A 112,485-nucleotide genomic window follows, 5' to 3' on the forward strand; every position below is an offset into this window, starting at 1 on the left:
GCGTCCGTCCCCGACGCCACCAGCTCCCACAAATCCTCGGGCGAGGCCACCCCACCGGGAAACCGGCACCCCATCCCCACGATCACCACCGGGTCGTCGCGGTGACCGGCGGTGGGGGCCGGCGCGTCCGGGGCGGTATCGGCGGTCAGGTGTCGGATCAGGGCGGCGGTGGTGGGGTAACCGAACAGGGTGGCCGCGGGCAGGTCGACCTCGAGGGCGGCACCGACCCTGTCGCGCAGCTCGACCATGCCCAGCGAGTCCAGGCCCAGGTCCTTGAAGGTGACGTCCTGGTCGACGCGGGCCGGATCCGAGAAGCCCAGCACCGCCGCCACCTCACCGAGGACGCGGCGCCCCACGTCGGCCTTCCCGGCGGAGAGAGCGGGAGCGGCGGGGGCGGGTCCCCTGCCGGGAACCGGGACCTCGGCGACAGCCGCCTCCCGGCCGGGAACGGCGTCCAGCCAGTGGTGCTCGCGCTGGAACGGATAGGTGGGCAGGGCGAGGCGGGGTCCGCCGGGCGGGAAGACCGCGTCCCAGTCCAGCGGCACACCGGCGGTGAACAGCCCGCCGACGGCGACCTCCACCTCGTCGCGCCTGCCGAGGACCGGCACGAACGCCGCTTTCCTGCCCTCCGCCTCCCGGCCGAGCCCGCTCAGGGTCGCCCCGGGTCCCGCCTCCACGAAGATCCCGGCACCCAGCTCGCGGAGCCGGGTGAGCCCGTCGGCGAAGCGCACCGGTCGGCGGGCGTGCTCCACCCAGTACTCCGGATCGGTGCTCTCGACGAGCTCACCGGTCACGGTGGACACGAACGGGATGCGGGATCCGCCGAACGAGATCCCGGCGAGCACCTCCCGGAAGTCGTCGAGCACCGGGTCCATCAGCGGGGAGTGGAACGCGTGGCTCACCGGGAGCCTGCGCGTGCGGTACCCCCGAGCGGTACCGAGCGCGGCGACCTCCTCCAGCGTGCGCGTCCCGCCCGCGACGACCACCGACTCCGGGCCGTTGACGGCGGCGATCACCGCGGTTCCGCCGGCCAGGGCGAGCAGCTCCGCGGCGTCCGCCTCCCCCGCGCTCACGGCGAGCATGCCGCCGCCCGCGGGCAGCGACTCCATGAGCCGGCCTCTGGCGACGATCAGTTCCGCGGCGGAGGGCAGGTCGAGGATGCCCGAGACGTGTGCGGCGGCCACCTCCCCGATGGAGTGACCGGCCACGAAGGACGGTTCGACACCCAGGGAGGCGAGCAGGCGGAAGGTCGCCACCTCGACCGCGAAGATCGCGGGCTGGGTGAAGGCGGTCCGGTCGAGCAGCCGGGCCTCGGCGCTGCCGGGCTCTGCCCAGACGACGTCCTTGATCGGGCGTGACAGCCGATCGTCCAGGGCGGCGGCCACCTCGTCGAACGCCGACCGCCAGACGGGAAAGTCCCGGTGTGCCCGGCGTCCCATGCCGAGCCGCTGGCTGCCCTGCCCGGGGAACAGCACCGCGACCGGCGCGCTCCCTGCCCGTCCCGTCACGACCCCGGCCGCGGGACGGCCGTCGGCCAGCGCCTCCAGCCCGGCCGGCGCGTCACCGGTGACGGCGGCGCGCCACTCGAACGCGGTCCGTGTGGTGGCGAGGCTCCGCGGCAGCCCCGGAGGGATCTCACCGTGTTCGGCGACGAGGTCTCGCAGCCGCGCCGCCTGCTCCCTCAGCGCGGGCTCGGTCCTGGCGCTGAGCACCAGGGGAGTCCGCGGCGCGCGGACGTCCGGCTCCCGAGAAGGTCCCGGCACCGTGGAATGTCCGTGCGGCGTGGAATGTCCGTGCGGCTCGGGCGCCTCGGCCACCACGATGTGGCAGTTGGTCCCGCCCATGCCGAACGAGCTGACACCGGCGACGAGCCTCTCGTCCTGTCGGGGCCAGACGCCGCCCTGGTCGCGTACCGTCAGGCGCCAGGCGTCCAGATCGATGTCCGGGTTCGGCTCGGAGTAGTTGAGGCTCGCGGGCAGCCGGCGCTCGCTGACGCTGAGAACGGTCTTCAGCAGGCCGGCGATCCCGGCCGCGCCCTCCAGATGGCCGATGTTGGTCTTGACGGAGCCGACGTGCAGCACGGGGCCGCCGTCCCGGGCGAGGCCGAGGGCTCTGGCCTCCACCGGGTCCCCGACCCGCGTGCCGGTGCCGTGCAGTTCGACGTACTGCACGTCGGACGGTGACACCCCGGCCGCCGCCCACGCCTTCCCGATCACCTCGGCCTGCGCCCGCGCGCTCGGCACGGTGAGCCCGTCGGTCGCGCCGTCGTTGTTGACGGCGCTCCCGAGCAGCACCGCGTAGACGCGGTCGCCGTCCTCGACCGCCGCGTCCAGCGGCTTGAGCAGCACCAGCCCGGCGCCCTCACCGCGAACGTAGCCGCCTGCCCGGCGGTCGAAGGTGTGGCAGCGCCCGTCAGGGGACAACCCGCCGAAGCGCGCGACCGCGGCGGTGCCGGCGGGGTCCACGATGAGATTCACGCCACCGGCGAGCGCGAGCCTGCTCTCGCCGCGCCGCAGGCTCTCGACGGCCAGGTGCACGGCGACCAGCGACGACGACTGGGCGGTGTCCACCGCGATGCTCGGCCCCCGCAGGCCGAGGGCGTAGGACACCCGGTTGGCGATGATGCCCCGGGTCGTTCCCGTGAGCGTGTGACGCCCGATCGCCGAGGCGCGTGACAGCGCGGCGTACTCGTCGGCGATGGAGCCGACGAAAACGCCGGTCGCGCTGTCGCGGAGCGTGGCGGGGACCAGCCCGGCGTCCTCCAGCACCTCCCAGGCCAGCTCCAGTACGAGCCGTTGCTGCGGGTCCATCGCGGCGGCCTCGCGCGGTGAGACCCCGAAGAACTCGGGATCGAACCCGGCGATGTCGTCGAGGTAGCCGCCGTAGCGGAGGCCCGGATTGCCCTGGGCGAGCTCGGCCGGGACGGCGGAGAGGCCCCGATGAGCGGGGATCTCCCGAACGGCACCGCGCCCCTCGTCGAGCAACCGCCAGAAAGCGCGCGGGTCCGATGCCCCGGGGAGACGGCACGCTGCTCCGATCACCGCGATCGGCCGGGACACCCGCTGGTCGTTGCTGCTCAACTGCTGCCTCACTCTCGCTCGTGACGGCATGACGGCAGGGCCGTGCGAGGCCGTGGGTGCGGTGTCGTGCCGGTGTCGTGGCGGTGTCGTGGCGGTGTCGTGGGTTTGATGTCGTGGTGGGAGGTACGCGAGCTCAGTCCCGGCCGGTGAGCGCCAGCCACACCGTCTCCGCCACGTCCCGCGACCGCGGGGTCAGGTAGAAGTGGTCCCCGGGAAAGGCCCTGAGCCGGAACCCGCCGGAGGTGTTCTCGCGCCACCGCTCCACCTCGGCGACGGCCGCGAGCGGGTCACGGTCCCCGGTCAGCGCCACGATCGGGCAGCCGACCCGCGCGCCCGGTGCCGGGACGTACGCCCGCAGCGCGCGGTAGTCGCTGCGCAGCGCGGGAAGGACGAGGTCGCGCAGGGTCTCGTCCTCCAGCACCCGCCGGGAGGTCCCGCCGAGGCGCACGACCTCCTCGATCAGGGCGCGGTCGTCTCGCAGGATCCCCGGGTCGACCCGGGTCAGGGCCGGGGCGCGCCCGCCGGAGACGAAGAGCAGGTCGGGGGCGGCGCCGAGGCCCTTTTCGCCGAGCAGTGCGGCCTCGAAGGCCACCAGGGCGCCCATGCTGTGCCCGAAGAAGGCGAGGGGCGCGGCCGGCCGCTCCTCGGCGATCACCGCGGCGATCCTGCGCGCGAGTTCCCGCAGGTCCTCGACGGCCGGTTCACCGCGCCGGTCCAGGCGGCCCGGGTACTGGACGACGAGCACGCGCACCGCCGGTGAGAGCTCCTGGGCCAACTGGGTGAAGAAGGCGGCCGACCCACCGGCGTGGGGGAACACCACCACGCAGGGGGCGTCGGCGTCGGCCGGGGCGAACTGCCGCAGCCAGTCGCTCCTCGCCGCCGTTCCCGTCGCGGTCATCGGCCCGTCCCCGCGCGGGCCGCCTCAAGGGCGGCGCCGAGCGCCGCCGTGACCCGGGGGTCGGCGTCGGGCCGCATCTCCTGTATCGCGAGCAGGCTCCACGCCCGGGTCTCCGCCAGGTGCGACGGGGCGCCGTGCACGTCGGAGTGCTCGATCAGCCTCAGGTCGCGCACGGAGCGTTTGAGCCGCTCGGTGTCGCCAGGCGGGATTATCTCGTCCCTGGTCGCGGTCACGGTGGCGAACGGGACCTCCAGGTCGCGCAGGCTCTCGTCGTCGAGCGCCCAGTCCCGGATGCGCGCGAACACCGCCTGGGGCGGCACACCCACCAGATGCGCCAGGGTGTCCCTGGTGATCGTCGGCACCCGCGCCTGCCAGGCGGTGTCGGTGAAGAAGTCGTGGATCGGCGTTCCGTTGCCGACCAGGCCGCGGATCCGCCGATCGCGCAGCGCGGCGGTGAGCGCCAGATGACCGCCGAAGCTCAGCGCGAGCAGATACGTCTCGGACACCTTCGCCCGCCCGGCCAGGGCGTCCAGTATCGCGGTGAACAGCCGCCAGCCGTCCGGACCGTAGCGCAGGGGGTTCTCGCCGACGCCGGGGAGTTCGGCCACGACCCCGGCCATCCCGAAGGCCGCGATCTGCGGCAGCACCGGGGCCCACTGCTCCTTGGGGCTCACGATGCCGCCGGTCATCACCAGCAGCGGGCGCGGCTCCTCGGCGGACAGGCCCGTGGCCCACACCTTGACGGGCAGCCCATCGACCTCGACGGTGACCGCTTCGATCCCCGGCCACTCCCGCCGCCAGCGTTCGAACGCCTCGACGCAGCGCGCGAGCGCCCGCTTGCGGCCCGGGCCGTCGACGAACGGGAACCGTCCCAGGTTGTAGTACTGGCAGGCCGCCAGCGTCTCACCCGCGGCCTCCGCCTCCTCCCCCGCTCGGATCCACTCATACGGCCACGAGCCCGGCTCGTCACCGCTGTCGGAGCTGATCCGCTCCAGGGGGCTCGCGTAGTGGCCGGTGGGCAGGTTCTGGGAGATCGCGTGCGCCACCACGAACCGTTTGAGCTCGGCCAGGTCGTTCATTCGGCGTATCCCTCCAGCGCGTCCTTGATCTCGGTGAGTACGTCGGCGCCCTCCGCTCCGTCGATCACGCGGTGGTCGAACGCCATGGAGAGCCGCATGACCGGGGCGATCACGATCTCGCCGTCCCTGACGACCGGGCGGTCGGCGATCCGGCCGACCCCCAGGGTGATCGTGGTGCCGCCGACGGAGTGGAAACCGTCGACCGCCCGGTGGCCGAGCGAGGTGACGCTGAACGTCCCGGTGACGGCGGGGCGCCGCTCCAGCAGTCCCGCGGCCTCCCGGAACCGGTCGAGCGCCACCTGCCAGGGAAGCAGCCGCAGGGCCCGGATACCTGCGAACTCCTCTGCGGTGTCGGGATCGGCCTCGATCGCCCGGTCCAGGTGCGCCTGGACGTCGGCGAGGCTCGCGTTCTCCAGGCGGGGGATCACCGTCGCCAGCACGACCCTGCGGCCGTCCAGCGTCTTGTCGAGGGTGACCTTGGCGGCGACGGTGTCGTACGTGGCGACGACCGGGTCCAGGCGGCCCTGGATCGCCGTGTTCGCCTCGGGGTGCTTGCGCAGCACGCCCGCGGCCGCGTGCACGACGTAGGAGACCACCGAGCGGCGCTCCCCCGCTCGCCGCGCCCGCTCGCGTCCCGCGACGATCGCCGTCGCGTCGATCTCGGTGTCGAGGAAGACCGGCGAGAAGTCACGGATCTGGTCGAGGAAGAACAGGGTGTGGCGGCGCTGGTCGGCGAAAGGCTGCTCGGTCAACGGTTCACCACCTCGTAGATCGATTCGAGGTTCGCCGCCTCCAGGAAGTCCGGGAGCGACAACGGCTTTCCCAGGTGCTTCTCCAGCAGGACGAGCATCGCCAGGAGCCGTACCGAATCCCAGCCGGGAAGATCGTCGAAGGCCCGCCCCAGGTTCTCCGCGCCGACGTCGAGCCCGATCTCGTCCTGGAGCAGGTCCACGAACTCCGCCCGCGAGATCCCGGCCGTCATCGGTCACGCTCCAGCGCGAGGCCCGCTCTGATCCACTTGCTCGACTCGATCGCCACCGCGACCGCGCGCGACGGTGTCGCCATCTCCGGCAGCAGGCGGTCGAGCTGGAAGAACAGCAGGGCGTTGCCGTTGTTGCCGGTCTCGCCGACGCAGGAGATCTCCTTGGCCGACGAGAAGTCAAGCCGCTTGGCGATCTTGTCGGTCATGGTGACGGACAGCTGGGGAGGCAGCAGATAGTCGACCTGGTCCCGCTCCCAGCCGAGGTCGTCCAGGAGTTCTTCTGCGACCTCCTCGGCCAGGACGGGCACGAGCTTCTCGATGGCCTTGTAGTCCTCACTCGCCGGCGCCTCGGCGGTGTCGCGGTCCGCCAGGCCGTACCACCGCAGGGTCTGGCCGGGGGCGCGGTCCAGGCCCGACAGCCTGGTGAGCACAGAGCGGACCACCGGCGCCTGGGGGTGGTCCTCGGTGCTGAGCACCGCGGCTCCGGCTCCGTCACCGAACAGCAGGTAGTTGACGACCTCGTCGGGCGGCAACGCGGCCAGGTCGGCCTTGAGGTCGTAGTGCTTGGCGATGACGTCCCCGCCGATCACCAGCGCGGTCCGGTACCGGCCACTGCCCAGCAGCGCGGCCGCCACGTCGAAGGTCTGCACGGCCCCCGAGCAGCCCGACTGGAGCTGGAAGGTCGGCACGCCGTCGATACGCAGCCGGTCGGCGATCACGTTCACGGTGGTCGGCATCAGCGTGTCCGGGGTGGCGGTACCGAGCACCACCACGTCGATCTCCGCGGCGGAGATCCCCGCTCGGTCGAGGGCCTGAACCGCCGCGCGCTCGCCGAGATCGGCCAGGTCGTGGTGGCGCTCGCCCGATTTCAGGTCGATCGCGAGGTGCCGGGTCCGTGTGCCGATGAAGGTGTCGACCCACTGCCGCCAGAGGTCGTCCATCCCGAAGCGCTCGGCCAGTGCGGCGGTGTCGACGGGGGGCCCGGGAAGGGCCGTCCCCACGGACAGAACTCGTATCGGGCTTTCCCCCATGCTGCTCCTCCATCGAGCCGTGTCCGCGTCACGCGTGTCGTCGCCGGGCGGTCCGGTACTCCCGAGGTGGCGTCGCGGATCCCACGTCGGCCTTCCTCGTCGGAACGCTAATGACGCCTGCTAAAGCAGCACTAAGCGAGTGATGAACCGCCCCGCCGGACGGAGACGCCGGACGACGGACGCCTGCGCTCGGTCGCGATCGGCGTCACAGGGAGGCCAGGGAGAAGTAGGCCTCCTCCTCCTGGTCGAAGTGCAGCAGGAGGACCGCGTGCAGGCCGTACAGGCAGGCGCACAGGTCGTCGAGTTGCTCGGGGCGCACCCCGCCGTCCTCGGCGAGGGCGAGGTGACGCCCCAGCCGGCGCACGAGCCGTTCGATCTCCGCGTGTGCCCTGCTCATGGTCATCGTGGCCTCGGGTCCGCCGAGAACGCGTCCCATCGCCGGGTAGAGCCGTCGTTCCTCGGCCCGTTCGTGCGGGAGCAGGCGTTCGGTGAGGAAGGTATGGACCTCCCGCAGCCGGCCGAGGGCCTCCATCGGGGAGGTGCCGGCCAGCTCGTCGGCGGTCTCCCGGATCAGTTCCAGAGGCGGCCTCAGCGAGGAGTGCTCCATCTTGAAGCGGCGCAGCAGGGACTCGGTGCCTGCGTCGACCACCGTGCGGGTCCCCCGGGCGGGACGCAGGGCCCGCAGCGCGTTGAGGATCACCGCCACGTCGATGACCTCCTGGAGCAGGGCACCGGAGGCGGGTGGCAGCGCTCCGGCCGCCGCCACGGCCATGGCCAGCAACGAGAGGGTCATCCCCGCGCTCGCGCTCTGCACGGCGATGCGGCGGGAGCGACGGGCGACGTCCATGGCGTCGGCGAGCCGGTCCAGGCGGTCGGCGGTGAGCACCACGTCGGCCGCCTGGGTGGAGGCGGCCGAGCCGCGGGCGCCCATCGCGACCCCGATGTCGGCGGCGGCCAGGGCGGGGGCGTCGTTGACGCCGTCGCCCACCATCACGCTCACCGCCCTGGCCGTCTCCTGCCGTACGGCCCGCACCTTGGCCTCGGGGCTCTGCTCGGCCAAGACCCGGTCGACGCCGAGCACCGTGCCCACGCTCTCGGCGACCTCGGCCCGGTCCCCGGTGAGCATGATCACCCGCTCGATGCCGGCGGTGCGCAGCCGCCGCAGGGTCCGTGCCGCGTCCGCCCGTACGGCGTCGCGGAGCAGGATCACGCCCGCCGTCTCGCCGTCCACGGTCACCCAGACCGTGATGGCCCCGTCCAGCGCGGCCCGCGCCCGCTGGGCCCGCTCCCACCCCGGGGAGTCCGCGGCAGGGGATGCCGTCGCCTTGCCGACCGCTGTCCGGCGGCCCTCCACCACCCCCTCGGTACCGATTCCGGGCCGCTCCAGAACCTCGGTCGGCCTCGGAAGCTCGGCCCGGTGGGTGCGGGCGGCCTCGACGATCGCGGCGGCCAGGACGTGGGAGGACATCTGATCCACCGCCGCCGCCCAGCGCAGCACGTCGTCGGCGCGGACGCCGGGCGCGGCCACGACGTCGACGACCTGGGGGCGTCCCGCGGTGAGCGTTCCGGTCTTGTCCACGATGAGGGTGCGTGCCTGTCCCAGCCTTTCCAGCGCCGCCCCGCCCTTCACCACCACGCCGTGCCGCGCCGTACGCGACAGTCCTGAGGCGATGGCCGCCGGTGCGGCGAGCAGCAGCGGGCAGGGGGTGGCCACGACCAGTACGGCCACAGCCCGTACCGGCTGGCCGGACAGCAGCCAGGCGGCTCCCGCCAGCAGGAGCGTGAGGGGCAGGAACCAGGCGGCGAACCGGTCGGCGAGCCGTACGACGGGGGCGCTGTCGGCCTGCGCCTGCCGGGCCAGCCGCACCACCCCCGCGTAGGTGCTCTCGGCCGCGCTGCGGCTCGCCCACAGGTCGAAGGCGGGGCCGGCGTTCACGACGCCGCTGCGCGCGCTCTCCCCCGTGGCGCGCCTCACCGGGACCGACTCTCCCGTCAGGGCCGACTCGTCCAGCAGTGCCGCGTCCTTCGCGATCACGCCGTCGACGGGGACCGTCTCACCGTGCGGGATCAGCAGCAGGTCGCCGGGCCGCACCTGATCGACCTCCACGAGGGCGGCCACCCCGTCCCGGTAGCGCCGGGCCGATTGGGGCGCTCGTTCGTACAGCGCGGTCAGGTCCCGGCGGGCCCGGCGTGAGGCGTAGTCCTCCAGTGCCCTGCCGGTGGCGAGCATCACGCCGATCAGGGCTCCGGCGAGATACTCCCGCACGGCGAGCGCTCCGGCCAGGGCGAGTACGGCGATGGCGTCCACGCCCAGCCGGCCGCCACGCAGTGCCGCCACCACCCATCCCGCCGCGGGCACCAGGGCGACGCAGGTGACCGCCGCCCACAGCAGATCACCGGCGGCGCCCGCGCCGGCGAGGTGAAGTACGGCTCCGGCCAGGAGCCCGCACGCGGTCACCGCGAGGAAGACGACCATGCCAAGGCGTCTCGTCATCCGCGCCTCCCGCGGGTAGCCGTCCCGGCCCGGGGACGGAGGTCTGCTTCGATCAGGGCTCCGGGACCGCGGACGGACGTCGGCGACGGGAGCCGATGCGCGGCGTCCGGCTCATCCCGAGGGGACGTGGGACGGCATCACCGGGACCAGGCGGAACATCCCCGTCATCAGCTCCGGCGGCTCCGGTTGCTCGGTGATGCGGCCGGCCACGGCTCGCAGCACGTCGGTGGAGGTCATCATCCCCGCCAGCTTGTGGCCTTTACCCATGACCCCGATCGCGTCGACGCCGGCGTCGATCATCGCGGCGACGGCGTCGGCCAGAGGCGTGTCGGGTGTGGTGTGCGGGCGGCGTCGGTCGGCCAGCAACGCGTGGACCGGCACGCGTGACTGTTCGATCGGGCCGCCTGACCAGTGGGCGGTGAGGTCCTCGCGGGTCAGGATCCCGCGCAGGCAACCATGCCTGTCGACGACCGGCAGGTGGTGGACCCCCGCTCGCTGCATGATCTCCCAGGCCATGAGCGGGGACTCCCCGAGGTCGACGGCGACCAGTGTCCGGCTCATCACCTGCGCCACCGTGAGGTTACCGGTGTCCATCACGCCTCCCCTCGGGCCTGGACGACGGCGACGGGGCAGCGGGCGTGGTGCAGGACTCCGTGACTGACCGAGCCCAGCAGGGCCGAACCGGCCCTGCCCAGTCCCCGGGAACCGACGACGACCAGGTCGGCGGTGGCCGAGGCCTCGCAGATGACGCCGACCGGATGCCCGCAGACGAGTGTCTGTTCGACCTCGACCCGCGGGTACTTCTCCCGCCAGGCGGTGAGCGTGTCCGTGCAGAGGTTCTGTTGGGCGGCGAGGATGTCCTCGACCAGCGGGGTGTAGACGAGGGCGCCCGGTCCCACCACGGGCATCTGCCAGGTGTGGATCGCCCGCAGCCCGGCGCCGCGGCGGGCGGCCTCCTCGAAGGCGTACTCCAGCGCCACCGCCGAGTGGTCGGAGCCGTCGAAGCCCACGACGATGCGGCCGTAGGTCCGCTCGGGGACGGCCCTGACGACCACGACGGGGGCGGCGGCATGCCCGGCGAGGGCCAGCGAGACCGATCCGAGCAGCAGCCCGGTGAATCCGCCCAGCCCTCGGCTGCCCAGCACGACCTGCTCGGCGTCCTCGGCCTCCCGCCGCAGGACCTCGATCACCGGGCCCGTCCCCAGCAGGGTGTCCACCTCCAGGTGCGGGGCGCGCTCCCGGGCGAGTGCGGCCGCGCGTTCCAGCGTCTGGAGGCCGTACTCGGCGACGGAGTCACGAAAACCCGGAGGGGTCTGCAGCGGGATGTCACCGGGCCACGCCTCGCACGCATAAACGATCTTCAAGGCGCATCCGCGCCGGACCGCGTCGTCGGCGGCCCATTCGACCGCGACGTCCGAGGGAGATGAGCCGTCCACGCCCACCACTGTGTGCGCTGCCATGTCGACCTCCTTGGGTTCTGCTTCCATTCGACCGGTCGGCGGCGTTTCGCGCAGTGGGCCAAAGGCCCGTCCGTCAGGGACTTCCGACCCGCCGCGCGAAACGTCGCCTGCCCGTCGCCCGCGGGTCCGATCATCGGGCCGGCCGCTCTCGCGGCCCGCTTTCGCCGGACGAGGTCTCCTCGTGCCGGGCCACCGGGATCAGCATCACCGGGACGCGGGCGCCGGCCAGGGTTTCGCGTACGGTCCGCGCCCTTCCCTCGTCGAGGTGCTGTGACCATCCCAGCGCGATGAGATCCACGTGTTCGGCCGCCGCCACGCTCACCACCTGCTCTCCGGCGACTCCGCTGCGCAGCTCCAGGCGCACCCCGGGACACGCGCAGTGACGGGCCAGGAACTCCTGCTCCCACGCCTGCCTGGCGTGTGCGGCCTGATCCCAGAAGCGGGGAACGGTCACCTCGTCGAAGACGTGCAGGACCACCAGATCGACGCCGGTGCGGGTGAACAGCCGCGCGGTCTCGATGACGGCCGCCGCGGCCTCGAAGGATCCGTCCAGCGGCAGGAGCACCCGGGAGATGACGTGGTGAGGTGTCAGCGGCGTCCCTCGCGCCACCGGTGTCACCGGAGTCGTCGGAGGCACCGGAGGCACCACGGGCACCGGTGAGGGAGGCAGCAGGACGACCGGCTTGGTGCAGCGGCGTACGACCCACCAGGACATGACCCCGGGCGGGGCGCCGTCGGCGAGGACGCCGAGAAGCGTGCTCGTCCGCTCCAGTTCGCGGAGCACCGTCGCCGCGGTCTCCCGTGCCCCGGAGCCGGGGGCGAGGTGGATCTCTCGAATGCCCGTGCGGAGAATTTCCGCCACCGCCCGGGCGACGCCGGTCACGGCCGCGGCCTCATCCTCGTCGCCGCCGTCGTCGACCACGGCCAGCACATCCGCCATGTTCACTTCGTCCACTCCTCTCCCTTTTCTCCGCGTCATCGGCCCAGCGGCAGGCGGGCGGAGCCGATCACCTCCCGCGGGTCGCCCGCGCCCAGCCGCACCCGCAGCGCCCCGTCGGTCCGCACGTCGACCGCCTCCGGGGTGATGTCCAGCCGCACCCGGCGGCCCAGGCACAGAAATCGCACGCCCAGGCTTCCCCACGACGCGGGAAGCCGGGGATCCACGCACAGGATCCCTCCGCGTACCCTCGCTCCCGCGAAGCCGGTGAGCAGCGCCTGCCACACACCCCCGAACGTGGCCATGTGCAGGCCGGTGGCCGTGGTCCCGGTGAGGTCGTCCAGATCCAGGACCAGCGCGGTGCGCAGCAGGTCGAGCGCCTCCTCCGGGCGGCCCGCTCTGGCCAGCAGGCAGGCGGTGATCGCCGGTGAGAGCGACGAGCCATGGGCGGTACGGGGACCGTAGAAGTCGAGGTTCGCCTCCAGCGAGCCCTCCTCGGCCTCCTCGGGCACCAGGTGGTGGAGCATGAGGACATCGGGCTGTTTGATGATCTGGGTGGCGGCGAGCCGTTCGTGACCGAGCAGCAGGTCGGCGGCGACCGGCGGGACGGCGATTCCCTCCATCGTGAGCGGCTCCAGCCGGAAATATCCAGCGAACTGCTCATATCTTCCCGAGGTGGGATCGTAGCCGTCCACCAGGCGGTCGGCGAGCGCGCGCCACCGGCGGCCCTCCTCGCAGTCCGGGGCGACGAGATCGGCCGCCTGCCGCAGGTTCCACCGGGCCATCACGTTGGTGAACGCGTTGTCCGTCACCGCCTCGTGGTACTCGTCCGGCCCGATCACCTCCCCGATGTGGGCCCGCCCCTCCCCGTCCACCCGGCAGCGCGACGCCCAGTAGCGGGCGGTCTCGATCACGAGAGGGCGCGCGGGTCCGGCCAGGAAGGCGCCGTCGCCGCTCCAGCGCGCGTAGTGGGCGGCGGCCCAGGCGACGTCGGCGGTGATGTGCTCCTCCATCCGCCCGGTGAGGATGGCGAGGGGCTCGCCGCCCAGACACCCTCGGGCGGGGGTCACCTCCTCTCCGGTGGCGGCGGACTCCCAGGGAAAGCGCGCGCCGGAAAGGCCCAGGGCCGCGGCGCGGGCCCGCGCCGCGGCCAGGCGGCGGATCCGGTAGACGACCATCGCCCTGGCCGCGGCCGGATGAACGCTCGCGAGGGCGGGCAGGACGAACACGTCGGCGTCCCAGAAGACATGACCGGCGTAGCCGCCACCGGACAGCCCTCGCGCGCCGACGGCCAGTTCCTCACCGCGCCCGGCGACGCTCCACAGGTGGAACAGCGCGAACCGGACGGCGAGCTGCGCCTGGGGATCATCGGGGATGCGGACGTCCACGGCCTCCCAGCGTGCCGCCCACGCCGCCCGCTGCTCGGCGAGCAGCCGGTCGAAGCCGAGCTCCCTGGCCGCCTCCAGCGCCGCGACGGCGTCGCGCGGCACCGGCCGGCGAGCGGGGTCGGCCGTGTAGGCGACGATCCGCTCCAGGGTGCGTACCTCGCCGTCGCGGCCCGTACGCTGCGTCGCCACGGCGGCCATGCCCGCGTGGTCGGCGGTGGCGCGCGACCAGGTGTGGCCGTCGAGCCGGCCCTCGGTGACCTGGCCCTCCGAGGGCGATCGCAGGGCGGGCCCCGCCCGCAGCCGCCCGGCGCCCGCCTCGGCGCGCATCGCCACCACCCCCGGCCGGCTCACGCACGCGAACCGCAGCGTCCGTACCGGACAGGTGTGGCCGATCTCCTCCCGGACCAGCACGCCGGCGCGCAGGTCGAGCACGCGCAGGTCCTCCTCGGGAGGCGGGCGCAGGACGAGCCCGGTCCACTGGGGACCCGGCAGCAGGTGCTGCCCCGATCCGGTCCCGGTGTAGATCCCCTCGGCGAGCACCAGCGGAACCGATCCGGGGGCGTCCTCCTCCACCGATCCCCGGGTGGCGAAACCTCCGGCGCCGAGGGTGAAGAGCGTCTCGGTCACCCGGTGCCGCGACGGATCGGTGCCCGTCTCGCGGATCGTCCACGCAGGATCGTCGTCCACCCGGGGAACCCGCCCGTCGCGAGCCCCGTGCGGCACCCCGTGCGGCATCTCGGTGGCGCACCGGTCGAACGCCACCGCCTCGAAGGTACGATCACGCCGTCGGCGGTCCGGGTCGTCCATCGGCCCCCATATCGCCTCGCGCCGGCGCCGGGAGCGGCGACGGCGGCCCCCACAGGTTCTCGTGGCCCCCGCTGTCGCGGCAGAGCCTTCCGCCCCGGCCGGAAAGGACTTTCGTCCCGGCAAGGCTCGCTGTCGGCGGGTGTCCGACCCTCTCCCCGGGTTTCCTGGGGAGAGACCTCAGGTCTCAGGCCCCTGGCCAGGCGTCCCACCGGTGACTCGGGCCGTCCGGCCACGCCGTGAAGGACTTTCGGCTCTGCTCACGAGCCCCAGGCACTCCATAACGTGGAAATTTAGAAATATGCGGGGGTTTGTCATGAAAATGACTGTTCAGGATGTCATGAGCACCGGAGTCACCACGGTGCGGGAGAACACCGCGTTCCGCGAGGTCGCCGAGATCCTCATCGCCACCGACGTCGGCGGGGTACCGGTGGTGGACGAGGACGACCGCGTACTCGGCGTCGTCTCCGAGGCCGACCTGCTGCGCAAGGAGGAGTTCAAACAGCGTTACCACTGCGAGCACTACCGGCCGCCGCTTCGCGCGTGGCTGCGTCACCGGATGAGCGGCGAGAGCGGCCTGCGGAGGAAGGCCGCGGGTGAGACCGCCGGCGAGCTGATGAGCCGCCCCGCCGTCGTCATCACCGCCGACTCCCCCGTGCTGCTCGCCGCTCGCGTGATGGACCTGCACGGGGTGAGACGACTGCCGGTCGTACGCGCCGACGGCAGGCTGGCCGGCATCGTCAGCCGCCGGGACCTGATCAAGGTCTTCGTCCGCAGCGACGACGAGATCGGGCGCCGCATCCGCGAGGACCTCGTCGTCCACGAGCTGGGCATGGATCCCACGGGCGTCGGGATCGAGGTCCGAGGCGGCCTCGTGCGGCTCTCCGGCCAGGTGGACGAGCACAGCCAGGCCGTCACCCTCGCGCAGAAGGCACGAAACCTCGACGGGGTCGTCAAGGTGACCGACGAGCTCACCTGGCGCCAGGACGACGTCGTACCACTCTCGATCATCTGGGGCGGGGCCTGACCGCGCCATCCGCCGATCGCGAGGTTCGCGAACCGGCGCCTCACCGTACGGCGATTCCCGCCAGGGCGTGGAGCCCTCGTACGGCAGCATGACAACAGCGGGGACCGGGGGGAACGGCTCATGAGCACCGTTGTGACAGATTCGCTGGAAGCACTCATCGCCGAGCTGCGCTCGCGCGGCTTCACCGTGGTCGGTCCCACGGCACGGGACGGAGCCATCCGGTTCGCCGAACTCTCCTGCGCCGCGCAGCTGCCCGCCGGGCGCGGCGACGAGCAGCGCCCCGGCCACTACCGGCTCACCGAGCGGGACGACGAGCTGGTGTTCGCTTTCGCCGCGAGCCCCGACTCGGCCAAACGCTACACCCAGCCGCCCCGGCAGAGACTGTCCCGGACGTACGGCGAGACGATGGAGGAGATCGAGGAACCGGCGCCCCGGATCGCCCTGCTGGGCGTACGCTCCTGTGACCTGGCCGCGATAGCGGTCCAGGACCGGGTCTTCCTCGGCGGCAGGCACCCCGATCCGGCCTACCGCAGGCGTCGTGAGGCGCTGTTCCTGGTCGCGGTGAACTGCGCGGTGCCCGGCGGCACCTGTTTCTGCGTCTCCATGGGCACCGGCCCGAAGGCCACCGGCGGGTTCGACCTGGCGCTCACCGAGCTGAGCGGCCCGCACCGGTTCCTGGTCGAGACGGGAAGCGAGCAGGGCTCGCAGATCGCCGCGGCGCTTCCGCACCGGCCCTGCACCGACGACGACCTCGCCGCCGCGGCGGAGGTCTCACGGCTGGCCGCCACCCGGATGGGCCGGCAGGTGGACACCACGGACATCCAGCAGCGCCTGGCCGCGGCCCACGACTCCCCGCGCTGGGCCGAGGTCGCCTCCCGCTGCCTGGCCTGCACCAACTGCACGATGGCCTGCCCCACCTGCTTCTGCACCACGGTCGAGGACTCCACCGACCTCACCGGCACCGTCGCGGAGCGGACGGAACTGTGGGACTCCTGCTTCACCCTGGACTTCTCCGAGGTCGGCGGATCCCCCGTACGCGCCTCGGGACCGGCCCGCTACCGGCAGTGGCTGACGCACAAGTTCTCCACCTGGTACGACCAGTTCGGCATGTCCGGTTGCGTGGGCTGCGGCAGGTGCATCACCTGGTGCCCGACCGGTATCGACGTCACCGAGGAGCTGGGATGCATCCTATGACGCCGGTGCCCTACCGCGTCCGGTCGCGCCGCCCGGACCGGGCCGACACGGTGACCCTGACGCTGAGGCCGGTCCAGGGCGACTGCCTGCCGTTCCTGCCCGGCCAGTTCACCATGCTGTACGCCCCCGGGGTCGGGGAGATACCGATCTCGATCAGCGGCCGCGCCCGCTCCGGCGGATACGTGCAGACGATCCGCGCGGTGGGCGCGGTCAGCGCGGCGCTGTGCCGGATGCGCCCCGGTGACGTCGTGGGGGTCCGCGGCCCGTACGGCACGTCGTGGGACCTGCCGGCGGCGGCCGGGCTGGACGTGGTCGTGGCGGCCGGCGGCCTCGGCCTCGCCCCGCTGAGACCGGTGGTCCGCGAGCTGGCCGCCCACGCCTCCCGGTACGGGCGGGTCAGCCTGATCGTCGGCACCCGCACCCCCGCGACCCTGATGTATCCCGGTGAGCTGGCCCGCTGGCGGGACGAGCACGGCATCGACGTCAAGATCATCGTGGATCATCCCGACCACGCCTGGAAGGGGCCGGTGGGACTGGTCACCCGGCTGATCGACCGGATCGTCTTCGAGCCTCGCCGCACCTTCGCCTTCGTGTGCGGCCCCGAACTCATGATGCGCGAGACCGCGGATCGGCTGGTACGGCGGGGGGTGCCCGCCGGGCGGGTGGCGTTGTCGGTGGAGCGCGACATGAAGTGCGGGGTCGGCCGCTGCGGTCACTGCCAGCTCGGCCCGCTGCTCACCTGCCTGGACGGTCCCGTACTGAGCTACGAGCGGGCGGCCGGGCTGCTCGCGGTGCCGGAGCTGTGATGGCCGGGCCCGCGCCCCGGCGCCCGCGGCTGGCGGTGTGGAAGTTCGCCTCCTGCGACGGCTGCCAGCTCACCTTGCTGGACTGCGAGGACGAGTTGCTCTCGGTCGCCGCCGAGCTGGACATCGCCTACTTCCTGGAGGCCTCGAGCGCGATCGGGCGCGGACCGTACGACCTGTCGCTCGTCGAGGGGTCGATCACCACCCCGGACGATCTTCGCCGTATCCGGCACGTACGCCGCGTCTCCAAGCGCCTGGTGACGATCGGCGCCTGCGCGACGGCGGGAGGCATCCAGGCGTTGCGCGACTTCGCCGACGTCGAGGAGTTCCTCTCCGTCGTCTACGCCCGGCCCGACTACATCGCCACCCTGGAGCGTTCCACCGCGATCTCCGCCCACGTGCCGGTGGACTTCGAACTGCGCGGCTGCCCCATCGACAAGCGGCAGCTGCTGGAGGTCATCTCGGCGTTCCTGGCCGGGCGCCGCCCCTTCGTGCCCGGCCACAGCGTCTGCGTCGAGTGCAAGGCCCGGGGCAACGTCTGCGTCCTGGTCGCCCACGGCACCCCCTGCCTGGGTCCGGTCACCCAGGCAGGTTGCGGAGCGCTCTGCCCGGCGTTCAACCGGGGCTGTTACGGCTGCTTCGGCCCGATGGAGAGCCCCAACGCCCGGGCGCTCAACGCGCGGCTGCGAGAGCTCGGCATGAGCACCCCCGAGCTGGTGCGCGTCTACCGGACGTTCAACGCCACCGAGGAACCGTTCCTTCAGGCAGCCGAGGAGGCCGTCGATGACGCATAGGTCGCTCAGGATCAGCGGGCTGGCCCGGGTGGAAGGCGAGGGCTCGCTGCTGGTGCGCGCCCGCGACGGCCGCGTCACCGACGTGGAGCTGAACATCTACGAGCCGCCCCGCTTCTTCGAGGCCCTGCTGCGCGGAAGGGCGCACACCGAACCTCCCGACATCACCGCCCGCATCTGCGGCATCTGCCCGGTGGCCTACCAGATGAGCGCCTGCCAGGCGATCGAGGCGGCCTGCGGGGCGGAGGTGGCCGGGCCGCTGCGGGACCTGCGGCTGCTGATGTACTACGGCGAGTGGATCGAGTCGCACACCCTGCACATCTACCTGCTGCACGCCCCCGACTTCCTCGGCTACGACAGCGGGGTGGCGATGGCGGCCGACCACCGCCACGCCGTGGAGCGGGGGCTCGCGCTGAAGAAGACCGGCAACGAACTGGTCGCCGCCCTCGGGGGCCGGGCCATCCACCCGGTCAACGTGCGGGTGGGCGGCTTCTACCGGGTGCCCGCCCGCGCCGAGCTCGCACCGCTCGCCGAACGGCTGCGCCGGGCCCGTGACGCGGCGCTGGAGACGGTGGGCTGGGTGGCCGGCTTCGACTTTCCCGACGTGGAACACGACTACCGCTTCCTGGCCCTGCGCCATCCGGCCGAGTACGCCATCCTGTCCGGCTCGGTCGCGGTGAGCGACGGCACCGAGTTCGCGGCGGCCGACTGGCCCGCCCACGTCGTGGAGGAACAGGTGCCGCACTCCACCGCCCTGCACGCGCGGCTCGACGGAGAGGCCGGCTACCTGGTGGGCGCCCTGGCCCGATACGCCCTCAACGCCCACCTGCTCTCCCCCCTGGCCCGCTCGGCCGCCTCCGACGCCGGGCTCGGCCCCGTCTGCCGCAACCCTTTCCGCAGCATCGTGGTCCGCGCGGTGGAGGTCCTGCACGCCTGCGAGGAGGCGCTGCGGATCATCGAGGACTACACCGAGCCGGACGCGCCGGCCGTCGCGGTCGAACCACGCCCGGGGGTCGGCGGCGGCGTCTCCGAGGCCCCGCGCGGCACGCTCTACCACCGCTACCGGATCGACGGCGCCGGGTTGATCACCGAGGCCGACATCGTGCCTCCGACCTCGCAGAACCAGGCCCGCATCGAGATGGATCTGCGTCATCTCATCGAGCCCCGCCTCGGCCTGCCACAGCAGGAGTTGTCGGCGCTGTGTGAGCGCGCGGTACGCAACCACGACCCGTGCATCTCCTGCTCGACCCACTTCCTGCGCCTGCACCTGGACCGGTGAGGCCGGTCCGCACCCGGGAGGACCCATGCGCGACCGCGTCGCCGCCACCGGCACCGGCACCGGCACCGATCCCGACGCCGATGTCGTCATCGTCGGGATCGGCAACGAGTTCCGGGGAGACGACGCCGCGGGGCTGTTGACGGCCCGGCTGCTGCGCGGCACGCTCCCGGCGCGGGTCACCGTGCTGGAGAACGCGGGCGACCCCGCCGAGCTGATCGAGGCGTGGACCGGCGCCCGGCTCGCGATCGTGATCGACACGGTGGTCTCCGGCGCGCCCCCGGGCACGACCGGCCGCCGTGCCCTCCTCGGCTCCGCGCCGCGCGCCCGAGGCGACCGCTGGACGCCGCCCGTCGTCCGGCACGGCAGTTCACACGCCCTGGGCATCGCCGACGCGCTCGCGCTCGGCCGTGTCCTCGGCCGCCTGCCTCGGGAGCTCGTGCTCCACACCGTCGAGGGCGCCGACTTCGGGCTCGGCGCCCCGGTGACGCCCGCCGTCGGGCTCGCCGTCGAACGGCTCGCCGAGACAGTGGCCAAGACGGTGGTCGAGCTCGTCCGCTCGGAGCCGGCACGGCCCCGTTGAACCGGATCACGGATGTTTCACGGACTCGGCGGACGCGACGGGCTCCGGGGTGCTGAACCGGCTCGCTCGGCGGTGGACGCGGTGACCGGGAGGGCGCGGGCGGGTGGGAGGTGCGGCGGGCACGGTGCGGTAGAACCACTGTTTGCCGAACTCGATGAGAACCAGATAGACGATCACCATGGCGGCCAGCGCGAGGAAGAACAGGGCGGGCAGGGGCTGGAAGCCGAGCGCGCCGGCGAACGGGGTGGACGGCAGCAGGGCACCGACACCGACGACGCCGAGGGCTGCCAGCAGCAGGGGCAGGCTGGGATGGCTGCGCAGGAACGGGACGCGGCGGGTACGGATGGCGAAGATCACCAAGGTCTGGGTGGCGAGGGACTCGACGAACCAGCCGCTGCGAAACAGCGGCGGCCCGGCGTGGAAGACCCCCAGCATGATGACGAAGGTCGCGACGTCGAACAGGGAACTGATCGGGCCGAAGAACAGCATGAAACGGCGGATCAGCCGGACGTTCCAGTGGGAGGGGCGGGCCAGCTGCTCGGGGTCGGCGTTGTCGGTGGGGATCGCGAGCTGGCTGCTGTCGTACAGGAGGTTGTTGAGCAGGATCTGCGAGGGCAGCATCGGCAGGAAGCCCAGCGCCAGCGAGGCGCCGGCGGCGCTGAACATGTTGCCGAAGTTGCTGGAGGTGCCCATCAGGACGTATTTCATGGTGTTGGCGAAGATCCGGCGCCCCTGCACGACACCGTCGGCCAGGATGGCGAGATCCTTTTCCAGCAGGATCACGTCGGCGGCGTCCTTGGCGACGTCGGTGGCCGAGTCGACCGAGATGCCCACGTCGGCGGCGTGCAGGGCGACGGCGTCGTTGACGCCGTCGCCGAGGAAGGCCACGTCCAGGCCGCTGCCGCGCTGCAGGCGCACGATGCGGGCCTTGTGTTCCGGGCTAACGCGGGCGAACACGGTGGTCCGGCCGATCAGCTCGGCCAGCCGGGGGTCGTCCGCGGCCTCGACGTCGGCTCCGGTGAGCACCCGCGCCGCGGGCAGGCCGAGGTCGGCGCAGAGTTTCGCGGCCACGGCGGGGTTGTCGCCGGTGAGGACCTTGACGGTGACGCCGAGTTCGGCCAGGCGGCGCAGCGCCTCGCGGGCGCCGTCCTTGGGCGGGTCGAGGAACACCAGCAGGCCGCGGAAGACCAGATCGCGCTCGTCGGCAGCCGTGATCGTGGCGGCGCCGGAGACCTCCGAGGCGGTCACGTCCGCAGTGGTCACGTCTCGGGTGGCGACGGCGACCACCCGGTTACCCGCGGCGAACTCGGCCTCCAGGGCCGCGGACGCCCGGGCGGGGACGTCGGCGCACCGGGCCAGGACGGCCTCCGGCGCGCCTTTGCTGATGATCAGGCGGTGGCCGTCGTCACGTTCGACCAGGACCGAGACCATCCGCCGCTCGTGGTCGAAGGGCAGCAGGGCGAGGCGCCGGTAGCGGCCCAGCCGCCCGTGCAGGGCGGCGGCGTCGGGTGAGTCCCACAGGGCGAGGTCCAGCGCGTTGCCGCCCACCGCCCGCTCCCGCCCGGCGCCCGGATCGACGGTGGCCTCGCCGCACAGCAGGCCGAGCTCCAGCGGTTCCCGCGCGGCCTGCCCGTCCGCGTCCAGGGCTCGCGTGAAGGTGATGCGGCCCTCGGTGAGGGTTCCCGTCTTGTCGGTGAAGAGCACCTCGACGTTGCCCAGGTCCTCGATGCACACCAGGCGCTTGACGAGCACCTTGTGCCGGGCGAGCCGCCGGCTGCCGGCGGCCAGACTGGTCGAGACGACGGCCGGGAGCAGTTGCGGGGAGATGCCCACCGCGATGGCGAGGGAGAACAGCAGTGCGTCGAAGATCGGCCGATGCAGGATCACGTTGACGATGAAGATCGTGGTGGTGAGCACGGCGGCGATGCGCACCAGCAGCAGGGAGAAGCGGCGCAGCCCGGTCTGGAACTCGGTCTCGGGGTGGCGTTCACCGAGCGCGAGCGCGATCCTGCCGAACTCGGCGCGGCCGCCGGTGGCCACCACGACGCCGGCGCCCAGGCCCCCGTGCACGACGGTGCCCATCAGCGCGCCACAGGTCAGATCCGCCAGGGCCGTACCCGCGGCGACCGGCTCGGTCGCCTTGGCCACCGGCAGCGACTCCCCCGTCAGCGCCGACTCCTCGCACTCCAGGTCGCTCACCGACAGCAGTCGCAGGTCGGCCGGCACGATCTCGCCCAGCCGCAGTTCGACGACGTCGCCGGGAACCAACGCGGTCACCGCCACCGTGCCGGGGCGGCCGTCGCGCCAGACCACGCAGCGATGCTCGATCTGGGAGTGCAGGGCCTCGGCGGCCCTCTCCGCGCGGTACTCGTTGACGAAGCCCAGCCCGACCGAGGCCGTGAGGATCACCCCGATGATCAGCGCGTCCTTCGGCTCGCCGAGAAAGGCGGAGGCGAGCGCGGTCACCGCCAGCAGGATCAGCAGCGGTGAGCGCAGCTGGCGGGCCAGCACCACCGGCCACCGTGCCCGGTGCGAGCGCACGGCGTTGGGTCCCAGCGCCGCCAGCCGATCGCGCGCCCGCTCCGTCGTCAGTCCCTCGCGCCCGCTGCCCAGCCGGGCCAGCACCTCCTCGGCCGGCAGCGCCGCCGCGTCGGCGACGTCCAGCCGGGCCGTGCCGCCCAGGCGGGCCGTCGCAACCATCATCGGCTCCCTAATACCTCGCGCCCTGGTCCTGTTCAGATCCTGGGCGCTCGCGCCGCCGCCGCGTTAGAGGCCAAGGTCCCTCAGGCATCCGGGCCGGGGCACGCCGAGCGGCACGGCTCGCCCCGGCGAGGTGGCTGCGACGACTCTCAGCTCACCGCTGGTCCGAAGTGGCGGGCGAACCACTCCTGCGCCAGAGCCGCGACGCTCTCGAGCGTTCCAGGCTCTTCGAACAGGTGACCGGCACCGGGGACGATCCTGAGCAGGTTCTCGCAACGCAACCGTTCCTGTGCCGCCCTGTTGAGGTCGATCACCGCCTCGTCGCGGCCTCCCACGATCAGCAGGGTCGCCGCCCGCACCGCGGGAAGTCGCGGACCGGCCAGATCGGGCCGCCCACCCCGGGAGACGACGGCGGCGACCTCGCAGCCCGGCTCCGCCGCCGCCCACAGCGCGGCCGCGGCTCCGGTGCTCGCCCCGAAATAACCGATCGGGACGCCCGCCACCTCAGGCCGATCCCCCAGCCAGCCGGTGACCCGGACGAGTCTTTCCGCCAGCAACCCGATGTCGAACACGTTGCCCCGGTCGAACTCCTCCTCGGGTGTGAGCAGGTCGAACAGCAGCGTCGCCAGGCCCGCCCGGTTGAACGTCGAGGCCACGTACCGGTTGCGCGGGCTGTGGCGGCTGCTGCCGCTGCCGTGCACGAACACGACCACCCCCGCGCTGCTCTCGGGAACGACGAGCCTGCCGGGCAGCCGGACCTCGCCGGCGTCCACCCAGACCTCCTCGGCGGGGCCGGGAGGATCGTCTCCCCGTGCGTGCTCCTCACCCCTGCCGCCCCAGGCTTCGGCCTGCCGCAGCAACTCGATCACCTCCTCGTCGCTGCCCTGGGAGAAATCGAGGTACCAGGCACCGATCGCGTAGAAGGCGTGCGGTGTTCGCAGGCAGACCACCTCGTCGGCGACCTCACGCAGGCTCTCGATCGTTCCCGGCGCTCCGACCGGAACCGCCAGCACCACTCGGGAGGCCCCGCGCGCCCGAGCCACCTGGCAGGCGGCACGAGCCGTTCCGCCGGTGGCGACACCGTCGTCCACCACGATCACCGTACGGCCCGTCAGATCCAGCGGGGCGCGCTCACCGCGCAGGTGGCGCCCGCGGCGCAGGAGCTCCTCGCGCTCCCGCTCCTCCACCGCGGCCATCTCCTCCTCGGTCAGGTTCGCGCGCCACACGATGTCGCGATCGACGACGCGTACCCCGCCCTCCCCGAGGGCACCGAACCCGACCTCCGGCTGGAACGGCACCCCGAGCTTGCGGACGATGATCACATCCAGCGGAGCGCCGAGGGCCTTGGCCACCTCGAACGCCACCGGCACTCCCCCTCTGGGCAACCCCACGACGACTGTGTTTCCGGCGTTCCCGGCGTTCCCGGCGTTCTTGACGTCGACGAGCCCGCGCAGTCGCTCGGCCAGCCGCATCCCCGCCTCATGGCGATCGACGAACACCCCGTCCACCTCGCAATCTGCGACACCACGCCCCCGTTCACCGGCGTCGATGGAAAAATCACGTCGGCGGTAGGGCCGAAGGTCCCGATTCACCTCCCCGTATGCGGGAAACGTCCCCCTCTCAGACAGTGATCAGACGGTGACGTCGTCGGCGGCGTTCAGGTCCGGATGCGCCTGCCGCTCGTCGCGCAGCACGCCGCCGACGACGTCACCGTCGACCGTCTCCTTCTCGACCAGGATCGCGGCGAGCCGGTCCAGGGCGCCACGGTGCACTCTCAGCAGGTCGACCGCGCGTTTCTCGGCCTCGCGGATCAGGCGGGCGACCTCCTCGTCGATGACCTGCTGCGTCCGCTCCGAGTACGGCCTGCGCTGGAGCTCCTCACCGTCCTCGCCGAGGAACTGAGGGCCCGCGGGAGAGTAGCCGACCGGACCGAGCGCGGGTGACAGGCCGAAGTCGCGCACCATGCGGGTGGCGATCTGCGTGGCGGCCGCGAGATCGTTGGCGGCGCCGGTGGAGCCCTCACCGAAGACGACCAGTTCCGCGGCCCGGCCGCCCAGCCGCACGGTGAGCAGGTCGGTGAGGTAGGTCTCGCTGTAGAGATGCCGTTCGGCCTCGGGCAGTTGCTCGGTGACGCCGAGTGTCAGACCGGCGGGCAGGATGGTCACCTTCGCGACCGGGTCGGCCTGCTCGCACAGCGTGGCGAGCAGGGCGTGCCCGGACTCGTGCACGGCCACCGAGTGGCGTTCCTGGGGAAGCAGCGCGTTGGTCGTCTCCCGCCGTCCCAGCAGCACCCGCTCGCGTGCCGCGTCGAGGTCCCTGGCGTTGATGGTCGTGCGGCCGGCCCTGACCGCGTTGATCGCGGCCTCGTTGACGAGGTTGGCCAGGTCGGCGCCGGAGAATCCCGGCGTGGCACGGGCGATCACGCCGAGGTCGACGTCCGGGGCCAGATGCTTGCCGGCCGCGTGAACGGCCAGTATCGCCGCGCGTTCGACCTGGTTGGGCAGCGGGACGGTGACCTGCCGGTCGAAACGGCCGGGACGCAGCAGAGCGGGGTCAAGGGTCTCCGGCCGGTTCGTCGCGGCCAGGACGACGATCCCGCTGCTCTGGTCGAAGCCGTCCATCTCCGCCAGCAGCTGGTTGAGCGTCTGCTCGCGTTCGTCGTTGCCGGCGATCGCCCTGCCACGCCGGCCGCCGATGGCGTCGATCTCGTCGATGAAGACGATCGAGGGGGCGCGTTTACGCGCCTCGTCGAAGAGGTCGCGGACTCGTGAGGCGCCCACGCCGACGAACATCTCCACGAACGCCGAGCCGGTGACCGACAGGAACGGCACGGCCGCCTCTCCGGCCACCGCCCGGGCGATGAGCGTCTTGCCCGTTCCCGGAGGACCGACCATGATCACTCCCCGGGGTGGTTTCGCGCCCGCGGCCGCGTACCGATCGGGGGCGCGCAGGAATTCCACCATCTCGCTGATCTCCTGCTTGACGCCGTCGTAGCCGGCGATGTCGCCGAACCGGGTCGCCGGCCGCTGGGCCTCGATGATCTTCGCCTTCGACCGGCCGAAACCTCCCATCCCACCGGCCATGGACTGCTGCGCCTTTCTTCCCATCCAGCCGAACAGGGCGATGAGCAGCACCAGCGGCAGAAAGCCGACCAGGAGCGAGATCAGGGAGTTCTCCGCCCGCGTCGCGGTGATCTGGACGTGATTGGAGCGAAGCTGGTCCTCCAGCCGGGTGGCGTTGAGCGCGGTGGGGATCTGGCTGGTGAAGGTGGCGCCGTTGTTCAGCGTGCCCGACACCGCGCCCTGATCGTCGATCGTCACCGCCTTGACCTGTCCCGTGCTCACCTTGGCGACGAAATCGCTGTAGGGGTACGACGCGCTCGACGGCCCGGTGAACAGCAGGGGCACCAGCAGCCACAGCGCGACGATCAGCATGCCGATCGTCGGCAGCCAGCGCCGCCAGCCGGTGGGCGGCGGAGACGACGAAGGGGGCGTCGGCGGCGGCTCGTTCGGCGGTCCGGGCTTCGCCTTACCGGTCATATGCCGACTGTGCCGACCGTGCGGCCGGATTCGCGTGATCACCACCTGGCCTCCCCGATGCGCCCCTCACCTGCCAGTTTTCAGCCACCCGGCAGGAACCGTGCAGGGTCTAAAGACCCGAAATCAGGACATAAATCCTTTTTTGAGTAGGTCGGAGGACGGTGAGCGACAAGCACATCCGGCCCGCCCACACCGTGTTTCCCCGCATCCCCCTGCGCCTCTGCACCCGTTGATGCCTTTCACTGTCTCCCCATGCCGCCCCGGCCGATCGTCGGCGACCGCGTCACAGGTCGCGACCAGGGGAAGGACTGGGAGATGGGGAGTCCGCCCACCCGCCCGAGATCACCTCAACGGCGGGTCCGGCCGTTCAACCGGGGTTTCGGTCATCCGAGGGGTGGAGCTGAGCGTGGAAGGCGTTGCCGATGGGATCGTGGGCGCAGATCAAGGAGACGCACATCGCCGTCGTGCTCCTGCTCGGAGATCGTGTTTTCAAGCTCAAGAAGCCGGTGGACCTCGGCTTCCTGGACTTCACCACCCGTGAGGCCCGGCGGGCCGCCTGCCTGCGGGAGGTGGAACTCAACCGGCGGCTCGCCCCGGACGTCTACGAGGGGGTCGCCGACGTACTGGGCCCGGACGGAGAGGTCTGCGATCATCTCGTCGTGATGCGGCGCATGCCCGAGGAACGCCGCCTCGCCGTCATGGTCCGCCTGGGCCAACCGGTCGAGGAGCCCCTGCGAAGCATCGCGCGGATGATCGCGAGCATGCACGCCCGATCCCCCCACAGCCCGCGCATCGACCGGAGCGGGGAGAGACAGGCACTGCGGTCCCGCTGGAACGCGAGCTTCGACCAGATCCGCGCGCTTCCCGACGCGGTTCTCGACCCCGAGATCGTCACGGAGATCGAACGGCTCACGCTGCGTTTCCTCGACGGCCGCGACCCCCTGCTCACCGCCCGCGTCGAGGAGGGCCGCATCGTGGACGGCCACGGCGACCTGCTCGCGGAAGACATCTTCTGCCTGCACGACGGGCCGAGGATCCTGGACTGCCTGGAGTTCGACGAACGACTCCGCTTTCTCGACGGCCTTGACGACGTGGCCTTCCTCGCCATGGACCTGGAACGGCTCGGGGCACCTCGCCTGGCCGGGACCTTCCTGCACCACTACATCGAGTTCACCGCCGATCCCGCCCCGCCCTCGCTCTGGCACCACTACGTCGCCTACCGAGCCTTCGTCCGCGCCAAGGTCGCCTGCCTGCGGCAACGGCAGGAGGACCCCGGCTCGGCGCGAGAGGCCCGGCAACTCGCCGAGCTCACACTTCGCCACCTGCGGGCGGGGGCGATCTCCCTGGTCCTCGTCGGCGGAGGTCCGGGAACCGGCAAGTCGACCCTGGCCGCCGCCCTCGCCGACCGCCTCGGACACACGCTGCTGAACAGCGACCGCGTTCGCAAGGAACTCGCCGGCATCGCGCCGGAACAACCGGCGGCGGCCCCCTTCGGCGAGGGCATCTACGATCGCCGGCGCACCGAGCGCACCTATGACGAGTTGCTGTTTCGAGCCGAGAAGCTGCTCCAGCAGGGCGAGCCGGTCATCCTCGACGCCTCCTGGATCGACGCAGAGCACCGGACGGCGGCCGAGCACCTCGCCCGGCGCACCTTCAGCGACCTCGTGGCGCTACGCTGCACCGCCCCTCCACAGATCACCGCCGAGCGGCTCGCCCGGCGAACCGGCGGGGTGTCCGACGCCGATCAGGCGATCGCCGCGACCATGGCGGCGAGGACGGCGCCCTGGCCGGAGGCGACCGAGATCGACACCGGCACGACCGTGGAACAGGCACTTGAGCGGGCCTTGGCCGCGATCCATCCTCCCTCGGCCGTCGTCGCCCGGCGGTTCCGGCGCCCCCGGATGGAACCCGGCTGAGGACGCCGTAAAAGAGCCGTGGAAGAAGGGTCCCGAATGGATCGGTATCCGTCTCCCGGCCCCGTCACCGGGCACCGTCCCGGAGCCCGGTGACGGTGATTTCGACAGTGATTTCGCCGGTGACCCCGCGGGTGACCTTCGGCCGGGCGATGGGGCCGAAGGACCCCTGACAGGCGGCGGAACACCGGGAAAGGCTTGCTTCATGTCGATCCTGGACGAATGTGACGCACTCCTTCGAACCGGGGAGATCGCCCACATCAGACCGCTGCGCGACACGGACGGCGCGGCCCTGCACGCCCTGGTGGACCACACCTCGGAGAAGTCGGCCTACCTGCGGTTCTTCGCCGGAGGTCGCGCCACGGCCCACCTGTACATGGACCGGCTGACCGGCTCCGGCTACCGCGGGCACGCCCAGGTCGCCCTCCTTTCCGGGCGGCTCGTCGCGGTCGCGGAGTACATCCCCGACGAGAGACGGCACAGCGCCGACGTGGCCGTCCTCATCGACGACCACGTCCACGGCCGTGGTCTGGGCACCCTTCTGCTGGAACACCTCGCGCTCGACGCCGCGGCCCGGGGGGTGGGCGAACTGGTGGCCGACGTGCTCACCGGAAACGGGACGATGCTGAAGGTTCTCTCCGACCTCGGTCTCACCACGACACGCGAGTTCACCGGCGACGAGATACGCGTCCGGATCGACCTGCGCCCCACGGACGCGCTCACGGCCGCGATCGAGCGGCGCGACCACGAGGCGGAGCGCGCCTCGCTGAGGCGAGTGCTGTCTCCCCGCTCGGTCGCCGTCGTGGGGGCGAGCCGCGAGCCGGACCGGGTGGGGCATCGGCTGCTGGGAAACCTGCTCGACGGCGGATTTCCCGGCCCGGTCTACCCGGTGAATCCGAAGGCGACTCACATCCTCGGCCTCCCCGCCCATCCCGACCTGTCCTCGATCGGCGAGCCGGTCGATCTGGTCGTCGTGGCCACGCCCGCGAACGCGGTCCTGGACGTCGCACGCCAGTGCGCCGGCCACGGTGTGGCCGGGCTCGTCGTGGTCAGCGCCGGCTTCGCGGAGACCGGCCCGCAGGGAGCGGAGCGCCAGGCCGAACTGCTGCGCATCTGCCGTACCGGAGGGATGCGGCTGATCGGCCCCAACTGCCTCGGAATCGTGAGCACCGGCGCCGCCCTCAACGCCAGTTTCCTGCCCCACCCTCCGCTGCCGGGCGCCGTCGCGCTGATGTCGCAGTCCGGAGCGGTGGCCGCCGGGCTCGTCGCCCGGGCCACCACGCTCGACATCGGGATCTCCTCCTTCGTCTCGGTCGGCAACAAGGCCGACGTCAGCGGCAACGACCTGCTGGAGTACTGGGAGGACGACCCCCAGACCACGGTCATCGCCCTGTACCTTGAGTCCTTCGGCAACCCGCGGAAGTTCGGCAGGATCGCCCGCCGGGTGGGACGGCACAAGCCGATCGTCGCGATCAAGAGCGGCCGCAGCACCTCGGGGGACCGGGCCGTACGCTCGCACACCGCCGCCGCCGCGACCCCCGACGTCGCCGTCGACGCCCTGTTGCGCGCCGCCGGAGTCATTCGCGTCGACGGCATGCAGGAGTTGCTGGACACCGCACGGCTGCTGGCCACCCAGCCGCTGCCCGCCGGAGACCGGGTGGCGATCGTCGGCAACTCCGGCGGGCCACAGGCGCTCGCCGCCGACGCCTGTGAACGTCACGGCCTTCTCGTACCGGAACTGTCGCCCGGCACCCAGCGACGGATGCGCTCCGGGTTGCGCCCGGCCGCCGCCGTCGCCAACCCGGTCGACCTGACGGCCGACGGGCAGGCCGAGGAGCTGGAGTTCGCCGCCTTGGCCGCGCTGGAAGACCCGGAGGTCGACACCGTGCTGATCGTCTACACCCCGCCGTTCGGTTCGGGTACCGAACGCACCTGTGAGGCGATCGCGCGGGTAGCGAGCTCGGCGAACAAGACCGTCGTCGCCTGCGTGGTCGGCCGTGACGGGACGACCGGCCCGGTGCCCGTGTACGCCTTTCCCGAGCAGGCCGTGCAGGCGGTGAGCCGGGCCGTGGCCTACAGGCGGTGGCGCTCACGTCCGGTCCTGCCCTTCGTCCCTCCTGCGGGGACGGACATCCAGGCGGCACGGGAACTCGTCGAGGAAGACCTGTCGCACCATCCCCAGGGCCGCTGGCTCGACCCGGTGACGGCCGCCCGGCTTCTCGGCTGCTACGGGGTCGCCGTGGCGGAGTTCATCGAGGCGGACACCCCCGAAGAGGCCGCCCGTGCCGCCGCCCACCTCGGATTCCCCGTCGCGCTGAAGGCGACGGGACCGGTGCACAAGAGCGACGTCGGCGGCGTCCGGCTCGGGCTGCGCACCTCGGCGGAGGTTCGCGGCGCCTACCGGGCGATGAAGGACACGGTCGGCCGGGAGATGACCGGCGCGATCGTCCAGCCGATGGCACCCGACGGCGTGGAGATCATCGTCGGCGCGGTCCGCCACCCCTCCTTCGGTCCTCTGGTCATGGTCGGCATGGGAGGCGTGAGCGCCGAACTGCTCACCGACCGCGCCTTCCGCAGTCCCCCGCTGAGCGGCCAGGACGCCGCGGAAATGATCCGGGAGCTGCACTGCGCCCCCCTTCTGTTCGGCTACCGGGGGCGCCCGGTGGCCGACACCGCCACCTTGGAGGATCACATCGTCAGGGTGGCGAAACTCGCAGAAGATCTTCCCCAGATCGCCGAGCTGGACCTGAACCCGATCGTCGCCGGTCCCGCCGACGCCGTCGTGGTGGACGTGCGGATCCGGCTGGCCCCGGCCTCACCCGTCCCCTCCCCTCTGCGCCGCCGGCTCCGCTGACGAACCGGCACGCGACCGGCATGCGACCGGCAAGGTCACCTGGCCATGGCGCACGGGACTTTCGGCCCTGTTACCGCCCCTGCCCGCGCCATAGCGTTCCCAGTGAAGAGATTCCCCGAAGGCCGGCCGCCAGAGCCCGGCGTCGCATCCGACGTGGCCGTCCTACGGGGGGAGGTTCGAAAAACACCGCGACGGCATGAAAAGCCCGTCTCCGCGGACGACACCCACCTTGAAAGGGGAAAACCCCATGGCTGAACGCCTCGCCGCTCCCGGTGACCTCGGCCGCCGGATCACCCGACGACGTGAAAGCCTCGGCCTCGACCGGGAAGAACTGGCGAAGCGCGCCGACATCAACCCCTCCTACCTCGCCTACGTGGAGCAGAGGGCGGCCGCCCCCGCCATCGAGACCATCGAGCGCCTGGCCTCCGCCCTGGACACCAGCACCGCCGAACTCCTGGGAGGGACCGTCGACCAGCCCCCCGGGCAGGGAAGAGCCGCACTCCACCCCGAGCTGAAGCACCTGGACGCGAAGGAGTGCCTGCGGCTCATCTCCCCCGGCGGGGTCGGCCGGCTGGCCTTCGACGACCTCGGCGGCCCGACGATCCTGCCGGTCAACTACGTCCTGCACGAAAACTGCGTGATCTTCCGTACCGCCTTCGGCGGCCCGCTCGACGAGAGCCTGAGAACCGGCGTGAAGGGGGTCGAGTTCAAAGTCGCCTTCGAGGTCGATCGGATCGACGACGCCAACCGCGAGGGCTGGAGCGTCCTCATCCGAGGCGGTGTCCATCATGTCTCCACCGCCGAGGAGCAGGCGGCCGTGATGACCCTGGGCGTCCACCCCTGGGCCGGCGGCGACCGCGAGCTCTACGTCAAGATCACTCCTTCCGAGATCACCGGCCGCCGCATCCTGCACGGCCCGTGATCCACACCGGTGTGGCCGCCCGGACGGTCGTCCGCGCTTCCGGGGAAGATCACCGGCCTGCGGAGGCGGCAGGGCCGATCAGTCCTGACTGCGAGATCGGGCAGCCGTCGTGCCCGGCAAGAAAGGAAGCGCTCCATGACGCCTCCCGCAGTGGTGGACCTCGAAGAGATCGCCGCGATGATCTTCGACACCGACGGGGTCGTCACCGACACGGCCACCGTGCACGCCGCCGCGTGGAAACAGGTCTTCGACGCCTTCCTGGGCGAGCACGCCGAACGGTCCGGCGAGCCGTTCCGGCCGTTCGACACCGATGAGGACTATCTGTCCCACGTCGACGGCAAATCCCGGCTGGACGGGGTGAACGACTTTCTGCACTCCCGAAACATCACCATCGATCCCGACACGGCGGCGGATCTCGCCGCCGCGAAAGACGCCTCCTTCCTGGCCGAACTCGACACCCACGGCGTGACCCCCTTCCGCTCGACCCTTGAACTCGTTCGCGAACTGCGACGCGAAAAAGTACTCACCGCCGCCGTCTCCGCGAGCCGCAACTGCGCACGGGTGCTCGACGCCGCGCACGCCACCGGCCTGTTCGACGTCCTGGTCGACGGCGTGACCGCCGCCCGGCTCGGACTCGCGAGCAAACCCGATCCCGCGCTGTTCCTGTACGCGGCCCGGCGACTGGGAGTGGCCCCGAGCCGGGCAGCCGTCGTGGAGGACTCCCTGGCCGGTGTGCGAGCCGGCAGGCGAGGCCGCTTCAAACTCGTCATCGGCGTCGACCGGCACACCCGGGGACAGGCCCTGCGCGCCGCCGGAGCCGACCTGGTCGTCACCGACCTGGCCGAACTACGACTGAAACCGCCCCCTGATCGCTCAGGCGCCCCGCACCCCCCTTAGAGCCGACGGTCCCGGCTCATAGGGTCCTTGGACCCTGGAAAACGCCGCGAGCACGACCGATGCTGCCCCTATGGACGAGTCACGGCCGGTGGGCGCGGAAGTGACCAGGCCGGCCCATGTCACCACCTGTTCGGAGGCGAGATGCACCACCTCACCGTCAAGGACGTGATGACCCACAAGGTGATCTCGGTCGGTGAGAACACCGGTTTCAAGGACATCGCGCAAACGCTTCTCACCCACACGGTGAGCGCCCTACCGGTGGTGGACGACGACGGCCACGTGGTGGGGATCGTCTCCGAGGCCGACCTGCTCCGCGGAAAGGAACCCCAGGACACACACTCCGGCGAGCCCACTCCGCCCAAACGGCAGACCTGCGCGAACCGCACCGGAGGCGAGGTCGCCAGGGAGCTGATGCGCGTCCCCGCGATCACGATCTCGAAGGACGCCCCGGTGGCGGACGCCGGCCGGCTCATGAGTGAGAACGACGTCAAACGGCTCCCGGTGATCGACGGACAGGGCCGCCTGGCGGGCATCGTCAGCCGATGCGACCTGCTGAGGGCGTTCATCCGCTCCGACCACGACATCGAACGCGAGGTCCGCCTGGACGTCCTGACACGCTCGTTGTGGATGGACACCTCCCTCGTCCAGGTCACCGTCAAGGACGGCGTGGTGACACTGAGCGGACGAATGACCCTGCGCGGGGACACCAGGATCGCCCTGGACATGACCCGCCAGATCGACGGAGTCATCGACGTGATCGACGAACTCGCCTGGGACCGGGACAACACCCGCACCGGGGAACGGCTGTGAAACCCGCCCTCACGACCGCCCGCACCTAACCTAATGGAACGCTCCACACCAACCGGGTGCCACCCTCCGGCGAGCAGCCGACGACGAAGGACCCGCCCAGCCGCTCGGCCCGCTCCCGCAGATCACGCAGCCCATCGTGCCCGCCGTCCGCGGACACGGCGACCCCGTTGTCGACCACGGTCAGGACGAGCCGCTCCTGACCGGCGTCCACCGATATGTCGACCTTCGAGGCCTCGGCATGACGCACCACATCGGACAACGCCTCACGCAACGCGGCCAGCAGGTCCTCGGCCACCGGCTCCGGCACCGCACCGTCCAGCCTCCCCTCCATCTCCAGGCCCGGCATGAAACCCAGTTGACCGCGCACCCCCTCCACCAGGGCCACGATCCCCGCACGCAACCCGGAATCGCCCTCCTGAGGGAAGGCACGCAAGGCGAAAATGGTGGAACGGATCTGCCGAATCGTGCCGTCGAGCTCGTCGATGGAGCCGCGCAGCCGCGACGAGACCTCCGGCCGCTCGATCAGCGGCACCGTGCTCATCAAGGTCAGGGCCACGGCGAACAACCGCTGGATCACCACATCGTGCAGGTCCTTGGCGATCCGGTCGCGATCCTCCAGCAGACTCAGCCGCTCGGCGTCCATCCGGCTCTCGGCCAGCTTCAGGGCGATCGCGGCCTGCCCCGCGAAAGAGTGCAGGGTGCGCAGCTCATCCCTGCTGAACGGGAGACGCCCCGAACGCTTACCCAGCGACAACACCCCCCGCACACCTCCCGACGCCCCGATCGGCACCGCGGCCACCGGGCCGAGCGAGATGTATTCGGCGATCACGATCGGGATCTTCACCTCACCCGGATCGGTCACCATGAGCGGCTCACCGGTGACGAAAGCACGACCGGCCAGAGAATCGGCGACCAACGCCTCGGCATGGGCCACCTGCTCACAGGCCTCCCCCTCGGCGATCAACGTACGCAGAATCCGGCCACTCTCATCAGGCAGCAGAACAGCCACGACATCGGCCCCCGCCATCTCCCGCGCCCGCCGCGCGATCAGCCCGAGCACCTCGCGCGGCTCCGCCCCCGACAGCAGACTGGTGGTCACCTCCGCCGACGCCTGCAACCACATCTCCCTGCGCCGCGTCTCCTCATACAGACGAGCGTTCTCGATCGCCACCCCCGCGGCGGTCGCCAACGCCGTCACGATCGCCTCGTCCTCCTCGTCGAACTCCCCCCCACCACGCTTCTCGGTCAGATAGAGATTGCCGAACACCTCCTCACGCACCCGCACCGGCACCCCCAGAAACGACCCCATCGGCGGATGACCGGGCGGAAACCCACAGGAGGCGGGATGGTCGGAGATGTGGGCCAGCCGCAGAACCTGCGGCTCCTTGATCAGCAACCCGAGCAGACCCAGCCCGTGCGGCCAGTGCTCGATCCGCGCGATCTCCTCCTCACTCAACCCCACCGGAACGAACTGAACGAGCGTGCTGTGCTCACCGGCCACACCCAACGCCCCATAGGTGGCGTCCACCAGCGCGGTGGCGGCCTCCACGATCCTGCGCAGCACCGTCTCCAGATCCAGGTCGCCACCCACCGCGACCACCGCCTCGAGCAGCGCGTGCACCCGGTCACGGGTCGCCAGCACCGCCTCCAGACGCACCCGCAACTCCGCCAAGAGCTCGTCCAGGCGCATGTGCGTGATCAACGCACCCGGCTCGATCTTCGCCATACCCCAAGTTTCGCACCCGGGCACGCGGACACCCGCCCGCCAAGGAGGCCGTATCCACTCTTCCGGCCATCGTTTACCTCCCGATGACGAACACCTGACCGACGAGACACGACCTCGCCGACCGGCTCGGGGAGCCCTGCCACCCGGTGGCCGAAAGACCTCCACATCGAGGACCTGTGGCCTCTGCCGGGACGCCCCCGCCGGCAGTGAGATGGAGATCCGGGAACCCGGCGGGCAGCGGCGAGCCACCCTCGATCCGTGCGGGGCCGCCACACCCACGAAGGACCCGCGTCCAGAAGGAGGTCGCCGATGTACGCCACGGTCAAAGACGTCATGACCACGAAGGTGACGTCGGTCAGGGGTGACGCCCCGTTCAAGGACGTCGCCGAGGCGCTCATCACCCACACGGTGAGCGCGCTCCCCGTCGTCGACGACGAAGGGCACGTCATCGGCATCGTCTCCGAAGAGGACCTCCTCCACAAGGAAGGCTTCAAGGAGCGCTACTACCGCGAGGACTACCATCCGCCGCTACGCATCCGGCTACTCCACCGCCTGGGTCAGAAGGGCGGCGGTGTCGCCGCGGGCCGCGTCAAAGCCCGCGGCGACACCGCCGCCGACCTGATGACCACCCCCGCGATCACGGTCCAGCAGCACGCCTCCGTCGTGTCCGCCATACGCCTCATGATCGAACACGGCGTCAAAAGACTGCCGGTGGTGGATGCCGACGGATCGCTCCAGGGCATCGTCAGCCGCCACGACCTGCTCAAGATCTTCGTCCGCGATGACGCCGACATCGCCCGCGAGGTGGAGGAGAACATTCTCGGACACTCCCTGTGGGCCGCCCCCAACACCGCCACCGCCACCGTCGCACACGGCGTCGTCACCCTGAGCGGCCACATGCACCGGCGCGAGGACGCCCGGCTCGCGGTACGGATAACCCAGCGGGTGAACGGAGTCGTCGACGTGATCGACAACCTGAAGTGGGACGTCGACGACGTCCCAGCCCGGACAAGACACCGAAGGTAAAGAATTCACCTCCCCCGGGTTCTTCAGCCCCTCGACCGTGATCCAGGCGGCTTCGAAGACCCGAGGCCTTCACCCCATCGGCCCCTCCGAATGCCCGAAGAGACCTCAGAGGTCACCGGAGGTGTCGAAGCCCGCCCGAGCGGGCTCACTCCGCGGCGGACTCTCCCAGCCCACGGGAACGACCGCCACGGGACAGAAGCCGTGCTGAAGAACCGACCTGGAGGTCGAGCCGAGCCTGCCGTGATCACGTGCCCCGCCGACCACCACCAGACTCGCCTCCCTGGACACGTCCTCCAGCAGGTCCTTCGCGGACGTCGCGGCGAAACAGGCACGGACCGACACCCCGGGGTAGGCGATCCGCCATGGCCCCAGCCGCTCCAGCATGCCGTCCTCCGCCGCGTGCATCGCGACCCGCGTGTCGTGCACCAACGGCTGCAGGCGCCCGGCATGCACCGCCGTCAGCTTCAACCGCCTGAGGGCGGCCTCACGAAAAGCGAACTCGATCACCCCGTCAGAGGTGTCCCCGCTCATCCCCAGAACCACGGCACCGCGCTTCGCCGGCACCGGAAGCGGACCGGGCCCCCGCACCACGATCACCGGACAACCCGCATGAGCCGCCACATACCCAGCTACCGACCCCAGAACGGTCCTCGCCAGGGTGCCCATGCCCCGAGAACCCACGACGATCATCGCCGCTCGCTCCGACAGCTCGACCAGCCGTTCGGCGGCCGCGCCCTCATACAGATCCGTCGCGACATCGGTCAGCGTGCTACACGCGCGAGCACAGTCGGCCCCGTGATACAGCACATGCTCGGCGGCGTTGCGCAGATGAAGCCTGGCATCCTCATCGGCCTCCCCATACGGCCACCGCCACGTGTGAACCACCTTCAGCGGCAACCCCCCGAGCTCGGCCTCGTCCATCGCCCACTCCAGGGCCTGCATGGAGAAGTCAGAGCCGTCATAGCCGACGACAACCTCACGAATATCGCTCATCGCCCTCACCTCCCTCTCCATGCTCACCAGGACACCCGCCGAAGAGCAGGGCGGAAGGTCCCACCGTGGTGGGACCTTCCGCCCTGCTCACCGCACGGCACCCACCCGCGAAACCCGGGCGACGAGCCATGATCCTCCACCCCACCGTCACCTGGCCGGACGACGAGACGGCCCCCGAGGAAACCCAGGGGACCTTCGTCCCTACCCGGCGAACGGCGGAGCCACGAAGAATGAGACGAGCCAGGGGCACACGCGAGAACCCGCCGGATCTCGGGCCCGGCCACCGCGATCAGAGCATCGGCCCCTGACAACGCACCGAGGGCGGTCACCATGACAGCACCCATCATCGTCGGCGTCGACGGCTCGACGCCCTCGCTACAGGCCCTGACCTGGGCAACGCGGGAGGCGACCCTGAGAAAGGCGCCGTTGCGCATCGTCCACGCCGCCCTGCGCTGGGCCTATGACGTCCCGCTCGTCCCCCAGCCCGGCCACTGGGGCCCCGCCGAGGAAGCCGCCTGCGAGGAACTCCTTCACCGGGCAGCCGAACAGGTCCGCTCCCACGACCCCGCGCCGAAGGTCACCACCGAGATCCTCGACGGAAACGCCGCGGAGGCGATCGCCGCCGTGGCCGAGAGCGCACAGCTGGTCGTCGTCGGCCACCGAGGCCTGGGCGGATTCGCCGGCCTGCTACTGGGCTCGGTCAGCCACGACCTGGCCGCCCGATCCCCGTGCCCGGTAGTGATCGTCAATCAGCCGCACACCACCCGGGGCGGCGAGATCGTCGTCGGCGTCACCGGACGTCCCGACCAGGACCCCGTCCTGGAGTTCGCCTTCGGCGAGGCGGCCCTGCACCGGCGTCCACTGCGAGCGCTCCACGCCTGGACCCACCCGGCCAGCAGAGCACCCGGCGACATGCAGCCACTCGTCTACGACGTCGAAGAGGTCGGTGACGAGGAGGCCCGCCTGCTGGCCGAGTCGCTCAGTGGCCGGCGGGAGAGGTTCCCCGACGTTCCCCTCATCGAGCAGGTCGTGCACAAGCATCCGGCCAAGGCGCTCATCGACGCCTCCGAGACCGCTGAACTGGTCGTCGTGGGCGCCCGCGGCCGGGCGATGTTCCTCAGCTCGACCGTACGCGCCCTGCTCCACCACGCTCGGGCGCCCGTCGCCGTCCATCACACCTCGCACGACCATCGGAGTTGAGCCCTCCCGGCACAGACCACCGTGGCGCCACCTACCGGGCCCGGGGAGAAGGCACGTGTGGCGACATTGGGCACCTTACGAGCGAACGACGGCCTGCCTTCCCGTAGCGCACACCGGACCTGACACGCCCTTGTTGTTCAATGCCGCCTTTAGTCCTTTTTATCCTGTTTTTCGGTTTTGAGCTAGCGTGCGCCCTTTACAAAGTAGATCAGTAATGTCTTTCACATCCCCTTCGAACCTTTCGAGCACGCGCCACCACCACCGGACCGGCGGCACAACGCATGCCCACCGTCATGCCCACCGCGTCCGGCGATGATCCCGATGGTGCGCCGGCCTACAGCAGGGGCGGGAGGACGAGCAGGTCGTCGTCACCGTGCTCAAGCCGTGAGGTGACGTCGACGACGCCTTCGAGCCGGCGGATCGCCTCGACGAGCTGGACGACCTGTGAGCGGCGTTCGACCTTGCCGTCGAGCGTCACCACACCGTTCTCGACACCGATCACCACCTCCGAGGCGGTGGTGTTCAGGTCACGGGCGACGGCTTCGGCCTCGGCGCGCAGCTCGGCCTCGGCGCGGTCGAAGACGCGCAACAGGTTCGCCCGGTGCAGGATGCCGGCGAGGCGGCCGGTCACCGGGTCGATCACCGGAAGCTGCTGGATCCTCTTGTCGTGCATGAGTCGCGCCGCCTCCCTGACGGGCATGCCCGGCGTAACGGTGATCGCGGGCGAGGTCATCAGATCCTTGGCCACGACCGCCGCGGCCTTCTCGTGCTCGCGCCGGCGAGCGGTGCTCTCGAAGATGGAGATGCTGTGGCGCACCGCGTCGCTCTCCTTGAGCAGCAGATCGTCCTGCGAGACCACCCCGACCGGACGGCGTTCCACGTCGACGACCGTCACCGCGCCCACGGCGAAGCGTCGCATCACGGCCACGATGTCGGCGAAACCCGCGTCCTGCCGCACGGCGATGGCGGTGCGGCCCATCACGTCACTCACGGTGATCGACATTTTCTTCCCCAATTCCTGCGAGTCCTCACGGATGTTCCCGGCCTCCGGGCGCCGCCCGGAGTGGACGACCGCCACATCGCGACGCGCGTGGTGTCCTCCGTCCTCTCCCCCATCAGACCCCCCTCCCGGCGGTCCGCTCCAGGGCCACAGGTCCCGATCTCACCGCGTGAGGGCAGAGTCTTTCGTCCCGGGCCCGGCACGCGTCATCGATCGACGTCCCGTCGGCGTCCCGTCGACGCCCGGCCCGAGGGCAGATCGTCGGTGATGAAGGGGACTTTCGCCCCTAACGTCGCCGGAGAGCGACCGGGCAGCCTTAGGGGCATGAAGCTCGACTCGGCAGGTCTGCAGATCCTCTCGCGCCAGGAGTGCGTCACGCTCCTGGCGTCGGCCTCGATCGGGCGCATCGTGTTCACCGACCGGGCCCTGCCCGCGGTGCAACCGGTCAACTTCGTGCTCGACGGCGAGAACATCGTGATCCGCACGGGTTTCGGGTCCAAGCTCGCCGCCGCGGCCAGCGACGCGATCGTCGCCTTCGAGGCCGACGAGTTCGACCTCACCGCCCGCACCGGCTGGTCGGTCACCGCCGTGGGCCCCGCACGCGCCGTACGCGAACCGAACGAGATCGAGCGCCTGTCCGCACTCCCCCTGCGCACCTGGGCGCCCGCCAACCGTGACCACTACATCGTGGTACGCGCCGAACAGATCACCGGCCGCCGCCTCTCGTCCAGGCATGACGAGCGGGAGACCTGACGGCCCGTTTCCGGCACGCCCACGGGCCGCGTCCGGTGGCAGCCCGCCAGGGACCTCCGGCCCTGCATACGGTTCCCCGACGGGGGTGAGATGGGGATGAGAAGAGCCGGGCAGATGACCACACTCATCCGCAGGAAGCGGAAGAGATCGTTCCCGGAGAACTCCGCCCGGCTCGAAGGTCCGCCGGACGGACCTTCGAGCCGGGCGGAGTGTGCCCGCATCATCACGGGTGGAGAACATGCCATGCGCACCAAGGTAGAGAACGTCATGACCAGGAACGTGGCGCTGGTCACCGCCGACACCCCGTTCAAGGACATCGCCGAGACGCTCATCGCGTGCGCGGTGAGTGCCGTCCCCGTCGTGGACGGGGACGGCCGTGTCATCGGCGTCGTCTCCGAGGCGGATCTGCTCGCCAAGGAGGAGTTCCGGGAGCAGTACTACCGCGAGGGCTACCAGCCGCCGCTGCGCGCCCGGCTGCGGCACCGGCTGAACCAGGAGGTCCGCGACCCGAAGGCCAGGGCGCGGGGCGACGTCGCCGCCGAACTGATGTCCTCCCCCGCGATCACCGTCACCGGAAAGACGCCGACGGTCGGCGCCGCCAGGCTCATGGAGGCGCACGGCATCAAGCGGCTCCCCGTCGTCGACCAGGATGGCCGCCTGGTGGGCATCGTCAGCCGCCGCGACCTGATCAGGGTTTTCGTCCGGCCCGACTCCGACATCGCCGACGAGGTGCGCGAGGAGGTCCTCGGCCGCTCCCTGCGCATGGAGACCGCGCAGGTCAACGTCCGGGTCGACCACGGTGTCGTCATCCTGACGGGCACCATGGAACGTCGCAGCGAAGCCGAGATAGCGGCCCGGGTGATCGGCCGCGTCAACGGCGTCGTCGACGTGGTGAACGAAGTGCGCTGGATCCAGGACGACGACGCCTGGAGCGGAGGCTGAGCCGGCCACTCCCCACCCCTCACGCGTCCGGGCCGGGACCCTTCCGAGCGGCGAGCGATCCTGGAAGAAGAACGCGATCCGATCGCCGGAAAGCGCGACGCCACGCGATTCGGCTTCACGATCCCACGACCGCACGGCAGCGAAACAAGAACGTAACGCGCGATGACTCACCGTTAATCACACCGTCCTTAGGACGCTCAATAAAGAACCGTTCTTCCGCCCGCCCGAAAACCCGCTGTCGACACCGACGAAGACCCTTATTCCGACAGACAGCAATCTCTTACCATCGTGGCACCGAATGGTTCTGTGATCTTGCTGACGGTGACACCTGGCTGGTGGAAAAGGTGACGACACTCATCACCGCAGCATCGAGAGTCGATTGATATTCGCCCCCCGCGCCTCCCGCTCATTTATTTCTCCCACTGCCGGATGACGAGACAGTCGACCGTGCCTACGATAACGATCGTCACCGACACAGCCCGCTCCGGCGGGCAGGAATGGGAGTGCAGATGGCGACGAACGAACCACTCCACCTCGATCTGGAGGCGCTCGACGTGATGACGGTCGAGCTCCCCGGCGAGGATCTCGTGAAGGCCCTGGGCATGGGTCTCGGTAACACCGAGGTGGGCGCCTCGGGTCTCACCGGGCGCACGAGCTGGCTCATCTAGGCTCCCCGCACATGGTCTCGACGCGTCGTGGCCTGCCGGGACGCGTCGAGATCGACGCGGCTCGTCGCACGGTGGACGCGACCGTGGTCGCCAGAATCGCCGCGCTGCCGGTGGCGGCACTCGCGGAGCTGAGGTGCACGGCCACCTGGCGGAGCGTCCGGGAGATCCTGGCGATTCGTCGCCGGCTGGCCGACGAGGGCCGGCGGCTCGCGGACGAGCTGGAGCCGGTGATCGGAGCGGTCGGACCAGGTCCGGAGCGGCCGGCGCTGGTGGCGTTGCGCCGGGCGCTGTACAACGCGAGACGCCCGGCGGGCCGAGCCTGGCCGGTGGAGGTCGGTTCCGGCCTCGCTCCGCGCGTCGCGGACTGGATCGCGGACCTCGACCGGCATGACGCGCTCGTCCGGCGACTGCCGGAGGAGCTCGATCAGGAGCGCCGGGACGCCTACGAGGTGCTGCGCCGGTGGGTCGGCACCGACGCCTTCGGCCATGGCGTGCTCCAGGCGGGACCGGCGATGTCCGCCGCGCTGCACCGGTGGCTGGCCGCGCCGCCCGGCACCGTCCCGCCGCGCCAGGTCGCGCTCCGCCTCACCCGCTACCTGGCCCGCGTCGTGGCGAAGACGAGCCCGCACGCGACCTTCATGATCGCGGCTCTCGGGCGGTGGAGCGACGACGGCGAGCCGGTCCGCTGGGAGGGGACGTGGGCGTGGCGCAGCGCGGTCGAGCCGAACGTCCCCCTGCTGCTGCGGCTGCTCACCGACCTGGCCCGCGCCGACGACGGCCTCGCGGACCTCTTCGTGGTCAGGCCCAACCCGAGCCTCGACGAGGACGACGGCCGCCTGTGGTACGTGACCGGCCAGGAGGACGCCTACAACGGCATCGCCGCCTCCGAGCCGCTCCGGCGGCTGCTGCGCCCGCCCTACGACGATCTCCGCACCAGGGCCGGTGGCGCACTCGGCGGGCTGCTCGACCTGGGGGTGCTGGAACTCCATCCCCCGGTCGCCGACCAGGCCGCCGCGCACCTCGCCGACCTGACCGATCGGCTCGGCACGCATCCCGCGGGCAAGGCGCTCGCCGCCGCGCAGGAGGCGCTCGCCCGTTACCCGGAGGCGGCCCGCGTGCCGGAACGCGAGGCGCTGCGACGGAAGGTGCGCTCGGCGTTCACCCGGCTGGCCGAAGACGACGCCGATCGCCTGCCGGACCGCAACCTCTTCCACGAGAACGCGGTGCTCAGCACGCCCGGACCTCGGCTGGGCCTGACCGCCTGGCGTCCCGCCCTGGGCGACCTGCACGCGATCACCGACTTCGCCGCGGTCTTCGATCGGGACGGCGTCGCCCGGCTGCTCGCCGCCGACCTGTTCGCGCGGTGGTTCGGCGCCGGCGCGCGGGTGCCGTTCGGCCTGTTCCACCGAACGCTCGCCGAGCGAACCCGCCGGGCCGCACCCGGCACCCTCGCCGGTGAGCTGCACGCGCTCATGTATCCGTGGCAGGAGCGGCCCCCGGAAGGCCGGACGCCCGCCGTACCCCGGCTCGACGAGCTTCGAGACGCCCGCGCGGCGGCGCTGGCCGCGGTGCGCGGGCTGCTGCCCCAGACCCCGGACCCGCTCACCGTCGATCCGGCGGTGCTGGCCGGTCTCACCGCCGGCCGTCCCGCGTTCGTCCGTCCCGTGGGGTCGCTGTCGTGCTTCGTGCAGACGATCGGCCCGCCGGAGGAGACGCCGGTTCGGCTGGTGCTCAACGGGCTCGGCCCGGGGCACGGCGCGATGCGCAGCCGCGTGCACCGCCTGCTGCGGGTCGCCGGGGTTCCCGCCGGTGAGAACCATCCGCTCGGGACGGAACGCGGCGTGCCGGTGGAGATCACCGGGCTGTTCGGCAGCAACGTCAACCTGCGTTCCACGGTGGCGGCCCAGGAGATCGGCTATCCGGGTGTGGTCCCGAGCGGCCCGGCCGTGTTCGACCTGCGTGACCTCGCCGTCCGGCACGAGCCCGGCGCCGGCGGTCTCGTTCTGACGCGCGCCGGGCACGACACCCCGCTCCTGCCGGTGTACACCGGGATGGTCGCGCCCATGCTGCTGCCGCGTACGGCACGCCTCCTGCTCCAGCTCTTCGGCGACATGCCCAGCCCGGTGACGGGGCTGGAGTCGATCTTCTCCCGGCCGCCGGAGTCGGTGCCGGCCCGCGTCGAGCGTACGGCCCGGGTGTCGGTCGGCCGGGTCACCGTGGCCCGTGCCGCCTGGTACGTCCCGGTGCGCGAGATCCCGCGCCGAGGCAGGGGTGACTCCGACGCTGCGCATCTGCTCGCGCTCGCGGCCTGGTTCGCCGAGCACGCCCTGCCGGAACGTTGTTTCGTCTCCTCGGCCGATCCCGGCGCGCCGGTCCGCGACAGGTTGCGCCTGGGGCGGCTCGCCAAGCCGACCTATCTCGATCTGGCCGATCCGGCGCTGGTCGCGCTGTTCGACCGGGGGCTGGACGCGAGCGGATCGATGGTCGTCTTTCGTGAGCCGCTCCCTGACCTCGATGCGGCGGCCGACCTCGGAGGCGGCGGCGACCACCCCGATCACCGCCGCCATGTGAGCGAGTACGTGGTCGAGGTGGGCCGTGCCTGACCGCTGGATCTCCCTGCACGCCTTCCACCGGACCGACACCGACCTGCTGCTCCGCACGGCCGTCGACGGGCTGGTGCGGGAGCTGGACGAACGGCTCGACCGGTTCTTCTTCCTGCGGTACTGGGAGGGCGGCCCGCATCTGCGGCTCCGCCTGCTGCCGCGCGTCCCCGGCGACGCGACGACGATCGAGAAACACGCCACGGCCGTGCTGCGAGAGCACCTCGCGGCGCATCCGACGACGGCCCCGTGGGACCGCGAGGGCTACGCGCTGCTCGCCCGGGAGTTCGCCGGGCGGGAGGGCATGGACATCTACGACCGGCGGCTGCGGCCCGACGACCACGTGGAGGCCGTCGCCTACCGGCCCGAGTACGCGACGTTCGGCGGGCCGGAGGCGATCACCGCCGTCGAGCGGCACTTCACCGACTCCAGCCGGATCGCGCTCGCGATCCTGCGCGGCGAGCACGACCACCGGCGGCGGCTGGGCCACGCCCTCGCCGCGATGATGCTCACCCTCATCGCCTGGGAACCCGACCCCCGCCGCCTGGGCCTCCTGCTGGCCGGAGAGCGTGACCGATGGGATCCGGCACCGGCCCGTGCCCGGCAGGTGGAGATCTTCACCAAGCAGCGCGAAGCCCTCACCGCACAGGCGGAGAGGTGCCGGCTCATCGCCGCCCGCGCCGTCTCCTGCCGGAACCACGTCACAGCCGGCCGCTCCGCCGGCGGGCCGTCTTCCGGCGGCGTCCCCGACACCGGCGACGCGTACGACTCGCCCGGCGCCTGGTGGCGCTCGGTCGACACCCTGCACCGGCGCCTTGTCGCGCTCCAGCGGGCCGGGCGCCTCTCCCCGGTCCGCGCCCGCAAGGCGTTCCGTACTTCCGGCGCCGTCGACGCCCCGGCGGACGCGGACCGCCACGACGTCCTGAGCGTGCTGGACCGATGCGTCCACCTGTTCTGCAACCGTCTCGGCCTGTCGATCGCCGAAGAGGCGCACCTGCGCTACCTGACCGCAGTCACCCTGGAGGGGGTTGCACGATGCGAGGGAACCCCGTGAGCGACCTCCCCTGGCACGGCATCCAGATCCGCTACTACGACCGGGACAAGGACGCGCTGATCCTGGACTGCGTCCGCCCGCTGTTCCAGCGCCTGGACGGCCTCATCCGGCAGCCCTACCTCGTCCGCCACTGGCGCCGGGGGCCGCACCTGCGGCTCAACTTCCGCGCGACCCCGCGAGACTGGGAACGCGAGATCCTCCCCGTCGCGACCGAGGCGATCACCGGTTATCTGCGTGAGCATCCCTCCACCACCCGCCTCGACGAGCACGAGCATCTCGCCGCCCACCGCCTGCTCGCCGTACGGGAGCACGAGACCGGGCCGCTGCTGCCGTGGCATCCGGACAACTCCCTGCAGACCGAGCCGTACGACGACCGGTTGCGCGTCTTCGGCGGCCGGTCGCTGGCAGACCTGATCGACGCGTCCGCCGCGGAGAGCACCCGGCTCGTCTTCGGCACGCTGGACCGGGTCCGCCGGGGTGAGCTCGCGCTGTTCGCGGTCGCCATCGACCTCATGGTCGCCGTGGCGCACGTGAGCGTCCCTCCGGTCAGCCGCGGTTACATGTCGTACCGCTCGCATGTCGCGGCGGCCACCTCGTGCTGTGAGGACCGGGACGCGGTCATGGCCGCGTTCGAGGCCAGGTACCGCGAGAACGCCAGGCAGATGCGCGCGACGGTGGCCGACGTGGTCGCGTCGATCGACGCGGGCGACCCGGCGCCGCACGTACGCGACTGGATCGCCTTCACCCGCCGCCACAAGGAGATCGCCCTGCCGCTGCTGGCCCGTAAGGAGATCGATCTGGACGCCTCCGAGCAGCCGGTGCTCCAGCGCCACCGGGTCGACTATTTCGACGTGCTCATGTCCACCGACCGGCACCGCACCGAGATCCTCGAATCGGACTGGTTCCTCGCCCACCGCCTCGTGGTCAACATGCTCTACGCCCACCTGGCCCGGCTCGGCGTCACCCCGATCCAGCGGCACCTGTTCTGCCATCTGATCGCTTCCGCGGTGGAGGAGGAGTACGGCGTCTCCCCGCTGGAGAAGGCCCGCGAGTACCTGCTCAGCGGCTGAGCCACCGTCCGCCGGACAGGCCCGGGCACGGCGTCGCTTGACAGGCCGCCTCCGGCGAACGCTAATCTTTATATATGAATAGTTCTTCAGATGAGCGATTCGTGGCGATAGATGGGTGTACAACCCGGATCGTGGACGCGCCGCGGGTGGCGGTGGTGCGTGAGCGGATGCCCGCCGCGCAGGATCTGACCGACACCGCCGAGGTGTTCGGGCTGCTGTCCGATCCCGGCCGCCTGCGGTTGCTGCTCGCTCTGCTGGAGGGCGAGATGTGCGTGTGCGATCTGGCCGCGGTGAGCGGCCAGAGCGAGTCGGCGGTCTCCCACGCATTGCGGCTGCTGCGGGCGCACCGCGTCGTGACGGCTCGCCGGGCCGGCCGGATGGCCTTCTACCGGCTGGAGGACGCGCACGTGCGGATGCTGCTCGACCTCGCGCTCGCCCACACCGAGCACACCCAGGCCATCCACCCCGAACGCGACGGAACCCGCTGATGGGCACCGGGCACGGCCACGGGCACGCGGCGGGCCGGCACCGATGGCGGCTCGCGGTCTCCTTCGCCCTGATCGGCTCCTTCTTCGTGGTCGAACTGGTCTACGGGCTGCTGTCGGGCTCGCTGGCACTGCTGTCGGACGCCGGGCACATGGCCGCCGACGTGGTGACCCTGGGCGCCGCCCTGGTGGCCACCCGCATCGCCACCCGTCCCGACACCACGGGGCGCCGTAGCTACGGCTCCTACCGCGCGGAGGTGTTCGCCTCCCTGCTGGCCGTGCTGCTGATGCTCGGCGTGGCGGTGTACGTGGTGGCCGAGGCGGTGGGCCGCATCGGCGCCACCGCCGAGGTCTCCTTCGGCCCGATGCTCGTCGTGGGAGCCATCGGCCTGGTGATCAACGTGATCGTGTTGCTGCTGCTGCGCGCGGGCGCGGCCGAGAGCCTGAACGTCAAGGGCGCCTACTACGAGGTGGTGGCCGACACCGCCGGGTCGGTCGGTGTCATCGTCGCCGGATGGCTGGTCGCGACGACCGGCCAGCCGGTCTGGGACACGCTGATCGCACTCGCCATCGGTGTCTTCGTCGCGGTGCGCGCCATCTCGCTCGGGCGGCAGGTGTTCGCGGTCCTTGGCCAGCACGTACCGGCCGGGATGGACGCCTCCGCCGTCGCCAGGGACCTGGAGTCCGTCGAGGGCGTGCGCGACGTCCACGACCTGCACCTGTGGACGTTGACCTCCGGCATGAACGTCGCCACCGCCCACCTGGTCACCTCCGACGGCGCCGACAGCCACGCCGTCCTGGACCAGGCCCGCGACCTGCTGCTCAGGCGCCACAACGTGGCCCACGCGACCTTGCAGGTCGAACCGGCCGACCACCTGGGCTGCGACGAGCTGGGCTGGTGAGAGCCTCACCGTCGCCGCGCTCACCCGGCGACGGTGTCGGCATGACGGTGTCGGCACGCTGGAGGACGTCCGGACCGCCCCGGGCCGACACGAGAAGGCCCGCTCCCCGTACGGGGGGCGAGCCTTGGGTGATCCGGGGGTGGTGTTCGGAGGACGGATGTGTCCGGGGGACGGTTATCGAAGGACGGGGTAGCGACGCACCAGGGGGGTGGCGGCCCACCAGGTGCCCAGGCCCCAGGTGGTGCCGGCGCCGCTCAGGGCCAGGCCGGTCAGCACGACGGCGTAGACGAGGTGGTCGTCCATGAAGGGGTTGGTCTGCAGAGGGAGTTCGGCGGCCCACATCAGGACCATCATCAGGCCGCCCGCCACGGCGGCGACGCGCAGGCCCGCGCCCAGCAGCAGGGCGGCACCGACGCCCAGCAGGCCGAGCATGAACAGCCAGTCCACCCACGCCTGTCCGGCCAGGCCGCCGAACACCCCGCCCAGGGCGTTCTCGCCGGTGCCCTTGAGGAAGCCGGTGGTGGGGCTGCCGCCGTTGATCCAGGCGCGCTCGGCGGGGGTGGCGAACCCCCAGCCGAAGGTCTTGTCCAGGAACGCCCACAGGAAGATCCAGCCCAGGCTGATCCGGGCGATCGCCCAGACGTAGTCGACCGGACGCCTGGCGGCCGGCGCGGGGACGGTGTCCATGACCGGCCCGGTGTGAACGTCGTGCCTGTGAGTGGTGGCCATGACGGCTCCCCTTTTCGTGGTGTCGCGTGATGCTCGGCGGTCTTCGTGACGTACTCATCACACCGTTTCCCCGAGCCCGGCCACAGTGCCGTACGGACCGCGTCACGCTCTCGAACGTCCCCTCGGCGCGGGACCTTCGGCCCTGTCACGCCGCGCACGACGGGAACGGGGAGTCTCACCACCAGGGAGAGGACGGCACGCCTGCGAACGCCGGCGAAGCCGCCGACGTTCACGGATCCGCGACGGCGGCGACACACCGCCTCCGGCCATGCCGCTCCCCGACCGTTGCCGGCCGAAGGGCACACCGGTCGCGGGAGGGGCCGGTCAGGAGGAGCCGGGAGAGGCCGGAGCGGGGGTGACGACCAGGGGGCAGCCGGCGTGGTGCAGCAGCGAGTGGCTCACCGACCCCAGCAACAGGCCGGTCAGCTCGCCGCGACCGCGTGAGCCGACGACCAGCAGGCCGGAACGGGCCGAGACCTCGGCCAGGACGCGCACCGGGTGACCGTCTTCGAGCTGCTCGGTGACCTTGACGTCGGGATAACGCTCGCTCCAGCCGGCGAGGGCCTCGGCCAGCAGACGACGTTCGACCTCGGCGCTGTCCTCCGCGAAGGGACCGCCCCCGACGACCGGACGGCTCCAGGCGTGCACCGCCCGCAGGCCGACGCCGCGCAGGGACGCCTCGAAGAAGGCGAAGCCCAGGGCGCCCGTGCCCGCCTTCGAACCGTCGACACCGACGACCACCTCCCCGGCGGGCCAGGCGGACGGGTCGCGGATGACGGCCACCGGGCAGGCGGCCCGCCCGACGACCCCCAGTGCGACCGAACCGAGCAGCATCCCCGCGAAACCCCCCAGACCGTGGTTGCCGACCACCAGTAGCTCCGCGTCCGCGGCGGCCTCGATCAGGATGGCGCGCGGGTCGCCGCCCAGCAGCCGCGGCTCCGCCACGACGCGTGGATCCTCCTGCCGGACGCGTTCCACCGCCGCGTCCAGCATGGACGTGGCCCCTTCGCGCATCCAGCGGCCCACATCGGCGTAACGGTCTTTTTCCGAGATCTCCAAGGGCCAGGCGGGCATGGCGTGCACGACGCTCAGCGTGCCACCGCGCGCCGCGGCCTCCCGCGCCGCCCAGCCCGCGGCCGCGAGCGCGGCCGGCGAACCGTCGACTCCTACTACGATCATGACGTCCTCCCCTCCCCATGGTGCCCAAGGCGCCGTCACACCGGCGGGCGACCGGCCCGCGACGGCGGTAAAGATCCCTTGGCCGAGGAGTCACCGTGTCCGAGGCCCCGGTGCCGTCCCGCCGTCAGGTGAGGGGGACGTACCAGGTCAGCCGGGTCCCCTCCCGCGGGGAGGAGTCGACCTCGAAGGAGCCGCCGAGCGCCGTGGCGCGTTCCTGCATGTTGCGCAGGCCGCTGCGTTTGCCCTCGCCGGGCAGGCCGACGCCGTTGTCGGTGACGGTGAGGGTGAGCCGGTCGTCGGCCGCCTCGGCGAAGACGTCGGCCTTGGAAGCCTTGGCGTGGCGCACGATGTTGGACAGCGCCTCGCGCAGGACGGCCAGCAGGTGCTCGGCGACCGGGGCGGGCACCTTGTGGTCGAGCTGTCCTTCCATCCGCAGGCCGGGCATGAAGCCCAGGTGCCCGCGCGCGCCCTCGACCAGTTCCACGATCCGCGCGCGCAGGCTGGGCTCCTCGGCATCGCGGGGGGTCTGCAGGGCGAAGATGGTCGAGCGGATCTGCCGGATGGTCTCGTCCAGCTCGTTGATCCCGTGCTGGAGCCGCTCGGAGGCCTCCGGATGCTCGACGAGGCGCACGATGCTCATCAGGGTCATCGCGATGGCGAAGAGCCGCTGGATGACGACGTCGTGCAGGTCCTTGGCGATCCGGTCGCGGTCTTCCAGCAGCCCCAGCCGCTCGGCGTCCTGACGGGCCTCGGCCAGTTCCAGCGCGACCGCCGCCTGCCCGGCGAAGGAGTGCAGTGCCCGCAGCTCGCTGCCGCTGAACGGGATGCGGCCCGGTCGCTTACCCAGCACCAGTACTCCCCGCACCACCCCGGCCACGCCCAGCGGCACCGCGGCGGCGGGGCCCACCGTCAGATCCCGGATGAGGGCCGCGGGCAGGTCCGCCTCGCCGAGATCGGCGACCATGACCGGCTCGCCGCCCAGCAGGGCCCTGCCGGGGAGCGAGCCGGTGACGTCCACCCCGGCCCGGTCGAGCCTGCCGGCCTCCGGGCCGTCGGCGATCATCACGCGCAGGACCTCGCGGTCCACGTCGGGAAGCATGATCATCGTGATGTCGGCGGCGGCCAGGTCCCGCGCCCGCCGCGCGATCAGCCCGAGCACCTCGCGCGGCTCCGCCCCCGACAGCAGACTGGTGGTGATCTCCGCCGACGCCTGCAACCACATCTCCCTGCGCCGCGTCTCCTCGTACAGACGAGCGTTCTCGATCGCGACACCGGCGGCGGTGGCCAGCGCCGTCACGATCGCCTCGTCCTCCTCGTCGAACTCCCCCCCACCACGCTTCTCGGTCAGATAGAGATTGCCGAACACCTCCTCACGCACCCGCACCGGCACCCCCAGAAACGACCCCATCGGCGGATGACCGGGCGGGAAACCGTAGGAGGCGGGGTGGTCGGAGATGTGGGCCAGCCGCAGGACCTGCGGCTCCTTGATCAGCAACCCGAGCAGGCCCAGCCCGTGCGGCCAGTGCTCGATCCGCGCGATCTCCTCCTCGCTCAGCCCCACCGGGACGAACTGGACGAGCGTGTTCTGCTCGCCGGCCACCCCCAGCGCGCCGTAGGTGGCGTCGACGAGGGTGGTGGCGGTCTCCACGATCCTGCGCAGCACCGTCTCCAGATCCAGGTCGCTGCCCACCGCGACCACGGCCTCGAGCAGCGCGTGCACCCGGTCACGGGTCGCCAGCACCGCCTCCAGGCGCCCCTGCAACTCTGACAGCAACTCGTCCAGCCGCATGTTCGGGATCAGGGAACGCGACTCCTTTTCCGTCATAGCGCGAAGTCTCGCATCCGGGCAACGCTTAGGACAGTCGGGCGCCGCTCTTCGGCCAGGACACCGCGGTCCCGACGACGAAGATCACCATGGGTTGTTCTTGAGGTGGCCCTCGACGGTGTCCCGCCCCCACAGCCCGTCGGCGACGACGATCCGGTAACGGCGGGCCAGCGTGTCGCCGTCCGGCAGGACGAGTTCCTCGTGGAAGGCGAGAGAGGGGGCGACCGCGGGGAAGGGCTGGTTGCGCACGAACCAGTGGGTGGGCGCGTCGGCGTTGTCCGGGTGCTGCTCGAAGATCAGGGTGGAGGCGGCGTCGACCTCGTCGTGCGGCGAGCCGTAGGCGAGCCAGCCCGCTCTGCGTCCCATGACCTCCTCGCCTTCGAGGTCCCCCTCGGCCAGGATGCCTCCCCAGGTCATGTCGCGGGGCCCTCGCCAGAACAGGCCGGTGTATCCGGCGTTGGGCCGGCCCGCCGTGGTGGGGCTGCCGATCCTGAGCTCCTGCCCGCGCACATTGGTCAGCTCGGTGCCGAACTCCAGGATCCATGATCGGTTCGCGAGGTCGACGCCGTGGACGCGCACGGTGCGCAGCTCGGTGATCCACCGCTCACCGCGCGCGGTCAGCCAGGTGACCCGCTCGGTGAACGTCAGTTCCCGGCCGTCGCACTCCAGTGCGTCGAATCCCTCGTGGCGCAGGGTCCCGACGTTGTCGCGCTGGACGTAGCCGTGTCCGGGGCCGCCCTCGAAGGTGGGGCCGCCCCAGAAGTTCTGCCCGGACAGGTGGGAGAGGGTCATGGCCAGACCCTTGTGCCAGCGGTGATCGTGCGGCCGGTGCCCCGAGACGACCTGGCCGCCCAGGGTACGCAGCGGATGGAAGTAGGGCGCCGGACACTCCGAGGGCGCGGCGTCGGAGCCGAAGGTGTAGCCGAGCAGTTCGACGCCGTGCCCGGTCAGGGTGAAGGCGGTGTCGTCCGAACGGGTCAGTGCCAGAGCGGATTCGGTCGAGGTCACGATCGGTTTCCTCCTGTGGTGGCCGTCGGCGCCCAGCCGTCGACGTCGCCGTGCAGCCGGTGGTAGAAGGGGTCGCCGGGGGTCAGGTCGGTGCGCGCCACCGTTGTCCCGGTGAACGCCGAACGGTAGATCGCCGTCACGAGTTCGAGGGTGCGGCGCCCGTCGTGGCCGCTGGCCGGAGGCCGTTCTTCCCGGTCGTAGGCGTCGAGCAGCGCGGTCAGCTGCGCGGTGTGGGAGCTGCGCGTCTCAGAGCCGGGAGCCGACCAGTGCTCCTGGCGTGCCGCGCCGTCCGCGGCTCCGGTCAGATGCGGCGCCGCGGTGTAGGTCCAGTCGTCGTTGCCGTAGCCGTACAGGTGCCTGAGCTCGACGGTCGCCTCGACGAGGTCGACGCGCACGTAGCTCTCCTCCCGTGGCGACAGCACGCTGTTGACGATCGTCGCCAGGGCCCCGCTGTCGAAGCGCACACTCGCCACCGACACGTCCTCGGTCTGCACGTCGCGGTCCAGGCGCCCCGCCATGGCGGTGACCTGCGACCAGTCGCCGAGCAACGTCAGCAACAGGTCCATCTGGTGGATGCCGTGGCCCATGGTCGGGCCGCCGCCCTCGGTGTCCCAGCGCCCGCGCCAGGGCACCTCGAAGTAGGAGTGCGGCCGGTACCAGGTGGTGCTGCAGTGCGCGACGAGGGGACGGCCCAGCTCGCCGGAGGCGATCAGCCTCGCGGCGTGCAGGCCCGCCGCGCCGAACCGGTGCTGGAAGACGACGCTGGCGTAGGCGCCGCCGGCCTGCTCGGCCGCGGTGATCGTGTCGTACTCGGCCAGCGACAGGCACGGGGGTTTCTCCAGCCACACCCACGCCCCGGCGAGCAGGCACTGCTCGGCCTGCCGGGCGTGCAGCCCAGGCGGGGTGCACAGGTGCACCAGGTCGGGCCGGGCGACGTCCAGCATCTCGGCCAGGTCGGTGTGGACGCCGGGAATGGAGTTCTCGGCGCAGAAGGCCTTGACGCGTTCGGTGTCGACGTCGCAGGCCGCGACGATCCGCACCCGGTCGCCCTGGGCTTTCAGCGCGGGCAGGTGACAGACCGTCGCGATTCCGCCGGTGCCGACGATCGCGACCCGTACGGGTGTTCTCTTCGTCATCGAATGTGAGACTCCTTTGGGTTTGACGGCGGCCACCTGACGGTGGAGGCGACCTCTCGACGCTCGGCGCTCAGGCCGTGAATCTCTCCCTCACCTCGGCGATCATCGTGCGGCCGTTCAGCAGGAGCAGCGAGGCCAGCACCGAGGCGAGCAGCAGCGCCGCCACCTCGGAGGCGATCAGCGTGACGGTCGCCGCCAGGACCAGCAGGCAGGCGTTGCCCAGCGACGCCCGGGGGGAACGGGTGAGAAAGTACGCGGCCAGGCGGGCGACGTCTCGCGCGCGGAACGCGAAAAGAGAGGTGATCACCAGCGCGTTCGCGATCCAGAGGGTCGCCGCCACGGCGATGACGACCGACGACACCGCCCACCATCCCCCGACGCCGGCGACGGCGAGGTTCGATCCGATGACGGCCATCCACAGCAGCCAGGGGACCCAGAGTTTCACGACCCCTCGGAGGTTGACCCGGTAGCCACGCCAGAACGCCGCCCCGGGACGGAGATCGGTGAGATCCAGGCGGCGGTGGTGCAGCGCGTACAGCGCGGCCGAGAGGGCGGGGCCGGCCGGGATCAGGCAGAGCGCCGCCAGCGGGATGCTGCCGGCGTCGCGGCTGAGCAGCACCAGCCCGGCCAGGCCGGGCACGGCCGTGAGCAGGAAGAGCGACTCGACCACCGCGAGGGTGTAGACGAGCGCGCAGGCGCGCGCCAGGGGCCCTTCGCCGAACCGGATTCCGGCCATCCTGTCGGGCAGCGTGTCGCTCATCGAACATCTCCGGTGTGGAAACCCTCGTCCTGGTGGGCGGCCGGCGGTGCGGCGGGAGTTCCCGCGAGGGTAGCCCTCCTCCTTCCGGCAGGGGTGGCCGTCAACCGTGCTGCTTCTTGTACCGCTCGTAGGCGCCGTTCACCATGTCGACGAAGGCGCGCATGTTGTTCGCCTCGAGTTCCTTGACGTAGGCGTCCCACTCGCTCAGATCGCGTTTGCCGAGGATGAACCGGAGCGTGTTCTGGGTGACGTGGTCCTTCAGCGGCGTCTGCCACAGCGTCACCTGCTCGCGCTCCTCGTCGGTGAGCGGGTGCGGGGGCGGCACCGGCAGGGTCTTCCTCGCGTTCATCTCCTTCTGGAACGCGATCTCCTCCTCGGAGAAGGTCGACTGCAGCAGTTCGGTGGACCCGCCGTAGGCGAAGACGCCGTTGGAGAAGCCGAAGTCCTTCTGCAGGTGCTTGGGCGCCTTGGGGTTGAGCCCGACGAAGTCGACGTCGGGGGTGAGCTTGTACTTCCCCGACGCGTCCTTGGTGTGGGTGACCCCCTCGACGCCCCACTTGGCGAACGCCTGCCCCTCGTCGGAGTACCACAGCCAGTCGATGAACTGCATCATGGCGACGAAGTTCTTGCTGTCGCGGGCCTTCTTGGAGATCATGACGCCGTTCTCCAGGCGGGTGTTGCCCGCGCCGTACTTGATGGGTCCGAGCGGGCCGACGGGCACGGGGATCTTCACGAGCCTCGCCTTCGGGTTCGCCTTCTGCAGCGGCGGCCGGTACTCGTTGACCAGGGTCTGCGCGTTCGAACTGATCACGAAGGACTTGCCGGAGACCAGTTTCTGGATCGCCTGGTCGTCGGACTGGGTGAAGCTCTCCGGATCGAGCAGCTTCTCCTCCACCAGCGTGTGCAGATACTCCAGCATCTGCCGGTACTGATCCATCGCGCCGGTGAAGGCGAACTTCTGCAGGGCGGGGTCCCATTTCACCCCTTCTCCGTAGCCCCATCCGCCGGGAGCGCCGTAGGAGGTGCCGATGACGTTCAGCAGGCTGGCGCCGGGCGTGAGGGTCCCCCAGCGGTCGGACAGGGGATAGGAGTCGGGATACTTCTCCTTCATCGCCTTCAGCACGGTGCGCAACTCCTCCCAGGTCCCCGGGATCTCCAGCCCGAGTTCCTCCAGGATGTCCGCGCGCATCGCCAGGGAGTACTCCACCCAGGGCTCCTGGTGAAGACCGGGCAGGAGATAGAAGCGGCCGTCGGACTGCCGCAGCGTGTCCAGGTCAGGCTGCAGGTTCCACTTGGCGACCTTCTCCTTGAAGTTCGGCATCAGGTCCAGGTAGTCGCTCACCGGCAGAATGGCGCCGGAGGCGACGAAGGGGGTCTCCTGGCTGGGATACGTCTTGGGGATGATGAGCGGGGCGTCACCCGCGCCGATCACCAGGCTGCGCTTGTTCTCGTAGTCGCTGAGCGGCACCACACTCGGCTGGAACGTCACGTTGGTCCGCTTGCCGAGCTCCGACCAGAACAGCCAGTCGTTCTTGATCGGGTAGATCGGGTGGTTGTTGTACAGGACGGTGAACGAGAGCGGGGCGGTGGCCTTGAACCCGGTGCCGGCGCCGTAGCCGGGCATCGCGCCCTCCCGGTTCGCCGAGAGGTCGTCGGCCTGCTTCTTGGAGTCGTCACTGCCGCAGCCCACGAGTACGGCGAAGGCGCCCATCGCGACCATCGCCTGACGCCGGTTCATCTGGTACATGGAGCCCCTTTTTCTCGGATTCGGAAACGGGTTGAGTGCGGGCGGCGGGGCTACCCCTTGACCGCGCCGAGCGTGACACCGGTGACGAAGTAGCGCTGGACGAAGGGGTAGACCCCCAGGATGGGCAGGATGGTGAGCACCATCGTCACCGCCTTGATGTTGGCGGCCACCGTCATGTTCGTCGCGTCGGCGCCCACCGACGACGCGCCGGTGGCTCCGGCGATCAGGTTGCGCAGGAAGACGGTCACCGGGAAGAGGTCGGACTGGCTCATGTAGAGGAAGGCGGCGAACCACGAGTTCCAGAAGGCGACGGCGTAGAAGAGCACCATCGTGGCGATCACCGCCTTCGACAGCGGCAGCACGATGCGCAGCAGGATGCCGTAGGTGCTCATGCCGTCGATCGCGGCGGCCTCCTCCAGCTCGACCGGCAGCGCCTCGAAGAACGCCTTCATGATCAGGAGATTGAAGACGCTGATGGCGTTCGGCAGGACGATGGCCCAGATGCTGTCCTTCATCCCGAGACTGGTGATCAGGACGTAGTTGGGGATGATGCCGCCGGAGAAGAACATGGTGAAGACGGCGATCCCGATCAGGAACCTGCGCCCTTTGAGATGCTTCTTGGACAGGACGTAGGCGTAACAGGTGGTCATGAACATCGCGATCATCGTGGCCACGACCGTGTACACCACGGTGTTGCGGTAGTTCGTCCAGAACGTCGGATCAGAGATCAGGTACTCGTACGTCGTGAGGGTGAACCCGCGAGGGATGAGGTTGACCTGACCCGAGCGGATGGCGGCCTCGTCGCTCAGCGAACGGGCGACGACGTTGACGAAGGGATACAGCGTCACGATCACGACGGCGGCCAGGACGACGGCGTTGACCGCCTGGAACACCCGGTAGCCCCTGGAGGCGTCCACGGTCACCACAGGCTCGTCCCCACCGTGCGCCGGGAGATGAGATTCGCCGACAGGACCAGGATCAGCCCGATCAGGGCCTCGAACAGGCCGATCGCCGTGGCGTAGCTGAAGTTGTTGGAAACGACGCCCATGCGGTACAGGTACGTGGAGATCACGTCCGCCGTCGGGTACGTCAGCGGGTTGTAGAGCAGCAGGACCTTCTCGAACCCGACCGCCATGAACGCGCCGATGTTCAGGATCAGCAGGGTGACCGCGGTCGGCCGGATGCCGGGGAGGGTCACGTGCCAGGTCTGGCGCCACCGGCCCGCGCCGTCGATCCTCGCCGCCTCGTACAACTGGTCGTCGATGGTGGTGAGCGCGGCGAGATAGAGGATCGTCCCCCACCCGACGGTCTGCCACATCTCCGAGGAGACGTAGATCGTCCGAAACCACTCCGGCTGCTGCAGGAACGAGATGGGATCGTCGCCCGCCGCGCGCAGGATCTGGTTCACCGGCCCGTCGACCGAGAGCAGCTCTATGACGAGACCGGCCACGACCACGATCGACAGGAAGTGCGGCAGGTAGGAGATCGACTGGACGAACCGCTTGAGGCGCCGCTGCCGCACCTCGTTGATCAGCAGGGCGAGCACGATCGGCATCGGGAAGCAGAACAGCAGGGTCAGGGCGCCGAGCACCAGTGTGTTGGTGAACACCTGCCAGAACGTCGGATCGTTCAGGAACATCCGCACGTAGCGCAGGCCCGCCCACTCCTCGCCCAGCACGCTGCCACCGGGCTCGAACTTCCGGAAGGCGATCACGTTGCCGATCATCGGCAGGTACCGGAATATCGCGAAGAACAGCAGTGGGAGGATCGCCAGCGAGTACAGCTGCCAGTCGTGACGCAACGCCTGCCGCCAGGTGCGGCCCAAAGTGCGCTTCCGGCGGACGGGGCCGGGACTCGCCTCGCGCGGATCCTGATCGCCGGGCGAGGCGTCGATTGTCCTGGTCGCGCTCATTCGCGAGTCCCCGGCCTCATCCGGCATCCTTGGCGGCTCGGCCCGCCCGGCAGGAGAGGTCTGCGCTCCCCGGGGCCCCCTTCACCGGACGAACCCACTCGACGCGGAATCCAGGTCGTGGAGTTCCCTTTCTCGCATGCCATCCTTTCGGCCTGCGACGGCGTCACCTGACGCTGCCGGACAGAAGCATCGGAGATCCGGAGACTGAAACTTTCAAGATTTTTTATTAATATTGCGGAAATATAAGCGCCTTACAAAGGCTCGTCAAGGGACCAGTCAGATGACCCTGTCACCTGTGAAGGTCGCGCACGCCTTACCCGCAGCTCAGACGTGAGCGATTTGACGACGCCGTCGCGCCCGAAATGTTTCAGCCCGATCAGCGAGCCGGTCTTTTCGCCGGTACACGCCCCGACATCGCGGCGGTCAGAAAGATCGCGGCCCCCGCGCCGACCGCGTCCGGCCGAGGACGACCGGGCGGCACGTCAGCCCCGTGAGGGTCCGGTGCTCTCCCTCACGATGAGTTCGGGCTCCACCAGCCGCCGTACCTGGCTCGACCTGCCCGCCATCTGGTCGAGCAACACGTGGAAGGCGTGACTGCCGACCTCTTCGAAATCCTGCCGGACCGTCGTGAGCGGAGGCCAGAAATAGGCGGACTCCGGCACATCGTCGAAACCCACCACGCTGACGTCCTCGGGAACGCGCCGCCCGGCCTCGCGCAACGCCCGCAGCACCCCCAACGCCATCTGGTCGTTGCCCACGAAGACGGCCGTGACCTCGGGGTCCTGCGCCAGACGCCGGCCGAGCTGGTAACCGGAGCGCGAACTCCAGTCCCCGCGCGACACCTCGGGAACCCGATGCCCCCCGGCCTCCAGCACCTCGCGCCAGCCCTCGACCCGGCCGTTGGCGTCGATCCAGCTCGCCGGGCCCGCCAGATGCCACACCGTCTCATGGCCGAGGCTGAGCAGGTGCCTGGTCGCCCGCGCGGCTCCCGCCCGCTGATCCACCGTGACGACGGGAACGGAAAGGCCCGCCCCGGCGTCGACCGCGACCACCGGAATCTTCGACGACAGGTGACGCAGGCCGTCGGCCGCCGACTCGTGCGGCGCGACGATGATGACGCCGTCCACCGACTGGGACTGAAACTGGCGCAGGCTTTCCTCGATCGAGCGACGGGTGAGCATGCTCAGGCTCGCGATGCTCACGGAGTAGTCGTTGAGCCTGGCGGCGCGTTCGATGCTGTAGAGGGTCGAGGCCGGACCGTACAGGGTGGTGTCGATGCTGACCACGCCCAGCACCCCGGAGCGGCCGGTGGCGAGCTGACGTGCGGCGGTGTTGGGCCGGTAGTCCAGCTCCCGCACCGCGGCCAGCACCCGCTCCCGGGTTTTCGCCTGCACCCGCTCGGGCGCGTTCAGGGTCCGCGACACGGTCATCGCCGACACCCCGGCGAGCGCGGCGACGTCTTCCAGCACAGCGGGCCTGGAACGTGGCAGGCCGTCATTCGATTTCGCCTTCAAAGCAGCTCAACCCCCATGCGGTAACGCTAACAGGACTTCGAGCCTCGCTCCGCTCCGGGCGATACCGTTCACGCGCCGTCGGCGGTGATGTTCTCCCCCGCTCACCGGCCTTTCGCCGTCTCGGCGGCGAAGGCGCTGGATGATACGCCCAAAAATGGACGGAGATCCTGGAAAACAGTAATCTCGGCGTCAGCTGTCCACCGGGTTCCCGGAGGAGAGCGAGCAGATCAGGGAAAGGAGTCGTCAGTGGCTCAGAAGGTGGCTCGAAAGACGGGCGGGCCGGCGGCGGCCCGATCCCAGACCGACACCCGCCGGTCGAAAGCGACCGGCTACGTCGCCGCCGTCCTCGCCACCACCCTGATAGCCGGATCCCTCGGAGCCCTGATCGGCTACAACAGCGGCCGCCCCGACGCCACCCAGAACGCCATCGCCGAGATGCGAGAGGCGGAGTCCAAGCGAGACGTCCAGCAGATCACCGAGCTGACCACCCTGGCGCGCACGACCGCCGACGACCTGAACAAGATCCTGGCCGGGCTCGCCGAGGCACTCCCGGTGGAAGGAAACTCCGACGCGCCACCGGCGGCGCGCGAGCGGGTCGAGGAATGGCAGCGGATCCTCCGCGAGACCGCGGAGAAGCACGCCCCCACCCCCTCGGGAGCGACCGGGACCAACGTGGCGCGCGGCGGACTCCGCACCGCGGTGACCGCTCTGGTCACCGCGGTCGACACCTACGCGGCCGGCCTGCGGCTCCCCGAGGGGTCCCGCAAGGACCTCCTCGACCTCGCCGCACGCCAGCGCTCCACCGCCGTCACGATGTGGTCCGTCGCGGCCACCCAGCTCGACCAGCTCAACGTCGACGCCGGCAACGGCCACCAGCACACCTACCTGACGAGCACGCCGGGAGACGGCGCCATCACCTCCGACGGCGTCCCGGAGGGCCACCACGACGACTGAGCGCCCGAACTCCTTTGAGCCGTCCAGGACGGAACGGCTCAAAGGAGTCACGCTCCCGGCCGGGCCGCACTGAAACTTTCAGTACCGAGCCGACTCCGCCGCGAAGCGGGAGGACGACGTCGGCCCGCGGCTCCGGCCGCCGGGGAAGCGCAGGTGACGCGCAGGTGACGCGCGCAGTGGCCACCGGCCGACGATGACCGCGAGAGCCGTGCGGAACACCGGCCGCGCGTCAGGGACTCCGGGAATCTCGCACCTCTCTTGACGGCCGTGACGCCGATGCCAACACTTGGCACACATCCGCCTTCCCGCCTGTGAGGTTCCAGGCATCCGGCGGAAACATCGGCGCCATCAGCATCCGTCGCGCGTTCGTGGACCTATCGTCCGTAACGAGAGGTACCCCCCCGTGAACAGACCCGCCAGCCCTCCCCCGCGACGCGTGCGCCGCCGTACCGGCATCGCCTGCGCGGCAGCCGTCGCGCTGCTGCTCGCGTTGTGCCAGTCACTGGTGGCCGCCGGCCCGGCCGCCGCCGCGACGATCGACACCAGTGCCTGGTATCTCCTGGTGAACCGGCACAGCGGCAAGGCCATCGACGTCCTCGACCTCGCCACCAACGACGGCGCCCCCCTCGTCCAGTGGTCCCGCAACGACGGCGCCTGGCAGCAGTGGCAGTTCGTCGACTCCGGCGGCGGCTACTACCGGCTGCGCTCCCGCCACAGCGGCAAGGTCATCGACATCGCCTCCCGCTCCACCGCCGACGGCGCCAACGTCGTGCAGTGGAGCGACAACAACGGCACCAACCAGCAGTTCCGCGTCGTCGACAGCGACGCCAACCATATCCGCCTGATCAACCGCAACAGCGGCAAAGCCCTCGAAACCTGGGAATGGTCCACCGCCGACGGCGGCCGCGTCTCCCAGTACACCGACCTCAACGGCGCCAACCAGCAGTGGCAACTCGTGAAGATCGGCGGCACCGACCCGGTGCCCGGCGACGCCAAGCAGATGGAGAAGCTGAACCGCGGCCTGATCAGCGTGCGCTCCGGCAACGGCAACCTGGTCTCCTGGCGCCTGCTGGGCACCGAGTCCCGCGACACCACGTTCAACGTCTACCGGGGTGGCACCCGGATCGCCGGCGTCACCGACTCCACCAACTACCTGGACCAGGGTGCCGCGGCCGACGCCTCGTACACGGTGCGCGCCGTGGTCGGCGGCACCGAGCAGGCGGACTCGGAGACCTCGCTGCGCTTCGGCAACGGCTACCTGGACGTGCCGATCAGCCCGCCCAGCGGCAATCACACGGCCAGCGACGCGAGCACCGGCGACCTGGACGGCGACGGCAGGCTGGACCTGGTGCTCAAGTGGGAGCCCAACGACGCCAAGGACAACTCCCAGTCGGGGACCACCAGCCCGGTCTACATCGACGGGATCAAACTCGACGGCACCCGGCTGTGGCGGATCAACCTGGGCCGCAACATCCGCGCCGGCGCCCACTACACCCAGTTCCAGGTGTACGACTACGACGGCGACGGCCGGGCCGAGGTGGCGATGAAGACCGCCGACGGCACGGTCGACGGCCGCGGCACCACCATCGGCAACGGCGGCGCCAACCACGTCAACTCCTCCGGATACATCCTGGCCGGTCCCGAGTACCTGACGATGTTCAACGGCCAGACCGGCGCGGCGATGTCGACCGTCAACTACGAGCCGCCGCGCGGCACCGTCTCCTCCTGGGGCGACAACTACGGCAACCGGGTGGACCGGTTCCTGGCGGGCACCGCCTACCTGGACGGACGGCGGCCGAGCCTGATCATGGCGCGCGGCTACTACACCCGATCGGTCGTCGTCGCCTGGGACTTCCGCAACGGCTCGCTGACCCGCCGCTGGACGTTCGACTCCAACTCCTCGGGCAACGGCGGCTACGCCGGGCAGGGCAACCACAGCCTGTCCATCGCCGACGTGGACGCCGACGGCAGGCAGGAGATCATCTACGGCTCGGCCACGATCGACGACAACGGCGTCGGCATGTACCGCACCGGCTTCGGGCACGGCGACGCGTTGCACGTGGGCGACCTGATCCCGAGCCGGGCGGGCCTGGAGGTGTTCACCATCCACGAGGCGGGTGACCAGCCCGCGGCCGACGTACACGACGCCCGCACCGGGCAGGTCATCTGGCAGCGTCCGGGCAACGGCGGCGTGGAGGGACCCGGCCGCGGCGTGGCCGCCGACATCTACGCGGGCAGCCCGGGAGCGGAGTTCTGGGGCGCGGGAACCAACATGGGCAACCTGTACAACTCCTCCGGGGCCTCGGTCGGCCGCACCCCCTCCTCGGCCAACTTCCTCGCCTGGTGGGACGGCGACCCGGTCCGCGAGCTGGTGGACGCCACCCGCATCGACAAGTACGGCACCGGCGGGGACACCCGGCTGCTGACCGCCTCCGGGGTGCACTCCAACAACGGCACCAAGTCCACCCCGTCCCTCTCGGGCGACCTGCTCGGCGACTGGCGCGAGGAGGTCATCTGGCCCACCTCGAACAACACCGCGCTGCGGATCTACAGCACGCCGATCACGACCACCACCAAGATCCACACCCTGCTGCACGACCCGCAGTACCGGGTCGCCCTGGCCTGGCAGAACACCGCCTACAACCAGCCGCCGCACCCGGGCTTCTTCATCGGCGACGGCATGTCCACCCCGCCGCAGCCGAACATCTACCTGCCCTGACCCTTCGCCCCGTCCGACCCGACCTCCGTGGCCCGGCCCCGGCACCGCCTGACACCGCGGACCGGGCCACGGACCGATGGGCGGGTGCCCGCGTCCGCGGCCACCCGCCCATCGCCGCTCCACCCGAGATCACCGGCCATTGACGTGGCAGTGGACCGCTGTCCTGCAACTCCACTCGCCACCCCACAGATCGACCGCGCCACGCACGGCATCCCTACTCGAAGAGGGACGGGTCTCCGGTGCCCCGGCGGAGGATCTCGGGCTCGTCCTGCGAGAGATCGACGACCGTTGTCGGGACGGCGCCGCACTCGCCGGAGTCGATGACGGCGTCCACCGCGTGGTCGAGCCTCTCCTTGATGTCCCAGCCCAGTGTCAGGGGCTCGGTCTCGTCGGGCAGCAGCAGCGTGCTCGACACCAGCGGTTCGCCGAGCTCGGCCAGCAGCGCCTGCACGACGACGTGATCGGGGATCCGGACGCCGACCGTCTTCTTCTTGGGGTGCAACAGCCGCCGCGGCACCTCCTTGGTGGCGGGCAGGATGAACGTGTAACCGCCGGGGGTCGCCGCCTTGACCGAGCGGAACAGCGCGTTGCTCACATGCACGAACTGACCGAACTGCGCGAAGTCCCTGCAGACCAGGGTGAAGTGATGGTCACTTCCGAGGTCGCGGATCTCTCTGATCCGGTCGATGCCCTCCTTGTTGCCCAGCCGGCAACCCAGCGCGTAGCCCGAGTCCGTCGGGTACGCGATCAGCCCGTCGGCACGCAGAAGATCGACCACCTGCCCGATGAGCCGGGGCTGGGGACTGCTCGGATGCACATCGAAGTATTTCGCCACCCCCCGAGCTTAGAAGCAGGAAACCGCCCCGTACGACACACGGGCCCCCGGACATGACACGCGTGCCTCCAGGAATGGCCCGAGGCCGGTCGCCCGCCGAGGCGGTGTCGGGCCCGGCGGCACCGCGGCGCCCCGGCAGGGCCGGTCGTCCTCACCCGATCCTCGTACGGACGCTCAGGTGAAGCGCCGGTAGGTGATGGGGTGCGCCCCGGCCACCGACTGGATCTTGACGTGGTCTCCCGGCTTCGGGGCGGCGATCATCATGCCGTCGCCCAGGTAGACGCCGCAGTGGCTCGCCGGATATCCGAAGAAGACGATGTCGCCCGGCTGCGGCGGACCGGTGATCGGCTTGCCGCTCGCCTGGTATCCGGCGGCGGTGTTGTCCACAATCCTGATTCCCGCCTCGTTCAGCGAGACGTGCACCAGGCCACTGCAGTCGAACGCGTCGGGGCCGTCCGCGCCCCAGACGTAGGGCTTGCCGATGTGGCTCCTCGCGGCGGCCACGATGTCGGCTCCGCTGCCGTCGCCGGTCACCGTGAACGGGATCGCCCGGCCTCCTCCGCCGCCACCGCCCGAGCCGCCCTCGTGGTTCCCCGACGACGATCCCCCGCCACCCTGTCCACCGCCACCGCTGCCGCCCTGCGAGCCGGGTTCCGTACCGGCGAGCGTGGTGGTGCGGGGCTCGTCCTCCCCCGCCACCGGCACCCACGGGGTGACGCGCCCGGGGCCGGGGACGAAACCCTGGTCTCCCGCGGCCGGGATGGCGGAGAACAGCGTGGCGTCACCGAGATGCTTGTCGATCTCGCGCCGCGCGGTGGACAGCGCGGTCTCGGCCGAGCCGACGTGTCCCCGCACAAGGAACACCGCCCTCTCGACCTCCTCGCCGATGCCCGGTTCGAGCTGCTCCGGGGTGGCGTGCGGGTTGCGACGCCGGTATTCCGCCACCCGGGCCAGCAGGTCGTCGCAGACGCGCTCGGCGTTCGTCCTCGCCGTCTCGACGGCGCCGGCGGCGGCCTCCAGGGAGGTCGCGCAGTCGCCCATCGTGTCCCGCAGGGAGGCGCCCGCACTGTGGTAGCGCCGCATGTACGCCACGAAGGCGTCGGCGGAGGCGCCCTTCCAGGCGGTGTCCACCTGGTCGACCGCCTTCTTCAGGAGCGTGAACGGCTCGGCGGACGAGCCGGCCGCCCCGCGCCAGCGGGTGGCGATCGCCCGGATCGCGGCGGGATCCCCGTCCGTCCTCTTCACCAGCGCGGCCAGGACCTGCCCTCCGGGCAGCGCCGCCACGGCGTTCATGTCGGTCATAGGACGGGCAGGTGGTTACCGGTGTTCCGCTCGGCCCTGGTCACGTTCTCCTCGATGGTGTCGAGGGCACGCTCGACGCCGTCAAGGCGGCTCTTCACCGTGCCCAGCTCCCGGTCGGCGTACCCTTCGACCCTGCCGATCGCGTCGGCGAGCTCCTGGGCACCTGCCAGGGTCCCGAAGATCGAGGAACTCGCGCCGCCCTTGGCCGGGAAGTCGTCGCCGACGCCGGCGAGTCTTCCCCCCTGGGTGTTCACCGTGACGCGCAGCTTGGCCAGCGCCTCACGGTTCAGGTCGAATCTTCCCACCGGAGCCGACTCCCCTCCGCGGTCGCCGGGAGACCGGCTGCCCGGACGACGATCTGGCTCGTTGGCCGGTTGCCTGCCCACCGTCCGGCCATGTCCACCAAGAGGCGATCCTATCCGCCCGACAACGATCATCGCAGCACAGAAGCACACCCGTCATCTCGGGTCGCCCCCCGCGACGCGAACGCCCCGGACACCCGCCGGAAAAGACGCGGGCGTCCGGGGCTTCGGAGCGGGTCAGACCTGCCGGGCGATGCCCTTCTCGACCGCCTCGATGATCCGGGGCCGCAGCTCGGAGCAGCTGATGATCGCGTCCACCGAGCCGACGTCGACCGCCCGCTGGATGCTGTGCACGCGGTCGAACTCGGTGGCCACCTCGGTCAGCTTCTCGGCCCGCACCGACGAGCGCAGCTCGGCCAGCTCGGCGGCGAGCGCGGCCCGGGTGGCGGCCGGCGCCTCCGCGACGCGGGCGGCGAGCGCGAGCACCCTGGGGTCGTTGCCGGTCCGCTTGTCGACGTCTCGCGCGAAGACCACCGCGGCGGCCGGGGCGCCGCCGAGCACCGAGGCGAACGAGCCCTCGACCGCGAGCACGGTCAGGTTCGGGTTGAGCGCCTTGGAGAACACCACGAAGGCCCCACCGTGATAGCGCGAGATCACGCAGAACACGATCGGGCCCTTGAAGTTCACCACCGCGCGGCCGATCTCCGCGCCGTACTCCAGCTGCAGCTTGCGCATCGACTCGGGGGAGCCGTCGAACCCCGACAGGTTGGCCAGCACGACCAGCGGACGGTTCCCGCTCGCGGCGTTGATGGCCCGGGCGGTCTTCTTGGACGACCGGGGGAACAGGGTGCCCGCGGTGTAGGTGTCCGGGCCGTCGGTGGGCGGGAATCCGCGGCGCGGCACGGACCGCGACTCGATGCCCAGCAGGCACACCGGCCGGCCGCCGAGGTGGACGTCCCAGACCGCGGCGGTGTCGGCGTCGGCCATGCCCGCCCACCGCTCCAGCACGGGGTGGTCCTGGTCGGACAGCGCGCGCATGACCGTGCGGATGTCGAACGGCTTCTTGCGGTCCGGGTTGGACTCGGCGGAGAAGATCTGACCCACCGTCGTGAAGTCGCTGTCCGGCACGGCGTGCGGGAACGTCGACACGTCGCGGTCCACCGGGTCGCCGGTGATCGCCTTGCGCGGCCCGCTCTCCCCCGGCGCGACGTAGCTGTGGTCGTAGTGCGACATCAGGATCTCCCGCGCGCCGCGGATGTCCGGCGCCCAGTACTGTGCCTGGCCGTTCGGGCCCATGATCCGGTCGTAGCCGCCGATGCCGTGGTTGTCCTCGGCCGACACGCCGCCGGAGAAGTCGAGCGACTGCTTGCCGGTCAGCACCATCGCGGAGTCCGGCGTCATCACCAGGATGCCCTTGGTGTGCATGAGCATCGTGGCCTCGGCGTTCCAGTACGGCTGGGCGCCGACGTTGATGCCCGCGACCACGATGTTGATCTCACCGCCGTCCTGGGTGAAGGTCACGATCCGCTTCAGCGCGGCCGCCACCCAGTCCATGTTCTCGGTGCCGGACGACATCGAGATCCGGGCGCCCGCGGAGAGCGCGAACCACTCCAGCGGCACCCGCATCCGCTCGGCGAGGTCGAGCGCGGCGATCACCCGTGCGCACTCGGGCTCCGACAGCGCACCGAGTGCCTTCGTCGGGTCGCCCAGCAGCACGACGCGGGTCATGCCCTCCGGGTGGCGCGGCGTGGGTGTGCTGACGACACCCGCGACGAGCGCGGCGCCGTTGCGCCCCTTGGGCCGGTTCACCGGCACCAGCCTCGCGTACTCGTCCAGGTCGTACTCGGTGAAGGAGCCGAACGGCCCGGCGAGCATGTCGGTCAGCTCGTACGGGTGGTGCGTGCCGCGGCTGTGCGCGCGCAGCACCTCCTGGCGGTAGTCGTCCAGTGGCTCGACGGGCTCGGTCGGCGGCGGCACGATGGACAGCCGCACGCCGGAGCCCACGTCGTAGCCGATCCGGACGGCGATGTCGACGAGCTCGCCGGTGACGCCGTCGCGGCGCCTGCCCAGGAACAGCACCTCCTCCAGGCCCGCACCCGCCGTCGTCGGCAGCACGCGCTTCGCCACGGTGTTCAGGTCGTCCGGCGAGAGGTCGTTCGGCGGCCACACGTAGATGACGATCCGGTTCGTGGCGGAGGTCTTCGCGCCGGGCTTCTTGGCCCGGCGGATCGCGTCGAGGCAGGTGGCGAGCACGTTCTCGGCCGCGGGCAGCGCGACGAGCCCTCCCTCGTCGTCGCGCAGCGGGGTCAGGTCGCGGACCTGCCCCAGGGCGACGAGCCGCTCGTCGGACGGGTTCTGCCGTGCCGAGGCGCGGAAGAGGTAGACCTCCTCGTCGGGCGCGGGCAGCCGGGTGAGGTCGAAGTCGCGCAACCGCTCCAGCTGCATGCGCTCGGCGATGCGCGGGTGCAGGCCGCGCAGCAGCCGCTCCTCCACGAAGCCGTCCGCGGACGGCCGGAAGGTGAAGTGGTGGTGCATCACGGCGCCGCTGTCGCCCGTGACGGTCGCGGCGATGCGGCCGATCCGGTGCGACGGCTGCTGCGCGGCCATGACCTCGCGCAGGCGCGCGGCCATCTCCTCGGGGTCGTCGGGAGCGTCCGGCCAGGTCAGGTAGATGTCGGCCACCAGCTCGCCGGTGCCGGCGAACTCGTCGACCGCCTTGACGGCCTCGGCCAGTGCCAGGAAGTCGACCGCGGTGGCCACGACGCGGCCCGCACCGCTCGTGGTGCGGTGGTCGGCGACGACGAACGTGCAGCCCGCCACCTTGCTCGTCCGGATGCCGCTGAGCGCGCGGTTGCCGTAGTAGCGGCGGATCAGCACCTCGAGCAGCGGCACGGGGTCCACGTCCTCGCGGCCGATCCGCTGGCCGACCAGCCGGACGAGCGGCTCGGAGCTGGCGACCATGGCGGAGATCCGCTCGGCGCGGTCGGGCGAGTCCGGGTGCTGGTCGAGGTGGCGCAGGTGCTTGCGTACGGCCGTGTAGACCTTGGCGCGGGTGCGGCGCAGCAGCGGCTGGACGAACCAGGCGAACACCACGCCGCGCGCCAGGTCCGCGACGGCCGGGAACCTGATCTGGGTGGCGGCGATCAGGTGCTCCAGCACCACGCCGACGGCGACGCGGTCGGCCTGGGCGGGCGGGGCCTCCTTGGCCCACTGGCGCAGCAGGGTCGTCACCACGGCGACGTCGGCGGAGGCGCGCCGCTGGGCGAGGAAGATCCGGAAGACCGCGTCCTCCAGCTGCGGCGTGCGCTCCAGGCCTTCGACGCCGTAGCGGGACAGCACGTGCGTGAGCCGCTGCTGGAAGCTCTCCGACAGCCCGGACCGGTCGGGGTCGAGGTACTGCAGGTAGGTGTGGAAGTACTCGCGGGGGCTGTGCACCGAGGAGTCGGGCTTGGACTCCTCGCCGGCGGGCCGGTTGCGGCTCAGCTCGCTCAGGTCGGCGAACAGGTGCAGCAGCTCGACCTCACCGGCCGGCTCGTGATCGCCCTTCGCGACGAGTTCGGCGCGCGCGGCGAGGTAACCGGTGAGCAGGCGCTTCTCGTCCTGCGGGTCGATGTCGAACCCCAGCAGGAGGCCGCGCAGGTCCTGCAGGCCGCGCGCGGCCCGCTCCGCCGCGGGCACGTCCACCGGCTCCGGCGGCAGATCCAGCTCGATCTCCCGCACCTCGGCGACGGGACCTGCCGTGCCGTCGCCCAGCGGTTCCAGGCGGAGCAGGCGGGCGCCCGCCTCCACCTGGCTGCCGACCGAGACCGCGAGCTCCCGCAGGCGTCCGCGGAACGGCGCGCGCAGCACGGTCTCCATCTTCATGCTCTCCACCACGAGCAGCGGCGCGCCGGCCTCGACCTCGTCGCCCGGCTGCAGTGGCGTGGCCACCACGAGCGCCGGCACGGGCGAGCGCACGATGCCGCCCTCGTCGCGGCTGATCCGGTGCGTGACGCCGTCGACCTCGACCAGGTGGATCGGACCGTGAGTGCTCGTGACGACCTTGAAGCGGACGCCGTTCACGGTGATCTGGCCGCTGTGCTCGTCGAAGCGCTCGATGTCGACGTCGGCCGTGTGCCGCAGGCCGCCCGCCGAGATGCCGACGCGGAACCGGTGGCCGCCGGTGCGCGCGACCTGGACGCGGTAGCCGATGTCGCGGAGCTTGAGTTCCAGCGCGCGGCCGCTCTCGTGCTGCGACTGCGGGCGGCCGCCGTGCGCGGCGGCCAGGAATCGCTGCCGCGTCACGGTCTCCTCGTCCTCGTACGCCTCGACGGCGGCGGCGATCAGCGCGATCGCGGAGTGCCGGTGTGACACGAGGGCGCCCTGGGCGCGCACGCGGTCGATCCAGCCGGTGTCGGCCGAGCCGTCGATCACCTCGGGCTCGTCGAGCAGCATGCGGACGAAGCCCTTGTTCGTCACGCCGCCCTCGATGATGACGGTCGTCTGCGTCATCGCGCGACGCAGACGGGCCAGTGCCTCGGTGCGGTCACGGCCGTGTGCGATGATCTTGGCGATCATCGAGTCGAAGTCGGCGGGGATCGTGTCGCCCTCGCCGAACCCGGTGTCCACCCGGACGCCGGGACCGCTGGGCAGCGCGAGCCGCGCGATCCTGCCGGGTGAGGGCGCGAAGTCGCGGTCGGGGTCCTCGGCGTTGAGACGCGCCTCGACGGCGTGTCCCCACTCCTCGGGGGCCTCGCCCTCCAGCCTGCCGCCCGCCGCGACGTGCAGCTGGGCCTTCACCAGGTCGACGCCGGTGGTGATCTCGGTGATCGGGTGCTCGACCTGCAGACGCGTGTTGACCTCGAGGAACGCGAACAGCCGCTCGCCGGGGTGGTAGAGGAACTCGACGGTGCCCGCGCCCTTGTAGTCCACCGCGAGCACGAGCCGCTCGGCCGCCGCCTTCAGCTCGGCGACCTGCGTGGCGTCGAGGACCGGGGAGGCGGACTCCTCGATGATCTTCTGGTTGCGCCGCTGCACGGAGCAGTCGCGCACGCCCAGCGCCCACGCGGTGCCCTGACCGTCCGCGATGACCTGTACCTCCACGTGCCGGGCGCCCGTCACCAGGCGTTCCAGGAACACGACGCCGCTGCCGAACGCGCGCGCCGCCTCCTGGCGCGTCAGCTCGTAGGCCAGGGTCAGCTCGTCGGGGCCGGAGATCATCCGGATGCCGCGGCCGCCACCGCCCGCGGTCGCCTTCAGCATCAACGGGTAGCCGATCCGCTCCGCCGCCGCCTTCGCCTCCTCCAGCGTCTCCACCGGGCCACGGCTCCACGGCGCGACGGGCACACCGACCTCTTCGGCGATCAGCTTCGAGCCGATCTTGTCGCCCAGTTTGCGCATCGCCTCGGCGCCCGGGCCGACGAACGTCACGCCGATCTCGGCGCACAGCTCGGCGAACGCCGGGTCCTCGGCCACGAAGCCCCAGCCGACCCAGGCCGCGTCCGCACCGGTCTCGACCAGGGCCTTCCGCAGGACGGCATGGTCCAGGTAGGGCCGGTTCGCGGCGGGCCCCAGGTCGTAGGCGATGTCCGCCTCGCGGACGAACGTGGCCGTCCGGTCGGAGTCGGTGTACAGGGCGACGGTCTCGATCCGTGTTCCCGTCTCCGCGGCTAGGTCCTGAACGGCATAGATGAGCCGCATGGCGGCTTCACCGCGGTTGACGATGGCGACACGACTGAACACTGAGCGAACCTTTCGAAGCGGTGAACACGGCGGCCGTCCCCGCCCCGATCGTGGTACATACTCCCGGTCGCCCCCCGCTACCGGAAATGGCGGGGACTGAGCGTCTTTCGCGACCGGAGTTGTGAGGCTCGCACAAACGTACCCGCCGGGATGGCGTGGCATGCGACCGACATGATCCCTGACTCGGACTTCCCGGGTACGCGGCCCAACGGCCGTGCTCTTCGCGGGGGCGGTTCAACGGCAGGTCGGCGGCGCGGGCGAGGACCTGTGCCCGGGTGTGGCCGGCGGCGAGAAAGTGCCCGCCGATCGCCACGCGGAAGGCGGGCACGCTGCGGGCCTCGACCTCTCCGGGGGCGGAGCGGAAGGTGCCGATCGGTTCTCGCGGCCTCGCGCGTGACTCACCGTCGCGCGCGAGGTCCACCGTCGCGGTCGTCGTCGAGGCCGCCCGCGGCGAGGTCCGTCACGAGGTGAGGAGCTCCGCGGCGAGGGCCGAGGCTCGTCGCGTGGTGAGCCGCCCGTCGGCGACCACGACGGTGATCGCGCGTTCCAACCGGTCCGGCACGCTCAGCGGCGCGTCCCAGGCCAGGGCCGGTCCGACGCCCGGGTACTCGGCGACGCGCACGAACCACGGGTCGAGCCCGAGGGTTTGCACGAACAGCAGGCTCCAGTCGTCACAGGTGAGCGCGAGCCAGGGCGAGAGGCCACCGTGCACGGCCCGCTCGCCGGAGGTGCCTTCGGCGAAGACCTCCAGCCTGGTGGAGTCCTTGGGCGCCCGCCAGAAGAACCCCCCGTAGCCGGCGCCGGTCCTGCCCTTGCAGGCCGAGCTCTGGATCGACAACGGCGCGCCGGTCCGGTTGTCCAGCGTGAAGGCGACGTCCAGCGCCCAGGCGCCGGGCAGGACGCGGGTGGTGAGGGTCCGCTCCTCGGAGGCCAGGACGGTGCCGTCCGGTCCGACCCAGTCGAGGCTCTCGGCGAAGCCTCCGGGCACGGGACGCAGGGAGCGCCGCCGCTGGCGCCCGTGGTTGGGCAGGATCCGCGGGCCGGCGCCCGGTACGTAGGTGGAGCCGCCCCAGAAGTTGACCCCGTTGACATCGGAGATCGCCACGCTCGCCCCGAAATGATGCACGTGGTCGGCGGGCCGGCTCTCGGTCACGACCGTTCCGCCAAGGGTGCGGACCGGATGCAGGTGGGGGCGCGGCGCGTCCGTCGGCTGCAGGTCGCCCCGCTGGAGGTAGGTCGCGACCTGCCGCGAACCGGCCCTCAGCACCGTCTCGGGCCAGACCGTCTCGGACCGGACCGTCTCGGACCGGACCGTCTCGGACCGGACCGTCTCGGACCGGACCGTCTCGGACCGGACCGTCTTCGGTCCGGTCGCCGCCCGGGAGCCGGGACCGCCGGGGAAGCCGAGTTCCGAGAGGGTTTTCAGCTCGGCCGCCGCTCGCGCGACCAGACCCTCGATGCCCGGCAGCACCAGCCGGGACGGCTCCGTGCGGAAGCCGTCGACGGGCAGCGGATCGGGAGCGCGCCGGATCTCGTCGAGCAGCCGGGTGAAGCCCCCGGTCCGCTCCAGCGGCACCAGCAGCTCCGCCCCCTCCCCGATGTGCGCCAGGAGGTTGCCGAGCAGATCGACCCGGTCGAAGCCGGTGCGGACACCGTCCACCTCGATCTCGTCGAGGGTGTAGAAGAGCAGGGCGGAGCGCGTCTCGCCGTGCAGGTGCAGGTAGGGCTCGGTCCTGCGGTCGCCGCACAGGCTCACGGTGATCGCGATGACGGTGCCGTCGGCGAGGCGGAGCCGCGCGCTGGAGGTGTCGTCGCAGCAGATCGCGTTGGCCCGGTACAGCTCCAGCTCGACGCCCTCGACCGAGGAGGCCGTGTCGGCACCCGCGACGGCCAGCGCGGTGGCCGTCGCGTGCGCGAACGGATTGGTGAGCGCGCCGTCCATCACGTCCACGCCGTCCAGCCTGCGGTGTCCCGCCCAGGGGGCGCGTGAGTAGTAGGTGAACGGGCGTGTCCAGGATCCGGCGACGCCGACGCCCCGAAGTGGTTCGCCCAGCGCTCCGGCCGCGGCGGGGACGGCGGCCGAGCCGAGCGACTGGAAGCCCACCTGGCAGGCGAGCCCCGTCTCCGCCACGGCGGCGGAGATCCGTTCGAACTCCTCCATCGACGGCGCGGGCGGTTTTTCCAGCAGCACGTGCGCGCCGGCCCGCAGGGCCGCGATGGCGAGCGGAGCGTGGGTGTGGATCGGCGTCGCGATCACCGCGACCTCCGCGCCGGTCTCGGCGATCAGCGACGGCAGGTCCGCCGAGAACGGTACGTCGAGGCCGGGCGAGGGTGGCAGGGTGTCGCATACCCCGGCGAGCTCGGCCCGGCCCGCCGCGGCGAGCCGCCGGACGTTCGCCAGGTGGTTCCTGCCGTAGCCGTGCACTCCGGCGACCACCACTCGCACCGGCTTCACGACGCCCACCTCGTCGGCGCCCCGGTCGCCCGCAGCTCCGGCCCGCTGATCTCCACCGGGAAGGGCGGGGCGAGCAGCCCGAGGTCGGTCAGCGCGGCCTCCTCCACCCTCTCCACCATCGCGGGGTGGTGCAGCGCGAGGGCGAGCTGGCCCGACAGCTCGGTGAGCAGGTGCGGGTAGACGGGGACGCCGAAGGCGCGGGCGAGCTCGGCGATCCGCAGGAACGGTGTGATGCCGCCGACCCGCACCAGGTTCGGCTGGACGACGTCGCAGGCGCCCCCGGTCAGCAGGTCGCGGAACCCGTGGACGGTGGCGACGTTCTCGCCGACCGCGATCGGGACGGTGACGCCGCGCCGCAGTTCCACGTGGGCGGACAGGTCGTCGGCGGGCAGCGGCTCCTCGATCCAGAACAGGTCGTAGCGCTCCAGGGCCCGCAGCGCGACGCGGGCCCGGTGCAGATCCCAGCGCTGGTTGGCGTCGACCATCAGCAGCCGGTCGGGGCCGATCACCTCACGGACCGCCGCCACCCGCTCGACGTCCTCGGCCGGCGAGGGGCGCCCGACCTTGATCTTGACCGCGGTGTATCCGGCGGCGACCCATCGCCGGGCCTGCGCCCGGAGTTCCTCCAGCGAGTAGTGGAGGTTGACCCCGCTGCCGTAGACGGGGACGCTCTCGCGCCGCGCGCCGAGGATCTCGACCAGCGCCCGCTCCCCGCAGCGCAGGTCCCAGAGCGCGAGATCCACCCCGGCCAGGGCGATCGGGACGATCCCGGACCGGCCCGCCTCGCCGAGGTGAGCCGACAGCCGGTCCCACACCAGCTCCGGATGCGCCGGCAGGCCGACCACCGCCTCGCGGATGTCGTGCTCCAGCAGTGCCCTGATCGCCTGGGCCCCGATCTGCGGTGTCCACGCCATCCCGGTGCCGCGCCGCCCGTCGTCCAGCGTGATCGTGACGAGCAGCACGTGGTTGTGGGAGACGTCCGGGCCCCAGGGCCGGCTCAGGGGTACCGACCGTGGCGTGACCGTCAAGTCCTTGATCATGACGCTACCAGGGCGAGCCCCGACTTGATCAGCGCCTCCAGTTCGGCCTCGTGCTCGGGCGCGACGGGCACCAGCGGCGGCCGGACCTCGCCCGCGTCCAGCCCGCGCAGCCGCACCCCGGCCTTGACCAGCGACACCGCGTAGCCCGGAACCCTGGAACGCAGCCGCACCAGCGGCGCGTAGAACTCGGTGATCAGCCGCTCGTCGCCGTTCAGGTAGGCGTTGGCGATCTCGGGGGCGAAGCAGAACACCGCGCTGGAGTACAGGCCGACACCGAGCGCCCGGTAGGCGGGCTGGGTGAGCTCCGCGGTCGGCAACCCGTTGAAGAACAGGAAGTCCCGGTGGGTCTCCCTGACGGCCAGCACGATCCGCTGCATCCGGTCGATGTCACCGAGGCCGTCCTTCAGCCCGATGACACCGGGGATCGCGGCCAGCTCGACCGCCGCCTCCGGTTCGAGCGCGATCGGCCCGCGCTGGTAGATGATCACCGGGAGTTCGGCGGCGATCGCCCGTACGTAGGCGGGGAAGCCGGGCCCCTGGACGAGGTAGGGCGGCATGAGCAGCAGCCCGTCGGCGCCCGCCTCCCTGGCGGCCCGCGCCTGGGCGAGTGCCGCGCCGATCGGCCCGCCCGCTCCGGCGAACACCGGGACGGCCCCGGCCGCCGCCTCCACCGCCACCCGGACGACCTCGGCGTGCTCGGCCTGCGACAGCGCGGTGAACTCGCCCGTCCCGCAGGCGGCGAACACGCCGCCCGGCCGGTGCTCAAGGCCTCGCCGGACGTGGTCGGCCAGCACGCCGGGCGCGAGGTCGCCGTCCGCGCCGAAGGGGGTGACGGGGAAGAAGAGGACACCGTCGAGATTCATGATCAGGGTCTCTTTCTGGAGAGTCAGGAGAGTTCGGTGCGCCAGCCGCGCTTGGCGGTCCAGCCGAGCAGCCGCTCGGCCTTGGCGGAGGAGAAGGCGGGGGCGGTGCCGGTCAGATGGGCGGCGAACGTCTTCGTCTCCGGCATGACGGCCGGCAGCAGCTCGGCCAGCGGCTCGCGCGCCAGGGCGTCGCCGGCGCCCGCGAAGAAGACCTCGCCGTTCGTCTCCAGCAGGGGGAGCCTGGTGAGCAGTGTGTCGACGAAGTCGCCGGCGTCGCGGGCGTCGAGGTAGTTGAACAGCGAGGCTCCGCCTATCTCGGGCCGGTTCAGCCGTTCGGTGATCGTGTGCCCGGACTGGGTGGGCGCGCCCTCCCACTCCTCGGGCGCGACGACGAAACAGGGGCGGAACGCGGCCATCCGGGTGGTCTCGGTGGTGCGGGCGAAGGTCCGCACGGTCTGCTCGGCCACGACCTTCGACAGGTTGTAGGCGTTCCAGGGCTCCGTCGGGTGGTCCTCGTCGAGCGGCAGGTAGGCGGGGGTCCATCCGCCCGGCGCGCCGTATCCGATCACCGTGGGGCTGCTGGCCACCACGAGCTTCTCCACCCCGAGGGCGACCGAGGCCGTGCAGACGTTGAAGGCGAGCTGGGTGTTGACGCGGAACGTGGTGGGCTCGGAACGGCTGAACGGCACCGCGATGGCCGCCAGGTGGACCACCGCCTGCGGCCGGAACCGTGCGATCACCGAGTGGGCCTCCCCCAGGTCGGTGAGATCCGCGGGAAGGGCCGAGGCGGCCTCTCGCGGGGTGCCCGGCGCGCTGTCCACGCCGATCACCTCATGTCCGGCCGCCGCGAGCGAGGTGACCACGCTGCGGCCGAGCCGGCCCGCGCTACCGGTGACGAGCACTCTGCTCACCGTGTGGACTCCTTCTGAAGACTGCAATCAGTTGCAGTAAACAATCGCGTCAGGCGAGACAATACGTCAAGTGAGCGGGGTCAATCGCCCGCAACCGGTCTCAGGATGGTTAGCTGATCTGCAAACGATTGCGTTAGGGTGTGCGCATGTCAGTGACCATTCGGGACGTCGCCCACGCCTCAGGTGTTCACGTGTCGACGGTCTCCCGAACCTTCTCGGCACCTCATCTGGTGAACGCCGAGACCCGGACCCGGGTGCTCGCGGCGGCCGAGAAGCTCGACTATCGGCCCAACCGGGCGGCCCGCTCCCTCAAGACGGGCCGCACCAACAACATCGGGCTGATCGTGGCCGATCTGGCCAATCCGTTCTTCCCTCCGCTGATCAAGGCCGCGCAGGCCGCCGCCCGCCGCCAGGACTACCACCTGTTCGTGGCCGACACCGGCGAGGACCCCACCGAGGAGGAGAACCTCGTCCTGGCCTTCTCCAAGCAGGTCGACGGCATCGTGCTGTGCAGCCCGCGCCTGTCGAACAAGGCTCTGGAGAAGCTCTCGGAACGCGTCTCGTTCGTGCTGGTCAACCGGCGTATCCGCGGGCTGACCACGGTCGTGATGGACGTCGCCCACGGCGCCCGCGTCGCGATGGAGCACCTCGTGCGACTCGGTCACCGGCGCGTCGCCCTGGTGACGGGCCCGGCCGGATCGTGGACCAGCGGGGAGATCCGCAAGGCCGTCGCGGAGATCCCCGGTCTCGACACGGTCGTCATCGGCCCCAACTCCCCCACCGAGGAGGGCGGCATCGCCGCCGCGGCCAAGGTGGCCGAGGCCGGGGTGACCGGCGTGCTCGCCTACAACGACCTCGTCGCCATCGGCCTCATCGGAGGACTGGAGGTCCTCGGCGTCGACGTGCCGGGCGACGTCAGCGTGATCGGCTTCGACGACAGCATCACCGGGCGGCTGCACCGCCCCAAACTCACCACGGTCGCGATGCCCGCGAGCGACGCCGGCCGGATGGCGGTCGACCTCCTCATCCAGTCGATGAGCGCCACGACCGTCCTGGAGACCCACCTGGTGGTCCGCGAGTCCACCGCGCCTCCCAGACAGGCCCCGTGAACTTCCCAGAGGCAGCCGGGCGGGCACCGCGCCCGCCCCACCGGCCGATCGGCTGAGACGGGCGCCGCCCTCGGCGACCACACCGCCGGGGGAAGGCGCGTCCGCCCGCAGGGGTGACTCCCCGGCCGATGAGACCCGGGCCGCCGCAGGCACCCGGCCCGGGACCCCTGCCGGAAACGGGTGCGCCGGGAGCCGCCCGCACGGCGTTGACCAGGCGTTTTCCGCTCGCCACAACGGGGGCACGCGTATGCCCGCAACTGCAATCGGTTGTACAAACTCGTCTTCGTGCGAGATTTTTCCATTCGGAACCCGACAGGGAATACCTCGTCTGACCTGCGATAATGCCAAAAGCTAACGTTACGATTCGTGATCCAGCTCACTGCAAAGGGTTGACGTATTAGTTCGTGACGCTATAGGAAAAGCGCATCCCATTCACCAACTCCCCGAAGGGCCAGTGATGACGCTGAGTCCCGCACCGGCGGGGACGGCCGAGATACCGGTCGCACCCCGGGAAAAGGCGGGTGCCCCCCGCCCAGGGCGTCTCAAGAGCTCCCGCGGCCGATCGCAGGCGCTGGCCGCCTATCTGTTCCTGGCCCCTTGGTTCATCGGCCTGTTCGCGATCACGCTCGGTCCGATGATCGCCTCGCTCTACCTGTCGTTCACCGACTACAGCCTGCTGAGCGAAGCCCACTGGGTGGGCCTGGACAACTACGAGAAGATGTTCGTCCAGGACGACCGGTTCATGGCCTCGCTGCAGGTGACGACCACCTATGTGGTGGTCTCCGTCCCGCTGCAGCTCGCCTTCGCCCTGGCGCTCGCGCTCGTGCTGGACAGGGGCCTGCGCGGCCTGCCGTTCTACCGCTCGATCTTCTACCTGCCGTCGCTGCTCGGGGGCAGCGTGGCGATCTCGATCCTCTGGCGGAAGATCTTCGGGACCGACGGCATCGTCAACTCGTTCCTCGGCCTGTTCGGCTACCAGGGCCACGGCTGGGTGACCAGCCCCGACACCGCGCTGTGGACGCTGATCATCCTGCACGTCTGGACGTTCGGCGCCCCGATGGTCATCTTCCTGGCCGGGCTCCGCCAGATCCCGCAGAGCCTGTACGAGGCGGCCGCGGTCGACGGCGCCGGCAGGTGGCGGAAGTTCCGCTCGATCACCCTGCCGCTGCTCACCCCGATCATCTTCTTCAACCTGGTGCTGGAGGTGATCAAGTCGTTCCAGTCCTTCACCCAGTCGTTCATCGTGAGCGGCGGCAACGGCGGACCGGTCGACTCGACCCTGTTCTACACGCTCTACCTCTACATCAAGGGCTTCAAGAACTACGAAATGGGTTACGCGGCCGGCATGGCCTGGGTGCTGCTGCTCATCATCGCCGCGCTGACCGCCGTCAACTTCCTCATGTCTCGATTCTGGGTTTTCTATGGCGACGACAAGTAAGCGCGTACCGGCCCTCTTCCGGCCCGCCCCGCGCCTGGTCAGGCACCTGCTGCTCATCGCCGCCGGGCTGCTCATGCTCTACCCGCTGCTCTGGATGGTCTCCAGCTCGTTCAAGCCCGAGGAGCTGATCTTCCGGGAGCCCGGGCTGATGCCGACCGCGGTGACGGCCGAGAACTACACCGAGGGCTGGGGCGCGCTCAAGCACTCCTTCGGCTACTACCTGTGGAACTCGGCGGTCCTCACCGCCCTGGCGGTGATCGGCAACCTGGCCGCCTGCTCGCTCGCGGCCTACGCCTTCGCCCGGCTGGAGTTCCCGCTGAAGAAGATGTGGTTCGCAATCATGCTCGGCTCGATCATGCTGCCGCACCACGTCACGGTCGTCCCGCAGTACATCGTGTTCGCCAAGATCGACTGGATCAACACGATCTGGCCGATCGTCGCGCCGAAGTTCCTCGCGACCGACGCGTTCTTCATCTTCCTGATGGTGCAGTTCATCCGCACCCTTCCCCGGGAGCTGGACGAGGCGGCGGCGATCGACGGCGCGGGCCAGTGGCGCACGTTCACCCGGGTGATCATGCCGTTGTGCGTCCCGGCGCTCGCGACCACCGCGATCTTCACCTTCATCTGGACGTGGAACGACTTCTTCACCCAGAACCTCTACCTGACCAACTCCGACAACCTCACCGTTCCCGTCGCGCTCCGGCAGTTCATGGACTCCAGCGGCGAGTCCTCCTGGGGGCCGCTGTTCGCGATGTCGATCATCTCGCTCGGCCCGATCTTCGGATTCTTCCTGGCGGGCCAGAAGTACCTCATCCGCGGTATGGCGACCACCGGTCTCAAATAACCCTCCCCATCCCCCACCCCCGGAGGTATCCCGATGAAGCGCATCCTGGCGGCCACCGCCATCACCCTGCTCGCCGTGTCGGCAACCGCCTGCGGCAGCGACGACAGCGGTGATTCCGGCGGGAAGACGAAGGTCGTCTTCTCGTACTGGGGCAGCGACGCCCGGCAGAAGCTGACCGAGTCGGCCATCGCCGCTTTCGAGAAGAAGAACCCGACGATCGACATCGAAGGCGACTTCTCCGACTGGGACAGCTACTACGAGAAACTGGCCACCAAGACCGCGGCCGGCGACGCCCCCGACGTCATGTCCATCGAGATCCGCGGCCTCGCCGAGTACGCGGGCCGCGCCACCCTCGCCGACCTCACCGGCAAGCTGAACACCGCCGACCTCGACCAGGAGGTGCTCAAGGCCGGTCAGATCGACGGCAAGCAGTACGCCGTCCCCACCGGCGTCAACACCTTCCCGATCATCGTCAACAGGGCGACGGTGGAGAAGGCGGGCGAGAAGGTCCCCGACGACACGACCTGGAACTGGGACGACTACATCTCGATCTCCCAGAAGGTGACCGAGAAGGGCGACGGCAAGATCTGGGGCACCGAGTGGAACGTGAACCCCGCCTTCCTGCAGCTGTTCGCCGCCCAGCGCGGGGAGCAGTTCTACAAGGACGGCAGGATCGGCATGTCGGAGCAGACCATCAAGGACTGGTGGGCCCTGCTACAGAAGATCGTCTCCACCAAGGCCGGTCCCGGCGCCGCCCAGATGCTGGAGACCGGCACCAAGGTCGACCAGGCACTGCTCGCCACGAACGCCAGCGCGTTCGGCAGCTGGTGGAGCAACCAGCTCACCGCGCTGAACAAGGGCTCCGGCCAGGAACTCGACCTGCTGCGGATGCCCAAGGCCGAGGGCGCGACCACCGCCGGCATGTTCCTGCAGCCGGCGATGTACTACACGATCTCGTCGAAGACCGAGCAGGCCGAGGCCGCGCAGAAGTTCGTCGAATTCCTCGTCAACGACCCCGAGGCCGGCGCCATCCTGCTCAGTGACCGCGGCCTGCCGACCAACGCCAAGGTCGTCGACGCCGTCAAGGACAAGCTCACCCCGACCGACCAGAAGGTGCTCGCCTTCATCGACTCGATCAGGAGCGAGCTGAGCCCGATCGTGATCCCGCCGAAGGGCGCGATGGAGATGGAGGACATCCTCAAGCGCGCCAGCGACTCGGTGCTGTTCGGCAAGGCCTCCGCGGACGACGCGGTGAAGTCCTTCCTCAACGAGGCCAACGCCGCCATCTCCCAGTGACCGGCCTCCCCTGACGTGTGCCGTACGGCTCGCGCCGAGCCGTACGGCACACCCGCCACTTTCCCGTCCCCCTGATGGAGTTCCTGATGCGATACGCCTTCGTCGGACTCGGCCACCGGGTGCAGCTGTACATCGACGCGCTGCTCGGCGAGTGGGGCGACACCGGCGAGATCGCCGCCCTCTGCGACGTCAACCGGACCCGGATCGGCTACTACCTCGACCGGATCGGACGCGACGTCCCGAGCTTCGCACCGCACGAGTTCGACAAGCTGCTCCAGCTCGCCGACGCCGTCGTGGTCGCCACCGTCGACGCCGCCCACGCCCGTTACGTCGTCGCCGCGCTGGAGGCGGGCAAGGACGTCATCGTGGAGAAGCCGCTGTGCACCACCGCCGAGGACTGCGCGGCCATCGTCGAGGCCGCCGAGCGCAGCACCGGCCGGCTCGTCGTCACCTTCAACTACCGCTACTCGCCGCGCAACAGCGCCGTCCGCCGGCTGATCGCCGACGGAGCGATCGGCGACGTCGCCTCCGTGCACTTCGAGTGGGTGCTCGACACCATCCACGGAGCCGACTACTTCCGCCGCTGGCACCGCGACAGGTCCAGCTCAGGCGGGCTGCTGGTGCACAAGTCCACCCACCACTTCGACCTGGTCAACTGGTGGCTGGCCGACACCGCCCGCTCCGTCTACGCCCGGTCGGCGCTGCGCTTCTACGGAGCCGCCAACGCCCGCGCCCGTGGCCTGCGCGACCGGCCACAACGCGCTCACGGCGCACCGGAACTCGGCACCGACCCCTACCTCCTCGACATCTCCGCCGATCCCCGGCTCAAGCGCCTGTACCTGGACGCAGAGCACGAGGACGGCTACATCCGCGACCAGGACGTGTTCGGCGAGGGCGTGAGCATCGACGACAACATGGCCGTCCTCGTCGGCTACTCGCGCGGGGCGACGCTCACCTACTCACTCAACGCCCACGGCCCCTTCGAGGGCTACCGGGTGGCCTTCAACGGCACCGCGGGACGGCTGGAGCTGGAGGTCGTCGAACGCGCCTGGACCCCGCCGCGCGCCGCGATCGACCCGACCGCCGCCGACAAGGCCCACGCCCCCGGCGCCTTCGAACGGCTCGTCCTGCACCGGCACTGGAGCGAACCGGAGGAGGTCGCCATCCCCTCGGGCGCGGGCGGCCACGGCGGCGGCGACGCCCTCATGCTGAACGACGTCTTCCGCGGCGCGGGCGAGGATCCGCTGGGCCGCCAGGCGGGGCACCTCGCGGGCGTCGCCGGCGTGATGGTCGGGATCTCGGCGAACCTCTCCGCCGCGACCGGCGCCCCCGTTCTCCTCGACGAGGACGGCACCCGGCTCGCGCGCTGACCCGGTAGAAGCAGGCGCGCCGTCGAAGCGAGCGGATCACCCGGGGACGCGAAGTCGTTCACGTCAGGTTTGCAGGGCGGAGCCTAACTTCGCCCCCATGCGAAAGACTCTTCCAGCGATCACGGCCGTCGTACTGGCGGCGACCCTGGCGGCGTGCGGCGCCGCTCCCGGCGGCCCGCGACCGCCACGGGCCACGGAGGCCGGCGCCACCCGGTGCGACCACCGGCTGGAGGTGGCGTTCGGCGCGTGGGCCGACGCGGGGTTCAGCGGATCGATCGCGATCCTCGAAGGCGGCAGGGCCACCTGCCTCGCCGCCTACGGCACGGCGGACGACGCCACGGGAAGGCAGAACACCCCGGAGACGGTGTTCAGCATCGGATCGGTCACCAAGGCGTTCACCGCGGCGGCGGTGTTCACCCTGGTCGAGGAGGGAAAGCTCGCGCTCGACGACCGGGCGGGGAAGATCCTGCCCGAACTGGGCGGCGCCGCGGCCAAGGCGACGGTGCGGCAGCTGCTGCTGCACACCGGCGGGCTCAACGGCTCACACGGCCGCGGCGACTACGAGCCGCTCGGCCGGGACGCCGCGGTGGCGGCGATCGGCGCGTTGAGGCCGGCCTTCAAGCCCGGCCGCGGCTACCTGTACTCCAACGCCGGCTACACCTTGCTCGCGCTCATCGTCGAGAAGGCGTCGGGCAGGAGTTTTCGCGCCTACCTGGCCGAGAGGGTCCTGCGGCTGCCCGGCGGCCGGGTCGCGGGAGGATTCTGGGAGGGCGAGCCGGCCGTGACGGGGCCTCGGGCCGTCGGGCGGCTCGACAACGGCGCGATCGGCCGCTCAGGCGGCTTCGACGGGCCGTACTGGGCGGTGGAGGGCAACGGCGGCCTCGCGATGACCATGCGGGACCTGGCGACCTGGACGCACGCGCTGTTCACCGGAAGGCTGCTCTCCCGCGAATCGGCCGAGATCATCGGCAGGCCGGGGCACGATCTGGGCGACGGCAGGTCCGAGACCCCGGGGTGGGTGGCGTTCGACGAGTCGCTGTTCGGCGAGCCGTTCCTGAGCACCGCGGGGGGCGGCGGCGACGTCGGCCACAACACCGTCGTCGCGTGGATCCCCGGGCAGGAGCGGGTGGTCGCGATATCGGCGAACAAACCGGAGGTGAGCGCCGAGGACCTGCTGCGGGTGGTGGGGCCGGCGCTGCTCGTCGGCGGCCCGCTGCCCACCCCCACCGCGGCGGCCCGCGGCGGTGGCGATCTCGCCGCTATCGTCGGGTCGTACGAACTGAAGACGGGAGGCTCCCTCGACGTGAGCACCTCCGACGGCGGGCTGACGGTCTCGGCCACCGGCCCCGACGCGGTCGCGGCGCTGTTCCCGCCCCGCGATCCCACCGCGGGCGATCCGCGCGGGCACGACGAGCGCGTACTGGCGCTGCTGGCCGGTAAGACGCAGGAGGGCCGCAAGGAACGCGCGTCCCTGGAGGCCGCCTTCGGGCCCCTCGGCGCCGTCACACCTGCCGGCACGGTGACCGGCGGCGGCCAGGTGCGCACCTACGTCACCCTCACCGCCGGAACGCGACAGGTCCTCGGCTGGTACTCCGTCAACGAACAGGGAGGCATCGAGGCGGCCGAGGTTCCCACGAAGGCCCCGGAACTGACCTTCGTCGCCTCCGGAGACGGCCGCTACCGTCCCGACGACCCGGCCGGCACCGGGCCGCGGGTGAGCCTCTCCTTCCAGGACCGGCAGCTGCTCGTCTCCCGGGCGGACGGGACGACGTCCGCACGACGGACCGGCTGACGCGCCGTGCGTATCCTCCTCGTCGAGGACGACCCCGACCTGGCCGAGGTGGTCGCCCTCGGCCTGCGCAACGAGTCGTACGCGGTCGACCTGGCGGCGACCTACCGTGAGGCGGAGGAGGCGCTGCGGACCACGGCCTACGACGTGGCCTGCTTCGACCTCTCCCTGCCCGACGGCGACGGGCTCGACCTGGTGCGCCGGCTCGCCGGCGATCCCGACCTGCACCGGCCCCGGCGCACGCTCGTGCTGACCGCCCGCGACGCCGTCGCCGACCGGGTGGCCGGGCTGGACGCCGGCGCCGACGACTATCTCGTCAAGCCGTTCCACTTCACCGAGCTCGTCGCCCGGTTGCGGGCACTGGGCCGGCGCGCCGACGAGCACGGATCGATCCTGCGGGTGGGCGAGCTCACCCTCGACCTCACCGCTCACCGGGTCTGGCGGTCCGGCGTCGAACTCGATCTCACCTCGCGCGAGTACGCGCTGCTGCGCTATTTCATGCACCATCCCGGCGTGACGCTCTCAGCCGAGGACCTGCTGGAGCACGTGTGGGACGCCCACGCCAACCCCTTCACCGCCTCGGTGCGGGTCATCCTCAGCCGGCTGCGCAGGAAGCTCGGCGAGCCCGCCCTGATCTTCACGATCACCAACGTCGGCTATCGGCTGGAGAGGCCCCCCTCATGACCCGTCCCTGGCGGTCACTGCGCGCGCGCCTCGCCGTGCTCGGATTCCTCGCGATCTACCTCCCGGTTCTGCTGCTGTTCGGCGTGGTCCTCGTGACCGACACCGAGACGACCTTCCAGACGCTCGACGGCGCACAGAGCGTCCGGAGCACCTCGGTGCACAGGTCCGCGTGGGTCAGTTGGACCATCCTCGCGCTCGCCCCGGCCGCCGCCGCACTGGCCTGGTGGTGGGCGGGCCGGGCGACGGCCCCGATCGAGCGGATCCGCGCGGCGGCCGACGACATCGGCGGAACGGACCTGAGCCGGCGTATCGCCCTGGAGCGCGGGCCGGCCGAGGTGATGGCCCTGGCCGCGAGTTTCGACGCCATGCTCGACCGGCTGGAGCAGGCCGCCGCCACGCAGTGGCGGCTGATCGACGAGACCAGCCACGAGCTGCGCGTCCCGCTGTCGGTGCTGATGACCAACGCCGAGGTGCTCCTCGACCACCCCGCACCCACCGTGGAGATCTACCGGCGAGGGCTGGAACGCTCGCGAGCGGCGTCCGAGCGGCTCCAGACGACGATCGACCACCTGCTGGTCGACGCCCGCGCACGGGCCCGCGCCGTCGACCGGCGGCCGACCGACCTGATGGCCCTGGTACGCGGCGTCGTCGAGCAGGCCGGCGTGCCGGCGGCCGGCAAGAAGATCGGCCTGTCGGTCACCGGCCCGCCCACCGCCGTGTGCTCCGTCGACGAGCCCACCGTGAGCCGCGCGATCTCCAACCTCGTCGACAACGCGATCAGATACGCCCCGGCCGGATCGGAGGTGGATATCGGCGTCGAGGTCACCGACACCGAGGCGACGCTGGTCGTGACCGACCACGGCCCCGGCATTCCCGCCGACGAACGGGAACACGTCTTCCAGCGCTTCTGGCGTGGCCGGCGCGACGTCCCCGGCACCGGTCTCGGCCTGCCGATCGCCAGGCAGATCGCCCTGGCCCACGGCGGCGACCTCACGCTGGATCCTCCCCACCCGGCCGGCGGCTGTGCCTTCCGGCTCACCTTGCGCCGCTTTGTATGAGCACTGTTATATTAGTGCTATGACATCTTTGGATCCCACCGCCTCCCCCGGACGATGGGACGCGGTTCACGCCATGCTGGCCGCCCTGGACGCCCAGATCGAGACCGTCTACGTCGAACGCGGCATCGAGGGAGTGCGCCCCCGGTTCGCCTATCCGCTGATCCGCCTCGCGCACACCGGCCCGCTGACGATCCGTGAACTCGCGGACTCACTGGGCCGCTCGCACTCGGCGATGAGCCAGACGATCACGGCGATGCGGCGCGAAGGGCTGGTCGACTCCGAGCTCGGCACCGACGCCCGCACCCGCCGCATCACCCTGACCGGCCGCGGCCGCGCCCTCATCCCCTTCCTTGAGGCCGAATGGCGCGCGACCGAGGCCGCCGTCTCCGAACTCGACGACGAGATCCCGCACGCGCTCAGTGCCGTCGTCGCCGAGCTGGAGCGCGCCCTGGCGCGGCGGCCCATGCGAGAGCGGATCCTCGCCCACCTCCACGAGCCGCCCGCCCCGGCGGAGCCGTCCCCGTGACCTGGCGCGAACGGCTGATCGACCTCCGCCCGCTGCGCACCAGCAGGCCTTTCCGCGACCTGTGGATCGGATCCTCCCTCGCCTCAATCGGCCGGCAGGTCGCCGGGGTCGCCGTCCTCCTGCAGGTCTGGGACCTCACACGCAGCCCGCTCTGGACCGGCGCCATCGGCCTCGCCACAGCCGTACCCCTCCTCGTGCTCGGGCTGGCCGGCGGATCGCTCGCCGACGCCGTCGACCGCAGGAACCTCGTCCGCGCCACCACCGCGGGTCAGGTCCTGGTGTCCGTGGGCCTGGTGGCGCAGGCCGCCGCAGGCAACCGTTCCGTCCCGCTGCTGCTCGCCCTGATCGCCGCGCAGTCCGGCTGCGCTGCGCTCGGAGCCCCGGCGAAGCGCACCTTCCCCGTCCGGTTGCTCCCCGCAGACCAGGTCGCCGCCGGGCTCGCCCTGCAGAACGTCGCCTTCCAGGCATCCATGCTCGCCGGACCGGCCCTCGCCGGCCTCGTGCTCGCCCAGTGGCACTATCCCGCCGCGTACGCGATCCAGGCCCTCGCCGGCGTCGCGTCACTGATCGCCGTGATGCGGCTGCCCGCGATGGCCGTCTCACGCGCCGGCGACGATCGGCCGCCCGTCGACGGCACGCCCCCGCGGCGCGGTCCGGCCAGGGGAGGCTGGCGGATCATCCTGCGGCGCCCCACCCTGTGGGGCGCCTTCGCCACCGACCTCGCCGCCACGCTCCTCGCCATGCCGATCGCGCTCTTCCCCCTGATCAACGAGATCCGCTTCGAGGGAGACCCACGGACGCTGGGGCTCTTCCTGTCCGCGATCGCGGTCGGCGGGCTCGGTGCGGGCCTGCTGTCCGGAACCGTCACCCGGTTGCACCGCGGCGGCCTCGTCCAGCTCTTCGCGGCCACACTCTGGGGTCTCGCCCTGGCAGGCTTCGGCCTGGCGGGGCCGCTCTGGCTCGCCCTCGGCTGCCTCGTGATCGCCGGTGCGGCCGACACGGTCGCCGTGGTCACCCGCAGCGCACTGGTCCAGCTCGAGACACCCGACCGTTACCGGGGGCGGGTCTCCTCGGTCGAGCACGTCATCGGCGTCGCCGGACCGGAGGCCGGCAACTTCCGCGGGGGACTTCTCGCCTCCCTCACGTCCGCACCCGTCGCGCTCGTCGCGGGCGGCCTCGCGGCCGCGCTCTGCGTCGTCACCATCGGCCTGGTCAACCGGCCCCTGCGCGACTACCGCACCCCGTCCGGACACGAGGAACACGAAGCACGTGAGGCGCTGCCACTCCCCGACGCGGCACCCGATCGCGAGATGTCACCCGGGTGCTGAGCCGCACGTGGTTCGCCGGAGACGGCGGACGGCACGACCCCGCTATGAACCACCGTCACGAACGCCGTCACGAACGCCGTCACGAAGGAGTTTCGCGCGACGCGGCCCGCAGAGAGGCGGGCAGTTCACCGCCGCCTGCCACATGCTCGACCAGTTCGAGGACGGCTCCGGGACCGCCGTTCACCCGAAGCCACCGGCTCACCCGGCACGCGGCCTTGGCGTACGCGTCCGGGTCGGCTTTCGCCGTGCGCAGCCACTCGTCGAGCGTCCGAGGTGGCGCCTCCCCTTCGGGAACCCGGCACCGGTCGCCGGCCGTCTCGGGCTTCAGATAGCGGGGATCGTCGGAGACCACGACGGCCAGCCCTTCATCGAACCACTGCGGGAGCGGCGCCGCACCGGATCCGAGGCGGGTGTGCACCTCGACGTGCGACATCTCGTGTGAGGCGATCACCGGGTTGACGCCGCCCGGTGACAGCATGATCGCACGGTTCAGCACGGCGATCCCACGCTCCCCGCCGCCGCCGATTCTGCGGTAGCACGAGGCGGTGAGGCAGGCCAGGATGTCGGGAGAGCTCCGGCGCCCGCCGTAGAAGTCCGCCACCCGCCGGCCGGCCGCGTCGATCACCTGCGCCACCTGCCACTCCCTGTCCGCCGTCAGGCCGGACTCCACGTACAGGCCCGTCCTGACCTGTCTCATCCCGTAACAGGTCGGGCAGGTCGTGGCCGCGAGCGAGGGGAAGGCGAGCGCGATGCCCGCCACCGCGGCCGCGACCAGTCCCGTGACGACGACCGGCAGCCACCGCCACACCCTGCGTCTCCGACTCATCACGCCATCCTCCGTGTCGACGTCGCCGACGAGCGCGGCGCTCCGCGGTGAATCTTGACGATCATCACGTTGTGTCCCTGCGGACGAAGGTCCACCGGGCGACGGCGACGGAGAGGGTCGCCCAGGCGGCCGACACGAGGAGTCCGGCGGCCGGGCCGAGCGCGGTGGCGGGGTCGGCAGGCATGCCGATGAGGCTGAGGGCCGCCTCGTGCGGCAGGAGGCTCACCACGTGGGGAAGGGTGCCTTCCAACATCGGTGAGACGAGGACGGGCGTGAGGAGAAGTGTGACGAGCGGGGTGACGACCGTTCTCGTGACGACGGCGAGACCGAACCCGACGAGGCCGAGCAGGAGGTAGGCGGCGAGGAGGCCGAGGAGGCCGGCCACGGCGTCACCGGCTTCCGGCTCCCCGGCGCGAATCGCCGACAGGTTACGCAGGAGGTGTCCCGGCAGGACGGCCGGAATCGACGCGACCAGACAGAAGGCCGCGCTCGCGGTGAGTTTGGCGGCGAACAGCAGGTCACGGCCGGGGACGGCGGCGAGGCTGACGCGCAACTGGCCGCCAGGGTACTCACCGCCGGCCGCGAAGACCGCGATCGCGACGAACGCGTAGACCGGCGAGAGGGTGAATGCGCCGAGCTCGGCGATCGGGATCCGACCGTCCTGACCGGCGACACGGACGACGTCCGTGGCCGCGACGATCCCGAGCAGGCCGCCTGCGCCGAAGCCGAGGGCGAGGACGATCCAGGTGGCGGGGAGAGTAGTGATCTTGATCAGCTCGGCGGCCAGGACGTCACGGAACCGGACGGCCACCATCGGCCGGGGACTCATCGCGCCTCCCTCACGCCGAGCGTGACACCCGCGGCGACGGAGGTCGCGGCGGCCCATCCGGTGAGGACGAGCAGGCCGTGCGTCCGTCCGGCCGTGAGGTCGTTGACGCCGGGGTCGAGCATGAGGTTCCTCGCCGCGCTGAGCGGGAACAGGGCGTCCACCTCGGGCGCGATTCCGGCCAGGACCTGGGTCATCGTGACGGTGATCAGCACCACGGTGACGACGACGCCGGTCAGGGTGCCGCGCACGGTGAGGGTGACGGCGAACGCGGTGAGGCAGAACAGGACCGCGAAGGCGACGAACCGGCCATGGCCGAGGAACGCCTCCCCGGTGACGAGCAGGCCCGGATTCCAGTCCTTGACAGCGACGTAGGTGAACGCGGCGCTGATGCCCGCGATGAGGATCGCGACGACGGACACGTACAGTGCCGTGGCGAGGAGCTTGGCGACCAGCAGGGGAACCGTGCGCGGCATCGCGAGCACGGTCAGGCCGAGCTGCCGCGAGCGGAACTCCTGCCCCGCGATCACGGAGGCGAGCACGGGCAGGAACAGACCCATCTGCAGCGACGCCCCGGTGCAGAGGCCGAGGATCGCCTCGGCGGCGGGCTGAGGCTGCCCGGTGAAGATCTCGATGACGCCGTCGGAGGTGATGTTCGCGACGGCGTCGGCCAACAGCCCGGCGGGCGGGATCTGGACCAGCACGTGCAGGGCGAGGACGACGCCGGTGGCGATCCAGGCACCGGGCAGAGTGAGGATCTTGCTCAGTTCCGCCCGGGTGGCCGCGGACACCTCGCTCACCGGTGCGCCCCGCTCCGGTCGCCGGTAAGCGCGAAGAACGCCGCCTCCAGCGAGGCGTGTCCGGCCGTCACCTCCGCGAGCGTCCCTCTGACGACGATGCGGCCGCGGTTGATGATCACCACGTCGTCGGCCGTGTCGGCCGTCTCCTTCATGAGATGGCTCGACAGCAGCACGGTACGGCCCAGGGCCGCGTGCTCCCTGAGCAGGTCGCGGACCCAGCGGATGCCGTCGGGGTCCAGCCCGTTCACGGGTTCGTCGAGGACGAGGACCTCCGGCTCACCGAGCAGCGCCCCCGCGATCCCCAGTCGCTGCCTCATGCCCAGTGAGTAGTTCTTCACCCGGTGTCTCGCGGCGTCCGCCAGGCCGACGAGATCGAGGACCTCCCGTACCCGCTCCCGGGGGATCCGGTTCGACCGGGCGATCCACGACAGGTGGTCGATCGCGCGGCGCTCGGGCACCGGCCCCGCACCGTCCAGCAGGGCGCCGACCGTGCGCAGCGGGTATCGCAGGTCCCGGTAGCGCCTCCCCCCGATCAGCGCCCGCCCGCCGGTGGCTGCGTCCAGGCCGAGCAGCACGCGCAGCGTGCTGGACTTTCCCGCCCCGTTCGGGCCGAGGAACGCCGTGACGCGGCCGGGCCTGGCCGTGAACGTGACGTCGTCGACCGCCTTCCTGTTCCGATAGTGCTTGCTGAGCCCGTTGATCTCGATCACCGCGCACCCCGATCCCTCGCTTTGGACGAACGTCCCCAGCCTGCGGCGACGGGGTGCGGGGCCGCGTCCCCCGAAAGGGGACACCTCAGCGGGGCTCGTGCAGCAGACCCGCCTCGTAGGCGAGCACGGCCAGGCGGGTGCGGTCGTTCACGCCGAGTTTGGCGAACACCCGCTTGAGATACGTGCGCACCGTCTCCGTGCTCAGGAAGAGCTCGTCGGCGATCTCCTGGTTCGAGTATCCTCGCGCGACCAGCCGGATCACTTGTATCTCCCTGCCGGAGAGCACCTCGTCCGCGAACGCGTGCCGGCGCCGCGACCGCTCCGGCGCGAACCGGCGCACCAGCCTCGCGGTGACCTCCGGCGCGAGCATGGCATGGCCCGCGTGAACCGCACGGACCGCGTGGAGCACCTCCTGCGGTGAGGCGTTCTTCAGCAGGAACCCCGACGCGCCCAGGGTCAGCGCCTCGTGGACGTACTCGTCGAGATCGAACGTGGTCAACATGATCACCCGGGTGCCCTCCGCCTCGGCGAGGACACCACGGGCCGCCTCCAGTCCGCCGCCGTCCGGCATCTGCACGTCGAGCAGGGCCACGTCTGGGCGCAGCGCGAGGATCAGGCGCAGCGCCTCCACGCCACCGGCCGCCTCCCCCGCGACGCGGAACCCCTCGGTGCGGTCGAAGAGTTTCCGGTACACGCCGCGGAAACGGCCGTCGTCGTCGGCCAGGAACACGCTGACAGGTGTCATCTCTTTCCCCGGTCGCCGCCGTCCGATTCCCGACCGGCTCGATCGTCCCCCAGCGGCAGCCGGGCCTCAACCTCGAATCCCCGCTCCGGCAGGTTCCGCCACGTCACGGTGCCACCGGCCAGCCGTGCCCGCTCCCGCATCCCCAGCAGGCCGAACCCTGACACCCCCTCGCCCTTCCCGCCCGGGCCGTCGTCGCGGACCCGCACGACGAGCGCGTCACCGTCCGGATGGAGTTCCGCGGTGCAGGCGGCGCCCGGCGCGTGCCGCACCACGTTGCTCAACGCCTCCTGAACGATACGGAACGCGACCGCCGCGACGGCCTCACCGAGCTCGCCGACCTGCCCGGGCGTGGCGATCCGCGCCTCGACACGAACTCCCGCGGCCCGCGTGGCGGCGACGAGTGCAGGCACGTCCGAGACGCCGGGGACGGGTCCGGCTGTGTCCGTCCGCTCCTCGCCGGGTCCCGCCCTGAGCGAGCGGACGAGCGACTGGACGTCCTCCAGCGCCGTCCTCGCGTGATCCTCGATGTCGGCGAGCGCGTCACGAAGCTCCCGCTCGCCCGCGTCGGGAAGGCCCCGCGTCACCCCCGCCTCGGCACTGATCAGCCCGAGGGCGTGCCCCACCACGTCGTGTACCTCACGGGCGACCTGCAGCTGCGTGCGAGCGGCCCGCTCGGCCGCCCGGGCGCGCTCCGCCTCCCGAACGGACTCGATCCGCCTGCCCACGGCGACCCCAAGCAACCACGACACGCTCAGCGCCGCGATCGCGATCACCACCCGCTGACCCGAGCCGCCCAGGCTGTCTCGCGGGACGGCCGTAACGGCCGCCAGGACCGCGACGGCACTGACCGCGACGAGGGCGAGCCCGCGAACCCGCGGCGCGCGGGTGAGCGCCGGAGGATACAGGCACCAGGCCGTGGCGAGCATCGGATCCTGGCACACACCGAGCAGGGTCGCGACCACCGTCGCGGCCCCGGCCGCCGCCACCGTGGGCACCGGCCACCGCCAGCGCAGCAGCATCGCCGCCACCGCGACCGCGGCCAGCGCCGTCCCCGCGGCCGGGCGCCAGACCCCGGCCGCGCCGATGATCGGGGGGAGCCAGAGCGTCCCGACGACCAGGAGCGCGGCCGCCGCGTCCACGAAAGGCCGCGGCGCTCCGGCCGCGGCCGGTACGGCCCTGTCCACGCTGGAACGGTATCCCAACGGGGAGCTCTGTCCCGGACGGCGGACACGCGCCCGCTCTCCCCGCGCGCGAGCGGCCGGGAGGCCGGTGGGTGAGTCCTCGAAGGACAGATCCTGTTGAAGACCCGAAACCGGTCAGTCGGTGGGTGAGACCTCGGCGGGAGGTGCTCACCTACGCATCTCCGTCAGTCGGTGCCGAACTCCATCGCGGCGCGGTCGAGCATCTCGTCGTCGTCGGAGACCTCGCCGCGCGAGGCGATCGCCTCCGCGCCGCCGCGCGGCATCGCGCCGATCAGCCCGGTCGAGGCCGCCTGGGCGGCGCCGATGAGCGCGGGATGGGTGGTGCCGACCATGCCGAGGCCGGCGTACTGCTCCAGCTTGGCGCGCGAGTCGGCGATGTCGAGGTTGCGCATGGTGAGCTGGCCGATCCGGTCCACCGGGCCGAACGCCGAGTCCTCGGTGCGCTCCATCGACAGCTTGTCCGGGTGGTAGCTGAAGGCCGGTCCCGAGGTGTCCAGGATCGAGTAGTCCTCACCGCGGCGCAGCCGCAGCGTCACCTCTCCGGTGATCGCCGTGCCGACCCAGCGCTGCAGCGACTCTCGCAGCATCAGCGCCTGCGGGTCGAGCCAGCGGCCCTCGTACATCAGCCGGCCGAGCCGCCGTCCCTCGTTGTGGTAGCTCGCCAGGGTGTCCTCGTTGTGGATCGCGTTGACCAGCCGCTCGTACGCCGCGTGCAGCAACGCCATCCCCGGCGCCTCGTAGATGCCCCGGCTCTTGGCCTCGATCACCCGGTTCTCGATCTGGTCGGACATGCCCATGCCGTGCCGCCCGCCGATCGTGTTCGCCTCCATCACCAGGTCGACGGGGGTGGCGAACTCCTTGCCGTTGATCGTCACCGGGCGGCCCTGCTCGAAGCCGATGGTCACGACCTCGGTGGCGATCTCGACCTCGGGGTCCCAGAATCGCACGCCCATGATCGGGTTCACGGTCTCGATGCCGGTGTCGAGGTGCTCCAGGGTCTTGGCCTCGTGGGTGGCGCCCCAGATGTTGGCGTCGGTCGAGTATGCCTTCTCGGTGCTGTCACGGTAGGGCAGGCCGTGGGCGAGCAGCCACTCCGACATCTCCTTGCGGCCACCGAGCTCGGAGACGAAGTCGGCGTCCAGCCAGGGCTTGTAGATGCGCAGGTGGGGGTTGGCGAGCAGGCCGTAGCGGTAGAACCGCTCGATGTCGTTGCCCTTGAACGTCGAGCCGTCGCCCCAGATCTGCACGTCGTCGTCGATCATCGCCCGGACCAGCAGGGTCCCGGTGACGGCGCGGCCGAGCGGCGTGGTGTTGAAGTAGGGGCGTCCGGCCGAGCGGATGTGGAACGCGCCGCAGGTGAGCGCGGCCAGGCCCTCCTCGACCAGCGCCGCGCGGCAGTCGACCAGGCGTGCGATCTCGGCGCCGTACGCCAGCGCGCGGCCGGGCACCGAGGCGATGTCGGGCTCGTCGTACTGGCCGATGTCGGCGGTGTAGGTGCACGGAACGGCACCCTTGTCGCGCATCCACGCGACGGCGACCGAGGTGTCGAGGCCGCCGGAGAAGGCGATGCCGACGCGCTCGCCCGCGGGCAAGGAGGTGAGAACCTTGGACATGAGACAAGAGTATGCATCACGACGCATGACTATGCAAAATTCCAGCTCTCCACCTCTCAGGGCAGCCCGACTTCTTGCCGAACCTATCGAATATCGATATATTTACATCGTTGCTCGATAGAAGGAGAGACGATGGGAAGATTAACGGTGCTCGCGCTTCGCGCCGTGCTCGTGGTGTTGCTCGCCGGATCGGTGTTCGTCCAGGCGGTGATGGTGCCGCTGTTCGCCGTCGACCTGGAGGCGCTCGACGCGGACGTCGCGTACCTGCGCGCCCCGCTCCTCGTGATCGTCTTCCTGGGCGTCGTCACGATCCAGGTCGTCCTGGTCTGCGTGTGGCGGCTGGTGACGATGGTGCGACGCGGAACCGTGTTCTCCCACGCCGCCTTCCGGTACGTTCACATCGTGATCGGCGCGATCACGGCGGCCGCCCTCCTGGTGTTCGCGCTCGCGGTCGTCCTGGCGCCGGGCGACCCGGTCCCCCCGGGCATGGTCCTGCTGATCTGCGGGGCCGCCACGGCGGTCCTGGGGGTGGCGCTCGTCGTGCTCGTGCTGCGGATGCTGCTCGCCCAGGCCGTCGCACGCGACGTGGAGGCGGCCCGGATGCGGGCGGAACTGGAGGAGGTGATCTGATGCCGATCACCGTCGACATCGACGTCATGCTGGCCAAACGGAAGATGTCCGTGGGCGAGCTCGCGGACCGCGTCGGGATCACACCCGCCAACCTGGCGGTGCTCAAGAACGGCCGCGCCAAGGCGGTGCGCTTCACGACGCTCGCCGCGCTCTGCGAAGTCCTGGAGTGCCAGCCGGGAGACCTGCTGCGCTGGCAGGCCGAGGACGCCGCGGACGGATGAGGCCGGCGCCCGGCGCCGGGATCCGGCGGCCCGTGTCAGCGCCCCTCACGTCCTCCTGCGCCGATCGCCCGGATCACCGGGATCACCGGGATCTCAGTGTCTCGCGGAAGCTCTCCGCGAGCAGTCTCAGACCGGGTTCGACCCTCTCCGTGGGGATCGAACCGTACCCGAGCAGCAGTCCCGCCCGCGTGGAGGTCTCGCCGTAGTAGGGGGCGAGGTCCTGCAGCGCGATACCCGCCTTTCGCGCGTACGCCCTCACAGGAGCCGTGTCGGCCCCGGCGTCCGGGGTCAGATAGGCGCAGAGGTGGAGGCCGGCGGCGGAGGGAACCGGCTCCAGCCAGTCGCTGAGCTCATGTCGCAGAACGGTGACGATTCGCTCGCGGCGGGCCGCGTACTCGCGCGTCGCCCTGCGGACGTGCCGCCCGAGCAGGCCCTCGTCGATGAAAGCGGCCAGCGCCGCCTGGCTGGAAAGGTCCCCGCACCAGTCGGTGAGCCGCTTGGCGGCACGCAGGGCGGGCTGGAGCGAGGCGGGGGCGACCAGGAAGCCCAGCCTCAGCATCGGCAGCATCGTCTTGGAGAAGGAGCCGACGTAGACGACGTGGCCGCCGCGGTCGAGGCTCTGGAGCGGTTCGAGCGGACGGTCCTCGAAACGGAACTCGCTGTCGTAGTCGTCCTCGATCACCACGGCCCCGCGCCGCCCGGCCCAGTCGAGCAGCGCGGCGCGGCGGCCGAGGGACATCGGCATCCCCAGGGGGAACTGATGCGACGGTGTGACGTAGACGAGGCGGGCGGAGTCGGGAAGGGCCGCCACGTCCAGTCCCTCCTCGTCGACGGGGACGCCGACGACCCGCGCGCCCAGCGACTCGAACAACAGCCTGGCCGGAGGGTAGCCGGGCTCCTCCACGGCCACGCGGCAGCCGGGCTCGATCATGACACGGCCGATCAGGTCGAGTGCCTGCTGGGCTCCCTGCGTGACGAGAACGTCGTCGGCGCCCGCCCGCACGGAGCGGGAGAGGCCGACATGGCGGGCGAGCGCCTCCCGCAGTCCCGCGTGTCCTGAGGGGTCGCCGTAACCGGCGGAGCGCGCCAGCGCCGGGCGCAACTCGCGGGTGACAAGCCTGCGCCACGTTTCGAGCGGGAACAGCTGCCCGTCGGGAACGCCCACCCCGAAGTCGTAGACCGGCTCCCCTTCCGGTTCGGCCGGCGGTGCGGTCTCAAGGCGCCAGTGGCGGCGGGGACGTACGCCGCCCGCGGGCGCGTTCCTCGAACGGACTCCGGTGAGGGGCCCGGCGAGAGGCTCGGTGCACACGAAGGTGCCCGCCCCGACCTGGCCGACGAGAATTCCCTCGGCGGCCAGCCGCTCGTAGGCGACGGCCACGGTGTTGCGCGACACGTCGAGCCGCCGCGCCAGCTCCCGGGTCGCGGGCAGGCGCTCCCCCGGGCGCAGGCGGCCGTCGAGGACGGCGTCCAGGAGTTGCCGGTAGATGCGGGCGGACAGGTCGCCGCGCCCGCTGAGGCTCACGTGAAAATCCATCTCGCCCTCTCGGATTGGCCCAATGAGTTGACCTCATATTGGATCTTATGCGGGGTCAATCGGCTCCCTAGGGTTGCCCCTGGGCCGGCGAGGAGCCATGTCGGCCACGTAGCGACCGAGGAGTCCCGTGTTCAGCCGGATCATGCCCCCTGCCGGGCCGCCCAGAGTCCTCGCCCTCGCGCAGCTCACCAATTCCATCGGGGACGGCGCGTACTACGTGTGCTCGGCGCTCTACTTCATCCGGATCGTGGGACTCTCGCCGACCCAGGTCGGCTTCGCGCTCACACTCGGCTGGGCCGTCGGCTTCGTGGCGGGGGTCCCGCTCGGCCACCTCGCCGACCGCCGTGGACCTCGCGGCACGGCGGTCCTGCTCGCCGTCGCCACCGCCGCCTCGGTGGGCTCGTTTCTGTTCGTCCGCTCCTTTCCCTGGTTCGTGCTGGTCGCCTGCCTGTACGCGACCTCGCAGTGCGGTCTCGCCGCGGCCAGGCAGGCGCTGCTCGCCGGGCTGGTGGACAGGGAGCGGCGCACCCGGATCCGGGCCCACCTGCAGGCGACGGCGAACGCCGGGCTGGCGGTCGGCGCCGCGCTCGGCGGGGTGGCACTGCACCTCGACACCCGGGCCGCCTACCTGACGGTCCTCGCGATGGACGCGCTGAGCTTCCTGCTCTCGGCCCTGATCCTGCTCCGTCTTCCCCCGGTGCCGCCCACCGCGGCCGCGCCCGCGGGCGAACCGGCACTGGCGGTGCTCAGGGACAGGCCGTACGCGCTCGTCTCCCTGCTCAACATGGTCACGCTGCTGAACATGCCGCTGCTCAGCCTGGTCATCCCCCTGTGGATCGTCCAGCGGACCGAGGCCCCGAGCTGGACGGTCTCGGCCCTGCTGGTCCTCAACACCCTGGGCGTCGTGCTGTTCCAGGTACGGGTGGCCCGGCGGGTCACGGATCTGGAGACCGCCTCCCGGTCCGTACGGCGGGCGGGTGCGGTGCTGTTCGCCGCGTGCGCGGTGTTCGCCCTGTCGTCGGCCTGGTCCTCGGCGTGGGCCGCCGCGTTCGTCCTGCTCCTCGCGGCCTGTCTGCAGGTGTTCGGCGAGATGGCGCACGCCTCCGGCGCCTGGGAGATCGGGTTCGATCTCGCCCCCGCCGACAGGCAGGGCCAGTACCAGGGTTTCTTCGGATCCGGTGCGGCGGTCGCCAGGATGCTCGGCCCCCTACTGCTCACGACGCTGATCCTCACCTGGGGAACTCCGGGTTGGCTGGTGCTCGGCGGCCTGTTCCTGCTGGCCGGCCTCGCCACGGGACCGGCCGTGCGCTGGGCCCTGCGGACCCGGCGCACAGAGCCGATCACGGCGACGGGTGGCCGGTGAGACGGACAGCCCATGCCGCGGTGGAAGCGGTGGCGCGCTGCCCGCGCCGGACCGCCCTCGCTTTCCCGCTTTCCGCTTTTCCGCGAAAAACGGTTTGTGGCTCCACCACCTCGGACAGCATGCTGGACGTCGTGCTGATCAGAGATGCGACGCCCGGCGACTGGCCGGCCATCTGGCCCTTCCTCCACCGGATCGTGGCCGCCGGTGAGACCTACACCTGGGACCGCGACGTCAGCGAGGAGCGGGCCCGGGAGATGTGGTTTCCCGAGCCTCCGGGCCGCACGGTCGTCGCCGTCGACACCGACGGGACCGTCCTGGGCTCGGCCAAGATGAATCCCAACCACATGGGGCCCGCCTCGCACATCGCCAGCGCGAGCTTCATGGTCGACCCCGGCCATGCCGGGCGCGGCGTCGGGCGGGCCCTGGGCGAGCACGTCCTGGAGTGGGCGCGCGCCGAGGGCTACCGGGCGATGCAGTTCAACGCCGTCGTGGAGACCAACACCCGGGCGGTGGCACTGTGGCGCTCGCTGGGCTTCGAGGTGCTGGCGACCCTGCCGGAGGGTTTCGAGCATCCGGACAAGGGCTACGTCGGACTGCACATCATGTACAGGTCCCTCTGATCGCGCGGCGCCGGTGGGGTCGTCGCGGGTGACCGCGACCTCCCGGCGCCGCGACCGTGGAGGTGCTTCTCACGCCAGGTGTCACGCACCGCAGGGCGGACGGACTCGCTCGCGGTGGATGTGCGCTCCGCACCCCCGATGTCGCGCACGGTGCGGCGGACGGACTCGCTCGCGCTGGACGGCCGGTGTTCAGCCGAGGTCGAAGAAGATCGTCTCCTTCTCGCCCTGCAGGTGGACGTCGAAGCGGTGGACGCCCTCTCGCTCCGGCGTGGCCAGCAGCGTGTGCGCGCGCTCGGACGGCATCGAGTCGAGGAAGGCGTCGTGGGCGAGGTAGATCCGGGTGTAGAGGTGGTGCAGCAGGCCGCGGGCGAACACGCAGACGCTGATGTAGCCGTTGCCCGGTACGAGGGTGCGCAGCGTCCAGCGGCCGTCGGCGTCGGTGGGAACCCTGCCGAAGCCGGTGAAGTCGACACCGTTCCTGCCGAGGACCGCGCCGTTCACCGCGTCGCGGCGCAACGTGCCCGGCGCGCCGGTGAGGTCGCCGGACGGGGCGGCCTGCCAGAACTCCAGCAGCGCGTCCGGCACCGGGGCGCCGGCGCCGTCGTAGACGTGGCCGTGCACGATGATCCCGCCGGTCGCGATGTCGCCGCCGCCGGGGAACGGGAGCGCGTAGCCGTAGAAGGGGCCGACGGTCTGCGAGGGGGTGGGGTTCATCGAAATTCCTTGGGCGCGGAGACCCCGGGCCTCGGCCCTGGGGAGGACGTCAACGGCTCTCCTCCGTCCAGGTGGCGGCGGGGCCGTCCAGGACGATGTCCCACCGGTAGCCGAGGGACCACTCGGGGACGGACAGGTCGTGCTCGTAGGCGGCGACCAGGCGCTGCCTGGCACGGTCGTCGGTCACGGAGTTGAGGATGGGGTCGTAGGGGAACAGCGGGTCGTTCGGGAAGTACATCTGGGTGACCAGGCGCTGGGCGAAGGCGGTGCCGAAGACGGAGAAGTGGATGTGCGCGGGACGCCAGGCGTTGACGTGGTTGCGCCACGGGTAGGCGCCGGGCTTGATCGTGGTGAAGGCGTAGCCGCCGTCGCCGTCGGTGAGGCAGCGGCCCACCCCGGTGAAGTTGGGGTCGAGCGGGGCCGGGTGGTCGTCGCGCTGGTGCGGGTAGCGGCCGGAGGCGTTGGCCTGCCATATCTCCACGAGCTGGCCGCGCACCGGGCGCCCGTTCCTGTCCAGGACGCGGCCGTGCACGGTGATGCGCTCGCCCAGCGGCTCGCCGAGATGCTGCCTGGTCAGGTCGGCGTCGAGCGCGGTGACGTCGGTGACGCCGAAGACCGGCCCGGTGAGTTCGGCCGCGTCCGGGTCCTTGAGCGCGATCAGTGGTTGCCCGGGGTGACGGAGCGCGGTGCTGCGGTAGGGGGCGTAGTCGCGGGACGGGTGGTGTCTCTCCCCGCCGTCCCCGGTTACGCGGAGCTCGCGGAGCTCGGCGATCTCGCGGTCGATGTCGGCCTGCGTGGGCGGTGTTGACATGAACTCCTACCTTCCGGGAGCGAGGGCCGGGTCCCGGCCGGAGCCGGACGCGAGGGGCCTGGTGTCGTGTGCGGCGGGATCGTCGGCGCCCTGACGGCCGGACGGCGCGCGTACGGCGTCCTCGGCGAAGACCGTCCTCACCCTCTCACCCGCGCGCCCGTACGATCGCGCAGCTGCGCCGGGCTCACCCCGGGCGCGGTCTCCACCAGCGCCAGTCCTTGCTCCGTGACGTCGAGGACTCCGAGGTCCGTGATGATCCGGTGCACGCACCCCTTGCCCGTGAGGGGCAGCGAGCACTCCTCGACGATCTTCGGCGAGCCGTCCTTCGCGGTGTGCTCCATGATCACGATGACCCTGCGGGCGCCGTGGACCAGGTCCATCGCGCCGCCCATGCCCTTCACCAGCCTGCCGGGGACCATCCAGTTGGCGAGGTCGCCGCGTGCCGAGACCTGCATCGCGCCCAGCACCGCCACGTCGATGTGCCCGCCGCGGATCATGCCGAACGACAGCGAGGAGTCGAAGAACGACGCGCCCGCGAGCACGGTCACGGTCTCCTTGCCGGCGTTGATCAGGTCGGGGTCGACGTCGCCGGGAGCGGGGTAGGGGCCGACGCCCAGGATGCCGTTCTCCGAGTGCAGGATCACGTCCACCTCCGTCGGCAGGAAGGAGGGGATGCGGGTGGGCAGGCCGATGCCGAGGTTGACGTAGTCGCCGTCGCGCAGCTCGGCCGCCGCGCGCGCGACCATCTGGTCACGGCTCCAGCTCATGAGGCGTCCTCCCCCGGGGAGACGGGAGCGGAGGTGGTGCGCCGTTCGACGACCTTGTCGGCGGCCTGCTCCGGGGTGAGCCGCACGACGCGCTGGACGAACACGCCCGGCAGGTGGACCTCGTCGGGGTCGAGCTCGGTCAGCTCCTCGACCTCGGCGATCGTGATCCGTCCGGCCATCGCGGCCAGCGGGTTGAAGTTCGCGGCGGCCTTGTTGAACACGAGGTTGCCGTACCGGTCTCCCCTGGCCGCCCGCACCAGCGCGAAGTCGGTGGTGATGCCGTACTCCAGCACGTGGTCCCGTCCGCCGAACTCGCGCACCTCCTTGGGCGGCGAGGCGAGCGTCACCGAGCCGTCCGGGCCGTGCCGCAGCGGCAGCCCGCCCTCGGCGACCGGCGTGCCGACTCCGGCCGGGGTGTAGAAGGCGGGGATGCCGCAGCCTCCCGCGCGCAGCCGCTCGGCCAGGCTGCCCTGCGGGGTCAGCTCCACCTCCAGCTCCCCGCTCAGATACTGGCGGGCGAACTCCTTGTTGTCACCGATGTAGGAGGCCGTCACCCGGCCGATCCGCCCGGCCGCGAGCAGGACGCCCAGGCCGCCGCCGTCCACTCCGCAGTTGTTCGACACCACGCCGATGCCGCGTACGCCGGTGTCGTACAGGGCCTGGATCAGCACGTTCGGGATGCCGCTCAGGCCGAACCCGCCCACCGCGAACGACGCGCCGTCGCGCACGTCCGCCAGCGCCTCCGCGGCGTCGGCGACCACCTTGTCCCTGGGCACGACACTCCGTCCCGCCGTGTGTTCGCTCTGCGAACTCTAGTTCACTACTCGCATCCGAGTATGTTTATCCCTGACTTTCCTGTCAAAGCACCCTCGCCGCACGGAGAGGGAACCGGCGCCGACGCCCCGGGCCCCATCACCACACCGACGACCTCGCCACGCCGCTCACAGGTGTCGTAGCCGATCGCGGAGTGTACGCGCGACCTGCGCCATGAGCGCCTCGGCCCCGGGCTGGTCGATGGCCGGCACACGAGACTCGGTGAGCACGACGACTCCGAAGACCTGACCGTCGGCGTGCTCGACGACACCGATCTCGTGGCGGAGGTTGAGAAGCGTTCCGGTCTTCGAGGACCACTTCGAGGCGTCGGAACTGAAATCGGGTGCCAGCCGATGCCGCAGCACGTTGTCGGCCATGAGGGTCCGTACGCGCTCGCTGACGCCGGCGTCGATCCGGGACGGCGTCCACAGTGCCTGCAGGAGTTCCATCAGCGCTCGCGCGGTTCCCGAGTTCGCGTGGGTCACGTCCAGGAGCGGGAGGCGATGTCCTCGCCCGGCCGTACCCGCTTCGATGGCGAGGAAATGGGCCAGATGGGCGTCTGTCGGGTCGAGGCGTGCCGTCGGGGTCTCGGAGAGTTCCCGCATGGTGTGACGCACCGCGATGCCCTGAAGCCCCAGTCCGTGCAGCAGCGCCGAGACCTCGGCGGGCGGGGTGAAGGTGAACAGCGCGTCCGCCGCGATGTTGTCGCTCACGGCGATGCTGAGGTAGAGCAGGTCGTCGATGGCGATCCGGGCCGGGTGCCGGAACCTGCTCAGCCCGGTCGGCCCCGAGGTGGTGATCCCGCCCGGTCGCACGATGACCTGCGTGGAACCGTCGAGTTCGCCCCTGCGGATGCGTTCGAGCGTCGCGACGGCGAGCGGGATCTTGACGACCGAGGCGATCGGGAACTCCAGATCCGGCTCGATACCGATCTCCTCGCCGGAACGCAGGTCCCGGACCAAGAACGATCCGTTCAGTCCGGCGTCGTCGAGCGTTCCTCGCAGTTCGCGGATCAGGGTCTCGACGTTCACGGCGTCCCTCCGTCCTGGTCGTGCGCGCCCAGGCAGCGGGCGATCGCGTGCCACAGCCGGGTACGGATGCGTTCCGCGTCGTCCCTGACGGCGGCGACGACATCGAATCCGCGGACGGGCTGGATCTCACCGATGGGGCGCCAGTGCAAACCCAGTTCCTCGGCCTGCTTGGACGAGCACAAAAGGAGATCCGTCGAGCCGAGGACCTCGGCGGTGGCGGCGGCGAGCGCGGTGGAGACGGTGACCTGCGTTGGCTGGAGACCGACGGCGTCCCGGATCCGGAACATCCGGTCGCGGATGTGGGGGACGTCGTCCTCGGGCTGGATCCAGACCCGGCTCCTGCGCGACGACCGCGCGGCTCGACCGGCCCGCAGGGTCTCGACGTAGACGGTGTCCGCGATCTGGTCCGTGGCGCCGGCGAGTCCGAGCCTCACCGACCAGGTCGCGTCGCTCGACGGTACCGCCGCGAGGGCGGCGCGGACCTCACGAGAGCGGACGAGTTCCGTCCGCCCGGCCGGGGCGGCGGCCTGAAGGTCGAGGTAGACGCCGTTGCGGCGCGCCTCCGCGTCGAGCCGTGCCAGATCGCGCGTGGTGCAGACGTCGGGAACGACGAGGCGAAGGGGGTTGCGCCTGGCTCGTTTCGCCTCGTGCTCCATGTCGTCCACCAGGCGCACGAGACGCTTCGCCCACGGCAGCATGTCACGGCCGAACTGCGTGAGCCTCGCTCCGCGCGACGACCGATCGAACAACCGCTCCCCGAGGTGAGTCTCCAGGGCGGCGATGCGGCGGCTCGCGACCGACTGCGGCACCCGGGTGGCCGCCGCGCCCTCCGTGAAGCTCCCCCGCTCGCTCACGTTGACGAACGCTCTGCACGCTCCGACGACGTCCACGCCGCAAGCGTATGCCATTTCAGCATGGAATCGACCATTTCTGTCTTTGACGGCATCAAACGCCAGCGCGAGACTCTCACCGAATCCCATCGACCGCCGGAAGGCATCGCATGCTCACCCGTTCCGTTCGACGCGCCACCCTCTCGGCGCTGGCCTCACTCATGCTCATCCCTGTGGCAGGTGCCCCCTCGGCAGCCCACGCGACCGCCGCTCCGCCGGTGACGACACCGGCGCCCACCGAGCGGGTCTTCAAGGAGTTGCGCGCGCTGGAGACGTCCTTCAAGGGCCGGATCGGCGCGTACGCCGTGGACACGGCCACCGGCAAGACGGTGACGTACCGGGCCGGTGAGCGTTTCCCGCTGCTGTCCACCTTCAAGGCGCCCCTCTGCGCGGGCGTGCTGCACAGGGCGCGCACCGTTGAGCCCGGCCTGATGAACAAGGTCGTCAAGTGGACGGCCGCCGACGTGAAGCCCGGCTCGCCGGTCACCGAGAAGCACACCGACGACGGGCTCACCGTCGCGCGGCTGTGCGAGGCGACCATCACCCGGAGCGACAACACCGCGGCCAACATGCTGCTGAGGCAGATCGGCGGTCCCGCCGGGCTGACCCGCTACCTCCGGACGCTGAAGGACCCGATCTCCCGGCTGGACCGATGGGAGACCGAGCTCAACGACTGGAGTCCCAAGGAGAGGCGTGACACCACGACGCCCGCGTCCATGGGCCGTACCCTGCGCGCGGTCACGGCGGGGAACGCCCTCAACGCCAAGGACCGGGAACGGCTGAACACCTGGCTGGTCGCGAACACGACGGGAGACAAGCGTATCCGGGCGGGCCTGCCCAAGACCTGGAAGATCGGCGACAAGACCGGCACGAACTCCGAAGGATTCGGCGGCGGGCACGACATCGCCGTCATCTGGCCCAGGAAGGGCGTCGCTCCCGTCATCATGGCGATCTACACCAACCGCACTCCGGGCCTCGCCACCGACGACAAGGCCATCGCGAAGACCGCCACCATCCTGGCCCGCGGGCTCGGCAAACTCTGAGGCCCCGCCCGGGCAACCTCCGAGCTTGAAGATCCCGACCTCATCCAGGCTCTCAGCCGCGTCGTCCGGGGCGGCTGAGAGCCGGTCACCGCCTTCTCAGGTCCGCCGGACGCCGATGAGCCGCTGCAGCAGGATGAAGGCGAACAGCAGCAGGCCGATGAAGATCTTGGTCCACCAGGAGCTGAGGGTACCCTCGAAGCTGATGATCGTCTGGGTCAGGCCGAGGACGAGGATGCCCAGAACGGTGCCGAAGAGGTACCCGGAGCCGCCGGTGAGCAGCGTGCCGCCGATGACCACGGCCGCGATGGCGTCCAGTTCCATGCCGACGGCGTGCAGGCCGTACCCGGACAGCATGTAGAAGGACAGCAGGATCCCGCCGAGCGCGGAGCACAGTCCGCTGATCGTGTAGACGGCGATCTTCGTTCGTCCCACGGGGAGACCCATGAGCAGCGCGGACTGCTCGCTGCCGCCGACGGCGTAGACCGTGCGGCCCAGACGCGTGTAGTGCAGCACGTACGCGGCGACCAGCACCACCACCGTGGCGATCACCACGCTGGGCGAGATCCACATCTCTCCGACCAGGTCGATCCTGGTCTGCGCGAAGGCGGTGAAGAGACCGTCGGTGATCGGGATCGAGTCGGTGCCGATCGTGTAGCACAGCCCGCGCGCCAGGAACATCCCGGCGAGGGTCGCGATGAACGGCTGGACCTGGAAGTAATGGATGATCGCCCCCATCCCTGCTCCCAGCGCCGCGCCGACGGCCAGCACCAGCACGATCACCACCGGCGCCGGCCAGCCCTGGTTCGTGACGAGGCTGGCCGTGATCATCGTGGACAGCGCCACCACCGCGCCCACCGACAGGTCGATGCCGCCGGCGAGGATCACGAACGTCATGCCGACGCCGACGACGAGCAGGAAGGCGTTGTCGACGAAGACGTTGAGTATCACCTGGCCGCTGGCGAACCCCTCGTACCGGATGCCGCCGGCCGTGAACATCGCGATGAGCAGGCCCGCGGTCACCGCGACCGGAACGTACCTGCGGGGGATCGCGAGCCGCCCGGCGGGACCGGCCGTGATGGTGTCCGTCGTCATCTGTTCCTCACAGTCTCTTCCCGTGCCTGCCCGCCCTCTTCCCGCGCCTGCTCGGCGTCCGCGCCCGCGGAGGGACGGCCGTGCTCCTCCTTGGGAACCGGAGGCGGTGGGGCAGGACGTCTGTTCCCCCCGAACACCTTCTGCCGGAAGGCGGGCGACTGCAGCAGGCACACGATGGTCACCACGAGGGCCTTGAACAGCAGCGTCGTCTCCGGCGGCACACCGATCGAGTAGATCGTGGTGGTCAGGGTCTGGATGATCAGGGCTCCCAGCACGGTGCCACTGAGCGAGAACCGGCCGCCCGCCAGCGAGGTGCCGCCGATGACGACGGCCAGGATGGCGTCCAGCTCGATCCACAGGCCGGCGTTGTTGCCGTCCGCGCTGGACACGTTGGAACTGATCATCAGACCCGCGATGCCCGCGCACAGCCCGCAGAAGGTGTACGCCACGATCAGCACGCCCCGGGAGCGGATCCCCGACAGCCTGCTGGCCTCGGCGTTGCCGCCGACCGCCTCGATGAACATGCCCAGTGCGAGCCGCCGGGTGAGAAAGGCGGTCAGCGCGATCAGCGCGATCACGATGAGGATGCCGAACGGCAGCGTGAGCCAGTAGCCGCCGCCGATCAGCTTGTACGGGCTGCTGTTGATCGTGATGATCTGCCCGTCGGTGATCAGCTGGGCCAGGCCCCGTCCCGCGACCATGAGGATCAGTGTCGCGATGATCGGCTGGATGCCGATGGCGGCCACCAGGAACCCGTTCCAGGCCCCGAGCACGAGTATCACCAACAGCGTGAGGCCGATCGCCGACAGCACGCCGCCGACGGCGTTCTGGTCGGTCAGGTCGCTGATCTGCATGCAGGCCAGCGCCCCGCTGATCGCCACCACCGATCCGACCGACAGGTCGATGCCGCCGGTGGCGATGACGAGCGTCACGCCCAGCGAGACCAGGATCAGCGGCGCCCCGAAGCGGAGGATGTCGATGAGGCTGCCGTAGAGGTGGCCGTCCCTCATCTGCACGTTCAGGAAGTTGTCGGTGAACACCACGTTGAGCGCGAGCAGCGCGCCCAGGATCACGGCGGGCCAGAACAGCCGGTGCCGCGTCAGCGCGCCGAGGGCACCGGAGGTGCCGTTTCCCACAGTGCTCATACCGGTGCTCCACTCGCGATTTTCTGCATCAGGACATCGGTGGTGAGCGCGTCGTCGTTGTCGAGCTGGGCGATGAGCGTACGGTCGCGCAGCACCCCGACCCGGTGACTGAGCCGCAGGACCTCCTCCAGCTCCGCGGAGATGAACAGCACGGCCATGCCACCGTCGGACAACTCGACGACCAGCCGCTGGATCTCCGCCTTCGCGCCGACGTCGATCCCCCGGGTGGGCTCGTCGAGGATGAGCAGCCGGGGTTCCATGATCAACCAGCGGGCCAGCAGCACCTTCTGCTGGTTGCCGCCGCTGAGGGTGCGGACCGGCTGCTCGGGATCACCGGGCCGGATGTTCAGCGCGGTGATGTACTTGGCGACCAGCTCGTCCTGCTTGCGGCGGGACAGCGGCCTGCTCCAGCCGCGCTCGGCCTGCAGCGCGAGGACGATGTTCTCCCGCACCGTGAGCTCGTCGACGAGTCCCTCCGCCCGGCGGTTCTCCGAGCAGAAGGCGATCTTCTGGTTCATCGCCGCCCTCGGTGTGCGCAGCGCGACCCGCTTGCCCTCGACCCGCAGCGAGCCGCTGTCGGCGTGGTCGGCGCCGAACAGCAGGCGCGCCAGCTCGGTACGGCCGGAGCCGAGCAGCCCGGCCAGCCCGATCACCTCACCCTGCCTGATGGTGAGCGTGAAGGGGCTGACACCGCCCGCCCGCCCGAGGTCGCTCGCCTCCACCAGCGGCTCCGCGACCCGAGCGGGCGGCTTTCCTTCGAGTTTCTCCAGATCGGCCAGCTCCCGCCCGATCATCTTGGCGACCAGATCGACCTGGGAGAGCTCACGGGTGAGGTACTCCCCCACGAGCTTCCCGTTGCGCAGGATCGTCATGCGATCCGATATCTCGTAGATCTGGTCGAGGAAGTGCGAGACGAACAGGATGGCGATGCCCTTGTCCTTCAGCCGGCGCATCACCCGGAACAGCTGGGCCACCTCGCCGGCGTCCAGGCTGGAGGTCGGCTCGTCGAGGATCAGCACCTTGGCCTCGATGTCGACCGCCCTGGCGATCGCCACCATCTGCTGAACGGCCAGCGAGCACGACGCCAGCGGCGCCGACACGTCGATGCGCAGATCCAGGTCGCCCATCAGTTCATCGGCCCGGCGGCGCATCTCCCGCCACCGGATGCGTCCGAAGCGGCGGGGTTCGCGGCCCACGAAGATGTTCTCCGCCACCGAGAGGTTCCCGCACAGGTTGACCTCCTGGTAGACCGTGCTGATACCGCCCTGCTGGGCGGCGGACGGACTGGAGAAGGCGACAGGTTTCCCTGCCAGCTCGATCTCGCCCTCGTCGACGCCGTACACGCCGGTCAGGACTTTGATCAGTGTCGACTTCCCCGCGCCGTTCTCTCCCATCAGCGCGTGCACTTCGCCCGGCAGCAAACGGAAGCCGACATCGTCCAGGGCCTTGACGCCGGGGAATCGTTTGCCGATTCCGCTCATCCGTACGATCGGTGCCGGTTGGTCCATGCCGCGCTCTCCTCTCTTTCCCAGGTGGGCGGCTCAGTACTGGCGGTTGGGGAGGGCTTCCTTCGCCTGCTCCTGGGTGAAGGTGGTCTCCTCGGTCACCACGCGCTCGGGGACCTGCTCACCGGCGACGACCTTCTTGGCCAGGTCCATCAGCTGGGGGCCGAGCAGCGGGCTGCACTCGACGATGTAGCTGATCTTCCCGTCGGCCAGGGCCTGCATCCCGTCCTTCACGGCGTCAATGGTGATGATCTTGATGTCCTTGCCCGGCACCTTGCCCGCGCCCTCGATCGCCTCGATGGCGCCCAGCCCCATGTCGTCGTTGTGCGCGAACAGCACGTCGATGTCCGGAGTGGACTTCAGGAACGCCTCCATGACCTCCTTGCCCTTGGCCCGGGTGAAGTCACCGGTCTGCGAGGCGGCGATCTTGAACTTCGAGTCGGCCGCGATCACCTCACCGAAGCCCTCCTTGCGGTCGTTGGCCGGGGCCGAACCGGTGGTGCCCTGGAGTTCGACGATGTTCACCGGGTCGGTGGAGTCCTTGTACTCCTCCACCAGCCACTGGCCGGCCTTCCTGCCCTCCTCCACGAAGTCGGAGCCGAGGAAGGTCTTGTACAGGGTCTTGTCCGCGGAGTCCACCGCCCGGTCGGTCAGGATCACCGGGATCTTGGCGTTCTGCGCCTCCTTCAGCACGGTGTCCCAGCCGGACTCCACCACCGGCGAGAACGCGATGACGTCGACCTTCTGCTGGACGAAGGACCGGATCGCCTTGATCTGGTTCTCCTGCTTCTGCTGGGCGTCGGAGAACTTCAGCTCGATGCCGGCGCTCTTCGCCGACTCCTGCACCGACTTGGTGTTGGCGGTGCGCCACCCGCTTTCGGCACCCACCTGGGAGAAGCCCATCACGATCGTGTCGTTGGCACCGGCTCCGGCGCCGCCGGCGTCGGCGGTGTCCGGTCCTTCCGTACTGCCGCAACCCGTCATCGCCGCGGCCATGACGCCCGCCAGGACGAGCGCTGAGATCTTTCGGAACATGGGGGGATGTCCTTCTATGTGAGCGTTAACATTTGAACGGAGGACCATGATTGGCGCCGGTCGTCCGGGTTGACGGCCGCGTCGACGAAGCGCCGCTCACCCGCAAGGCGATCGAGGGCACGCGATGGATGTCCGCGCACCACGCCCGACGCCTGGACCTGCTATGACGGCACGTCGATACCGCGCCACTTCACAGTTCCGCAGTCTCCGGTCGCGTGTTTTCTCCCACGCGCCCGAAGGTCCGTTGTGTAGCCGGGCGACCGTCTGGCGCGACATGCTCGCCTCGGCCGTCACCGGCGGTTGGAGCTCCACACCTGTCTGCACGGCCGCTCCTCATCTTGCGTTGGACAAGACTGTGAACGCTAACAACCGTGCCGTCAAGCGGTCGCCTTATTACGGTCTAATCACACCGGAAACCTGGGCTCTGCTAGACCTCGACCATCCACTGCCACGGGCAAGGACATTACTCACCATGACTCCCGGCTCCGGGAGAGCCCACCTGGACACGGAGCCGGACCGGGATACCCGCTCACCGGAAACGCCGGAAAACGCGCGGAGGGCGGCGGCACGGGACGGCGATCCGCGGCTCTCCCCCGACCACCACGGGCATGCGCTCCGCACCCCCACCCCGATACCGGTTCGGCGCCACCGCGAGCCCGGAGAGCGGAAAAAGGGTATTGACAGCGGTTACGTTAACGACAAAACTCGTGTTTGAAACATATCGGTAACCAGGCCGCCTCTCGCATCGCGACTGCCGCACCGCCACCCGGCGGCGCGCATCCTTCCTTCGCGAGACGTTCTCCCAAGAGCACAATTTTCCAAGAAGGCGGCGTGAAAACCGACGTGAGATGTTAACGCTAACAAAAAGTCTCACCCGGATCGGCGCGACGGGAGCCCGGCCGTGCGCTCCGGAACGTCCGGGCCTGCCGGGCGGCTCCCGGGAAGCCCCGACGGCACCGCCGGCCACCGACGGCCTCGACCGCGACGATTCACTCACCTCTCGTCGGCACCCGCCCTCCGCGGCACCGGCCCCGGGAAACCCTCCCCCGCGGACTACTCTTTGGCCCTGGGCTGGGCGCGGACGTGCATGCGCTCCCCCTGGGGACCGAAGAGACTGAGGATCTCCACCGCCCCCGCCCCCGCGCTGCCGAACCAGTGCGGGAGCCGGGTGTCGAACTCGGCGACCTGACCCGCGACCAGCACGAGGTCGTGGTCGGCCAGCACGAGCCTCAACCGGCCGGAGAGCACGTAGAGCCATTCATAGCCCTCGTGAACCCTGGGATCGGGCTCGGTCTGGTCCGCGGGGACGATGATCTTCCAGGCGGCGATGCCCCCCGGCTGGCGGGTGAGCGGGACCACGGTCCGGCCGTGCGCGCGGCGAGGCGTGAGCCGGACCCTGGGATCGCCCACCTCGGGCGTGCCGACCAGCTCGTCCAGCGGCACCTGGTGGGCCAGGGCGATGGGAAACAACAGCTCCAGGCTCGGCTTGCGCTGCCCGGACTCCAGGCGAGACAGCGTGCTCTTCGAGATCCCGGTCGCCTCGGACAGCGCGGCGAGGGTGATCTCGCGCTGGATCCTGAGCCGCTTGAGGCGAGGCCCGACCTCGGACAGAGCTTGAGCGATCTTGTCCATGCCACCAATTGTCACAGGGAAGCAGGCCTCGCGGCGGGCCCGGTCCCTCACGAGGTTTTGTCGTACCGGCGTGGCAGCATGCCTCCATGGCGACATCGAAACAGCCGGTGACGGTTCCGACCGGCGTGAGCGCCGACGACTTTCTGGCCACGGTCCCCGACCCACGCCGGCGAGCCGACGCGGAGCGCCTGCGCGCGATCCTGTGCGAGGTGACCGGTGAGCCCGCGGTGATGTGGGGTCCGAGCATCGTCGGTTTCGGCGGTTACCGTCGCACCTACGAGAGCGGGCGGACGGACGAGTGGCCCCTGGTGGGCTTCTCCCCGCGAAAGCAGCATCTCGTCGTCTACCTGGTGGGCGGGTTCGAGGAGCGCTACGCATCGGTGCTGACCCGGCTGGGTCCGCACAAAGCCGGAAAAGGTTGTCTCTACCTGAAAAGGCTCGACGACGTCGACGAGAGCGCACTACGTGAGCTCGTCGACCGCGCGGCCCGGGTGCACAGGGGCGTCGACCGGGCCGGGTGAGCGCCGACGATCACCGTTGCCCGTCCCGTGAGGGCGGCTCCGCACGGTACGCCTGCCGACCCGGCGCGTCCGGCGGCGGGATTCCCCTGTCCCCCTCCTGGCCCGAGCTCGGTAGCAGTCATCGTCGAGATCACGTCCTTGGCATTTGATGTCGGGCGCCG

93 protein-coding genes are annotated in these 112,485 nt (G+C 70.9%); 39 read left to right on the forward strand and 54 right to left on the reverse strand.

The window, feature by feature from the left end; translation table 11 throughout:
• The 11 genes from ABT352_RS18760 to ABT352_RS18810 form a co-directional block, all read right to left on the reverse strand.
• Positions 1-3,080 (reverse strand): type I polyketide synthase (locus tag ABT352_RS18760; RefSeq protein ID WP_350946116.1); only part of this gene is annotated, 3,080 nt, incomplete at its 3' end.
• 133 nt (positions 3,081-3,213) lie between these two features.
• Entirely contained in the window at positions 3,214-3,978 is a 765-nt protein-coding gene (locus tag ABT352_RS18765; protein WP_350946117.1) for a thioesterase II family protein, read from the reverse strand.
• Entirely contained in the window at positions 3,975-5,057 is a 1,083-nt protein-coding gene (locus ABT352_RS18770; RefSeq protein WP_350946118.1) for an alpha/beta fold hydrolase, read from the reverse strand. Before ABT352_RS18770 ends, ABT352_RS18765 begins: the two co-directional genes overlap by 4 nt.
• A complete protein-coding gene (locus ABT352_RS18775) occupies positions 5,054-5,809 on the reverse strand; it encodes a 2-oxo acid dehydrogenase subunit E2 (protein WP_350946119.1) in 756 nt (251 codons plus the stop codon). Before ABT352_RS18775 ends, ABT352_RS18770 begins: the two co-directional genes overlap by 4 nt.
• The gene (locus ABT352_RS18780) at positions 5,806-6,039 is read right to left on the reverse strand and encodes an acyl carrier protein (RefSeq protein WP_350946120.1); all 234 of its coding nucleotides are present in this window, start codon (positions 6,037-6,039) and stop codon (positions 5,806-5,808) included. Before ABT352_RS18780 ends, ABT352_RS18775 begins: the two co-directional genes overlap by 4 nt.
• Entirely contained in the window at positions 6,036-7,070 is a 1,035-nt protein-coding gene (locus ABT352_RS18785) for a 3-oxoacyl-ACP synthase III family protein (RefSeq protein WP_350946121.1), read from the reverse strand. Before ABT352_RS18785 ends, ABT352_RS18780 begins: the two co-directional genes overlap by 4 nt.
• Before the next feature lie 205 nt (positions 7,071-7,275).
• On the reverse strand, positions 7,276-9,564 hold the full coding sequence (locus ABT352_RS18790) for a heavy metal translocating P-type ATPase (protein ID WP_350946122.1): 2,289 nt from the start codon (positions 9,562-9,564) through the stop codon (positions 7,276-7,278).
• 111 nt (positions 9,565-9,675) lie between these two features.
• Entirely contained in the window at positions 9,676-10,158 is a 483-nt protein-coding gene (locus ABT352_RS18795) for a CBS domain-containing protein (protein WP_350946123.1), read from the reverse strand.
• Positions 10,158-11,024 (reverse strand): universal stress protein, encoded by an 867-nt coding sequence (locus tag ABT352_RS18800; RefSeq protein ID WP_350946124.1) that lies wholly within the window; start codon positions 11,022-11,024, stop codon positions 10,158-10,160. Before ABT352_RS18800 ends, ABT352_RS18795 begins: the two co-directional genes overlap by 1 nt.
• 130 nt (positions 11,025-11,154) lie before the next feature.
• On the reverse strand, positions 11,155-11,964 hold the full coding sequence (locus ABT352_RS18805; RefSeq protein WP_350946376.1) for a universal stress protein: 810 nt from the start codon (positions 11,962-11,964) through the stop codon (positions 11,155-11,157).
• 35 nt (positions 11,965-11,999) lie between these two features.
• Positions 12,000-14,156 carry a glycosyl hydrolase family 65 domain-containing protein gene (locus ABT352_RS18810; RefSeq protein WP_350946125.1) on the reverse strand — a complete coding sequence of 719 codons (2,157 nt, stop codon included), beginning with the start codon at positions 14,154-14,156 and terminating at the stop codon, positions 12,000-12,002.
• A 337-nt stretch (positions 14,157-14,493) separates the two neighbouring features.
• Between ABT352_RS18810 and ABT352_RS18815 the strand changes: the two genes are divergently transcribed.
• The 6 genes from ABT352_RS18815 (at position 14,494) to ABT352_RS18840 (ending at position 19,827) form a co-directional block, all read left to right on the forward strand.
• Positions 14,494-15,180 (forward strand): CBS domain-containing protein, encoded by a 687-nt coding sequence (locus ABT352_RS18815; RefSeq protein WP_350946126.1) that lies wholly within the window; start codon positions 14,494-14,496, stop codon positions 15,178-15,180.
• A 120-nt stretch (positions 15,181-15,300) separates the two neighbouring features.
• On the forward strand, positions 15,301-16,374 hold the full coding sequence (locus ABT352_RS18820) for a 4Fe-4S dicluster domain-containing protein (protein WP_350946127.1): 1,074 nt from the start codon (positions 15,301-15,303) through the stop codon (positions 16,372-16,374).
• Positions 16,362-17,180 carry an FAD/NAD(P)-binding protein gene (locus ABT352_RS18825; RefSeq protein WP_350946128.1) on the forward strand — a complete coding sequence of 273 codons (819 nt, stop codon included), beginning with the start codon at positions 16,362-16,364 and terminating at the stop codon, positions 17,178-17,180. Before ABT352_RS18820 ends, ABT352_RS18825 begins: the two co-directional genes overlap by 13 nt.
• Positions 17,180-17,971, forward strand: coding sequence for an NADH-quinone oxidoreductase subunit B family protein (locus ABT352_RS18830; protein WP_350946129.1), 792 nt, complete (start codon positions 17,180-17,182; stop codon positions 17,969-17,971). Before ABT352_RS18825 ends, ABT352_RS18830 begins: the two co-directional genes overlap by 1 nt.
• Entirely contained in the window at positions 17,961-19,247 is a 1,287-nt protein-coding gene (locus ABT352_RS18835) for a Ni/Fe hydrogenase subunit alpha (protein ID WP_350946130.1), read from the forward strand. The genes ABT352_RS18830 and ABT352_RS18835 overlap by 11 nt, the downstream gene beginning before the upstream one ends.
• 25 nt (positions 19,248-19,272) lie before the next feature.
• Positions 19,273-19,827 carry a hydrogenase maturation protease gene (locus tag ABT352_RS18840; protein ID WP_350946131.1) on the forward strand — a complete coding sequence of 185 codons (555 nt, stop codon included), beginning with the start codon at positions 19,273-19,275 and terminating at the stop codon, positions 19,825-19,827.
• Positions 19,828-19,833: 6 nt separating this feature from the next.
• On the opposite strand, the gene mgtA is transcribed toward ABT352_RS18840, so the two are convergent.
• The 3 genes from mgtA to ftsH all read right to left on the reverse strand — a co-directional run bounded on the left by mgtA (position 19,834) and on the right by ftsH (position 26,066).
• Positions 19,834-22,530, reverse strand: coding sequence for a magnesium-translocating P-type ATPase (mgtA, locus tag ABT352_RS18845; RefSeq protein WP_350946132.1), 2,697 nt, complete (start codon positions 22,528-22,530; stop codon positions 19,834-19,836).
• A 146-nt stretch (positions 22,531-22,676) separates the two neighbouring features.
• Positions 22,677-24,026, reverse strand: a complete 1,350-nt coding sequence (locus tag ABT352_RS18850; RefSeq protein ID WP_350946133.1) for a phosphoribosyltransferase family protein — start codon at positions 24,024-24,026, stop codon at positions 22,677-22,679.
• Positions 24,027-24,158: 132 nt separating this feature from the next.
• Complete coding sequence (gene ftsH, locus ABT352_RS18855; RefSeq protein ID WP_350946134.1) at positions 24,159-26,066, reverse strand: ATP-dependent zinc metalloprotease FtsH; 1,908 nt, start codon at positions 26,064-26,066, stop codon at positions 24,159-24,161.
• Between the two features lie 422 nt (positions 26,067-26,488).
• On the opposite strand from ftsH, the gene ABT352_RS18860 reads away from it, so the two are divergent.
• The 5 genes from ABT352_RS18860 (at position 26,489) to ABT352_RS18880 (ending at position 33,462) form a co-directional block, all read left to right on the forward strand.
• A complete protein-coding gene (locus ABT352_RS18860) occupies positions 26,489-27,982 on the forward strand; it encodes a bifunctional aminoglycoside phosphotransferase/ATP-binding protein (RefSeq protein ID WP_350946135.1) in 1,494 nt (497 codons plus the stop codon).
• A gap of 202 nt (positions 27,983-28,184) precedes the next feature.
• Positions 28,185-30,833, forward strand: a complete 2,649-nt coding sequence (locus ABT352_RS18865; protein ID WP_350946136.1) for a bifunctional acetate--CoA ligase family protein/GNAT family N-acetyltransferase — start codon at positions 28,185-28,187, stop codon at positions 30,831-30,833.
• A 247-nt stretch (positions 30,834-31,080) separates the two neighbouring features.
• Positions 31,081-31,755: a pyridoxamine 5'-phosphate oxidase family protein gene (locus ABT352_RS18870; RefSeq protein ID WP_350946137.1), complete on the forward strand. Its 675-nt coding sequence runs from the start codon at positions 31,081-31,083 to the stop codon at positions 31,753-31,755.
• A gap of 135 nt (positions 31,756-31,890) precedes the next feature.
• Positions 31,891-32,652 carry an HAD family hydrolase gene (locus tag ABT352_RS18875; RefSeq protein WP_350946138.1) on the forward strand — a complete coding sequence of 254 codons (762 nt, stop codon included), beginning with the start codon at positions 31,891-31,893 and terminating at the stop codon, positions 32,650-32,652.
• Between the two features lie 141 nt (positions 32,653-32,793).
• Positions 32,794-33,462: a CBS domain-containing protein gene (locus ABT352_RS18880; protein WP_350946139.1), complete on the forward strand. Its 669-nt coding sequence runs from the start codon at positions 32,794-32,796 to the stop codon at positions 33,460-33,462.
• A gap of 25 nt (positions 33,463-33,487) precedes the next feature.
• Here ABT352_RS18880 and ABT352_RS18885 read toward each other — a convergent pair whose 3' ends face one another.
• A complete protein-coding gene (locus tag ABT352_RS18885) occupies positions 33,488-35,188 on the reverse strand; it encodes a sensor histidine kinase (RefSeq protein WP_350946140.1) in 1,701 nt (566 codons plus the stop codon).
• 309 nt (positions 35,189-35,497) lie between these two features.
• Here ABT352_RS18885 and ABT352_RS18890 point away from each other — a divergent pair, with 309 nt between their 5' ends.
• Positions 35,498-36,214 (forward strand): CBS domain-containing protein, encoded by a 717-nt coding sequence (locus tag ABT352_RS18890; RefSeq protein WP_350946141.1) that lies wholly within the window; start codon positions 35,498-35,500, stop codon positions 36,212-36,214.
• 105 nt (positions 36,215-36,319) lie between these two features.
• Here ABT352_RS18890 and ABT352_RS18895 read toward each other — a convergent pair whose 3' ends face one another.
• Entirely contained in the window at positions 36,320-37,207 is an 888-nt protein-coding gene (locus tag ABT352_RS18895) for a universal stress protein (RefSeq protein ID WP_350946142.1), read from the reverse strand.
• Between the two features lie 330 nt (positions 37,208-37,537).
• Here ABT352_RS18895 and ABT352_RS18900 point away from each other — a divergent pair, with 330 nt between their 5' ends.
• The gene (locus ABT352_RS18900; RefSeq protein WP_350946143.1) at positions 37,538-38,407 is read left to right on the forward strand and encodes a universal stress protein; all 870 of its coding nucleotides are present in this window, start codon (positions 37,538-37,540) and stop codon (positions 38,405-38,407) included.
• Between the two features lie 334 nt (positions 38,408-38,741).
• Here ABT352_RS18900 and ABT352_RS18905 read toward each other — a convergent pair whose 3' ends face one another.
• Complete coding sequence (locus ABT352_RS18905) at positions 38,742-39,410, reverse strand: CBS domain-containing protein (RefSeq protein ID WP_350946144.1); 669 nt, start codon at positions 39,408-39,410, stop codon at positions 38,742-38,744.
• A gap of 321 nt (positions 39,411-39,731) precedes the next feature.
• On the opposite strand from ABT352_RS18905, the gene ABT352_RS18910 reads away from it, so the two are divergent.
• From ABT352_RS18910 to ABT352_RS18945, 8 genes are all read left to right on the forward strand, one after another.
• Positions 39,732-40,160 carry a pyridoxamine 5'-phosphate oxidase family protein gene (locus tag ABT352_RS18910; RefSeq protein ID WP_350946145.1) on the forward strand — a complete coding sequence of 143 codons (429 nt, stop codon included), beginning with the start codon at positions 39,732-39,734 and terminating at the stop codon, positions 40,158-40,160.
• Positions 40,161-40,403: 243 nt separating this feature from the next.
• Positions 40,404-41,102: a CBS domain-containing protein gene (locus ABT352_RS18915; protein WP_350946146.1), complete on the forward strand. Its 699-nt coding sequence runs from the start codon at positions 40,404-40,406 to the stop codon at positions 41,100-41,102.
• 509 nt (positions 41,103-41,611) lie between these two features.
• Complete coding sequence (locus tag ABT352_RS18920; RefSeq protein WP_350946147.1) at positions 41,612-41,770, forward strand: hypothetical protein; 159 nt, start codon at positions 41,612-41,614, stop codon at positions 41,768-41,770.
• A gap of 11 nt (positions 41,771-41,781) precedes the next feature.
• Positions 41,782-44,373, forward strand: a complete 2,592-nt coding sequence (locus ABT352_RS18925) for a lantibiotic dehydratase (RefSeq protein WP_350946148.1) — start codon at positions 41,782-41,784, stop codon at positions 44,371-44,373.
• The gene (locus tag ABT352_RS18930; protein WP_350946149.1) at positions 44,366-45,424 is read left to right on the forward strand and encodes a lantibiotic dehydratase C-terminal domain-containing protein; all 1,059 of its coding nucleotides are present in this window, start codon (positions 44,366-44,368) and stop codon (positions 45,422-45,424) included. Before ABT352_RS18925 ends, ABT352_RS18930 begins: the two co-directional genes overlap by 8 nt.
• On the forward strand, positions 45,421-46,494 hold the full coding sequence (locus ABT352_RS18935; RefSeq protein ID WP_350946150.1) for a thiopeptide maturation pyridine synthase: 1,074 nt from the start codon (positions 45,421-45,423) through the stop codon (positions 46,492-46,494). The genes ABT352_RS18930 and ABT352_RS18935 overlap by 4 nt, the downstream gene beginning before the upstream one ends.
• 131 nt (positions 46,495-46,625) lie before the next feature.
• Complete coding sequence (locus ABT352_RS18940) at positions 46,626-46,982, forward strand: ArsR/SmtB family transcription factor (protein ID WP_350946151.1); 357 nt, start codon at positions 46,626-46,628, stop codon at positions 46,980-46,982.
• Complete coding sequence (locus ABT352_RS18945; RefSeq protein WP_350946152.1) at positions 46,982-47,881, forward strand: cation diffusion facilitator family transporter; 900 nt, start codon at positions 46,982-46,984, stop codon at positions 47,879-47,881. The genes ABT352_RS18940 and ABT352_RS18945 overlap by 1 nt, the downstream gene beginning before the upstream one ends.
• Positions 47,882-48,055: 174 nt before the next feature.
• Here ABT352_RS18945 and ABT352_RS18950 read toward each other — a convergent pair whose 3' ends face one another.
• The 10 genes from ABT352_RS18950 to ABT352_RS18995 all read right to left on the reverse strand — a co-directional run bounded on the left by ABT352_RS18950 (position 48,056) and on the right by ABT352_RS18995 (position 59,646).
• Positions 48,056-48,610, reverse strand: coding sequence for a hypothetical protein (locus ABT352_RS18950; RefSeq protein WP_389778299.1), 555 nt, complete (start codon positions 48,608-48,610; stop codon positions 48,056-48,058).
• Positions 48,611-48,934: 324 nt separating this feature from the next.
• Entirely contained in the window at positions 48,935-49,789 is an 855-nt protein-coding gene (locus tag ABT352_RS18955) for a universal stress protein (RefSeq protein ID WP_350946153.1), read from the reverse strand.
• Positions 49,790-49,913: 124 nt separating this feature from the next.
• The gene (locus ABT352_RS18960; protein WP_350946154.1) at positions 49,914-51,614 is read right to left on the reverse strand and encodes a sensor histidine kinase; all 1,701 of its coding nucleotides are present in this window, start codon (positions 51,612-51,614) and stop codon (positions 49,914-49,916) included.
• A gap of 84 nt (positions 51,615-51,698) precedes the next feature.
• Positions 51,699-52,622 carry a DUF6807 domain-containing protein gene (locus ABT352_RS18965; RefSeq protein WP_350946155.1) on the reverse strand — a complete coding sequence of 308 codons (924 nt, stop codon included), beginning with the start codon at positions 52,620-52,622 and terminating at the stop codon, positions 51,699-51,701.
• Positions 52,619-53,758, reverse strand: a complete 1,140-nt coding sequence (locus tag ABT352_RS18970; protein WP_350946156.1) for a Gfo/Idh/MocA family protein — start codon at positions 53,756-53,758, stop codon at positions 52,619-52,621. The genes ABT352_RS18965 and ABT352_RS18970 overlap by 4 nt, the downstream gene beginning before the upstream one ends.
• 70 nt (positions 53,759-53,828) lie before the next feature.
• A complete protein-coding gene (locus ABT352_RS18975; protein ID WP_350946157.1) occupies positions 53,829-54,518 on the reverse strand; it encodes a YesL family protein in 690 nt (229 codons plus the stop codon).
• 100 nt (positions 54,519-54,618) lie between these two features.
• Positions 54,619-56,256, reverse strand: coding sequence for an ABC transporter substrate-binding protein (locus ABT352_RS18980; protein WP_350946158.1), 1,638 nt, complete (start codon positions 56,254-56,256; stop codon positions 54,619-54,621).
• Positions 56,257-56,315: 59 nt separating this feature from the next.
• A complete protein-coding gene (locus tag ABT352_RS18985) occupies positions 56,316-57,188 on the reverse strand; it encodes a carbohydrate ABC transporter permease (protein ID WP_350946159.1) in 873 nt (290 codons plus the stop codon).
• On the reverse strand, positions 57,185-58,177 hold the full coding sequence (locus ABT352_RS18990; protein ID WP_350946160.1) for an ABC transporter permease: 993 nt from the start codon (positions 58,175-58,177) through the stop codon (positions 57,185-57,187). The genes ABT352_RS18985 and ABT352_RS18990 overlap by 4 nt, the downstream gene beginning before the upstream one ends.
• A 482-nt stretch (positions 58,178-58,659) precedes the next feature.
• Complete coding sequence (locus ABT352_RS18995) at positions 58,660-59,646, reverse strand: LacI family DNA-binding transcriptional regulator (RefSeq protein WP_502992872.1); 987 nt, start codon at positions 59,644-59,646, stop codon at positions 58,660-58,662.
• Between the two features lie 291 nt (positions 59,647-59,937).
• Between ABT352_RS18995 and ABT352_RS19000 the strand changes: the two genes are divergently transcribed.
• Positions 59,938-60,645 (forward strand): hypothetical protein, encoded by a 708-nt coding sequence (locus ABT352_RS19000; protein WP_350946161.1) that lies wholly within the window; start codon positions 59,938-59,940, stop codon positions 60,643-60,645.
• 403 nt (positions 60,646-61,048) lie between these two features.
• Entirely contained in the window at positions 61,049-63,364 is a 2,316-nt protein-coding gene (locus ABT352_RS19005; RefSeq protein WP_350946162.1) for a rhamnogalacturonan lyase family protein, read from the forward strand.
• 214 nt (positions 63,365-63,578) lie between these two features.
• Here the strand turns inward: ABT352_RS19005 and ABT352_RS19010 are convergent, their stop codons facing one another.
• From ABT352_RS19010 to ABT352_RS19045, 8 genes are all read right to left on the reverse strand, one after another.
• Entirely contained in the window at positions 63,579-64,199 is a 621-nt protein-coding gene (locus ABT352_RS19010; protein ID WP_350946163.1) for an L-threonylcarbamoyladenylate synthase, read from the reverse strand.
• 174 nt (positions 64,200-64,373) lie between these two features.
• The gene (locus ABT352_RS19015; RefSeq protein ID WP_350946164.1) at positions 64,374-65,492 is read right to left on the reverse strand and encodes a bifunctional WXG100 family type VII secretion target/C40 family peptidase; all 1,119 of its coding nucleotides are present in this window, start codon (positions 65,490-65,492) and stop codon (positions 64,374-64,376) included.
• Positions 65,493-65,497: 5 nt separating this feature from the next.
• Positions 65,498-65,806, reverse strand: a complete 309-nt coding sequence (locus ABT352_RS19020; protein ID WP_350946165.1) for a hypothetical protein — start codon at positions 65,804-65,806, stop codon at positions 65,498-65,500.
• A gap of 234 nt (positions 65,807-66,040) precedes the next feature.
• Positions 66,041-71,524: an ATP-binding protein gene (locus ABT352_RS19025; RefSeq protein ID WP_350946166.1), complete on the reverse strand. Its 5,484-nt coding sequence runs from the start codon at positions 71,522-71,524 to the stop codon at positions 66,041-66,043.
• Positions 71,525-71,984: 460 nt separating this feature from the next.
• The gene (locus ABT352_RS19030) at positions 71,985-73,979 is read right to left on the reverse strand and encodes a DUF6807 family protein (protein WP_350946167.1); all 1,995 of its coding nucleotides are present in this window, start codon (positions 73,977-73,979) and stop codon (positions 71,985-71,987) included.
• Positions 73,976-75,019 carry a mandelate racemase/muconate lactonizing enzyme family protein gene (locus tag ABT352_RS19035; RefSeq protein ID WP_350946168.1) on the reverse strand — a complete coding sequence of 348 codons (1,044 nt, stop codon included), beginning with the start codon at positions 75,017-75,019 and terminating at the stop codon, positions 73,976-73,978. Before ABT352_RS19035 ends, ABT352_RS19030 begins: the two co-directional genes overlap by 4 nt.
• Positions 75,016-75,882 carry a 5-dehydro-4-deoxyglucarate dehydratase gene (locus ABT352_RS19040; RefSeq protein WP_350946169.1) on the reverse strand — a complete coding sequence of 289 codons (867 nt, stop codon included), beginning with the start codon at positions 75,880-75,882 and terminating at the stop codon, positions 75,016-75,018. Before ABT352_RS19040 ends, ABT352_RS19035 begins: the two co-directional genes overlap by 4 nt.
• Positions 75,883-75,905: 23 nt before the next feature.
• Positions 75,906-76,793 carry an NAD-dependent epimerase/dehydratase family protein gene (locus tag ABT352_RS19045; RefSeq protein WP_350946170.1) on the reverse strand — a complete coding sequence of 296 codons (888 nt, stop codon included), beginning with the start codon at positions 76,791-76,793 and terminating at the stop codon, positions 75,906-75,908.
• A 146-nt stretch (positions 76,794-76,939) separates the two neighbouring features.
• Between ABT352_RS19045 and ABT352_RS19050 the strand changes: the two genes are divergently transcribed.
• The 10 genes from ABT352_RS19050 (at position 76,940) to ABT352_RS19095 (ending at position 88,235) form a co-directional block, all read left to right on the forward strand.
• Positions 76,940-77,902 carry a LacI family DNA-binding transcriptional regulator gene (locus ABT352_RS19050; RefSeq protein ID WP_350946171.1) on the forward strand — a complete coding sequence of 321 codons (963 nt, stop codon included), beginning with the start codon at positions 76,940-76,942 and terminating at the stop codon, positions 77,900-77,902.
• A gap of 457 nt (positions 77,903-78,359) precedes the next feature.
• On the forward strand, positions 78,360-79,340 hold the full coding sequence (locus ABT352_RS19055; RefSeq protein ID WP_350946172.1) for a carbohydrate ABC transporter permease: 981 nt from the start codon (positions 78,360-78,362) through the stop codon (positions 79,338-79,340).
• Complete coding sequence (locus tag ABT352_RS19060) at positions 79,324-80,184, forward strand: carbohydrate ABC transporter permease (RefSeq protein ID WP_350946173.1); 861 nt, start codon at positions 79,324-79,326, stop codon at positions 80,182-80,184. The genes ABT352_RS19055 and ABT352_RS19060 overlap by 17 nt, the downstream gene beginning before the upstream one ends.
• 33 nt (positions 80,185-80,217) lie before the next feature.
• Positions 80,218-81,480, forward strand: a complete 1,263-nt coding sequence (locus ABT352_RS19065) for an ABC transporter substrate-binding protein (RefSeq protein WP_350946174.1) — start codon at positions 80,218-80,220, stop codon at positions 81,478-81,480.
• A 74-nt stretch (positions 81,481-81,554) separates the two neighbouring features.
• The gene (locus ABT352_RS19070; protein ID WP_350946175.1) at positions 81,555-82,850 is read left to right on the forward strand and encodes a Gfo/Idh/MocA family protein; all 1,296 of its coding nucleotides are present in this window, start codon (positions 81,555-81,557) and stop codon (positions 82,848-82,850) included.
• A 97-nt stretch (positions 82,851-82,947) separates the two neighbouring features.
• Positions 82,948-84,642 carry a serine hydrolase domain-containing protein gene (locus tag ABT352_RS19075; RefSeq protein WP_350946176.1) on the forward strand — a complete coding sequence of 565 codons (1,695 nt, stop codon included), beginning with the start codon at positions 82,948-82,950 and terminating at the stop codon, positions 84,640-84,642.
• 6 nt (positions 84,643-84,648) lie between these two features.
• Complete coding sequence (locus tag ABT352_RS19080; protein ID WP_350946177.1) at positions 84,649-85,323, forward strand: response regulator transcription factor; 675 nt, start codon at positions 84,649-84,651, stop codon at positions 85,321-85,323.
• A complete protein-coding gene (locus ABT352_RS19085) occupies positions 85,320-86,381 on the forward strand; it encodes a HAMP domain-containing sensor histidine kinase (RefSeq protein WP_350946178.1) in 1,062 nt (353 codons plus the stop codon). Before ABT352_RS19080 ends, ABT352_RS19085 begins: the two co-directional genes overlap by 4 nt.
• A gap of 19 nt (positions 86,382-86,400) precedes the next feature.
• Positions 86,401-86,907 (forward strand): MarR family winged helix-turn-helix transcriptional regulator, encoded by a 507-nt coding sequence (locus ABT352_RS19090; RefSeq protein WP_350946179.1) that lies wholly within the window; start codon positions 86,401-86,403, stop codon positions 86,905-86,907.
• Positions 86,904-88,235, forward strand: coding sequence for an MFS transporter (locus ABT352_RS19095; RefSeq protein ID WP_350946180.1), 1,332 nt, complete (start codon positions 86,904-86,906; stop codon positions 88,233-88,235). The genes ABT352_RS19090 and ABT352_RS19095 overlap by 4 nt, the downstream gene beginning before the upstream one ends.
• Before the next feature lie 79 nt (positions 88,236-88,314).
• Here ABT352_RS19095 and ABT352_RS19100 read toward each other — a convergent pair whose 3' ends face one another.
• The 7 genes from ABT352_RS19100 to argG all read right to left on the reverse strand — a co-directional run bounded on the left by ABT352_RS19100 (position 88,315) and on the right by argG (position 94,957).
• A complete protein-coding gene (locus tag ABT352_RS19100; RefSeq protein ID WP_350946181.1) occupies positions 88,315-89,061 on the reverse strand; it encodes a hypothetical protein in 747 nt (248 codons plus the stop codon).
• A 64-nt stretch (positions 89,062-89,125) separates the two neighbouring features.
• On the reverse strand, positions 89,126-89,890 hold the full coding sequence (locus ABT352_RS19105; RefSeq protein WP_350946182.1) for a hypothetical protein: 765 nt from the start codon (positions 89,888-89,890) through the stop codon (positions 89,126-89,128).
• The gene (locus ABT352_RS19110; RefSeq protein ID WP_350946183.1) at positions 89,887-90,687 is read right to left on the reverse strand and encodes an ABC transporter permease; all 801 of its coding nucleotides are present in this window, start codon (positions 90,685-90,687) and stop codon (positions 89,887-89,889) included. The genes ABT352_RS19105 and ABT352_RS19110 overlap by 4 nt, the downstream gene beginning before the upstream one ends.
• Entirely contained in the window at positions 90,684-91,397 is a 714-nt protein-coding gene (locus ABT352_RS19115) for an ABC transporter ATP-binding protein (protein ID WP_350946184.1), read from the reverse strand. The genes ABT352_RS19110 and ABT352_RS19115 overlap by 4 nt, the downstream gene beginning before the upstream one ends.
• A gap of 85 nt (positions 91,398-91,482) precedes the next feature.
• Positions 91,483-92,142 carry a response regulator gene (locus tag ABT352_RS19120; RefSeq protein WP_350946185.1) on the reverse strand — a complete coding sequence of 220 codons (660 nt, stop codon included), beginning with the start codon at positions 92,140-92,142 and terminating at the stop codon, positions 91,483-91,485.
• Positions 92,139-93,326: a sensor histidine kinase gene (locus ABT352_RS19125; protein ID WP_350946186.1), complete on the reverse strand. Its 1,188-nt coding sequence runs from the start codon at positions 93,324-93,326 to the stop codon at positions 92,139-92,141. The genes ABT352_RS19120 and ABT352_RS19125 overlap by 4 nt, the downstream gene beginning before the upstream one ends.
• Positions 93,327-93,508: 182 nt before the next feature.
• A complete protein-coding gene (gene argG / locus ABT352_RS19130; protein ID WP_350946187.1) occupies positions 93,509-94,957 on the reverse strand; it encodes an argininosuccinate synthase in 1,449 nt (482 codons plus the stop codon).
• A gap of 132 nt (positions 94,958-95,089) precedes the next feature.
• Here argG and ABT352_RS19135 point away from each other — a divergent pair, with 132 nt between their 5' ends.
• Positions 95,090-95,587 (forward strand): DUF2975 domain-containing protein, encoded by a 498-nt coding sequence (locus tag ABT352_RS19135; RefSeq protein WP_350946188.1) that lies wholly within the window; start codon positions 95,090-95,092, stop codon positions 95,585-95,587.
• Positions 95,587-95,808 (forward strand): helix-turn-helix domain-containing protein, encoded by a 222-nt coding sequence (locus tag ABT352_RS19140; RefSeq protein ID WP_350946189.1) that lies wholly within the window; start codon positions 95,587-95,589, stop codon positions 95,806-95,808. Before ABT352_RS19135 ends, ABT352_RS19140 begins: the two co-directional genes overlap by 1 nt.
• A gap of 82 nt (positions 95,809-95,890) precedes the next feature.
• Here ABT352_RS19140 and pdxR read toward each other — a convergent pair whose 3' ends face one another.
• Positions 95,891-97,330, reverse strand: coding sequence for a MocR-like pyridoxine biosynthesis transcription factor PdxR (gene pdxR, locus ABT352_RS19145; RefSeq protein ID WP_350946190.1), 1,440 nt, complete (start codon positions 97,328-97,330; stop codon positions 95,891-95,893).
• A 139-nt stretch (positions 97,331-97,469) separates the two neighbouring features.
• On the opposite strand from pdxR, the gene ABT352_RS19150 reads away from it, so the two are divergent.
• Positions 97,470-98,705 carry an MFS transporter gene (locus tag ABT352_RS19150; RefSeq protein WP_350946191.1) on the forward strand — a complete coding sequence of 412 codons (1,236 nt, stop codon included), beginning with the start codon at positions 97,470-97,472 and terminating at the stop codon, positions 98,703-98,705.
• A gap of 131 nt (positions 98,706-98,836) precedes the next feature.
• The gene (locus ABT352_RS19155) at positions 98,837-99,325 is read left to right on the forward strand and encodes a GNAT family N-acetyltransferase (protein WP_350946192.1); all 489 of its coding nucleotides are present in this window, start codon (positions 98,837-98,839) and stop codon (positions 99,323-99,325) included.
• 189 nt (positions 99,326-99,514) lie between these two features.
• On the opposite strand, the gene pcaG is transcribed toward ABT352_RS19155, so the two are convergent.
• The 6 genes from pcaG to ABT352_RS19185 all read right to left on the reverse strand — a co-directional run bounded on the left by pcaG (position 99,515) and on the right by ABT352_RS19185 (position 104,351).
• A complete protein-coding gene (pcaG, locus tag ABT352_RS19160; protein ID WP_350946193.1) occupies positions 99,515-100,039 on the reverse strand; it encodes a protocatechuate 3,4-dioxygenase subunit alpha in 525 nt (174 codons plus the stop codon).
• 49 nt (positions 100,040-100,088) lie between these two features.
• Positions 100,089-100,850 (reverse strand): protocatechuate 3,4-dioxygenase subunit beta, encoded by a 762-nt coding sequence (gene pcaH / locus ABT352_RS19165; RefSeq protein ID WP_350946194.1) that lies wholly within the window; start codon positions 100,848-100,850, stop codon positions 100,089-100,091.
• A 137-nt stretch (positions 100,851-100,987) separates the two neighbouring features.
• On the reverse strand, positions 100,988-101,617 hold the full coding sequence (locus tag ABT352_RS19170) for a CoA transferase subunit B (protein WP_350946195.1): 630 nt from the start codon (positions 101,615-101,617) through the stop codon (positions 100,988-100,990).
• Positions 101,614-102,393: a CoA transferase subunit A gene (locus tag ABT352_RS19175; protein ID WP_350946197.1), complete on the reverse strand. Its 780-nt coding sequence runs from the start codon at positions 102,391-102,393 to the stop codon at positions 101,614-101,616. Before ABT352_RS19175 ends, ABT352_RS19170 begins: the two co-directional genes overlap by 4 nt.
• A 165-nt stretch (positions 102,394-102,558) precedes the next feature.
• A complete protein-coding gene (locus ABT352_RS19180) occupies positions 102,559-103,461 on the reverse strand; it encodes a serine hydrolase (protein WP_350946198.1) in 903 nt (300 codons plus the stop codon).
• Positions 103,458-104,351 (reverse strand): LysR family transcriptional regulator, encoded by an 894-nt coding sequence (locus tag ABT352_RS19185; RefSeq protein WP_350946199.1) that lies wholly within the window; start codon positions 104,349-104,351, stop codon positions 103,458-103,460. Before ABT352_RS19185 ends, ABT352_RS19180 begins: the two co-directional genes overlap by 4 nt.
• Positions 104,352-104,524: 173 nt before the next feature.
• On the opposite strand from ABT352_RS19185, the gene bla reads away from it, so the two are divergent.
• Positions 104,525-105,394, forward strand: coding sequence for a class A beta-lactamase (bla, locus tag ABT352_RS19190; protein ID WP_350946200.1), 870 nt, complete (start codon positions 104,525-104,527; stop codon positions 105,392-105,394).
• A 96-nt stretch (positions 105,395-105,490) separates the two neighbouring features.
• Here bla and yjfF read toward each other — a convergent pair whose 3' ends face one another.
• From yjfF to ABT352_RS19215, 5 genes are all read right to left on the reverse strand, one after another.
• Positions 105,491-106,486: a galactofuranose ABC transporter, permease protein YjfF gene (yjfF, locus tag ABT352_RS19195; RefSeq protein WP_350946201.1), complete on the reverse strand. Its 996-nt coding sequence runs from the start codon at positions 106,484-106,486 to the stop codon at positions 105,491-105,493.
• Positions 106,483-107,631 (reverse strand): ABC transporter permease, encoded by a 1,149-nt coding sequence (locus ABT352_RS19200; RefSeq protein ID WP_350946202.1) that lies wholly within the window; start codon positions 107,629-107,631, stop codon positions 106,483-106,485. Before ABT352_RS19200 ends, yjfF begins: the two co-directional genes overlap by 4 nt.
• A complete protein-coding gene (locus ABT352_RS19205; RefSeq protein WP_350946203.1) occupies positions 107,628-109,139 on the reverse strand; it encodes a sugar ABC transporter ATP-binding protein in 1,512 nt (503 codons plus the stop codon). The genes ABT352_RS19200 and ABT352_RS19205 overlap by 4 nt, the downstream gene beginning before the upstream one ends.
• A gap of 33 nt (positions 109,140-109,172) precedes the next feature.
• A complete protein-coding gene (locus ABT352_RS19210; RefSeq protein ID WP_350946204.1) occupies positions 109,173-110,171 on the reverse strand; it encodes an ABC transporter substrate-binding protein in 999 nt (332 codons plus the stop codon).
• A 1,053-nt stretch (positions 110,172-111,224) separates the two neighbouring features.
• A complete protein-coding gene (locus tag ABT352_RS19215; protein WP_350946205.1) occupies positions 111,225-111,803 on the reverse strand; it encodes a helix-turn-helix domain-containing protein in 579 nt (192 codons plus the stop codon).
• An 86-nt stretch (positions 111,804-111,889) separates the two neighbouring features.
• Between ABT352_RS19215 and ABT352_RS19220 the strand changes: the two genes are divergently transcribed.
• A complete protein-coding gene (locus tag ABT352_RS19220) occupies positions 111,890-112,324 on the forward strand; it encodes a DUF1801 domain-containing protein (protein ID WP_350946206.1) in 435 nt (144 codons plus the stop codon).
• Positions 112,325-112,485: the final 161 nt, after the last annotated feature.

The sequence above is a fragment of the Streptosporangium sp. NPDC000563 genome, assembly GCF_040299985.1.
Classification (GTDB): Bacteria; Actinomycetota; Actinomycetes; order Streptosporangiales; family Streptosporangiaceae; genus Streptosporangium.

Excerpts from the sequence above, each read along its gene's own strand:
- ABT352_RS18795 (WP_350946123.1), bottom strand. The coding sequence starts at position 10,158 with ATGGACACCGGTAACCTCACGGTGGCGCAGGTGATGAGCCGGACACTG.
- ABT352_RS18830 (WP_350946129.1), top strand. The coding sequence starts at position 17,180 with ATGGCCGGGCCCGCGCCCCGGCGCCCGCGGCTGGCGGTGTGGAAGTTC.
- ABT352_RS19170 (WP_350946195.1), bottom strand. The coding sequence starts at position 101,617 with ATGAGCTGGAGCCGTGACCAGATGGTCGCGCGCGCGGCGGCCGAGCTG.
- ABT352_RS18885 (WP_350946140.1), bottom strand. The coding sequence starts at position 35,188 with ATGGCGAAGATCGAGCCGGGTGCGTTGATCACGCACATGCGCCTGGAC.
- pcaG (WP_350946193.1), bottom strand. The coding sequence starts at position 100,039 with ATGAACCCCACCCCCTCGCAGACCGTCGGCCCCTTCTACGGCTACGCG.
- ABT352_RS19140 (WP_350946189.1), top strand. The coding sequence starts at position 95,587 with ATGCCGATCACCGTCGACATCGACGTCATGCTGGCCAAACGGAAGATG.
- ABT352_RS18780 (WP_350946120.1), bottom strand. The coding sequence starts at position 6,039 with ATGACGGCCGGGATCTCGCGGGCGGAGTTCGTGGACCTGCTCCAGGAC.
- ABT352_RS19070 (WP_350946175.1), top strand. The coding sequence starts at position 81,555 with ATGGAGTTCCTGATGCGATACGCCTTCGTCGGACTCGGCCACCGGGTG.
- ABT352_RS18945 (WP_350946152.1), top strand. The coding sequence starts at position 46,982 with ATGGGCACCGGGCACGGCCACGGGCACGCGGCGGGCCGGCACCGATGG.
- ABT352_RS19060 (WP_350946173.1), top strand. The coding sequence starts at position 79,324 with ATGGCGACGACAAGTAAGCGCGTACCGGCCCTCTTCCGGCCCGCCCCG.
- ftsH (WP_350946134.1), bottom strand. The coding sequence starts at position 26,066 with ATGACCGGTAAGGCGAAGCCCGGACCGCCGAACGAGCCGCCGCCGACG.
- ABT352_RS19085 (WP_350946178.1), top strand. The coding sequence starts at position 85,320 with ATGACCCGTCCCTGGCGGTCACTGCGCGCGCGCCTCGCCGTGCTCGGA.
- ABT352_RS18785 (WP_350946121.1), bottom strand. The coding sequence starts at position 7,070 with ATGGGGGAAAGCCCGATACGAGTTCTGTCCGTGGGGACGGCCCTTCCC.
- ABT352_RS18825 (WP_350946128.1), top strand. The coding sequence starts at position 16,362 with ATGCATCCTATGACGCCGGTGCCCTACCGCGTCCGGTCGCGCCGCCCG.
- ABT352_RS18980 (WP_350946158.1), bottom strand. The coding sequence starts at position 56,256 with ATGAACCGGCGTCAGGCGATGGTCGCGATGGGCGCCTTCGCCGTACTC.
- ABT352_RS19215 (WP_350946205.1), bottom strand. The coding sequence starts at position 111,803 with ATGGACAAGATCGCTCAAGCTCTGTCCGAGGTCGGGCCTCGCCTCAAG.
- ABT352_RS19015 (WP_350946164.1), bottom strand. The coding sequence starts at position 65,492 with ATGAACGCCGTGGCGGCGCTGCCCGGAGGGCAGGTCCTGGCCGCGCTG.
- ABT352_RS18915 (WP_350946146.1), top strand. The coding sequence starts at position 40,404 with ATGCGCACCAAGGTAGAGAACGTCATGACCAGGAACGTGGCGCTGGTC.
- ABT352_RS18905 (WP_350946144.1), bottom strand. The coding sequence starts at position 39,410 with ATGTCGATCACCGTGAGTGACGTGATGGGCCGCACCGCCATCGCCGTG.
- ABT352_RS18860 (WP_350946135.1), top strand. The coding sequence starts at position 26,489 with ATGGGATCGTGGGCGCAGATCAAGGAGACGCACATCGCCGTCGTGCTC.
- ABT352_RS18990 (WP_350946160.1), bottom strand. The coding sequence starts at position 58,177 with ATGAGCGCGACCAGGACAATCGACGCCTCGCCCGGCGATCAGGATCCG.
- ABT352_RS18975 (WP_350946157.1), bottom strand. The coding sequence starts at position 54,518 with ATGAGCGACACGCTGCCCGACAGGATGGCCGGAATCCGGTTCGGCGAA.
- ABT352_RS18820 (WP_350946127.1), top strand. The coding sequence starts at position 15,301 with ATGAGCACCGTTGTGACAGATTCGCTGGAAGCACTCATCGCCGAGCTG.
- ABT352_RS18835 (WP_350946130.1), top strand. The coding sequence starts at position 17,961 with ATGACGCATAGGTCGCTCAGGATCAGCGGGCTGGCCCGGGTGGAAGGC.
- ABT352_RS18805 (WP_350946376.1), bottom strand. The coding sequence starts at position 11,964 with ATGGCGGATGTGCTGGCCGTGGTCGACGACGGCGGCGACGAGGATGAG.
- ABT352_RS19075 (WP_350946176.1), top strand. The coding sequence starts at position 82,948 with ATGCGAAAGACTCTTCCAGCGATCACGGCCGTCGTACTGGCGGCGACC.
- yjfF (WP_350946201.1), bottom strand. The coding sequence starts at position 106,486 with ATGACGACGGACACCATCACGGCCGGTCCCGCCGGGCGGCTCGCGATC.
- ABT352_RS18955 (WP_350946153.1), bottom strand. The coding sequence starts at position 49,789 with ATGATCGTAGTAGGAGTCGACGGTTCGCCGGCCGCGCTCGCGGCCGCG.
- ABT352_RS19065 (WP_350946174.1), top strand. The coding sequence starts at position 80,218 with ATGAAGCGCATCCTGGCGGCCACCGCCATCACCCTGCTCGCCGTGTCG.
- argG (WP_350946187.1), bottom strand. The coding sequence starts at position 94,957 with ATGTCCAAGGTTCTCACCTCCTTGCCCGCGGGCGAGCGCGTCGGCATC.
- ABT352_RS19035 (WP_350946168.1), bottom strand. The coding sequence starts at position 75,019 with ATGATCAAGGACTTGACGGTCACGCCACGGTCGGTACCCCTGAGCCGG.
- ABT352_RS18765 (WP_350946117.1), bottom strand. The coding sequence starts at position 3,978 with ATGACCGCGACGGGAACGGCGGCGAGGAGCGACTGGCTGCGGCAGTTC.
- ABT352_RS19135 (WP_350946188.1), top strand. The coding sequence starts at position 95,090 with ATGGGAAGATTAACGGTGCTCGCGCTTCGCGCCGTGCTCGTGGTGTTG.
- ABT352_RS18890 (WP_350946141.1), top strand. The coding sequence starts at position 35,498 with ATGTACGCCACGGTCAAAGACGTCATGACCACGAAGGTGACGTCGGTC.
- ABT352_RS19210 (WP_350946204.1), bottom strand. The coding sequence starts at position 110,171 with ATGTTCCGAAAGATCTCAGCGCTCGTCCTGGCGGGCGTCATGGCCGCG.
- ABT352_RS18815 (WP_350946126.1), top strand. The coding sequence starts at position 14,494 with ATGAGCACCGGAGTCACCACGGTGCGGGAGAACACCGCGTTCCGCGAG.
- ABT352_RS19100 (WP_350946181.1), bottom strand. The coding sequence starts at position 89,061 with ATGAGTCGGAGACGCAGGGTGTGGCGGTGGCTGCCGGTCGTCGTCACG.
- ABT352_RS18900 (WP_350946143.1), top strand. The coding sequence starts at position 37,538 with ATGACAGCACCCATCATCGTCGGCGTCGACGGCTCGACGCCCTCGCTA.
- ABT352_RS19200 (WP_350946202.1), bottom strand. The coding sequence starts at position 107,631 with ATGAGCACTGTGGGAAACGGCACCTCCGGTGCCCTCGGCGCGCTGACG.
- ABT352_RS18950 (WP_389778299.1), bottom strand. The coding sequence starts at position 48,610 with ATGGCCACCACTCACAGGCACGACGTTCACACCGGGCCGGTCATGGAC.
- ABT352_RS19220 (WP_350946206.1), top strand. The coding sequence starts at position 111,890 with ATGGCGACATCGAAACAGCCGGTGACGGTTCCGACCGGCGTGAGCGCC.
- ABT352_RS18970 (WP_350946156.1), bottom strand. The coding sequence starts at position 53,758 with ATGACGAAGAGAACACCCGTACGGGTCGCGATCGTCGGCACCGGCGGA.
- ABT352_RS18920 (WP_350946147.1), top strand. The coding sequence starts at position 41,612 with ATGGCGACGAACGAACCACTCCACCTCGATCTGGAGGCGCTCGACGTG.
- ABT352_RS19120 (WP_350946185.1), bottom strand. The coding sequence starts at position 92,142 with ATGACACCTGTCAGCGTGTTCCTGGCCGACGACGACGGCCGTTTCCGC.
- ABT352_RS19105 (WP_350946182.1), bottom strand. The coding sequence starts at position 89,890 with ATGAGTCCCCGGCCGATGGTGGCCGTCCGGTTCCGTGACGTCCTGGCC.
- ABT352_RS18800 (WP_350946124.1), bottom strand. The coding sequence starts at position 11,024 with ATGGCAGCGCACACAGTGGTGGGCGTGGACGGCTCATCTCCCTCGGAC.
- ABT352_RS18810 (WP_350946125.1), bottom strand. The coding sequence starts at position 14,156 with ATGGACGACCCGGACCGCCGACGGCGTGATCGTACCTTCGAGGCGGTG.
- ABT352_RS18770 (WP_350946118.1), bottom strand. The coding sequence starts at position 5,057 with ATGAACGACCTGGCCGAGCTCAAACGGTTCGTGGTGGCGCACGCGATC.
- ABT352_RS18875 (WP_350946138.1), top strand. The coding sequence starts at position 31,891 with ATGACGCCTCCCGCAGTGGTGGACCTCGAAGAGATCGCCGCGATGATC.
- ABT352_RS18870 (WP_350946137.1), top strand. The coding sequence starts at position 31,081 with ATGGCTGAACGCCTCGCCGCTCCCGGTGACCTCGGCCGCCGGATCACC.
- ABT352_RS18895 (WP_350946142.1), bottom strand. The coding sequence starts at position 37,207 with ATGAGCGATATTCGTGAGGTTGTCGTCGGCTATGACGGCTCTGACTTC.
- ABT352_RS19050 (WP_350946171.1), top strand. The coding sequence starts at position 76,940 with ATGTCAGTGACCATTCGGGACGTCGCCCACGCCTCAGGTGTTCACGTG.
- ABT352_RS19055 (WP_350946172.1), top strand. The coding sequence starts at position 78,360 with ATGACGCTGAGTCCCGCACCGGCGGGGACGGCCGAGATACCGGTCGCA.
- mgtA (WP_350946132.1), bottom strand. The coding sequence starts at position 22,530 with ATGATGGTTGCGACGGCCCGCCTGGGCGGCACGGCCCGGCTGGACGTC.
- ABT352_RS19090 (WP_350946179.1), top strand. The coding sequence starts at position 86,401 with ATGACATCTTTGGATCCCACCGCCTCCCCCGGACGATGGGACGCGGTT.
- ABT352_RS18910 (WP_350946145.1), top strand. The coding sequence starts at position 39,732 with ATGAAGCTCGACTCGGCAGGTCTGCAGATCCTCTCGCGCCAGGAGTGC.
- ABT352_RS18960 (WP_350946154.1), bottom strand. The coding sequence starts at position 51,614 with ATGACGGAAAAGGAGTCGCGTTCCCTGATCCCGAACATGCGGCTGGAC.
- ABT352_RS19040 (WP_350946169.1), bottom strand. The coding sequence starts at position 75,882 with ATGAATCTCGACGGTGTCCTCTTCTTCCCCGTCACCCCCTTCGGCGCG.
- ABT352_RS18790 (WP_350946122.1), bottom strand. The coding sequence starts at position 9,564 with ATGACGAGACGCCTTGGCATGGTCGTCTTCCTCGCGGTGACCGCGTGC.
- ABT352_RS18840 (WP_350946131.1), top strand. The coding sequence starts at position 19,273 with ATGCGCGACCGCGTCGCCGCCACCGGCACCGGCACCGGCACCGATCCC.
- ABT352_RS18880 (WP_350946139.1), top strand. The coding sequence starts at position 32,794 with ATGCACCACCTCACCGTCAAGGACGTGATGACCCACAAGGTGATCTCG.
- pcaH (WP_350946194.1), bottom strand. The coding sequence starts at position 100,850 with ATGTCAACACCGCCCACGCAGGCCGACATCGACCGCGAGATCGCCGAG.
- ABT352_RS19205 (WP_350946203.1), bottom strand. The coding sequence starts at position 109,139 with ATGGACCAACCGGCACCGATCGTACGGATGAGCGGAATCGGCAAACGA.
- ABT352_RS18865 (WP_350946136.1), top strand. The coding sequence starts at position 28,185 with ATGTCGATCCTGGACGAATGTGACGCACTCCTTCGAACCGGGGAGATC.
- ABT352_RS18925 (WP_350946148.1), top strand. The coding sequence starts at position 41,782 with ATGGTCTCGACGCGTCGTGGCCTGCCGGGACGCGTCGAGATCGACGCG.